The sequence below is a fragment of the Rhizobium sp. 22-785-1 genome (assembly GCF_053521965.1).
Genome location: NZ_JBNWDI010000006.1, coordinates 229,011 through 319,099 on the forward strand (window position 1 = coordinate 229,011; position 90,089 = coordinate 319,099).

79 protein-coding genes, 1 tRNA gene, 7 pseudogenes and 1 riboswitch (1 of these 88 only partly in view) are annotated in these 90,089 nt (G+C 56.3%); of the genes and pseudogenes, 32 read left to right on the plus strand and 55 right to left on the minus strand.

The features are described from left to right. From ACQZ5M_RS14310 to ACQZ5M_RS14320, 3 genes are all read left to right on the plus strand, one after another. Positions 1 to 3, plus strand: the 3' end of a protein-coding gene (locus tag ACQZ5M_RS14310) for a hypothetical protein (protein ID WP_449080085.1). 1,080 nt of this gene lie to the left of the window's left edge; the window shows 3 of its 1,083 coding nt (coding positions 1,081-1,083); its start codon lies beyond the left edge, outside the window; its stop codon occupies positions 1 to 3. A gap of 386 nt (positions 4 to 389) precedes the next feature. Then, positions 390 to 1,355: a magnesium/cobalt transporter CorA gene (corA, locus tag ACQZ5M_RS14315; RefSeq protein ID WP_296038871.1), complete on the plus strand. Its 966-nt coding sequence runs from the start codon at positions 390 to 392 to the stop codon at positions 1,353 to 1,355. Positions 1,356 to 1,660: 305 nt separating this feature from the next. Then, positions 1,661 to 3,541 (plus strand): diguanylate cyclase domain-containing protein, encoded by a 1,881-nt coding sequence (locus ACQZ5M_RS14320; RefSeq protein WP_449080086.1) that lies wholly within the window; start codon positions 1,661 to 1,663, stop codon positions 3,539 to 3,541. A gap of 127 nt (positions 3,542 to 3,668) precedes the next feature. Here ACQZ5M_RS14320 and ACQZ5M_RS14325 read toward each other — a convergent pair whose 3' ends face one another. From ACQZ5M_RS14325 to ACQZ5M_RS14375, 11 genes are all read right to left on the minus strand, one after another. Next, on the minus strand, positions 3,669 to 4,556 hold the full coding sequence (locus ACQZ5M_RS14325; RefSeq protein ID WP_296019060.1) for a ribokinase: 888 nt from the start codon (positions 4,554 to 4,556) through the stop codon (positions 3,669 to 3,671). Next, on the minus strand, positions 4,553 to 5,428 hold the full coding sequence (locus tag ACQZ5M_RS14330; protein WP_153312678.1) for a MurR/RpiR family transcriptional regulator: 876 nt from the start codon (positions 5,426 to 5,428) through the stop codon (positions 4,553 to 4,555). Before ACQZ5M_RS14330 ends, ACQZ5M_RS14325 begins: the two co-directional genes overlap by 4 nt. Beyond that, positions 5,425 to 6,402, minus strand: coding sequence for an ABC transporter permease (locus ACQZ5M_RS14335; RefSeq protein WP_296036937.1), 978 nt, complete (start codon positions 6,400 to 6,402; stop codon positions 5,425 to 5,427). Before ACQZ5M_RS14335 ends, ACQZ5M_RS14330 begins: the two co-directional genes overlap by 4 nt. 16 nt (positions 6,403 to 6,418) lie before the next feature. Then, positions 6,419 to 7,945: a sugar ABC transporter ATP-binding protein gene (locus tag ACQZ5M_RS14340; RefSeq protein ID WP_296105063.1), complete on the minus strand. Its 1,527-nt coding sequence runs from the start codon at positions 7,943 to 7,945 to the stop codon at positions 6,419 to 6,421. A 62-nt stretch (positions 7,946 to 8,007) separates the two neighbouring features. After that, complete coding sequence (locus ACQZ5M_RS14345) at positions 8,008 to 9,072, minus strand: sugar ABC transporter substrate-binding protein (RefSeq protein ID WP_449080087.1); 1,065 nt, start codon at positions 9,070 to 9,072, stop codon at positions 8,008 to 8,010. Positions 9,073 to 9,149: 77 nt separating this feature from the next. Next, positions 9,150 to 10,121 (minus strand): sugar phosphate isomerase/epimerase family protein, encoded by a 972-nt coding sequence (locus ACQZ5M_RS14350; RefSeq protein WP_296019075.1) that lies wholly within the window; start codon positions 10,119 to 10,121, stop codon positions 9,150 to 9,152. Between the two features lie 230 nt (positions 10,122 to 10,351). Continuing rightward, a complete protein-coding gene (gene rbsK / locus ACQZ5M_RS14355; protein ID WP_449080088.1) occupies positions 10,352 to 11,272 on the minus strand; it encodes a ribokinase in 921 nt (306 codons plus the stop codon). Between the two features lie 8 nt (positions 11,273 to 11,280). Continuing rightward, positions 11,281 to 12,141 carry a carbohydrate ABC transporter permease gene (locus tag ACQZ5M_RS14360; protein ID WP_363315109.1) on the minus strand — a complete coding sequence of 287 codons (861 nt, stop codon included), beginning with the start codon at positions 12,139 to 12,141 and terminating at the stop codon, positions 11,281 to 11,283. A gap of 68 nt (positions 12,142 to 12,209) precedes the next feature. Further along, positions 12,210 to 13,325: a carbohydrate ABC transporter permease gene (locus ACQZ5M_RS14365; protein WP_449080089.1), complete on the minus strand. Its 1,116-nt coding sequence runs from the start codon at positions 13,323 to 13,325 to the stop codon at positions 12,210 to 12,212. Between the two features lie 100 nt (positions 13,326 to 13,425). Next, complete coding sequence (locus ACQZ5M_RS14370; RefSeq protein WP_449080090.1) at positions 13,426 to 15,087, minus strand: ABC transporter substrate-binding protein; 1,662 nt, start codon at positions 15,085 to 15,087, stop codon at positions 13,426 to 13,428. 59 nt (positions 15,088 to 15,146) lie between these two features. Further along, on the minus strand, positions 15,147 to 16,208 hold the full coding sequence (locus ACQZ5M_RS14375; RefSeq protein WP_449080147.1) for an ABC transporter ATP-binding protein: 1,062 nt from the start codon (positions 16,206 to 16,208) through the stop codon (positions 15,147 to 15,149). A 357-nt stretch (positions 16,209 to 16,565) separates the two neighbouring features. Here ACQZ5M_RS14375 and ACQZ5M_RS14380 point away from each other — a divergent pair, with 357 nt between their 5' ends. Beyond that, complete coding sequence (locus tag ACQZ5M_RS14380; RefSeq protein WP_296083696.1) at positions 16,566 to 17,006, plus strand: RbsD/FucU family protein; 441 nt, start codon at positions 16,566 to 16,568, stop codon at positions 17,004 to 17,006. A gap of 419 nt (positions 17,007 to 17,425) precedes the next feature. Here the strand turns inward: ACQZ5M_RS14380 and ACQZ5M_RS14385 are convergent, their stop codons facing one another. Continuing rightward, the gene (locus ACQZ5M_RS14385) at positions 17,426 to 17,746 is read right to left on the minus strand and encodes a hypothetical protein (protein WP_449080091.1); all 321 of its coding nucleotides are present in this window, start codon (positions 17,744 to 17,746) and stop codon (positions 17,426 to 17,428) included. Between the two features lie 173 nt (positions 17,747 to 17,919). Here ACQZ5M_RS14385 and ACQZ5M_RS14390 point away from each other — a divergent pair. Further along, positions 17,920 to 18,350, plus strand: a pseudogene (locus ACQZ5M_RS14390) (Lrp/AsnC family transcriptional regulator); the annotation flags it as partial. A gap of 181 nt (positions 18,351 to 18,531) precedes the next feature. Next, positions 18,532 to 18,657, plus strand: a pseudogene (locus tag ACQZ5M_RS14395) (VapC toxin family PIN domain ribonuclease); the annotation flags it as partial. Positions 18,658 to 18,885: 228 nt separating this feature from the next. On the opposite strand, the gene ACQZ5M_RS14400 reads toward ACQZ5M_RS14395, so the two are convergent. From ACQZ5M_RS14400 to ACQZ5M_RS14440, 9 genes are all read right to left on the minus strand, one after another. Then, positions 18,886 to 19,443: a fasciclin domain-containing protein gene (locus ACQZ5M_RS14400; RefSeq protein WP_449080092.1), complete on the minus strand. Its 558-nt coding sequence runs from the start codon at positions 19,441 to 19,443 to the stop codon at positions 18,886 to 18,888. Positions 19,444 to 19,574: 131 nt separating this feature from the next. After that, positions 19,575 to 19,928, minus strand: a complete 354-nt coding sequence (locus ACQZ5M_RS14405; protein WP_449080093.1) for a DoxX family protein — start codon at positions 19,926 to 19,928, stop codon at positions 19,575 to 19,577. A 132-nt stretch (positions 19,929 to 20,060) separates the two neighbouring features. Continuing rightward, positions 20,061 to 20,768, minus strand: coding sequence for an anti-sigma factor (locus ACQZ5M_RS14410; RefSeq protein WP_449080094.1), 708 nt, complete (start codon positions 20,766 to 20,768; stop codon positions 20,061 to 20,063). Further along, positions 20,765 to 21,307 carry a sigma-70 family RNA polymerase sigma factor gene (locus tag ACQZ5M_RS14415; RefSeq protein WP_296099929.1) on the minus strand — a complete coding sequence of 181 codons (543 nt, stop codon included), beginning with the start codon at positions 21,305 to 21,307 and terminating at the stop codon, positions 20,765 to 20,767. Before ACQZ5M_RS14415 ends, ACQZ5M_RS14410 begins: the two co-directional genes overlap by 4 nt. Positions 21,308 to 21,680: 373 nt before the next feature. Next, a complete protein-coding gene (locus tag ACQZ5M_RS14420; protein WP_449080095.1) occupies positions 21,681 to 21,926 on the minus strand; it encodes a hypothetical protein in 246 nt (81 codons plus the stop codon). 266 nt (positions 21,927 to 22,192) lie between these two features. Further along, complete coding sequence (locus tag ACQZ5M_RS14425; protein WP_449080096.1) at positions 22,193 to 22,810, minus strand: hypothetical protein; 618 nt, start codon at positions 22,808 to 22,810, stop codon at positions 22,193 to 22,195. A 91-nt stretch (positions 22,811 to 22,901) separates the two neighbouring features. Beyond that, positions 22,902 to 23,678, minus strand: a complete 777-nt coding sequence (locus tag ACQZ5M_RS14430) for a molybdopterin-binding protein (RefSeq protein WP_449080097.1) — start codon at positions 23,676 to 23,678, stop codon at positions 22,902 to 22,904. Continuing rightward, entirely contained in the window at positions 23,675 to 24,529 is an 855-nt protein-coding gene (locus tag ACQZ5M_RS14435; protein WP_296099931.1) for a cytochrome b/b6 domain-containing protein, read from the minus strand. The genes ACQZ5M_RS14430 and ACQZ5M_RS14435 overlap by 4 nt, the downstream gene beginning before the upstream one ends. A 78-nt stretch (positions 24,530 to 24,607) precedes the next feature. After that, a complete protein-coding gene (locus ACQZ5M_RS14440; RefSeq protein ID WP_449080098.1) occupies positions 24,608 to 24,868 on the minus strand; it encodes a pentapeptide MXKDX repeat protein in 261 nt (86 codons plus the stop codon). Positions 24,869 to 25,062: 194 nt separating this feature from the next. On the opposite strand from ACQZ5M_RS14440, the gene ACQZ5M_RS14445 reads away from it, so the two are divergent. From ACQZ5M_RS14445 to nhaA, 3 genes and pseudogenes are all read left to right on the plus strand, one after another. Next, positions 25,063 to 25,617, plus strand: a complete 555-nt coding sequence (locus ACQZ5M_RS14445; protein WP_449080148.1) for a sigma-70 family RNA polymerase sigma factor — start codon at positions 25,063 to 25,065, stop codon at positions 25,615 to 25,617. Continuing rightward, entirely contained in the window at positions 25,601 to 26,245 is a 645-nt protein-coding gene (locus ACQZ5M_RS14450) for a DUF1109 domain-containing protein (RefSeq protein WP_296083678.1), read from the plus strand. The genes ACQZ5M_RS14445 and ACQZ5M_RS14450 overlap by 17 nt, the downstream gene beginning before the upstream one ends. A 475-nt stretch (positions 26,246 to 26,720) precedes the next feature. After that, positions 26,721 to 27,935 (plus strand): annotated as a pseudogene (gene nhaA, locus ACQZ5M_RS14455) (Na+/H+ antiporter NhaA). A 164-nt stretch (positions 27,936 to 28,099) separates the two neighbouring features. Here nhaA and ACQZ5M_RS14460 read toward each other — a convergent pair. Both ACQZ5M_RS14460 and ACQZ5M_RS14465 read right to left on the minus strand, forming a co-directional pair. Further along, positions 28,100 to 28,520, minus strand: a pseudogene (locus tag ACQZ5M_RS14460) (PIN domain-containing protein). Between the two features lie 11 nt (positions 28,521 to 28,531). Then, the gene (locus tag ACQZ5M_RS14465) at positions 28,532 to 28,771 is read right to left on the minus strand and encodes a type II toxin-antitoxin system Phd/YefM family antitoxin (protein WP_449080099.1); all 240 of its coding nucleotides are present in this window, start codon (positions 28,769 to 28,771) and stop codon (positions 28,532 to 28,534) included. 429 nt (positions 28,772 to 29,200) lie between these two features. Here ACQZ5M_RS14465 and ACQZ5M_RS14470 point away from each other — a divergent pair, with 429 nt between their 5' ends. From ACQZ5M_RS14470 to ACQZ5M_RS14495, 6 genes are all read left to right on the plus strand, one after another. Then, positions 29,201 to 30,316, plus strand: a complete 1,116-nt coding sequence (locus ACQZ5M_RS14470; RefSeq protein ID WP_449080100.1) for an ABC transporter ATP-binding protein — start codon at positions 29,201 to 29,203, stop codon at positions 30,314 to 30,316. Beyond that, complete coding sequence (locus ACQZ5M_RS14475) at positions 30,313 to 30,963, plus strand: ABC transporter permease (RefSeq protein ID WP_062445271.1); 651 nt, start codon at positions 30,313 to 30,315, stop codon at positions 30,961 to 30,963. Before ACQZ5M_RS14470 ends, ACQZ5M_RS14475 begins: the two co-directional genes overlap by 4 nt. Beyond that, positions 30,960 to 31,631 carry an ABC transporter permease gene (locus ACQZ5M_RS14480; RefSeq protein ID WP_449080101.1) on the plus strand — a complete coding sequence of 224 codons (672 nt, stop codon included), beginning with the start codon at positions 30,960 to 30,962 and terminating at the stop codon, positions 31,629 to 31,631. The genes ACQZ5M_RS14475 and ACQZ5M_RS14480 overlap by 4 nt, the downstream gene beginning before the upstream one ends. 63 nt (positions 31,632 to 31,694) lie before the next feature. Further along, on the plus strand, positions 31,695 to 32,609 hold the full coding sequence (locus ACQZ5M_RS14485; protein WP_449080102.1) for an ABC transporter substrate-binding protein: 915 nt from the start codon (positions 31,695 to 31,697) through the stop codon (positions 32,607 to 32,609). 92 nt (positions 32,610 to 32,701) lie between these two features. Continuing rightward, positions 32,702 to 33,442 carry a histidine utilization repressor gene (gene hutC, locus ACQZ5M_RS14490; protein WP_449080103.1) on the plus strand — a complete coding sequence of 247 codons (741 nt, stop codon included), beginning with the start codon at positions 32,702 to 32,704 and terminating at the stop codon, positions 33,440 to 33,442. A 77-nt stretch (positions 33,443 to 33,519) separates the two neighbouring features. Beyond that, entirely contained in the window at positions 33,520 to 35,016 is a 1,497-nt protein-coding gene (locus tag ACQZ5M_RS14495) for an HAL/PAL/TAL family ammonia-lyase (RefSeq protein WP_449080104.1), read from the plus strand. Positions 35,017 to 35,030: 14 nt separating this feature from the next. Here ACQZ5M_RS14495 and ACQZ5M_RS14500 read toward each other — a convergent pair whose 3' ends face one another. Next, on the minus strand, positions 35,031 to 35,798 hold the full coding sequence (locus tag ACQZ5M_RS14500; RefSeq protein ID WP_449080105.1) for a PhnD/SsuA/transferrin family substrate-binding protein: 768 nt from the start codon (positions 35,796 to 35,798) through the stop codon (positions 35,031 to 35,033). Then, positions 35,795 to 36,718, minus strand: coding sequence for a fatty acid desaturase (locus tag ACQZ5M_RS14505; protein ID WP_449080106.1), 924 nt, complete (start codon positions 36,716 to 36,718; stop codon positions 35,795 to 35,797). Before ACQZ5M_RS14505 ends, ACQZ5M_RS14500 begins: the two co-directional genes overlap by 4 nt. 252 nt (positions 36,719 to 36,970) lie before the next feature. Between ACQZ5M_RS14505 and ACQZ5M_RS14510 the strand changes: the two genes are divergently transcribed. Then, a complete protein-coding gene (locus ACQZ5M_RS14510) occupies positions 36,971 to 37,807 on the plus strand; it encodes a helix-turn-helix domain-containing protein (protein ID WP_296075481.1) in 837 nt (278 codons plus the stop codon). 108 nt (positions 37,808 to 37,915) lie between these two features. Here ACQZ5M_RS14510 and nrdF read toward each other — a convergent pair whose 3' ends face one another. From nrdF to ACQZ5M_RS14545, 7 genes and pseudogenes are all read right to left on the minus strand, one after another. Beyond that, entirely contained in the window at positions 37,916 to 38,890 is a 975-nt protein-coding gene (gene nrdF / locus ACQZ5M_RS14515; RefSeq protein ID WP_449080107.1) for a class 1b ribonucleoside-diphosphate reductase subunit beta, read from the minus strand. Positions 38,891 to 38,916: 26 nt separating this feature from the next. Beyond that, positions 38,917 to 41,070, minus strand: a complete 2,154-nt coding sequence (gene nrdE, locus ACQZ5M_RS14520) for a class 1b ribonucleoside-diphosphate reductase subunit alpha (RefSeq protein WP_449080108.1) — start codon at positions 41,068 to 41,070, stop codon at positions 38,917 to 38,919. Beyond that, entirely contained in the window at positions 41,040 to 41,453 is a 414-nt protein-coding gene (gene nrdI / locus ACQZ5M_RS14525; RefSeq protein ID WP_296083651.1) for a class Ib ribonucleoside-diphosphate reductase assembly flavoprotein NrdI, read from the minus strand. The genes nrdE and nrdI overlap by 31 nt, the downstream gene beginning before the upstream one ends. Positions 41,454 to 41,462: 9 nt before the next feature. Continuing rightward, positions 41,463 to 41,687 carry a glutaredoxin-like protein NrdH gene (gene nrdH / locus ACQZ5M_RS14530; RefSeq protein WP_112499798.1) on the minus strand — a complete coding sequence of 75 codons (225 nt, stop codon included), beginning with the start codon at positions 41,685 to 41,687 and terminating at the stop codon, positions 41,463 to 41,465. Positions 41,688 to 41,931: 244 nt separating this feature from the next. Next, a riboswitch (cobalamin riboswitch) is annotated at positions 41,932 to 42,151 on the minus strand. A gap of 1,122 nt (positions 42,152 to 43,273) precedes the next feature. Further along, a complete protein-coding gene (locus ACQZ5M_RS14535; RefSeq protein WP_296107271.1) occupies positions 43,274 to 43,603 on the minus strand; it encodes an Atu4866 domain-containing protein in 330 nt (109 codons plus the stop codon). Between the two features lie 106 nt (positions 43,604 to 43,709). Further along, positions 43,710 to 44,255 (minus strand): annotated as a pseudogene (locus ACQZ5M_RS14540) (nuclear transport factor 2 family protein); the annotation flags it as partial. A 97-nt stretch (positions 44,256 to 44,352) separates the two neighbouring features. Next, a complete protein-coding gene (locus ACQZ5M_RS14545) occupies positions 44,353 to 45,411 on the minus strand; it encodes an aldo/keto reductase (protein ID WP_296099967.1) in 1,059 nt (352 codons plus the stop codon). Between the two features lie 97 nt (positions 45,412 to 45,508). Between ACQZ5M_RS14545 and ACQZ5M_RS14550 the strand changes: the two genes are divergently transcribed. Next, positions 45,509 to 46,399, plus strand: a complete 891-nt coding sequence (locus tag ACQZ5M_RS14550; RefSeq protein ID WP_449080109.1) for a LysR family transcriptional regulator — start codon at positions 45,509 to 45,511, stop codon at positions 46,397 to 46,399. A gap of 102 nt (positions 46,400 to 46,501) precedes the next feature. Beyond that, positions 46,502 to 46,792, plus strand: a complete 291-nt coding sequence (locus tag ACQZ5M_RS14555; RefSeq protein WP_296099969.1) for a MarR family winged helix-turn-helix transcriptional regulator — start codon at positions 46,502 to 46,504, stop codon at positions 46,790 to 46,792. A 52-nt stretch (positions 46,793 to 46,844) separates the two neighbouring features. Here ACQZ5M_RS14555 and ACQZ5M_RS14560 read toward each other — a convergent pair whose 3' ends face one another. The 8 genes from ACQZ5M_RS14560 to ACQZ5M_RS14595 form a co-directional block, all read right to left on the minus strand. Continuing rightward, positions 46,845 to 49,547 carry an EAL domain-containing protein gene (locus tag ACQZ5M_RS14560; RefSeq protein ID WP_449080110.1) on the minus strand — a complete coding sequence of 901 codons (2,703 nt, stop codon included), beginning with the start codon at positions 49,545 to 49,547 and terminating at the stop codon, positions 46,845 to 46,847. Between the two features lie 550 nt (positions 49,548 to 50,097). Further along, the gene (locus ACQZ5M_RS14565) at positions 50,098 to 50,877 is read right to left on the minus strand and encodes an SDR family oxidoreductase (RefSeq protein ID WP_449080111.1); all 780 of its coding nucleotides are present in this window, start codon (positions 50,875 to 50,877) and stop codon (positions 50,098 to 50,100) included. Positions 50,878 to 50,891: 14 nt separating this feature from the next. Next, the gene (gene dgoD, locus ACQZ5M_RS14570; RefSeq protein WP_449080112.1) at positions 50,892 to 52,040 is read right to left on the minus strand and encodes a galactonate dehydratase; all 1,149 of its coding nucleotides are present in this window, start codon (positions 52,038 to 52,040) and stop codon (positions 50,892 to 50,894) included. A 13-nt stretch (positions 52,041 to 52,053) separates the two neighbouring features. Next, a complete protein-coding gene (locus tag ACQZ5M_RS14575; protein ID WP_449080113.1) occupies positions 52,054 to 53,679 on the minus strand; it encodes a GMC family oxidoreductase in 1,626 nt (541 codons plus the stop codon). Positions 53,680 to 53,700: 21 nt separating this feature from the next. Continuing rightward, on the minus strand, positions 53,701 to 54,591 hold the full coding sequence (locus ACQZ5M_RS14580; RefSeq protein ID WP_449080114.1) for an aldose 1-epimerase: 891 nt from the start codon (positions 54,589 to 54,591) through the stop codon (positions 53,701 to 53,703). A gap of 7 nt (positions 54,592 to 54,598) precedes the next feature. Further along, on the minus strand, positions 54,599 to 55,606 hold the full coding sequence (locus ACQZ5M_RS14585; protein ID WP_449080115.1) for an ABC transporter permease: 1,008 nt from the start codon (positions 55,604 to 55,606) through the stop codon (positions 54,599 to 54,601). 13 nt (positions 55,607 to 55,619) lie between these two features. After that, positions 55,620 to 57,146, minus strand: coding sequence for a sugar ABC transporter ATP-binding protein (locus ACQZ5M_RS14590; protein WP_449080116.1), 1,527 nt, complete (start codon positions 57,144 to 57,146; stop codon positions 55,620 to 55,622). Positions 57,147 to 57,234: 88 nt separating this feature from the next. Continuing rightward, positions 57,235 to 58,206 (minus strand): substrate-binding domain-containing protein, encoded by a 972-nt coding sequence (locus ACQZ5M_RS14595; RefSeq protein WP_449080117.1) that lies wholly within the window; start codon positions 58,204 to 58,206, stop codon positions 57,235 to 57,237. A 176-nt stretch (positions 58,207 to 58,382) separates the two neighbouring features. On the opposite strand from ACQZ5M_RS14595, the gene ACQZ5M_RS14600 reads away from it, so the two are divergent. The 4 genes from ACQZ5M_RS14600 (at position 58,383) to araH (ending at position 62,784) form a co-directional block, all read left to right on the plus strand. Further along, positions 58,383 to 59,156, plus strand: a complete 774-nt coding sequence (locus ACQZ5M_RS14600; protein WP_296077510.1) for a FadR/GntR family transcriptional regulator — start codon at positions 58,383 to 58,385, stop codon at positions 59,154 to 59,156. Positions 59,157 to 59,255: 99 nt separating this feature from the next. Next, positions 59,256 to 60,236: an arabinose ABC transporter substrate-binding protein gene (locus tag ACQZ5M_RS14605; RefSeq protein WP_449080118.1), complete on the plus strand. Its 981-nt coding sequence runs from the start codon at positions 59,256 to 59,258 to the stop codon at positions 60,234 to 60,236. 71 nt (positions 60,237 to 60,307) lie between these two features. Continuing rightward, positions 60,308 to 61,813 carry an L-arabinose ABC transporter ATP-binding protein AraG gene (gene araG / locus ACQZ5M_RS14610; RefSeq protein ID WP_449080119.1) on the plus strand — a complete coding sequence of 502 codons (1,506 nt, stop codon included), beginning with the start codon at positions 60,308 to 60,310 and terminating at the stop codon, positions 61,811 to 61,813. Between the two features lie 17 nt (positions 61,814 to 61,830). Continuing rightward, positions 61,831 to 62,784, plus strand: coding sequence for an L-arabinose ABC transporter permease AraH (gene araH / locus ACQZ5M_RS14615; protein WP_296107169.1), 954 nt, complete (start codon positions 61,831 to 61,833; stop codon positions 62,782 to 62,784). A 63-nt stretch (positions 62,785 to 62,847) separates the two neighbouring features. On the opposite strand, the gene ACQZ5M_RS14620 is transcribed toward araH, so the two are convergent. The 6 genes from ACQZ5M_RS14620 to ACQZ5M_RS14645 all read right to left on the minus strand — a co-directional run bounded on the left by ACQZ5M_RS14620 (position 62,848) and on the right by ACQZ5M_RS14645 (position 71,073). Continuing rightward, positions 62,848 to 64,002, minus strand: a complete 1,155-nt coding sequence (locus ACQZ5M_RS14620) for a mandelate racemase/muconate lactonizing enzyme family protein (protein WP_449080120.1) — start codon at positions 64,000 to 64,002, stop codon at positions 62,848 to 62,850. A gap of 14 nt (positions 64,003 to 64,016) precedes the next feature. Beyond that, positions 64,017 to 65,225 carry a D-mannonate dehydratase ManD gene (gene manD, locus ACQZ5M_RS14625; protein ID WP_449080121.1) on the minus strand — a complete coding sequence of 403 codons (1,209 nt, stop codon included), beginning with the start codon at positions 65,223 to 65,225 and terminating at the stop codon, positions 64,017 to 64,019. 12 nt (positions 65,226 to 65,237) lie between these two features. After that, positions 65,238 to 66,929, minus strand: coding sequence for an ABC transporter ATP-binding protein (locus tag ACQZ5M_RS14630; protein WP_449080122.1), 1,692 nt, complete (start codon positions 66,927 to 66,929; stop codon positions 65,238 to 65,240). Continuing rightward, positions 66,929 to 68,077: an ABC transporter permease gene (locus tag ACQZ5M_RS14635; RefSeq protein WP_449080123.1), complete on the minus strand. Its 1,149-nt coding sequence runs from the start codon at positions 68,075 to 68,077 to the stop codon at positions 66,929 to 66,931. Before ACQZ5M_RS14635 ends, ACQZ5M_RS14630 begins: the two co-directional genes overlap by 1 nt. Continuing rightward, positions 68,074 to 69,060, minus strand: a complete 987-nt coding sequence (locus ACQZ5M_RS14640; protein ID WP_062426921.1) for an ABC transporter permease — start codon at positions 69,058 to 69,060, stop codon at positions 68,074 to 68,076. Before ACQZ5M_RS14640 ends, ACQZ5M_RS14635 begins: the two co-directional genes overlap by 4 nt. A gap of 72 nt (positions 69,061 to 69,132) precedes the next feature. Further along, complete coding sequence (locus tag ACQZ5M_RS14645; protein ID WP_449080124.1) at positions 69,133 to 71,073, minus strand: ABC transporter substrate-binding protein; 1,941 nt, start codon at positions 71,071 to 71,073, stop codon at positions 69,133 to 69,135. 168 nt (positions 71,074 to 71,241) lie between these two features. Here ACQZ5M_RS14645 and ACQZ5M_RS14650 point away from each other — a divergent pair, with 168 nt between their 5' ends. After that, positions 71,242 to 71,928, plus strand: coding sequence for a GntR family transcriptional regulator (locus ACQZ5M_RS14650; protein ID WP_449080125.1), 687 nt, complete (start codon positions 71,242 to 71,244; stop codon positions 71,926 to 71,928). A 248-nt stretch (positions 71,929 to 72,176) separates the two neighbouring features. Here the strand turns inward: ACQZ5M_RS14650 and ACQZ5M_RS14655 are convergent, their stop codons facing one another. The 7 genes from ACQZ5M_RS14655 to bioB all read right to left on the minus strand — a co-directional run bounded on the left by ACQZ5M_RS14655 (position 72,177) and on the right by bioB (position 78,242). Continuing rightward, a complete protein-coding gene (locus tag ACQZ5M_RS14655) occupies positions 72,177 to 72,701 on the minus strand; it encodes a GNAT family N-acetyltransferase (protein WP_302079769.1) in 525 nt (174 codons plus the stop codon). A 153-nt stretch (positions 72,702 to 72,854) separates the two neighbouring features. Then, the gene (locus tag ACQZ5M_RS14660) at positions 72,855 to 73,133 is read right to left on the minus strand and encodes a hypothetical protein (protein ID WP_449080126.1); all 279 of its coding nucleotides are present in this window, start codon (positions 73,131 to 73,133) and stop codon (positions 72,855 to 72,857) included. Positions 73,134 to 73,207: 74 nt separating this feature from the next. Then, positions 73,208 to 74,194 (minus strand): beta-ketoacyl-ACP synthase III, encoded by a 987-nt coding sequence (locus ACQZ5M_RS14665; protein ID WP_449080127.1) that lies wholly within the window; start codon positions 74,192 to 74,194, stop codon positions 73,208 to 73,210. Beyond that, complete coding sequence (locus ACQZ5M_RS14670) at positions 74,191 to 75,471, minus strand: adenosylmethionine--8-amino-7-oxononanoate transaminase (protein ID WP_449080128.1); 1,281 nt, start codon at positions 75,469 to 75,471, stop codon at positions 74,191 to 74,193. Before ACQZ5M_RS14670 ends, ACQZ5M_RS14665 begins: the two co-directional genes overlap by 4 nt. Further along, a complete protein-coding gene (gene bioD / locus ACQZ5M_RS14675) occupies positions 75,468 to 76,109 on the minus strand; it encodes a dethiobiotin synthase (protein WP_302079773.1) in 642 nt (213 codons plus the stop codon). The genes ACQZ5M_RS14670 and bioD overlap by 4 nt, the downstream gene beginning before the upstream one ends. Next, positions 76,106 to 77,251 (minus strand): 8-amino-7-oxononanoate synthase, encoded by a 1,146-nt coding sequence (locus ACQZ5M_RS14680; protein WP_449080129.1) that lies wholly within the window; start codon positions 77,249 to 77,251, stop codon positions 76,106 to 76,108. Before ACQZ5M_RS14680 ends, bioD begins: the two co-directional genes overlap by 4 nt. After that, complete coding sequence (gene bioB, locus ACQZ5M_RS14685; RefSeq protein WP_449080130.1) at positions 77,241 to 78,242, minus strand: biotin synthase BioB; 1,002 nt, start codon at positions 78,240 to 78,242, stop codon at positions 77,241 to 77,243. Before bioB ends, ACQZ5M_RS14680 begins: the two co-directional genes overlap by 11 nt. A gap of 144 nt (positions 78,243 to 78,386) precedes the next feature. On the opposite strand from bioB, the gene ACQZ5M_RS14690 reads away from it, so the two are divergent. The 9 genes and pseudogenes from ACQZ5M_RS14690 to ACQZ5M_RS14730 form a co-directional block, all read left to right on the plus strand. Next, complete coding sequence (locus ACQZ5M_RS14690; protein WP_449080131.1) at positions 78,387 to 79,058, plus strand: GntR family transcriptional regulator; 672 nt, start codon at positions 78,387 to 78,389, stop codon at positions 79,056 to 79,058. A 395-nt stretch (positions 79,059 to 79,453) separates the two neighbouring features. Further along, on the plus strand, positions 79,454 to 80,506 hold the full coding sequence (locus tag ACQZ5M_RS14695; protein WP_449080132.1) for a LacI family DNA-binding transcriptional regulator: 1,053 nt from the start codon (positions 79,454 to 79,456) through the stop codon (positions 80,504 to 80,506). Positions 80,507 to 80,516: 10 nt separating this feature from the next. After that, positions 80,517 to 82,118 (plus strand): FAD-dependent oxidoreductase, encoded by a 1,602-nt coding sequence (locus tag ACQZ5M_RS14700; protein WP_449080149.1) that lies wholly within the window; start codon positions 80,517 to 80,519, stop codon positions 82,116 to 82,118. Positions 82,119 to 82,168: 50 nt separating this feature from the next. Continuing rightward, entirely contained in the window at positions 82,169 to 83,431 is a 1,263-nt protein-coding gene (locus tag ACQZ5M_RS14705) for an ABC transporter substrate-binding protein (RefSeq protein WP_449080133.1), read from the plus strand. A 9-nt stretch (positions 83,432 to 83,440) separates the two neighbouring features. Next, positions 83,441 to 84,376: a carbohydrate ABC transporter permease gene (locus ACQZ5M_RS14710; protein WP_449080134.1), complete on the plus strand. Its 936-nt coding sequence runs from the start codon at positions 83,441 to 83,443 to the stop codon at positions 84,374 to 84,376. Beyond that, positions 84,366 to 85,208: a carbohydrate ABC transporter permease gene (locus tag ACQZ5M_RS14715; RefSeq protein WP_449080135.1), complete on the plus strand. Its 843-nt coding sequence runs from the start codon at positions 84,366 to 84,368 to the stop codon at positions 85,206 to 85,208. Before ACQZ5M_RS14710 ends, ACQZ5M_RS14715 begins: the two co-directional genes overlap by 11 nt. Before the next feature lie 17 nt (positions 85,209 to 85,225). Further along, positions 85,226 to 86,278: an ABC transporter ATP-binding protein gene (locus ACQZ5M_RS14720; protein WP_449080136.1), complete on the plus strand. Its 1,053-nt coding sequence runs from the start codon at positions 85,226 to 85,228 to the stop codon at positions 86,276 to 86,278. A 166-nt stretch (positions 86,279 to 86,444) separates the two neighbouring features. Next, complete coding sequence (locus ACQZ5M_RS14725; protein WP_449080137.1) at positions 86,445 to 87,692, plus strand: AGE family epimerase/isomerase; 1,248 nt, start codon at positions 86,445 to 86,447, stop codon at positions 87,690 to 87,692. 347 nt (positions 87,693 to 88,039) lie between these two features. Further along, positions 88,040 to 88,479: pseudogene (locus tag ACQZ5M_RS14730) on the plus strand (helix-turn-helix domain-containing protein); the annotation flags it as partial. A gap of 61 nt (positions 88,480 to 88,540) precedes the next feature. On the opposite strand, the pseudogene ACQZ5M_RS14735 reads toward ACQZ5M_RS14730, so the two are convergent. Together ACQZ5M_RS14735 and ACQZ5M_RS14740 are read right to left on the minus strand one after the other, a co-directional pair. Continuing rightward, positions 88,541 to 89,630, minus strand: a pseudogene (locus ACQZ5M_RS14735) (IS3 family transposase). Positions 89,631 to 89,990: 360 nt separating this feature from the next. After that, a tRNA-Met gene (locus ACQZ5M_RS14740) sits at positions 89,991 to 90,067 on the minus strand. Between the last annotated feature and the right edge of the window lie 22 nt (positions 90,068 to 90,089).

Genomic DNA, 90,089 nt, shown 5'->3' on the forward strand with positions numbered 1-90,089 from the left:
TAACTAAACGCAGTGAGGCTCTTCGAAGAGGGCCTCTTTGCTGCAAACAGCCGGAAGGCCGGTGCGGTTCGCCCCGGCCTTCTTGTTTTTAGAGTGTAGCTATTACCTTTGATGACAGCGCTTGCCATGTATGTAAAACTGTTCCACCACATGCATGTGAGGTCGTAAGGAGAATGCACCTAGACGCTTAGAAACCAGCCGTACACCGTCGAGAAGCGAAAACGTCGAATGCGGGGCTGATGATCTCGACGCTTGCAAACTCGACTAGTGCCGATTGCTTACTCGTCCGACGATCGTTAAGCCCTACTTCCCCGTCGGCTTTGCACTTATCAAGTCCTCGATCACTTTATCTATCCCACCTCTCGATCTAGCAGCTTCAACGGATTCAGATGACAGTCGTCGCATCCTATCTCTACCGCAACGGTAAGCGCGCCGACGCGGTCGCACTCACTTCGCAACCCTTCGAAACCACCGCGGGCGACTTTGTGTGGATCGGACTGACCGATCCGACGGTCGAAGAAATGGCGCACCTCAAGGCAATGTTCGGGCTTCATTCCCTTGCGGTCGAAGACGCGCTCAATGGACGGCAGGTGCCCAAAGTCGACATTTATGGAGATCAGCTATTCGTCGTCGCCAAGACCGCACACTTGGAGAACGACAAGATCATCTATGGTGAGACCTGTATCTTTGTCGGCCAACAGCACGTCATAACAGTCCGGCACGGATCGGCACGATCCCACCAGAAATTACGTGAGCAACTCGAGCAGGCACCGCAGCTTCTCTCCCACGGTCCCGACTATGTTCTCCACGGCATTCTCGATTTCATCGTCGATGGTTATCTGCCACTCGTCGAAACGATCGAAGACCGGGTGCTTGAGATCGAAAAGCACGTCCTCATTTCCTTCCTCGAACCGGAGCAGATTCGCAGGATTTTCCGGATGCGCAGGCAGGTCATCAAGTTTCAGAGGGTGATCGGCCCAATGGCGGAAGTCGCCAGCAAACTCGCCCATCTTGAACTGCCCTGCGTCGACAACAATGCACGGCCGTTCTTCAGGGATGTTCATGATCATGTCCGCCGCGTGGAAAACATGGTGATCGGCCTGCGCGACATCGTCACATCCGTGTTCGAAGCCGCAAATCTTCTCGAGCAACAACGACAAGGCGCGATCACTCGACAGCTTGCTGCGTGGGCGGCGATCCTGGCGGTACCAACCGCTATCGCTGGCATATATGGGATGAACTTCGAAAACATGCCTGAGCTGAAGACCGAGTACGGATATTACGTCGTGATAGCGGTCATTGTGGTTCTATGCGCCATTCTTTATTACCGTTTCAAGAAAGCAGGCTGGGTGTAATCGGCAGACCCAATTCCGACGAGACGCGCACTTACTAAAGACCCTAATTTTGCGCTGAGATCGACGTCAAGTCTGTGCTCGAGCCTTTTGGTTGTGCCAACCTGTCCTGCCGAAATGCGGACAGTTCAAAAAAACTAAGCGGGCACCCTGCCGCGTTAAGGCCTAGTTCACGCCGTTATATTTCCACCAAATCCGGGCATTATGTCTTTCGCACATTCGAATGAAGATTAGAATTTATTTCATTTATTTGGCAGAAGATTAGCGAATCTGAACCTCAACAGCTAGATTGCATGTCTTCCCAAAGTATGAAGAAAAGGTCCCGCCTCCGTCTCGCCGTCGTTCTTGCCGTCGGGGCCGTGTTTGCCTGTCTTGGCATCTGGGCCGAGTACACCAACTGGCAGCGGCTGCTGCAAAGCGCAAACACCCGTCAGATGGAAACGGCGCGCGCCATGGCGCTTCATACCGACGACATACTGGCGCTCGCTCAACAGCCTCTGAACAACCTTTCCGCTCATGCTAGAGATGCGCTGGGCGACAAAGCCAAAATGCAACATCTGCTTGAGGAGATGTTGCGCGTGGTCAAGACATCCCCATTGTTGCGAAGCCTTGCCTATGCCGATGCGCAAGGCCGTCTGATCGGGTCGACGTTTGCTGCGAATTCCGCAGGCATGGATCTGTCCGACCGCGAATATTTTCTGTTCCACAAATCGAATGCGTCGACGCAACCGCGTTTCGGCCTTCCGTCTCAAAGCCAGACAAATGGCCACTGGTTCCTGCCGATAAGCCAGCGGATTGACAATCCCGACGGAAGCTTGGCCGGCATTATGATCGCAACCATCGACATGGATCATTTCTCCCGCTTCATTGAAACCTTCGAGGTGAACGAGGAGAATGCCTTTGCCCTGCTGCGCAAGGACGGCGCCATTCTGCTTCGCCTGCCGATAGATCTAAAGGCGATGGGTGCAAATGTTGCTGACAGCGCGCTTTATCGTGATCAGATCATGAAGAAGCTGCGCGGCAATTACGAATATGTTTCGCGTTTCGATGGCACAAAGCGCATCAGCGGGTTCTATCGTAGCACGGACACGGGCGTGACAGCGATCGCCACGCAAACCAAGGCATCGATCTTTGACGACTGGCTGAAGCAGTCGAAATATCCCTGGCTTAGCATCATTCTCGCCTACTTGATCGGCACCGCCATGGCCATAAGGTGGATCAGGCAGATCGAACTCAGGGAGATCGGGGATCAGAAAGTCGCCGCCCGAGAAGCGGAATTCCGCCTTATTGCCAATGCTTCACCCGACGTCATTGAAAAGATCTCCTTGGCGGGCGTCCGGCAATATGTATCGCCCGCTGCAGCGAGAATATTCGAACAAGATACAGAAAGCGTGATCGGCACCAGCGTACTGGATGACCGGGATGACCAGACGAAGTCCGCCTGGCAAGACGCTCTGGCCAAGGTGCAGTCGGGATCATCAACGGAATGTATTCTTTATCGACACCAGCGCATGGATGGAACCATGATCTGGCTGGAGAGCGTCATCTCCTGCTTTCGAAGCGATGATAACAACGAGCCGGATGGTATTGTCGTTATTACCCGCGATGTCACCCGTCAGCAGATGATGAAGCAGGAACTGAACGCACTGGCAACGACGGACGAACTGACGCGCCTGTTCAACAAGCGTTACTTCAATACCCAGCTGAGCAGCACGCTGGCAGCAGCACGCGCAAATCAGCAGTCGGTTTCGCTTATCCTGCTCGATCTCGACCGCTTCAAGGCCTACAACGATACCTACGGACATCTGGCAGGCGATTGCGCACTACGCGATGTGGCTGCCGTCATCCCTCCTCAGCTCACCGGGACCGGTGGCCTCGCGGCCCGTTATGGCGGCGAGGAGCTGGTTGTTCTTCTGCCAAATACAGATGCCGAAGAAACAATGAGGATTGCCGAGAACATTCGCAAGGCGATCGCGGCGCTAAAAATCGAGCATGCTGGAAATTTGCCCTGGGGCCATGTGACCGCCTCCTCCGGCTATGCGACGGCACTGCCCTCGCAAGCTTTTTCCGAAAACGACTTAATCACTCAGGCAGACCGCGCGCTTTATGCGGCCAAGGCCGCCGGCCGCAACCGGTCGCAAGACGACGAGGAGAACAACAAACCGGAACATCTGCGATCCAGCATGTGAATGGTGAGTTTTGAGCCGCGACTGCTCGATTATCTAGCGTTTCCTTGATAGCAACTCATCTTTATTCTAATCTCAACATGGTCGTCATCGGTATGAAACGCGTTGTCTAAGCCGGCTATGGACTCGCCTAGACTCTTTGGGATTCAGGGGTAGCGACAAGCGTTGCCGCGGCGGCATTTGCACTGTGAAGAGCGTCGTTCATAGTTTCACCTGATGCAATTTTTGCGGCCAGAACACCTATGAATTCATCGCCTGCACCATGTGTGCTTTCGACATCCACCTTCACAGCTTCGATGGCAATTTCGTTCCCATCTTGACTGACATAGGCGACGCCTGAACCACCAGCAGTGACGACTACTTCTGGGTAGATTTTCGCCAGCTTTCGTGCAGCCTCCAAAGCGCCTTCGAGTGTCTCAACTACAGGAACACCCGCCAGCATTTCTGCCTCGATAGCGTTGACGACGAGTATATCGATGAGCGGCTGAATGTCGATGGAGAGAGCTCTGGCGGGGGCAGCATTGATCAGAACACGCCCACCGGCCTGCTTAACGGCCCTTGCACCAACGACATTGGCCGCATCAGGAATTTCGTTCTGAAGGACGAGCAGCGTCGTCCTGGACAGCAGTTCATGTGCCGCAGTTACATCGGCTTCACCGAGGGTTAGATTGCTACCCGAGACAATAACGGCACCGTAATCGCCCTCCTCGTCAAAGATTGCAACACTCATTCCCGTTGATCGGGAGGCGTCGCGCCGAACGAAGCGATGATCGACACCTTTGCGTTTCAGATTGGCAAGCAGGAAATGCCCGAAATCATCATCAGCGACGGCTCCGATCATCGAAGTGGCCACGCCTGTGCGGGCTGCCGAAACTGCCTGATTGCCGCCCTTGCCGCCGCTTTTGGGATGCCATGACGTTCCGGTCACCGTCTCGCCTTTCCGTGGCCGTGATGGCCCCATGACGGCAATATCGTAGTGCAGACTGCCGAAAACGGTGACGAGAGGCAAGGATGTCATGAAGGTTTATCTTTCCGTTTGGATTTGACGGCAGACATGGTCCGGTCAAGATTTCGTTCAGCCGATTGGTAGTCGCGTTGCGCAACCGCCATGAACACGGCATCGAGGATATTCAACTGTGCAATTCGGGCAGCTGCATTTTCGCCCATCAGTGGAGAACCCTGCGCTGTAGAACAGAGGACGACATCTGCGGCTTGCGCCAAGGCAGATGAGTTGTAGTTGGTGACTGCGATGGTTTTCGCGCCATTTCGCTTGGCGACTTGAAGTCCTTCGATAATCGCCGTCGTGTTGCCAGAATGAGAAAAGCCAACGGCGATATCGCCCTCAGACAACAGGGCTGCCGACATCAGCATCATGTGCACGTCGTCAACCACGCTGGCACGCACGCCAATACGCAGAAATTTATGCGCGACGTCCCGTGCGATCTGCGCCGAACCGCCCACACCGTAAAAGTCCCTATGCTTTGCACTGTGTATAAGGTCGGCGGCCTTATCGAAGGCAACCATATCCAGAATGGAAAGTGTTTCCTCCAGTGCATTGATGGAAGTGCGGAAAACCTTCTGCACAATCTCCATGGACGTATCATCTACAGAAAGTTCCTGATGCATTTCCGCGGTCGGCTGGCGGTTATACTGGCTGACTGCCGTGCGAAAATCACGATAACCGGCAAAGCCGAGTTTCTTAGTGATCTTGACCACCATCGCTTCAGAAACACCGGCATCGTCTGCAATCTGTTTCAGCGACGTATCGTCGCTGAAATCACGCATGGCGAACACGGTGTCGACAACCTTCGCTTCGAGTGGCGTCAGCAATGGCATCATCATGCGGATGCGTGGGCCGACGGCCTTAGTGTCGAAGCTTTCGGAATTCATTCTCTTCCCCTTGTCGCACGATCAATCATCATGGCAACGAGGATTATAAGACCAGTGGCGAGCAGTTGGTAGAAGGCCTGAACATTCATCAACGTCAAACCATTGCGCATTGCCCCCAAGATGATCGCGCCCAGAATAGTACCGAGAATGCTGCCCTTGCCGCCCATAAGCGATGCGCCGCCGATAGCCGCTGCCGCGATGGCATCCAGCTCCCACAGATTACCAAGAATGGGTTCAGCTGCGCCAAGGCGACCGATGAGGATGAGCGAGGCAAGTGAAGCCAAGACACCGGAAATCACATAGGCCGTGATTTTGGTGCGCGCGATGGGAACACCGGCGACATAAGCCGCCTCTTCATTGCCGCCAACTGCCATCAGATATTCGCCAATCGGTGTCTTCTTGAGCAGAATCCATGCAGCAATAGCCACGACAGCGACGATCAAAATAGGGGTTGGAATGCCGAAGAGAGTACCATTAAACAGGGAGCGGAACCCTGCGGGAATACCGAGAACGGGATTGCCGCCCGTGTAGATCAGGGCGATAGCGCGGTAGGTGCTGAGCGTGCCGAGTGTGACGATAAAGGGTTGCAGGCCGACATAGGCAACGAGCGCGCCGTTGATAAAGCCGCAAAGCAAGCCCACGCCGAGGCCCGCGAGGATCGCCAACGGTATCGGTGTGCCCGCGACGAGCAGGCTGGCGGTGATAACCGCCGAGATCGCAGCCGTTGGGCCAACCGAGAGGTCGATGCCACCGGAGATGATGACGAGCGTCATTCCAAGCGCCAGGCAGGCATTGATGCTGGACTGCTGGAGAATGTTGACGAGGTTTCTCTCGGAAATGAAGCCCGGAACCAGTGCGGCAAACACCGCCATAATGACGATGAGGCCGATCAGCGTCCCCGCATCGCGCAGAGAAAACGAGAAGCGGCGGAAAGCCGGAGCGGAGGTTGCGGGAGCATTGGAAGTGCTGGTCATGACTTGTCCTGTAGGTTCACACGGGTCGCGCAACGCGCGCCTCATCCGCATCGGCATTCGCCCCTGGAATGGCATGCGCGACAATCGCGCTTTCGCTTAGTTGATCACGTTCAATGGTCGCGGCGATCCGCCCCTCGCGCATCACCAGTACACGATCAGACAGACGGATGACTTCCGGGAGTTCGGAAGAGACGACGATGATGGAACGCCCCTCGCGGGCGAGGTCTTCGATCAGATGATAGATTTCCGACTTGGCGCCGACATCGATCCCGCGGGTCGGTTCATCAAACAGCAGGATTTGCGACTTGGCCGCCAGCCAGCGCGCGATAATCGCCTTTTGCTGATTGCCACCGCTAAACAAGCGGATCGGGCGATCCAACTGGAAGGGGCGAAGATTGACACGCTTCAGCAAATCCTTCGCGGTCGTGCGAAGCTTGGCATTGTTGATCATACCGCCGGACGAAAAACGACTGAGGGAGGCCAGCGCCATATTGCTGGATACGGGACGCAAGGGAATGATGCCCTCACGCTTGCGCTCTTCCGGCACCAGCCCGATACCGGCAGCGATCGCGTCGCGCGGGTTGGCGAAGCTCTGCTCCTTGCCGTCGATGCTGATCGATCCTGCGCTCAGGCGGTCTACACCCGCCAGCAGACGCAAAAGCTCCGTGCGGCCAGAGCCGACTAGCCCGGCAATGCCGAGAACTTCGCCCTTACGCAAGGTGAAGGACACATCGCGAATTCTTGTGGCCGAAGAGAGGTTTCTAGCCTCTAGCTTGACGGTATCCTTGACGAAGGAATTATGCTCTTCCTGCATCAATTCGCGACCGACCATCTTCGCGATCACGTCGGTTTCCGAAACCTTGGCAAGATCGACAATGTCCACCAACTTGCCATCGCGCATAATGCTGGAGCGCTGGCAGATGCGGAATACCTCATCCATCTTGTGCGACACATAAATAATAGAAACGCCGCTTTGCGACAGGCTGGCGATGACCTCGGCCAGACGATCGAACTCGCTGGGGGTCAGGCTCGATGTCGGCTCGTCCATGGCGATGACCTTCGCCTTGTCGAGAAGCGCGCGACCAATTTCAACGATCTGGCGCTGAGCGACCTTCAGCGACGATATTGGTGCCGAGGGGTCGATTGTTTTATCGATCTTCGCAAGAGCTTCGGCTGCGCGGGCTTCCTGTTCGCGGCGGGACACGAACATGCCGCCCATATGCGTCAGCGAATGTCCGAGAAACATATTCTGGGCAACACTCAGGTGCGGCACCTGCTGAAGTTCCTGGTGTATCATGGCGATGCCGGCGGCACGCGCATCCATCGGCTTCTTGAAGGCGACAGCCTCCCCATCAACGAAGACGGTGCCTGATGTCGGGCGAAACACACCCGACAGAATGCGCAAAAGCGTGGATTTGCCGGCGCCGTTTTCACCGAGAAGTCCATGGATTTCGCCGGGAGCGACGTCAAACGAAACGTCCGTCAGCGCGTTGACGCCGGGAAAGCTCTTGGAAATCGTCTCGAATCTCAGTCGTGGCGTCATGTTCCACCTCTCAGGCTGGATGGGGAGATGCCGGGTATGGTCGGCACCTCCTTGAGCATTGATCACTTGGCAGGCTTGGCGTCTTCCATCAGCACGGCGCGCACATCGATGCCCTGGCCCTGATAGCGGCTAAGATTGTCTTTGGTGATGAGAGCCTGCGGCGTGGAGACAACGCGGGGCAGTTTCTGTCCGGCCACCAGACGAAGCGCTGTCTCAAGCGCAACTTCGCCGGTCAGAACTGGGAAGCTGTCAACGGTACCCGTCAGTTCACCCGCCTTGATGGAGGCATAGGCATCGGAAATGCCATCCGTGCCGAAGACTGCGACCTTGCCAGCAAGGCCCGCAGCCTTGACAGCTTCAACGATGCCAAGCGCCATGCCGTCGTTGTTGGCGTAGAAACCAATCAGATCAGGATGCTGGTTGAGGATGTTGGTGGCAGCATCATAAGATGTCTGGCGATCCCAGTTGCCGGGAACGCTGGCAACGACCTGGAACTTGTCGTTTTTCGTAATTGTGGATTTGAAACCGTCCGTGCGCTGCACGGCAGCGTAAACACCGGCCTGACCTTCGACAATGGCAACCTTGCCGCCCTGCGGACGGTTCTCGATAAACCATTTGGCCACGCGCACACCGTTGTCACGCTGGACGTTGCCAACATAATGTTCAGCCTGCGGAATGACGGCATCGTTGACGTTGACGACAGGAATATTGGCGGCCTTGGCCTGCTCTATAACCGGCTGGAGATTGGCATCCGTCTGCGGCGAAACGAGCAAAACATTGTAGCCCTGCGTGATCATGCCTTCGGCAATGGTGAGCTGACCCAGTTGGTCGCCTTCGCTCTGTGCGGCCTGATAGGCGACGGGAACGCCGACCTTCTTGCCGAAAGCTTCATATCCCAGACCCAGCGAGCGCCAATATTCATTGGTCAGCGTCTTGGACACTGCACCTGCCTTGGTGCCCTCAGGTAGTTTCGGGAAAGGCCCGAGCTTGGCTTCCAATTGAGACCAGTCCATGCGATCCTTTTCCGTATCGGAATTCAGCGGCGCAAGTTCCTGCGCAAAGGCTGCGCTGAACAGGAAGCTGGCGGCAAGCCCGGCAGCGAGTGTTGTCTTCAAAAAGGTCTTCATCGGTTTCCTCCCAGATGGAATGTGTCCGCATGCCTTCGGCATGCGTTGTGACGGGGTTTTGGATTTTCGTGTGCAGATCAGCCGAGCATCAGTTCCTGAATGACGGCCTGCGCGGAAACGGCATCCTGACGCTCAACGGCACCGGACAGGCGATTGTCCTGCTCGATACGATCCACCACTTTCAGCATCCGCTTGACGGTCTGAATGTTGACTTCGCATTCGTGAACCGGGTCGAGGCCGGTCATGTCAGGGAAGGTGTCGAAATAGATCGCGCCATCATAACCGTCCTTGCGGATCTGGCGCAGAAGCTCGATCGTCTGCTGGGTATGCACGGCACCCACCATCAGGCCGTCGTCACGCTTGGCGTAACCGTCATTGAGGTGAACGCCGAGAACGCGGCTGTAGCGGGCAATCAGGGCTGCAGCGAAAGCAGGCTGCTCGTCGGCATAAAGCACATGAGCAAAGTCGAGCGTCACACCCAGGTTGGGCATGTCAACATCCTTGATGGCCAGCAGCGTGGTCGCGCAATCTGGCATAAGGCTGTAGGAACGAGGCTCGTTGGGCTTGTATTCGATGCTGATGAGGCAATCCGGATCATGAGCGCAAACTTCACGGATTCCGTCAATCTCGTGTTGCCACAGAGTGTGGTAGTCAGCCTGGAAGGCGTAATCGAAGCCATCCTGCCCCAGCCACAGCGTCATCAGGTTGCTGCCAGCGGCACGCGCAGCGTCGATACCCTTCTTCGTGAGATCGATCGCTTCCCGGCGCACAGCTGCGTCCGGGTTGGTGAAGGCACCGATCTTGAACGCCGGATTGGTATAGTAGCGCATGGCAAAGCCATTAATCGCAAGCCCCAGATCGCCTATCTGGCGCGCAAGAAGCGCTGGATCATCCGCAACATGGTCGGGATAATTCAGATCTAGATCCGTCAAACCATCTACCTTCGCAGCACGCTTTGCCATCTGCAACATGGTCGGCTTGCCGGAAATATCAGGCCACTCGGCAGCAGGCTTCGAGGCGAAGGAATTCAATCGGGTGGCGAATTTCAATTGGGTCACTGGTCTTGCTCACTTCAGTCGTTGTTGACGCAACTTCACAAATTAATTCTATTTTGTAAAGCTATATATGTTGTGCATAGCATCAATTCGTGTCGGAGGTCGCGTTTTTTGACGTTAATCCGTGCGTCAGGACGCGCGAAATCAGCCGCGAAGCTTTTTGCAACTATGGTGGCCCGACATGATAAGAAAGGCCGCGGGGTGCGCGGCCAAATCTGATGGCGTCAGCGCGCCATCACTGCTTCGATTTCGGCAAGCATCGGCATTGCTGGGGCCGTCCCACGCCGGGTCACGGCAATACCGGCGGTCGCGCAACCGAGCCGCACCGCCCAGAGCGGCTCTGCACCACGCGAAAGGGAAGCCGCAAATCCACCCACGAATGCATCCCCCGCGCCGGTCGTATCGATGGCCGGACCGCAGGAGACGGCAGGCACATGAACGGATTGGCCCGGCGCATGAAACAACACGCCCCGCGCGCCAAGCGTGATGATGGCCGCGCCAACGCCGCGAGACAGAAAAATTTCACCAGCGCGCTTGGCATCATCAAGCGTATCGATTGGAAAGCCGACAAGCGCGGCAGCTTCCGTCTCGTTCGGAATAATGAAGTCACAAAGGCGGTAGACGTCCTCCGGGAAGGCCTCCGCTGGTGCGGGGTTGAAAATCGTTGTGACACTGGCGTTGCGCGCAATTTCCAAGGCATGCCGCGCGGCCTCCACAGGCTGTTCTAGCTGGGTGACGAAAACGTTGGATTGCGCAATTGTGTCGCGTGCCGCTTCCACATCGCCAACACCGATCGTTCCTGCTGCTCCCGCATAAACGATAATGGCATTGTCGCCGGTGCTGTCGTTGACGTAGATGAAAGCGGCACCGGTCGGCTGATCGTCCATAACCGTCAGCTTTGCCGTCACGCCGGCCTCTTCATATGTCTTCAGGGCCAGATCGCCAAATGTGTCGCGGCCAATCTTGGAAATGAAAGACACCTGCGCACCGGCACGCGCCGCGGCAACGGCCTGGTTGGAACCTTTGCCGCCCGGACCGACTGCAAAGCCGCTGCCAGTAATGGTTTCGCCCACAGCAGGCATGCGGGGCGCAAGATAGGCGGTATCAGCAACGAAAATACCGAGAATGGAAACGCCTGACTTCATTCCAGACCTCATTTTACGGCGCCTGCGGTGAGGCCCTTCACGATGTAGCGCTCAAGGAAGATGCCGACGAGAACGAGCGGCATTATGGCCGCCGTAGCAATCGCCGCCATCGACCACCAGTTGATGCCCTGTGACCCTGTTTGGCTGGCCACCATCACCGGTAGGGTCTTGGCGTTCGAGCTCGTTAGCAGCGCGGCGAAGAAATACTCGTTCCAGCACAGAATTACGGAAAGGATGAAGGCCGCAACCATGCCGGGCAAGGCGATGGGCAGAACGATGCGCAGAAATGCACCCCAGATCGAACAACCATCCACCAGTGCTGCCTGCTCAAGTTCGACAGGTATCGTGTCGAACTGATCGCGCATGATCCATATGACGATGGGCAGCACCATCAGCGTATAGACGAGGATAAGGCCGACCAGCGTGTCGAGCAGCATCAGATGTTTGTAGAGAACCAGAAATGGCATCGCCAAAACGACAGGCGGCAGTATGAGTTGAGACAAGAAGAAGAAGGAAATATCCTTATTCTTCATCCAGAGAAATTTGTAGGAAAAGCGGCTGAGGCCGTAGGCCGCCAGCGAGCCGATCAATACCGCCAGAAACGATGCGCCGGCCGAGGCTACGATACTGTTAAGAAAGCGGCGAATAAATTCGTCACGAACCGTCGATTGCGCGAAGATCGTATCGGGAGAAAGACCCAGTGAGCGCCAGCCTTTCCAATCCGGCGTAAAGTCAACGAAAGGAATGAGATGCCCTTGCGTCACATTGACTGCCGTCTTGAAGGACGTTGTGATGGTCCAGTATATTGGAAATAGCGACACGAAAGCCCAGAACACCAAAGCAGCATAAATCAGCAGACTGCTGGTCATGAACTGCGGTCGGCGGGACCAAAAGCTTAATCGCGGGGTGGACGTTTCAACATGTGGTGCCATGGGCTTCAGCCTCGATTGTCCCGTTGCATCCAGCGGCTCGCCCCTTTCAGGATAAGCGCGACGAAAATGATGATGATGACGAGATAGAATTCCGCAAGCATGGTGCCGTAGCCGACATTGGAGCGGTCTCGGTATTCACGGAAGATGAAACTGGAAACGGTATCTGTCGCTCCGCCCGGTCCACCTGCAGTTACGTTGATGACGATATCGGCCAGCTTCAGCTGAAAAATGATACGCAGAATAATGACCGTTATGCTCACAGGCAGCATCAGCGGAAAGGTGATTTCCTTGAAGCTCTGCCAACCGGACGCTCCATCCACCTTCGCCGCTTCCTTGATTTCGGAGGGCAAGGCCTGAAGCCCCGCAAGCAGCAGGATCATCATGAAGGGGATGGAGACCCAGGCATCCATGGCCATGATCGAAGTCCGCGCCAACCATGGCGTCGAGAAGAATGCCGGATTGTCCCAACCGAGGTTGCGCGCAAGCGTCGCCGCTGGGCCGAAACGATACTCCATCAACGATTTGCCGATCATCCAGCTCACGGCAACGGGGCTCAACATCAACGGCAGCAGGAACGCGACACGAAAGAATTTACGCGCTTTGATCTCCGCGTTCAGCAACAATGCGAGCCCGAAGGCGATGGCATATTGCACCAGAACCGACAGAACATAATAGACCATGTTCAGCAGCGCGTTCCAGAAGTAGCGATCTGCAAACAGTGTTCTCAGATTATCAAGCCCGTTGAAACGGCGGCCCGCCACAGCGCTCAGATTCCAGTCGGTAAAAGCGATATAGAGGCCGAAGACCGTGGGAAAAACCACCATGGCCACAGTGAAGAGAACGGCTGGCAAAACGAAAGCTGCGCGCTGCCCCGCCTCCCCGCGGATCATGACTTGCGCCGCGCAAAGCGCTGCAGCCCATATGATGTAGGCAAACAGCAATGGTTGCCAGCTGACGAAACCAAACGTCGTGATGCCGGCTGCGTCAGCTATCTGCGCAAGAAGGGCGCCAAAGAGCAGCACCGTCGCGGCCATGAGCAACAGCTTTCCACGCCGCGCGGAGCTTGGTGGAACGACGGTCCGCTGCACAGGGCTGATGGTTTGCGTGATCGTATGCGACATGAGCAGACCTCTGGGCTGGTAAGCCGAACGGAAGACTTGGCGACTCAGGCGGCAAAACCAACCGCCTGAGCAATTGCAAACTAAAGATTTGCACCACGCATCATGCCCCGAGCGAGGCCTTGTAAAGTGCAATCTGCTTGTCGCGCCCGAGCTGATCCGTCAGCTTTTCCCACGCCGCAGCGATGGCGTCCGCTCCGGCCTGAGCGCTGGCCTGTCCGGCAAACACCTTGGCAAGCTCATCTTCCGCGATGCTGTAATATTGGAAGATACCGGGAATACGCGGCTCGATGGCAGCGTTGGGGTGATTGTAGGAGTTGGACTGCGAGGCGAGGTAGTTCGAGATGAACGCCTCGTCATAACCCGCCGTCACCCATTCCTTGATGTCGAACTGGCTCTTGCGATAGCACTGGAAGCCGGATGGATAGGCCGCCGTCCAAAGCGCGATGTCCTTGCCACCCAGATGGGCTGCCGCGCTCCAGGCCGCCTTTTTCTTTTTCTCATCGCTGTCGACCCGCGACATGACGTAAACGCCCCACCCGAGATAGGCCATGTTCGGGGCGTGGTTCGGACCGCTCGCCAACTTCTCCCATTTGCCGGTTTTCGAATTATAGACATCGTCAGAACCCGGCAGGATATCGAAACCAATGGTGTCGCCCACAACAGAACTATCGCTGGTGCGTGCGGCAGCACCGACATCACCCCACCACGAGACCATCGAGCCGGTTCCAGCAAGAAACTGCTGGAAGGCCGTGGTGCCGGGATCGGCATTTAGCTGGTCGCCCGCTTCAGATGGCAGAGCATCGATAACGTCCTGAATGGCACGAACCCAGGCAGGATTGTTGATGCGCGGTTTCATCGTGTCAGCGTCAAACAGCCAAGCCTTGTCATCCGGATGCTTGGCATATGCCGTCGCACGGCTGCTGAGGAAGTAGAAGCCGAAACCACCCCAGGCCTTTGGCGCATCGAGATAGCCAAGAGCATCACCGCCAGCGACGGTCTTGCCCTTGAGGAATTTGGTGACTTCCTGCACCTTCTGCCATGTTTTCGGCACGCCCCACTCGCCCTCGTGGCCCTCGTCCTTCCAGGCTTTGGCAAGATCAGCATCGGTGAAGTAATCGGTGCGATAATTGAAGTTGTGGCAGTCGCCATCGACAGACACGCGGTAGGTCTTGCCATCCCATGTGCCTACGGGCGCTTTCAGATAATCGACATAGTCGTCCATATCGATCTGGGCCTTGACCCAATCCGGCATCTCGGAGGCCAGCCCCTTGCCGCAAACATCACCCTCGAACGGCGCACCCATCTCGAGGATGTCGAAATCGACTGTGCCGGTGGCGATGGCCTGTTGCAGACGCGGATTATAATCCGCCTGCGCCAGATCGATCCAGGTAATCTTGGCACCTGTGTACTCTTCCCAAGGCTTCAGAAAGCCGCGAAACAGAACATTGTGAAGGTTCTGGTTGTTGAGGCCCATGAAGGAAAGCTCGACACCGGCAAATTCGCCCTGTTTGACGTTTTTCTTCGTCGCCTCCAGACACATTTCGCCGACCTTCTGCCAGTCAGCATCAGTTGGAGACCCCTTGCCGACGCCCGGCACCTGCAATATCTGACTGCGCAAGGATGCGTCCTGCGCATAAGCTGCTCCAAACGGACCCATCACACTGCTCGCAGCTGCCACGGCACCCAGGCTCGCACCGGTCTTCAAGATGGCACGGCGGCTCAGGCCGATAGCCATCATTCTCTCGAAATCACTGACTTTCATGCGGTTCTCCTCCCGTTGATTTGCTATCGTCGCTTTTCTCCTGACGGCGACGACCAGATTCACTCCAGCCTCAATCCGCTTTCCCCATCGAAAAGATGGACCAGCGCGACATTCGGCGTCATTGCAATCGTGCCGCCCGCGGGCTCTTCAACGCGCTCGCGAAACACGCCGATGATCTTCTGCTGACCAAGCTTGGCAAAGACTTGCGTTTCCGAGCCAGTCGATTCCACTACCGTCACCTGCGCGCTGACAGTTCCGCCAAGGGTGAAATGCTCTGGCCGGATACCATAAAAGGCAGGCCTTCCATCAGAGCCGGCAGGCGCGCTTGATAGGGGCAAGCGAATGCCATCATCCGTTTCGAAATAGGGTTCAGCGGCATTGCGAATATGGCCTTTGATGAGGTTCATGGATGGAGAACCGATGAAACCGGCAACGAAGGTATTTGCGGGCTTATCATAAAGCGTCAGCGGCGAACCGATCTGTTCCACGCGCCCGTCTCGCAGCACGACAATACGGTCGGCCATGGTCATGGCCTCCACTTGATCATGCGTCACATAGATCATGGTCGTTGCCAAACGTCGCTGCAATTCCTTGATTTCAGCCCGCATCTGCACGCGCAGCTTGGCATCGAGGTTGGATAATGGCTCATCGAAGAGAAAAACTTTGGGATCGCGAACAATCGCTCGCCCCATAGCCACACGCTGGCGCTGGCCACCGGAAAGCTGGCGGGGGTAACGGGCCAGATAAGGTGTAAGATCGAGTATCTCTGCCGCCGTACGGACGCGGGAATCGATACTCGCCTTGGCCTCTCCACGCATTTTTAGCGCGAAGCCCATGTTCTCCGCGACTGTCTTGTGCGGATAGAGCGCATAGCTCTGAAACACCATGGCAATATCGCGATCCTTCGGAGGCAGGTCGTTGACCACTTTTCCGTCGATCTGGATATCCCCAAAAGTGATCGGCTCAAGCCCAGCGACCATCCGCAGCAGGGTCGATTTTCCGCAGCCGGACGGCCCCACCAAAACGACAAATTCGCCGTCAGGTATTTCAACGGTAACGCCATGGATCACTGTCAGGCTTCCATAGGCTTTCCCGACATTGACGATGTTCATCGATGCCAATAGCTGTTCTCCTCCACCGGCGTCGCACTCCCCGCGACTCTGCGCCTCCCAGCCAATGGGCGAGTACAGCCTGTCAGCCGTACCTGCCATCGATATGCTATCCTTGGGAGGACACATCCGTCCCGTGAACTTCACACATATAAATATTTTTGTAAATTAGGCCGCCGTAAATTTTTCCGATTTTCATGGCTACGGCAAAAACTGACTTCAATAAGTCACCCTCTGGCGGAAGAGCGCGTTCTGTGGTTTGTTTCTGTACCGCTACTCGTATCACTTTGGTCACCGGCTAATTGCGGACATTACAAATATGTTGTATTTCGTGAAGAATAACTCTGCAGTTTCTGGGAGGAGAAAGCAGTGCTCAAAGGGATTGACCCTATAATTAACGCTGAGCTGATCCATGCCCTGATGCTCATGGGCCATGGCGATCAGTTGGTCTTATGCGACATCAACCATCCTGCACAAACCATCGCGCACCAAACGACGTATGGGCGTCTGATCGATGTTTCCGGCTGCGGCCTTGAGCATGCGGCGCAAGCCATCCTGAAGCTTTTCCCGCTCGACACATTCGTCGACTCTCCTGTGAAACGGATGCAGGTCGTTGGCGACCCAGACGGGCAAGTTCCAATTTTCGCGGTGATGCAGTCGGTTGTCGACAATGCGGAAGGGCGACCGGTGAGAATTGAAGCGCTGGAGCGTTTCGCTTTCTACGATGAAGCGAAAGCCTCATTCGCCATCGTGCGCACCTCTGATCCGGGTCCATATGGCTGCTTCATTTTCAGTAAGGGTGTCGTGTAATTTCTGGCAAGCGGGCAAAATCGATTGGGGAATTGATTTTGCTTTTCGTCGATCAACCAGCAAGGCTTTGGATCCGATTGCAACGAACACGGAATTCGGTCCCGCGCTAAAGATCATCTATCTCCCCCTTAATATTTTGGTGCACAACAAAAATCATATGCCCGGTAACAAATGTCGTCAGAGATGAACTCGAGCCCCGAATTGAGAACCGTACTTAACGCCTTGAAGGGGATCCGAGCCGTCGGGGGCAGATTAAGCATCTGTTCCGACGGAAATATTTGGACGCCAGCAATAAGGACTGTCCACCGCTGAAGATCGAAGGGCGAGAGCGGACGTCGCCATTCTTCGCGTCTTCACCTTTTTGCGCTGGGCTTTGTTTTTGGCAAATGGTCGACAACGACCGCCTCAAAGTGAGGAGATCAAGACAGCCAGCTCTTGATGTTGGCTCGTATAAAAGCATCTGCAGGTGTCGGCGCTTGTTGCGTCAGGGTCAACACCCCATCGGTAAGGCGGTCTTCGTGCCCCTCCTCGATCCACTTGTCCATAGAAGCAAGCAGTTCCGCATAGTCTCTATTCAAGCCACCAGCGCGATGTCGCTCGGCCAGTTGTTCAACGCTGAGCTTCACATATCGAATGGGGCGATCAAGAATACTACTGAGCTTGGACGCAGTTTCTGTGTAGGAGCGGGTTTCGGGGCCGGTTAGGGTAAAATCACGGCTCCAGGATTTATCTTCAAGCATGGCGCTAGCAGCCGCTCTGCAATGTCGTCTGCGTCAATGTAACCAACGCGGCCAATTGGAGGATGTGACGCAGCTTGGCACGAACATAAAAATAGGGCACCAAGCATGCGGTCGGCCTCGCCAACAAAGTGTCGGCACCTACCGGCATTTGTCCGGTAGCAAGGGGACAGGTAATGAAAGATTTGGATTCGATAGACCGTCAGATACTTACCATCTTGTCGAGAGAAGCCCGCATTGCGGTAAAGGCACTTGCAGGGCGTGTAGGACTGTCGCGTAGTGCCACCAGCGAGAGGATAAGCATCTAGAGAGGTCTGGCGTTATTCGCGGGTACAGGGCGGACATAGGCGAAGTTGACGCGAATGTCATACGAGCGGTTCTCTTATTAAAGCTGAAAAGGACACCTGCCTTAAAATTTCTAGATGCACTGGCTCGGTGCATCGAGGTGCGACGAGTATCTTCGGTCAGCGGCGACTTGGACATGATCGTCGAGATCGAAGCTAGCACCATCGACGGTATGAATCGTGTGCGCGATTTAATAGCGGTCGACGAATACGTCGATGATATCACTACCTACTTTGTTTTGAGACGGGACGTAGATCGCGACAAAAGGTCGGGCTTGATCAGAAGCGTGGACTGCGACTCACACCGATCAAGCGCGCAAGCCGATCGTTCTGTTTAACGTCGACGGGCACAAGGCACTCTGGAAGATCGAACTGACCGTTATGTTGCCTGAAGAATGTTAGCTAGGTCGAGCGACATAGGACCATCATAGGAGGGCGTAAACAAAAGCTGCTTTAGACACGATTGTCGCAGCTATTGCCCTGTCCAATGGCTGTATTGTCGTGACCGACAATGAGCGAGTTTTTCACGGGGTCGAAATTATCAATCCTCTCCGGCACACCGGAATATAAAACGACCAGCAGCTTTATGCTCTTGAACCGAATCGAACCACCGACCATCTTGTTGCCCCCGTCGACAAAAGATAAGCGAAATCGGACAAGTCGATCGTGCCGAGGAAAACTTGACGCATTGCTGGACGGTTTGCTGTTTAGCTAATTAACGCAAGCCTGCTCCAGGCCTGCCTCAATGAAAATAAAGCCGGTTTCTTGTCCGGCTTTATCTCAATTGAAAGACGCAAATTACATCTTTGGCAGAAGCACCTTATCGATGACGTGAATGACGCCGTTCGACTGCTTCACGTCGGCGATCGTGACATGCGCGACATTGCCGTTTTCATCGGTCAGCGTAATCTTGCCCATGCTTTCCTTGGCCTTCAAAACGCAGCCGCCGACGGTCTTGACATCATGCGTGCCCTTGTCGTCCTTGATCATCTTCTCGATCGCCGTTGACATGGTATTGGCTGCGACGACGTGGCAGGTCAGGACCTTGGTCAACTGTGCCTTGTTCTCAGGCTTCAGGAGTGTGTCGACGGTTCCCTTGGGAAGAGCTGCAAACGCTTCATTTGTCGGGGCGAACACGGTAAATGGCCCCTTCCCTTGCAGCGTCTCGACCAGGCCGGCTGCCTTGACGGCGGCGACAAGCGTCGTGTGGTCCTTCGAATTCATCGCGTTTTCCACGATGTTTTTGTCTTCGTACATCGCGGCGCCGCCGACCTTGGGATTGGCTGCGTATGCGCTGCCAGCAGCGATCGCGATTGCGGTGGCACAGGCTGCGAAACGGATTGCGAGCTTGAACATGGTGATTCCTCCTGGCCGATCACCCAGATGCAAGGCTGCATCTCCTAAGGGTCGGCTTCCCTCTTCCGGGACAAGGAGGTTACGGAAAGGCTTGAGAAGAAGTTTCAGGGCCGTCGAATTATTTTACACGATCATCTCTCTTGCTGTGGCCACCTCACCACGCGGCCAGCAAACAAAGGCAACCATATCAGGACGGGCTGGAGGGGTAAGCGCAAAAGGTGGTAGATCCACTCCCACACCGACGGGTCACTAGAAAGCGCATCGATGGCGTGTTTGATATTCGCCGGAAAAACGCAGACCGCATAAAGCGCCAGACCAATGCCTGCGGCCCGCTGAAGTCGTGCGGTTACGATCCCCAACGCACCAGCGATTTCGCAAAGCCCTGTCAGCAAAATCACCAAATGCGGCGACGGAACCCAATCCGGCGTGATTTTCAGAAATGGCTTCGGCCACAGAAGGTGCATCGTGCCGACGAAGCCATACAAGCAGGCGAGCCCTGTCGCGCATTTGCGCCGGCAAGCTTCCGTCCTCAGAGAAGCAGCCACGGAGTATCCCATCTCCCCTCCAAATAAGTGCCTTGGGCCATCGCGCAGCGCATCGCTCCGGAAAGCGAAAGCTTAGAGGCTTCTTGCCGTGCCGCTCGCCACGATCGCTCCGGTCGGCTTGCCTGTGGGCGAGCCGCCGAACGGTTCCAGCGATACTGCAAGCGTTGCGCCCCCACCCAGACGATCACGCAGGTCCGATGGAATGACCAGTTCTCCGCCGGTATCTGCCGGCAATATGCCTAGCGAGAAGGGATCTCCTTGCCCAGGAACAAGCCAGAGCTCCAGCGATTTCTCCTGCGGGCGCCCTGCGGCGACAGGTACGATGCGCATTCGCCCGCTTTCGGCATCGTAGGACGCCAGCATGTTGACGGAATTACTGGGTGCCGAGAGTTCCGCAACCAGCTTACCATCCCGAGAAGGTGGCGACGCGATACCCGATGCATAGATCAGGGCGGCAGCAGCGGCTATGGAGGTGCCGAGCGAAAGCCAACGCCAGAAAGCCATTGAATTCCAAAGGCTGGCGTTACTCGTCAGCGGTGCTGCGAAGAGGCGCTGTTCAAGCTGTTCCAGCACGGCGGCGCGAGGCGTTACTTCGTCGTAGTCCTGATTGAAGGACTCCATGTCGGCCTGCCAGCGCGCAACGATTTGCGAAAACGCCTCATCGCCGGCCATGCGGCGCTCGACCATCCTTCTTTCTTCGATGGACAGAACACCCAAGACATATTCGCCTGCCAGGATTTCGTCTTTTGAGTGCTCGCTTGAGCCAGGATCACGCGTCATCGCTGGATGCACTCCTTAAGCTTCAGGAGACTACGGCGCAGCCACGTGCGCACCGTATTCAGCGGGACCCGCAGATCGTCTGCAAGTTCGATATAGCTCAGGCCCTCGACATAGGCGCGACGAACTGCGTTGGCATGTGCCGGATCGAGCTCTGCCATGCATCTGTCGATCCTGCGGCCATCATCGACGATACCCATGCGCTGCTCTGGGTTCGGGGTTGTGTCATCGGCAAGATCATATGCTGCGTCGAGATCATCGGAAACAGGTTTGCGGGCGCGGATCGTATCGATCGCGTGGTTGCGCGCGATTGTCGCAAGCCATGCAAACGGACCGCTATGTCCAGTCGCGAAGGTTTTCGCGCGTTGCCAGATCTTGACGTATATTTCTTGCAGCGCCTCTTCAGCATCGCTGCGATTTTTGAGGATGCGCAAACATACGCCCATCAATTTTGGGCTAGTCGCCTTGTAAAGTGTAACAAAGGCGGCGCGGTCTCCCATCGCGACACGATTGATCAAAACTTCGATGTCGTTGCTTTGCATTGAAGAAAACCTTGCCACCCCAACCTTATAGCGGTTGGCTTCTGGAAAAAACAAGGAGCGACGGGCGGTAAACCCGACAAAGACGCTGCTTCTGTCAGTCCACGATCGACTATTGGCGCGAATATTGCTCATCGCGACGCATCCAAGGTTCTCAACTGGCGTCGGATGAGCCAGAGACGGGATCCTGCCGTAACTGTCGAGAGAAGAGTTCTCCCGATCAGCCCCCGCGCGTCAGCATCGTCGAAAGGCTCCTGAGTGTTGCGCGATCGATCAAATGGCAAGGAGCGAAAGCGGCTCTCCATGCTGCTTAACCGGAAGAAGCCGATCGCGACGACCACCATGAGCGTGGCAAGATGGTCAATGGGACAGGTCCTCATGTGGTCAACTCCGACATTGCCATGGCCTCCAGCCGATACTGCCCCATGCGATTCCGAAGCAGAGCAATCACGCGACAGTTCAGCAGCGCGTTTTCATCCTGAGCGCCTTGCGCGACCTTTCGCGCCCACGTTAAGGCCTTGCTTTCCGACCAGTTACGAACGCGGCGAACCATTAGTTTCAGCGACCGCTCGCCTTCCTCAATTTTCCCTTTGGTTTCTGTAAATTCTTCCACGGCCCGCACCGGACTCGCCGATAGACGGTCTTTCGCATGGCCGAAGCGAGGCGATATACGGCCGCTTATGGTCGGGTCAGGCGATCGCTTCTGCGCGCGCTTCGCCGACGGCGGCTCGGCGAGGACCAGTCCCGTGAGCCTTCATCGCTCTCCGGACGGCGAAGCTTGCCAAGCTTACGTGAATATCGAGCCAAGTGCTCCGCCCTTTTGGCATGTTTCGACCGCCGGCCTTTATCGCCCGACGGTCTCTGTCTACCTGAGGCGGTTTCCTCCGCTCACATCGGCGGAACGACACCATTCGTGCCGACAACCACACGACCGCTCGACATCGAACCGTCGTCTGCCTTTTCGGAGGATACGAAAACGGTTGCGCCAGGCTTGATGTCGGTTTCCACAGCATTGGCAAAAGTGACAACCGGCGTGCCATCCGGAATGGTGATCTTCTTTTCCTTCCCCTTGTAGCTCACGGTCACCGCATGACCGTCAACCGACTTTACGGCGTCGGCAACAGTCGCATTGGTCATCGAGCTGTTTGGCTTCAGGTCCCAGGCGTAGCTCCCCTCGCCTGTGCCTTTCATCGCTGCAGGAAAGATCAGCACTTCCAAAGCGCCATCGCCGCCGCTCGCCGTTGGCAGTGATGCGATACCGACGAAGTCACCTGGCTTGATATCGTCAACCGATGCCTTGGCGACGCCGGAGACCTTCCAGCCATCCTTCAGCATGATCTTTGCGCTGCTGCCTTCACGCGTTTTAACGGACAAGATGTTGCCCTGAAGGCTTTCGACGGTGCCACGGACACGAACCTGATCGGCGGCCTTGGCGCCTCCGCCGAGCGTCAACGCAACCAGCGCGCCGGCGAAAAGGGTAAAACCTGTTTTTGAGGTTGAGAACATTGTGCTTCCTTTGTGTTTCAAACCCTGTCTGCTGAACAACCGGCGGAGGCGGGCTGAAAAATCCGCTAGCTATGGAAATCTGGATTTCGACCTATATTCCGGCATACCACTCGTAGCCGCGATCCTCCCAGAAGCCGCCATTTCCGCCGTAGAGATTGGAGAAATCTGCGACGGCCTCGATGCGCATCAGATATTTCGCTTGCTTGTAACCAAGCTGCCGCTCGACCCTCAGCCGTAGCGGCGCGCCATGCGCGACTTCGAGATCTCTTCCGTTCATGGAATGGGCGAGAATGGTTTGAGGATGAAAAGCGTCAACAAGATCGATGCTCTCGTAAAACCAGCCGCTGCCATCCAGGGTCTTTTCGTATTCGTCGGCACAGTGAAAGACGATATAACGCGCTTCCGGCTTGAGGCCGACCTTGTCCAGAACGGCAGCGAGCGGCACACCTGTCCACTGACCGATCGCGCTCCAGCCTTCGACGCAGTCGTGGCGTGTGATCTGGCTGCGTGCCGGCATTGCCTTCAGGGTTGCAAGGGGGAATTTGGTTGGGCGCTCGACGAGGCCACCGACCTCCAACTGCCACTGCGAAAATTGCGTCGACAACAATTGCTGATATTGCGCGCCCTCGGGCATGCTTGTGCCGTTGGCGCGAAAACTTGGCGAGATGTCCGCGAGCGTATACTCGCGCGCCAGGGTGTTGTCGCCGATCAGCAAGCGCTGCGCACGCTTCGTCAGGCCCTCGGCGAGTTTCAGGGTTTTCTGGACCTTATCGTTTTGGACAAGCGCATCGCAGCCACTCAGACCGAGTGCGGATGCGGTAAGCGTTGATCCGATCAGGAAACGGCGACGGGTAATGAGGCGGCTCATGGCTTGAACTCCCCTTCCGGCTCTTCGATGATGACATAACGTCCGGTGATCATCGAGCGCATATTGTTCAATACGCCGGAGACCAGAACCATCACGATGTGAATGACGACAAAGGCGATCAGTGCGCTGGCTGTGATGAAATGCAGTGTCCGGGCCGACTGTCGACCGCCGAACAGATCCAGAAGCCAGGGCGCGAAGGCATTGAAGCCCGGTGACATTGTCAAACCAGTCGCAATCATCAAGGGAAGCAGAAAAAAGATGACCAGAAGATAGGTGAGCTTCTGCAGAGCATTGTAGTGACGCGCTTTTTCGCCCTTCGGAAAGCGCAAACGAGCATGATCAACCACCTCTTGGACGAGATGCGGTACCGCGAGTTCACCGCGCCTAGGCAAAAGGTCCCGATGGAAATGACGGGCAATGAAACCATAGGCAATATAAATCAGTCCGTTGATGACGAAGAGCCAGGCAAAGAAAAAGTGCCACCGCCGACCGGTGGCGAGATCCTGATAGCTCGGCAACGTCAGCCAGGCGGGAAAGCCGCGGGCCGTAAGCTCCCCATCGACATTGGACACGCCCAGGAAACCGGTCGTCTCAAAGGAGACGTCGCCGATGTGTGTCATGCCCTTGACCCGGTCGCCGTCCTGCACCGCGTCCATGGCAATGAAGGCCGGGTCGTCATCGGCGCCATATTGACCCCAATAGAGAGCCGGATGCGCGTTGAAGATTTGCAGTCCGCTAAACAGCAGCACAGTCATGAACAGAACGTTCAACCAGTGCGATAGGCGTACGGTCAGACTGTGTCGCCTGATGAGAATTCGTTTTCCAGTGACGGGTTGTGCGGTCGCATCCATAATTTCCCTCGAGCGCCAGCGTTATCGTCGATACGAAACCGCCCCCGCAAAAGTTGCGTTTCGAGGGGGCGGACAGGATCATTTCATCGCGTCGCATTTCTTCATCATGTTGGACTTTTTCATCGAGTCCTTTTCCATGCCGGCCTTGTGCATACAGTCTGTCTTGTTGCCGGCCATCTTCATGCTATCGGTCTTTATGGTGTCCTTCTTCATCGTATCCATCTTCATGGTATCGGTCTTTTTCATTGCGTCGGAGGACTGAGCCTCGGCGATGCCCGCCGCAAATGAAAGACCAAGAATGACGGCGCCGATGGCAACAGTGAAGGAACGAATAGTCATGATGCGTCTCCCGTTTGATGTGCTCGCCGCGTGGTTGCGCCGAAGGTTCACATCAGGCTCATTCGCGGAAGGCGGGAGTTGGTAACAGGCATCACGCGTTTGTGATCGCAAACTCGGTCTGGCTGAACTTTTCTCGATTTTACCATCGATGCTGTGTAACCGTTTCGCCGTAGGGCCGTATGAAGCTGGAAGACATGATGGCGATGAGCGAATTTGAGCTGAAGGCGTTGATGCTTCTGTCCCTTGACGGGGACGAGAATGCCTATCGCTGTCTGCTCGGTATTTTGCGGCATCTGCTGGAGAGCTATTTTAAACGACGGCTGACGTCGAGCGCGCAGGACACGGACGATCTGATCCAGGATACGCTTCTGGCGCTGCATCAGCGCCGGATCACCTACGATCGCGAGCGACCGTTCACGGCCTGGTTCTTTACCATCGCACGCCACAAGCTGGTCGATCACCACCGGCGACGAGGCGGGCGATCGGTTGTCAGCCTGGAACTGGTCGAGGGCGTCGCGGACGGCTATTCCGAAGACGCGATCCTCGCGAGCATGGATGTGGAGCGATTGCTCTCTGGCATTCCGGCGTGGCAAAGCGACTTGATCCGGCGCGTGAGGTTGGAGGGTCGTTCGGTCGCCGAGGCGGCAGTTGCCAGTGGCAAGACGGAAGCAATGGTCAAGGTCAGCGTTCATCGCGGCATCAAGGCGCTGGCTGCGAGATTGAGAGGCGAACGTGGCGAAAACGGATGATCTGATCGATAGCCTGGCAAGAGGGCTGCAGCCTATACGGTCGCATGCTCTTCTCCGCTTACTCTCCAAAGCGCTGCTGCCTGGCGTCTTGCTGTCTGGTGCATTTATCCTGCTCCTGCACGGTTTGCGTCCAGACATAATCTCGGCAATGTCTCTTCCCGCCTTCTGGGTGAAATCATTCTATCCGCTGGCGCTGGCGATCAATGGTATCTGCGCCGTGTTGATTGTCTCGCGCCCCGGTGGGCTGCCGAAATCGGCAGGCTTGGCCTCAATTGGCATCTATATGCTGCTAGCAATGCTGGGGCTCTGGCAGTTGCATGCATCGCCAGCTATGGACTATCCGAATTTGATTTTCGGCGTCTCCTACTGGTTCTGCCCACTGATCATTGTCGCGTCCGCCGCTCCCGTCTTCGCCGCCAATATCTGGTTCTTGCGACGTTGCGCACCGACGCGGTATCGACTCGCCGGATTTACCGCTGGCATGATGGCAGGGGCCGCAGGGGCGTGGACCTATTCCTGGGCATGTATCGAAAACGGCCTTCCATTCGTGGCGCTGTGGTACTCGCTCGGTATTGTTCTGTGCGGCCTGATCGGCATGGCGCTCGGCACGCGCCTCTTGCGCTGGTAGCGTGATCGTTTGGAGACGGCCGAGCTGGTTTTCGCCAAACTCGGACCGTCCGGAGCGTTCGGACCTCGGGCCTGGGTCGATTGAGCCATGTGATGAAGCTCTGCACTCGACGTCAACACGGAAAGACGGGAAGTCTACAAAGTGGATGTTGGACCGGGCCAATCGACCTGACGCGGTCTATGTCTTTACCCGTCCGGTAAGCGAGCATCGGGATCCCGCAACCACCATCGAATGACAGTGCCAGGTCTTGGCGGTCGACGCCGTTCACTGCAAAGCTTGCGGGCATTTGCTGAACACACCGAATGGTAATGATTGAGCGCAAAAGGCGAAACGTACGCGCTATCTTTGAAAAACGGTGACGGATTTTTTGGAAAACCAGTCAAAGGTCTAGTACAAAGCCTTTCTATAGCGCGCTGCGGGTTCCCCCGAAATCCACGGAGACTAGATCAACTTCCAACTCAGGGAGCGTGAACCTGTGTCTTCGACGTCAAATCCAGGTCGCATTAATTCAACACTTCGCAAGTTCCTCGACAACGAGGCCTCGGGTGGTCTTGTGCTTATGGCGGCCGCCCTTCTGGCGATCATTACGGCGAACTCGCCTCTAGCTGAAGACTACTTCTACACCCTGCACGTCTACATTGGACCTCTCAGCCTTCAGCGCTAATCAACGATGCTTTGATCGCGGTGTTTTTCCTGATAGTTGGGCTGGAGATAAACGCGAGATGCTGGATGGCCAACTCTCCACCTGGAGCCGCAGGGTTTTGCCGGGTGCGGTGCTGCGGGTGGTATGCTGTTCCCCGCACTCTTCTATGCTCTGCTGAACCGAGACAATCCCGCTGCATCGCAAGGATGGGCCATACCAACTGCAACCGACATCGCATTCGCGCTTGGCGTCCTCTCACTGTTCGGATCACGCGTTCCGATGTAGCTGAAGATCTTTCTGGCGGCGCTTGCCATCATTGATGACCTGGGAGCTGTCATCGTCATCGCCCTGTTCTACACGGCGGACCTAAACCTCGTTGCCCTCCTCATCGGAGCCATCCTCGTGTGGGGCAACCTCTTCATCTTCAACAAGATGAAGGTGAAGGTACTGTGGCCGTATCTGGTGCTCGGTGCTGTGCTCTGGGTGCTGGTCTTCGCGTCCGGCGTTCACGCAACACTGGCTGGCGTGATGCTGGCGCTGACGATCCCGCTCAAGTTGACGCCCGGCGCACCGGAAGCAACGAAGGATGAGTCTCCGCTTCATCGCCTAGAGCATGCGCTGCACAAGCCTGTTGCATTCATCATTGTGCCGATCTTCAGCTTCGCCAACGCAGGCGTTTCGCTTTCTGACTTAAGCCTTTCGGTCTTCAGCGAACCGTTGACAATGGGCGTTGCAGGCGGCCTCGTCATCGGCAAGCTGGTCGGCGTATTTGGCGTCGTCACATTGCTGGTCAAGCTCGGATGGGCTCAACTTCCAGCACAGGCAAGCTGGAGCCAAGTGACCGGTACAGCACTTCTGTGCGGTATTGGCTTCACAATGTCGCTGTTCATCGGTTTGCTGGCCTTCAGTGATCCTGCAGTTCAAGATCGCGTCAAGATCGGCATACTCATGGGCTCGCTGGTATCAGGCGTTGCAGGGTCTGTCATCTTGACCGTATCGAGCAGACGTAAAACACACAAAACCCGGAATGATCAAGTTACGGCGTAACCACCCTGCGTCGCCACCGTGCCAAACGCGATGTTTGAAAGGGTGGCGACGACTGCTATTGGCAACAACGCTGCCGTAGCCACCACCTTGAAGGGATATGAACCGGCGACACGTCGATTACTGCCGACCTCGCAGGGGCGATCAAGGCCCCTACGGTCCTAGCCTCAGATGCTCCAAGGGTTCCCAAGGACTACCCCTATTCCGTGGAAATCCTGAATATTCCGCGTCACCACCGCAAGCCCGTGGACAAGCGCCGTGGCGGCAATGATAGCATCAGCTTCATTACGGCGATATGGTACATGCAAATGGGCGCAACGAGTAGCAACCGCATCATCAATTACAATTGTGCGCTCAGCAAACTCCGGGCGAACCCAGCCATCCATCCATGCGCGTAAACGAGAGCCCTGCGCAATGTCGCGGCTGCATGCTAAGTATCCCGCGCTCAAGCTCCAGAATTGTTATCGCAGAAATGTACAAATCCCGGGCATCGTGCGCACCTATCCAAGCCGTTACATTCGGATCGGCTTTACCGTCGCCGACCTTTCGAAGTTCGAAGATAACGTTTGTATCGAGTAAATATCTCAAGACAGATCAACTTAGCGGGCTGCTATAATCGATCGAGGAGGATCGAAATCGACGGCCGACAAACCCGGCATTGACAGCGCATCAAGAAGATTACGACCTTTTCCAGTCAGACGCTCAAACTCACTGTATGTCATCAAGACGTGCGATGGCCTGCCCCGATCAGTTATAACGACAGGTCCAGCCTCAGCAGCCTTCTTTGCTCTGCCAACATCGTGGTTCAATTCTCGGCTGGTCAAACTGAAGGTACCCATATGAAGCTCCATGTAGAAACGTACCTACATATACGAGGTTTCTCTCCTCAATAAGGAACGCCCTCGTGGGAAATTGGGTTCTTGGTCAGGTTTTTGCTCTTGAGTGGGGTCGAACTAGGGACCCCGCGGCAGTTCTTGTGAGCGATTAGTCTAGAATGTATTGCGCTAGCAATACTCTAGCCACCAACGCGCGATCAGAAAAACTTTCGGAAGAGTTCATCGTAGCGACGCGCGCGAAAGAGGTCCGCGAAGAGACCGAACCCTAAGCTACTTTGCCACAACCGTCCCGCATAAATTTAAGCAATGTTTATTTGCGTAGATTCTTTGATCACCCAGCTTGCGGGGGCCTTATCTTCGTGCTTGTATAGACAACCAAGGGGCATCGGGATCAGGGGCTAAGTCCGATTGTCGACAAGAGGGAACGCGCCTATGATAACATTCGATCATGTCAGCAAGCACTATCGAGGCCCGACGACGGCTGTCGACAATCTGTCGCTGACTGCCCCCACTGGCAAGCTCACCATCTTCGTCGGGCCCTCGGGCTGCGGCAAGACGACGTCGCTTCGCATGGTCAACCGGCTGATTGCGCCCTCTTCGGGCAGAATTCTTCTCGACGGCGAACCGACGGACGCCATGGATGTGGCGCTGCTGCGCCGCAAGATCGGTTACGTCATTCAAAATGCCGGCCTCTTTCCCCACCGCACCGTCGTGCAGAACATTGCAACGACCGCGCGGCTGAACGGAACGCCCAAGGAGCAGGCGCTTCTGACTGCCCATGATCTTCTGGAGCGCGTCGGCCTCTCTTCCGCTTTCGCCAATCGCTATCCCTGGCAGCTTTCCGGCGGCCAGCAGCAGCGCGTCGGCGTTGCGCGTGCACTCGCGTCAGATCCGAAATTCATGCTGATGGACGAGCCTTTCAGCGCCGTCGATCCGGTGGTCCGTGGTCAATTGCAGGATGAGTTCCTCCGCCTCCAGCGTGAAATCGGCAAGACCATCATTATGGTTACGCATGATATCGACGAGGCTCTGAAGCTTGGCGATCAGGTCGCGGTTCTGCGCACTGGCGGAACGCTGGCGCAGATCGCCACTCCACAGGAATTGCTGGCACGACCCGCAGACGAATTCGTCGCCGATTTCATCGGGCGCGACAGGGGGTACCGCATCCTGGGTTTTGCCGACTTCAACGATGATGGCGTGCAACTTGGCCGGGAACCGACAGGCACACTCGGCGCGACGCCGGAATCCCTTCGCCAGATTGCGACCGACAGATGGGTGCTCGTCGCCGACGCCGAGAACCGCCCGTTGGGTTGGGCCGATGTGGAAAGCATCAAGGCTCCTTTGAGAGAGGGCGATCTCAATCTCAGCGGCACGCTTGCGGTAGAGGGCAGCAGTCTGCGCATCGTTCTTGACGCCGCCCTCAGTTCACCCTCAGGCCGAGGCGTGATCGTCGGTCCGTCAGGCACATTGGCAGGCACCGTCACATTGTCTCATGTTGTCACCGCGATCGAGGCGGCACGCACCGGTCGCGCGAGGGCGCAAGCATGAGGTTCGATTGGCTGTACCGCGAGTCCGGCCGTATCGCCGAACTCTTCCTCTGGCACCTCTGGCTTTCTGTCATCCCCGTCGTCATTGGTCTCCTCCTCGCGCTGCCGCTTGGCTGGCTTGCGCACCGGGCCGGCTTCTTCCGCTCCACGATGCTTGGTGCGGCTGGTTTGCTCTACACGATCCCGTCACTTGCCCTCTTCGTTCTGCTACCGCTCGCTCTCGGCACGCGCATTCTCGATCCGCTCAACGTGGTTGTCGCGCTGACGATCTATGCGCTGGCGCTTCTTATCCGCACTGTCACCGATGGCCTCGATTCCGTACAGCCCGATGTCATTCAGGCTGCAAATGCCATGGGTTATCGCACCTTGCCGCGCCTTCTCTTCGTTGAGCTTCCGCTCGCCGTGCCGGTGATTGCCGCGGGCCTGCGCGTCGCGGTGGTATCCAATGTCAGTATCGTTTCCGTCGCAGCACTCGTCGGCACGCCGCAGCTCGGTCTTCTGTTTACACAAGGGCTTCAACTGCGCTTCCTGACGCCGATCATCGCCGGTATCGTTCTGTGCGTGCTGTTGGCAGCTCTGCTCGACGGGATTGTGCTCTTTGCCACGAAACGCCTGACACCATGGCAGCCCGGAGGTGCAGAACGATGATCGCGTGGTTTTCCGATACGGCCCACTGGACAGGCACCGATGGCGTCTTCGCGCTCGTCATCCAGCACCTGATCTATAGCGGCGTTGCCCTCTTCTTCTCCTGCCTGATCGGCCTGCCGATCGGTCTTTATGTCGGCCACACCGGCCGCGGCGTGGTTGTCATCGCCGGCCTTGCCAACGCACTGCGTGCACTGCCGAGCCTGGGTTTGATCGTGTTGCTCGTCATTCTTTTCGGTCCGGTCTTTGCCTCCGACATGGCGTTCATCGTGCCAAGTATCATCGTTCTCGTGCTGCTGGCCGTGCCACCCATCATGAGCGCGACCTATGCCGGCGTTGCGGCGGTGGATCCGGCAGCGGTGGATGCGGCGCGCGGCATGGGCAAGCGCCCTCTCGATATTCTCTTCGATGTCGAACTTCCTTGCGCCCTGCCGCTGATCTTCTCTGGACTTCGGAGCGCGGCATTGCAGATCATCTCGACGGCAACCATTGCGGCTTACGTATCGCTTGGCGGTCTAGGGCGCCTCATCATCGATGGCCGTGCGCAGAACGACTACTACCAGATGGCGGCCGGTGCGGTTCTCGTCGGTGCGCTCGCCCTTATGGTCGATCTGGTGATCGGCATCATATCGAGGCTCACGGTCTCACCAGGACTAACCCGCCGGGCATAGGGCGGGCATCAACCAAAACTGCATTTTCATTCTGAAGACGTTGACACAAAAGGAGCAACTTGCATGGCATTCAATATCTTAAAAGCCGCCGGCGCATTTGCGCTGATTGCGCTTTCCGCCACCACGACGCTTGCCCAGACCGATCCTCTCGGGAATGCTCCGGCTCAGCGTTCGGACACGTCCACCATCATCGTCGGTTCGGCCGACTTCCCTGAAAGCCAGCTTCTGGCCACCATCTATGCCAAGGCTCTGGCTGCCAAGGGCATCAAGACGGAAACCAAGCTCAGCATCGGCAGCCGCGAAGTCTATATGCCGGCACTTCTCGACGGCTCCATCGATCTCCTGCCGGAATATGCCGGCGCGACCTTGAGCTATCTCGACAAGAACGCCACCGCCCATTCGCCGGCGGACGTCGCTGCAGCACTGACAAAGGCGCTGCCAGAGGGTGTCGTCATGCTGACGCCATCCGCGGCTCAGGATTCCGATGGTGTGGCAGTCACCCGTGCCACTGCCGAGAAATACAAGCTGAAGACCATTGCTGATCTCAAGCCCGTGGCGTCCGAACTGGTGCTTGGTGGCCCGCCGGAGTGGAAGACCCGCAAAGAAGGTATCATTGGTCTGAAGGAACTCTATGGTCTTGAATTCAAATCATTCAAGTCTCTCGATGTCGGTGGTCCTTTGACGCTGTCGGCACTCCTGAACAATCAGGTTCAGGCAGCGAACCTGTTCTCGACGGACCCGGCGATTGCTGCAAACGATCTGATCATTCTCGAAGACGTCAAGAACCTGTTCCCCGCGCAGAACATCGTGCCGGTCGTGGCCAAGGCCAAGGTTAACGACACGGTCACCAAGACGCTGGATGCGGTTTCGGCCGCTCTGACGACCAAAGATCTGATTGTCATGAACGGTCGCCTTGCCAACCATGACAGCTTCGACGTGGTTGCCGACGAGTGGCTGACGACGCAAAAGTTGAACTGACGGATGTTTGCGGGTATGGCACGCACCATACCCGCACTCACGCCCCGGAAGCGTTGGATGCCGGACCGTCATCGTTCGCCTTTTGGAGTCCTATGCAAACGGTAGAGAAACAGATCGAAAAAGGGCAGCACGAGCAGGCTTCCGACAAGCCGCTTTACGTCACGCTCAAGGATTATGTCCGAAGCCGCGTCGAAACCGGCGAGTGGGCTGTCGGCCACCGCGTGCCATCCGAAAACGAACTTGTCGAGCTGCTTGGCGTTAGCCGCATGACGGCGAACCGCGCGTTGCGCGAACTGGCCGATGAAGGCTTTGTCGTTCGAGTCCAGGGCAAGGGGTCTTTCGTTGCCAGCAAGAAGCGCACGTCGCAGTTTCAGAGCGTTCCCAATATTGCCGACGAAATCACCCGCAATGGCGGTGTCCATACAGCCAATGTCATCGTACTGCGGATGGAGAGCTGCGATGCCGAACTGGCAGAGGCACTGTCGATCGAGATCGGCAGCCCGGTGTCGCATTCGATCATGGTGCATGCGGAAGATTCCGTGCCGATGCAGATCGAGGATCGTTTCGTCAACCACGCCATCGTTCCGCACTATATCGATCAGGATTTCGGCGAGGCAACGCCGAACGGCTATCTCACCGCCATCGCGCCGATCGTGAGGGCTGAGCAGCATATCGAAGCGGTGACGGCGCAGCCGTGGGAGTGCAAGCTGCTTGCCATTTCCAAGACGGAGCCCTGCCTTCTGGTGCGCCGCCGTACATGGTCTGACGCCGGCGTCATCTCTTCCGTCCGCTTGCTTTACCCCGGCAGCCGCTATCGCCTCTACAGCACCTGATCCAGCGTCTGGGAAAGCTGAAACCGTACAATCCAGACGAACCCTTTCATTCCATTGAACATTATCAGGAAAACCGAATGACCGTGTTGCTCGATGGCAGGCTGACTTGGCAGGACGTTGCAAATGTCGGCCAGGGGGAAACACTTGCGCTCTCAGACGCTGCAATGCAGCGGATCGAAAATGCTCAACGGATCGTGGAAAGCATCGTCGAGCGGGGCATCCGCGCCTATGGCATCAATACCGGCGTTGGCGCTCTTTCGGACACCGTGGTTGATCGCACAGCACAGGGCAAGCTCTCGCGCAGCATAATCCTGAGCCATGCCTGCGGCGTCGGTCCGCTTCTCGCACCCCGTGAGGTGCGCGCCATCATCGCCGCGCAGATCGCCAACTTCGCCCATGGGTATTCCGGCATCAGCCTGGAGATCGTTCGCCATCTCACCACCTTTCTCGAACGCGACTGCATTCCGGATGTCCCTTCCCGCGGATCGGCGGGCTACCTGACGCATAACGCGCATACGGCGTTGGTGCTTATTGGAGAAGGCTCCGCCCATATCGCCGGACGTGCCTTGAGCGGGCGTGAGGCCTTGGCGGAGCTCGGACTTGAGCCACTCACTCTCGGCGCCAAGGAGGGTTTGAGCCTCGTCAATGGCACCGCTTGCGCCACAGGTCTCTCCAGCATTGCGCTGAAGCGGACCGCGCAATTGCTCGACTGGGCCGATTCCATTGCCGCCATGACGCTTGAAGCGGCTGGCTGCCAGATGCCGGCCTTCAGCGAGGCCGTCCTGTCGTTGCGCGTTTCCGATGGTATTACCAAGGTGGGCGAGGTGCTGCGGACACGTCTTGCCGGCAGCGGACTGATCGAAGCTGCCAAGGGCCGGCGCACACAGGATGCGCTTAGCCTGCGCTCTATCCCCCATGCCCACGGCGCGGCCCGCGATCTGTTCGAAAACTGTGCCGCCATCGTTGACCGTGAACTCGCATCGGTCACCGACAACCCCGCTGTCGCCGGAACGCCGGAGGAGCCGCTTGTCTGGTCTGAAGCCCATGCGGTGGCGCCAGCACTCGGTCAGGCCGCCGACGCTCTTGCCATTGCCATTGCCCAAATTGCGGCCATGAGCGAACGGCGGATCGACCGTCTGGTCAATCCGCTGGTGAGCGGCCTTCCGCCCTTCCTCGCCTCCGACCCAGGCAGCCATTCCGGCTTCATGATCGCCCAATACACGGCAGCGGCGCTTGCGAACGAAAACCGCAGGCTTGCAGCGCCCGCCTCCACCGATGGCGGCCTGACCTCGGCGCTGCAGGAGGATTTCCTCGCCCATCCGACCGCTGCGGCCAACAAGCTTCTCGCCGTGATCGACAATGCCGAATATATCCTCGCGATCGAGTGGCTGGCGGCTACGCAGGCCCATGATTTTCTGGAAACCGTGGCGCGCAGAGCACCGGGTACCGACGCGCTCTACAGCCTGCTCCGGTCGCACGTCAGCCATTACTCAGACGATCGGCCGATCTCATCCGACATGGAGAAGACCAGAGCGCTCCTGGCGAAGACGCTGCCTCCCCATCAAACTATCTGAGGTGCGCGAAGCGCCTACATGAGGAAGTCGAGATGGATGTTTCTGGCACGGATGAAGGGCAGGCCCTTGCGCCGCCCTGTCCAGCCGACTACGTGCAGATTGCTGGCCGCTGGCTCATAGCGCTCAGCCAGCATCCAGGATCGGCAGTCGATTGCCGCGAAGTCGGCTTCTCCCCGGGCGACAGCCGTCACCGACGCCCGATGCGCTCCGGTTTCCACCATTTCGGAAAACAGCTTGAAGCTTTCGCCCATGGCCTCCAGATCGAGCTTCAAAGCCAGATGACCGGACATCGAGCGGTGCTCGTTAAAGGCAAGTTTTCTTCCTCGAAATAACGAGATCGGCAAGACCGGTTCGCCGGTTTCAGGCGCCATCACGCTGGCGCCCTCCCCTCTTCGACCAATAATGGCGCTCGAATAGAATATCCCCGAGCCCCCCGCGACATCTTCATACGGGCTTTGCCCGATGACCTGGACATGATCCTGCAAGCCAAGTTCCATCGGCCCCCAACAGGTAGCGGAGACGAGAAGAGCCGGATGGCGCCACAGAACATCGAGATCGAGGGCATCCGGATCGAGCGTCGCCGGGTCCGGCGCGATGACCGAACCATCCCCGCCACGAATGCCGCCCGGGACCGGTGGCATGTCCGCATTGCGCCGAATGAGGTGCTCAGGCGCATCAATGCCATTTGCGATCAAGCGGGCGCGCATTATTTCCCAACTGCGATCCACATCCGATCGCACTTCCGGCCAGTCATACATCGGCAGAGCGGCAATCCACCTCATGCAGGGAGATCCGGAATTGCGGTACCACCCGCGGCTTGATAGCTGGCTACCTGGCCCTGATGCTTTACAACGATATCGTTCGCGACGACCGATTCCACCTTTCGCCAGGCGGGGTGCACCACCGGCTCCTTCGCCTTGAAAGCGAATGCACGGAAAACCTCGAAATAGTTGGCGAATACATATCCCTCGTTCATCCTTTGCCATTCTGCGCGTCCGGCACGATAGAGCGACGGCAATCTGTACCATGCGACGGTCGGCAGCTTGTGGTGTACGAAGTGCAGGTTGTTATAGAGAAAGAGCGGCGCGAGAAGCGAGTTCTCGACGATGATCGTGCGACCATCCGGCTGCTCAGCCCACTGATGCTCGCAGTAGGAGCGAATGGCGATAATGGAAACCCCGAGATAGGCGGAAACCCCAATGTAAAGCCAGACAGGAATGCCGAACAGATTCGAGACTACCAACAAGGTCGGAATGAGCCCGGCAAGGTGGAGGGTCCATGCCATGATGACCTTGCGATCGCCCTTGAAAATCTTTCGCCATTCGGAAGTGGTGAAACCAACCACCATCAGCGGCGGACCGATCAGCACACGTCCAATCAGCGTGTTGTTCCAGGCAAGCAGACGCTTCAGTAACGCTGGCATCGTCTCCCAGTCGCTCATGGCGCGGTAGTAGCTCTCGGGATCATCGAAGGGATCGGTGAGACGCTCATCCGCATGGTGCTGAAGATGCGTCCGCTTGTAGCTGCGGTAGGGGTAAAACACCCCGAGCGGAGCGAAGACCAGCGCCTCGTTCACCTTGGCACTCCTCGTCGGATGCCCGTGCAGAACCTCATGTTGAAGCGAAGAGTGAAGCGCGACCGCCACGCCCATCAGCACGAGCGCGACGATGGGATAGGCCGGATAAATACTATAGCCGGCCATCCCCCACAGGCCGTAGCATGCAAGAAGTAGAGCGACTGTCGGCCACTCTATTCTAGGCGCCCTTGTTCGGCGTTGATGGATTCCTTGGTGTTGCCTATCGAATGACGTGTCGCTCATCATATCCCCTGATGCTTTGCCCCGGGACAGAGTTTCACCGAGCCACAACGCGCACAATGAGAGTTTGGTGACCGACCGTTGATTTTGATAACAGAAACTATACAATGTTGATAATAGTAAACATTGAGGTTGATTATGGACAAACGCGCTCTGGCGGAGCTCTTTCGTCTACGCTTGCTGGAGCTGGTCACGCGGTCCGGTGACAGCCATTCGGCTTTTGCGGCCGGGATCGGCATCGACCGCTCGGCGCTATCACAGCTTTTGTCGGGTGATTCGGCGCGTCTACCGCGCGTAGAAACTCTTCTCAACATTGCCGAACGCCACGCCGTATCGCTCGATTGGCTGCTCGGCATCTCGCACGATCCAGGCCTGACGGGGGAACTGCGCCCGAGCTTCGAGATCGAGGAAGGCGGTGAGGACTATACCGACACGCTGCTGATGAAATGGCATGCCGAGGCGACTGGGTCGAAGATCCGCTACGTGCCGGCCCGCATCCCGGACCTTCTACGCACCCCGCAAATCATCGCCTTCGAAGCCGAAAGCGCGCACCAAAGTGTGAAAGCGCAAGCGAGCGAATCCGCCTTCCGGCTGGACTACAACCGCCAGCCGGGCACGGATATGGAAGTCTGCATGCCCTGCGAAACACTAGAAGCTTTTGCCCAGGGGCGTGGCATGTGGAGTGGGCTGAAGAAGGAGGTCAGAGCAACACAGTTGCAATACATGTCCAACCTCATCGACGAACTTTACCCTTCATTCCGCCTATTCCTGTTCAACGAAAAGGAAAAATTCTCGGTCCCCTACACGATCTTCGGATCGCAACGCGCGGCTATCTTCGTGGGCGGCATGTATCTCGTTCTCAATAACGCCGACTCCATACGTAAAATGCAACGCCACTTCGATGAGCTAATCCGATACACTCGCGTGCACGCACATCAAAGCGCTGATCATGTAAAATCGCTTGAGGTTCTTTGAACACGGAGAACACGTGAACTTACAGTGTCTCCGCTTTGAACTGAGCCGAACCCACGACCCCTCCTTTGCATTACGTTCGATCACTGAATAGTCAGCTTCTACATAAGCTCAGAAATCCCAGTCTTCATCTTCCGTCGCCACCGCTTTGCCGATCACATAGGACGAGCCGGACCCGGAGAAGAAGTCATGGTTTTCGTCGGCGTTCGGTGAAAGCGCCGCAAGGATCGCCGGATTGACCTTGCAGGCCTCAGCCGGAAACAGGGCTTCATAGCCGAGGTTCATCAGCGCCTTGTTAGCGTTGTAGTGTAGGAATTGTTTGACGTCTTCCGTCAAGCCGACGCCATCATAGAGAGCTTCGGTGTACTTTGCGTCGTTGTCGTAGAGTTCGAGCAGGAGATCGAAGGCGAAGTCCTTGATGTCCTGGCGCTTCTGTTCCGGCAGACGTTCCACCGCACGCTGGAACTTGTAGCCGATGTAATATCCGTGCACAGCCTCGTCGCGGATTATGAGACGGATCATGTCGGCGGTGTTGGTGAGTTTGGCGCGGCTTGACCAGTACATCGGAAGATAGAAGCCGGAGTAGAACAGGAAGCTTTCGAGGAAAACGGAGGCAACCTTCTTCTTCAACGTATCGCCGCTGTCATATTCGCGCATGATGAGCGCCGATTTCCGTTGCAGGAATTCGTTTTCCTCCGACCAGCGATAGGCGTCGTCCACATCCTGCGTCGAGCAAAGAGTGGAAAAGATCGAGGAGTATGAACGTGCGTGCACCGCCTCCATGAAGGAGATATTGGACAGCACCGCTTCCTCATGTGGCGTTGCGGCATCTGCCATCAGCTTGACCGAGCCGACACCGTTCTGGATCGTGTCCAGAAGGGTCAACCCTGTGAAGACGCGGATGGTGAGTTGCTGCTCTTCCGGCTTGAGCGTTCCCCAGGATGGGATGTCGTTGGAGAGCGGCACCTTTTCCGGCAGCCAGAAATTTCCTGTCAAACGGTTCCAGACCTCCAGGTCCTTGTCGTCTTCGATGCGATTCCAGTTGATGGCGCGAACGCGGCTGGCGGGCTTTACGGCGATGTTCATTAGTTGATCTTTCGAAGCGTTCTTGTTCACAGCGCGCATGACACGCAACCCTGCACTTCCGTGCCTTCCAGAGCCATCTGACGCAGGCGAATGTAGTAGATGGTCTTGATACCCTTCTTCCACGCGTAGATTTGCGCCCGGTTGATGTCGCGGGTGGTGGCCGTGTCGCGGAAGAACAGCGTCAGCGACAGACCCTGATCGACATGCTGGGTGGCCGCCGCATAGGTATCGATGATCTTCTCAGGACCGATTTCGTAGGCATCCTGATAGTACTCGAGATTGTCGTCGCTCATGAAGGCGGCGGGGTAATAAACGCGCCCGATCTTTCCCTCCTTGCGGATTTCGATCTTTGACACGATAGGGTGGATCGAAGATGTCGAGTGATTGATGTAGGAGATCGAACCGGTTGGTGGCACGGCCTGCAGGTTCTGGTTATAGAGGCCAGAGGTCATGACGGCCTGCTTCAGCGCAAGCCAGTCCGCCTGTGTGGGGATTGCGATGCCTGCCGTCACGAACAGCTCGCGAACCCGCTCTGTCGCGGGCAGCCATTCCTGCTCAGTGTATTTGTCGAAGTATTCCCCAGAGGCATATTTCGACTTCTCGAAGCCCTTGAAGCTGACGCCTCGCTCGGCGGCAATCCGGTTCGAGGCGCGGATGGCGTGGTAGGTCACCGTGTAGAAATAGATATTGGTGAAATCGATGCCTTCCTCCGAACCATAGAAGATGCGCTCACGGGCGAGATAGCCATGCAGGTTCATCTGGCCAAGGCCAATGGCGTGGCTGTCGTCATTGCCATTTTCGACCGATGGCACGGAAGAGATATGGCTCATGTCCGACACGGCCGTCAGCGCCCGGATCGATGTCTCGATGGTCTTGCCGAAATCGGAGCTGTCCATCGTTGCAGCAATGTTCAGCGAGCCAAGATTGCAGGAAATATCCTTGCCCATGACCTTATAGGAAAGGTCGTCATGGTATTCGCTGGCGTCGCTGACCTGAAGAATTTCCGAGCAGAGATTGCTCATGGAAACGCGTCCTGCAATCGGGTTCGCCCGGTTCACCGTGTCCTCGAACATGATATAGGGATAACCGCTCTCGAACTGTATCTCGGCGATCACCTGGAAGAAATCGCGTGCCTTGATCTTCTTTTTCTTGATCCTGGAATCCGCGACCATCTCCCGATACTTCTCGGTAACGGATATTTCGGTGAAGGGGATGCCATAGACGCGTTCGATGTCATATGGCGAGAACAGGTACATATCCTCGTTGTTCTTGGCCAGTTCGAAAGTGATGTCTGGCACCACGACACCGAGCGACAGGGTCTTGATCCTGATCTTCTCGTCGGCATTCTCCCGCTTGGTATCGAGGAAGCGCATGATATCGGGATGGTGGGCGTTGAGGTAAACCGCACCAGCACCCTGACGCGCACCAAGCTGGTTGGCGTAGGAGAAGCTGTCCTCGAGCAGCTTCATCACGGGAATGATGCCTGACGACTGGTTCTCGATCTGCTTGATCGGCGCACCCGCCTCACGGATGTTGGTCAGGCAAAGTGCGACACCGCCACCGCGCTTGGAAAGCTGAAGCGCGGAGTTAATGCCGCGGGCAATCGACTCCATGTTGTCTTCAACGCGCAGCAGGAAACACGAAACGAGTTCGCCCCGCTGTTTCTTTCCGGCATTGAGAAATGTCGGCGTTGCGGGCTGGAAACGCCCGGAGATGATCTCGTCCATCAGCGACTGGGCGAGCGTTTCGCTTCCCTGGGCCAGCGTCAGGGCAACCAGGCAAACGCGGTCTTCGTAGCGCTCCAGATAGCGTTTGCCGTCGAAGGTCTTCAGCGTGTAGCTGGTGTAATATTTGAACGCGCCGAGAAAGGTCGGAAACCGGAACTTTCGGGCATAGGCAGCGTCGAACAAATCTCGCACGAAATTGAAGGAATATTGGTCCAGAACCTCGCGCTCGTAATAGCCTTCGGTGACGAGGTAATCGAGTTTCTCCCGCAGATTATGGAAGAACACCGTGTTCTGGTTGACGTGCTGCAGGAAATATTGCTTCGCAGCTAGTCTGTCCTTATCGAGCTGGATTTTTCCTTGTTCGTCATAGAGGTTAAGCATCGCGTTGAGGGCATGGAAATCCAGTTCGGATTCCGATGTCTTCAAAGGCTTTTCGAAAGTGGTCGCGTCCAAAATCGTTCCAATCCGTGTTTGACGTTCGCGACGTCTTCCTCAGTGCCTATAAGCTCGAACCTGTAAAGGTAAGGCACGCTGCATTTCTGGGAGATGACATCGCCGGCGATCCCGTAGGTCGCCCCGAAATTGCTGTTGCCCGCGGCGATCACGCCGCGAATGTTTGCCCGGTTCTCCGCATCGTTGAGGAAGCGGATCACCTGTTTTGGAACGGCCCCTTTTCCACCTTCGCCACTGTAGGTTGGAAGGATCAGGACATAGGGGGCTTCGACCCGAAGGCCCTCGGAAGGACTAAGCGGAATCCGCCGCGCAATCATCCCCAATTTCCCGACGAAGCGATGAGTGTTTTCCGACCGGCTGGAGAAATAGACGATCTGTCCCATTGCTCCGGCTCAGGCCGCAAGCGTGCTGATCATATCCGGGCGGAAGCCCGCCCAATGCGTCTCGCCAGCCACCACAACTGGAACCTGACGATACCCCAGCCCCTGAACCAGATCGTAGGCATTGGTGTCTTCGGAAACATCCACGACGGTGTAGTCGATGCCCTGACGATCGAGCGCGCGGGTAGTGGCTGTGCACTGCACGCAGGCTGGCTTGCTGTAAACGGTAACGGTCATGATGATCCTCGTGAGATTTGAGTAGACGTGCGATATCGATCGGGCGTGGTGAATGCCCATTCAGGAACTCGGAAATTAGGGCAGCCGAAATCGGCGGCAGGCGTTACCGCCCGCTATTCACGCGGATACTGACTAGAATGATGCGACATTGACTTCACCCCGAAGTGGTTGATGCGGGGGATCAAGGAAGCGGCACGCGCAGGATCATCCCGCACGCAAGCGCGACCTTCGGACACCCCGCCCGTGGACGTATTCGTTTGAGGCAGGTCTCCTGGCTCACGGGTCATCGCATCCATCTCGCCTTCCCGACACCTTTCGGCTCAGTGGCAGTTTGAGAAGGATGCTCGCCGCTTACAGTTGCGGGGGCAGCTCCGGCATTGCTCCGTCCAGAAAGGACATCACGCACCGTATTCCCGTCTTAGCTTCCGACGCGAATCGGAAGAACCTCGAACACTAGATATGGTATACGGCGTGAAAAAATCGTCAACGGTTATGACTCTGTAACGGAAGGTTGACTGTGGATAAGCGTGGCTCGATCATAAAACATGAGGTCGTCTGCTTCTGAAGCGGCTAGCTTGACAGCGGACAGACCTTTCACGATGTAATTTTTCTCCCACTACATCGCTGTGGCCGTTTATCGTAAGACTGCTTGCCGCATTGCCCCTTAACGAAAACATAGCTACCCGTTTCGTGGGGAGCATCCAGGATGACGAGAGCGATAGGCAGATTCGGTCTTCTGCTGCGCATCATGTGCGCGATTGCCTTCGTATGCGTTGGGTTTGCGCACAAGCCGTTTCTCCAAACACCGCAAATAACTGGTGACCTCGCCCAGTACACGCTACCGGATAGAACCCTACCGGTGTATTGTCTTCCAACGGACGACGGACACAGCAAGACCGATCACGGGCTAGGCTTAGGTTGTGAGCTTGCCGCCTGACGGCCATTTCTCTAGTCCCTACGCCGACCGATATACATGGTTCTCCAATCCTGCGGGAACTCGTGTTCGAGGCGGCGGCTCCCTCCGTGTCCACTTACCGGCAGCTTTTCCCGCCCAATTCGTCTCGACGAGGGCCGCCGTCCAGCGTCTGAGCCGTAGAGCTGCCGCATCGTCCCGCGATGACGGTCTTCTTCGTTTTGTACGCTTGGAACCGTGGCCTGTAGAATCGTTCGGCTTCCGAGCGGTACGCATTCGGACGGAATCTCATGCTTTCCTCATCTTTAAACGACACCCAGTCTGCGGCGTACTCTGACCTACCCTGCGGGAAGCCGGGCGGCTTCAGGACCAGTACTTCCACCCTGACTCCAAGACGCCATCTTTTTCTGCAATCCATGCGGCGCAATGCCTTCATCATCATCGAGGGCTGCGTTGTCATCTATCAAGAGCTTGCTGACGATCGCCGATACCGGGGCCGACACTCCACTACCTGCGCGGCCGCCACGTGCCGTAACCGCTACGGGCCTTCATAGACCTCTCGCGAAAGGCGGAGAGGTTACGATGAAAGGCGCGCCCTAACGGATGGCTTCAGGCAGACCTGGTTCGCCCATCGCTCTGATCCGTACTGCATTAGTAGAGGCTCGTCGGCATGTCACGGCGTCACCGACCTGCGGCGAAAGATCATGCCGCCATGGTGCAGTGTGCCCTCTTCGACGAAATCGCCATCGGCGGTGAAGCCTGTGTCGTCCCAGTACTCGATATGCGTGCCGTTGACTTCATAACGGCCTTCATAGGCTCGCTCACGCTGACCGCGGGCCTCGACATAACGTCCATTTGGCAAAAGTTCATGGCGGACACGATTGTCGTCGGTAATCCACATGCCTGCGTATGGATGGTTCGGCTGCAAATTGATCTCCTGTGCTTCTAGGGGTTGAATTGAAATTGTTGCCGCCGTGACGAATGTTGCAAATGTCTGTCTCATTGTCTGGGTCCGTTCAGCGTTGCTGTTTAAAGTTGCAGGTGAAAGCGTTGGCGCACTGCCCCGGTGCGGCAGACGGGACTTCTGCGGAAGCCGAGGGCGTTGGTTGTTGGGAACGCGGGGCAATGTTGTCGACGACCTGCTGATAGGCAACGAGGTCTAGGAAGGCTTCCGCATTGGCGACAAGGCCGTCCTTCATCTCGAATATCCAGACAAACTGGTTGCGATAAGGCGCTCCAGAGGTCGTGGTCGCCGTTCCATCGAAGCGGATGATGATCGTGTCGCCATCGGCAACGATGTTGTGTACCTCCGGCACGATCGGTGTCGCGAGACGGCTGGTTAGGGGACGCGAGGCCTGTTCAATGAAGTCTTGCTGGTTGCGATAGGTGCCGGAGACCGGTCCGGAGCCATGGATCGTCCAGACGACGTCGGGAGCGAGGAGCTCCGCGAAGAGGTAGGTGCCTCCTCGCCATTTTTCGAAGGCGGCTTCGATGATGGGCTTGTTCCGTTGCTCGATTGCGGCACGTTCCTGAGACTGCACCTGCGTTGTCGCGGTGTTGGCAATTGCGGCGCCCGGCATGGCGAGCAGTGCGAATGCGATTAAAGCTACCCGGCTCGGGCTGGCAGCCCGGCGGTCTGTTGGGTAAATGCTCATGGTATCGGTCCTTTCGTATTGCTGAGGACGTGTTGAGACCCGTCAACAGGCAACGACACTGCCGGCACCATCGACGGGCCTTCCATAGTTGCAAGGGTCAGTCACGGTGTTCGACTGCAGCGCCGCCGAAGATCAGTTGTTGGACGAGGGGACGCTGCGTAAAGCGACCCGGAAAGATTTGGCCCGGCGCGCTGACCCGGTCCAGACGGGCCACCTGTTCCGGCGTGAGCACCAGATCCAGAGCTCCAAGATTGTCTTCCGCCTGGGCGAGCGTGCGGGCGCCGACAATCGGCGAGACGACGGTCGGATTGGCCAGGGTCCACGCAAGCGCCACCCGTGAGGGCGTGGTACCAGCCTCTTCCGCAACGGCCTTCACTTCCTGCGCAATTTCGATCGCCCGTTCGTTCAGATGCCCGGACGACGCAATGACGCCCTTGCGGCTAGCGGACACGGCCGCTTCTCGTGAATCTTCAACGTCAACGAGAGAGTATTTGCCGGTCAGCACGCCACCGCCGAGAGGCGACCACGGCAAAACTCCGAGGCCGAGCGCAGCAGCCATGGGCAGAAGCTCATGTTCCACGGTCCGCTCCACAAGGCTATATTCTATCTGCAGCGCCACAAAAGGAGACCAGCCGCGGATATCGGCGAGAGTCTGCATCTGGGCCACGAGCCATGCAGGCGTGTTGCAGATACCGAGATAGAGAACTTTTCCGGACCGAACGAGGTCGTCGAGCGCCCGCATAACCTCGTCCGGCCGGGTCGTCATGTCCCATGCATGCACATAAAGCAGGTCAATGCGATCTGTGCCGAGTTGCGAAAGGCTCTGCTCGACGGAGCGCACTATGTTGAGGCGATGATTGCCGCCCGAATTAGGGTTGCCCGGCTCTCGCGCCATGGTGAATTTCGTCGCAAGGACGATTCGCTCGCGTTTATCGCCGATATAGGTGCCAAGCAGTCGTTCAGCGCCGCCGTCGGTATAGTTGACCGACGTGTCTATAAAATTGCCACCTCGGTCGACATAGAGATCGAAAATGCGGCGGGCCTCGTCGCCATCCGCACCCCATCCCCACTCGGACCCAAAGGTCATCGTTCCAAGGCTCAACGGCGAAACGCGCAAGCCCGACCGTCCAAGAAGTTTATAATGATCAAGCGCCATGTCAGCTATCTCCTGTTTTGCGAGATCCAAGGTAAACAAGCCAGGGAGAGCGAACAACTTGCCCAATGACGACCACCGTGGTAACTAAATCTAACCAATGGCAATCGATCTGAATGGCATCTCCGTGTTCTTGGCCGTCGCAGAAGCGCAGAGCTTTCGCGCCGCCGCGGAAAATTTGGGCGTCACACGGCCAGCCATCAGCCAGGCGATCCGCCGTCTAGAAGACCGGTTGGGCGTGGCACTCGTCCATAGAACCACGCGCAGTGTCAGTCTCACAGAGGCTGGCGAACAGCTATATCAGCGGGTTGCGCCGGCGATTTCCGAAGTCGGACTGGCGCTTGACGCGACCACGGACCGCGACAGCGCACCAAGCGGGTTGTTGAGGCTGGCGGTGTCATCTATCGCTGAGCAGTTTATCTCAGGGCCGCTCCTTGCCCGTTTTACTGATGCCTTTCCAGACATTCAGCTCGATGTGACGGTCACTGACGAGGAATTCGACATTGTCGCGGAAGGGTATGACGCTGGGGTGCGTCTGGGCGAAGTCATCGATCAGGATATGGTCGCAGTTCCCGCCTCGGGCGACCAGCGTCAGTGCGCTTTCGCAGCCCCGTCCTACATCGAACGGTTCGGCAAGCCCGACCATCCTTCGGAGCTCTCTGCGCATCGGTGCATAGGTTGGCGTCCAACGCCTCGCAGCGCACCCTACCGTTGGGAATTCGGTGAGGATGGGCGTGAGTTTGATGTGGCCGTCGATCCTCAGATTACCACCAATGATATGTGGCTTATGATCCGCACAGCATGTGCTGGCGGCGGCATCACCTTCGGTATGGAAGACACATTCAAGCCCTATGTCGAATCCGGTCAGCTGGTTCCTCTCCTTCAGGACTTTTGCCCTCCATTCGCGGGGTTTTTTCTCTACTATCCGAGCCGACGCAACCTCGCTCCAAAACTGCGTGCTCTCGTCGATCATGTGAAGAGATGGCGATAGCGCCCGCCCATCAAGCGCTGTCAACCGTGCCCGGCCTCGGCATTCGTATGCTACCTTGCGATTATCGTTAAGTAGCATACGAATCCATAAAGTTTTGCCATCATGCCTGATAAAGCTGACGCTGATAACCGTTCCGTAGGGGCATGGACGAAGCGATGTTATTTCGCCGGTCGAGCGCTCGTGGACGAGTGCTTGGGTCCGTTCGATCTCGGATCCACGCAATGGTATGTTCTCTGGCATCTCGTCAATAATGGCCCATCGGTGCAGCGTGACCTTGCCCGCGCACTCGAGCTCGAACGCGCCACCTTAAGCGGAATTATCGCAACGCTCGTCCGGAAGGATCTGGTCGCGCAGACCGCAAACGGAGGCGACCATCTGTCGCATGGGCGCTAATGGCGGACGGCGGACCACACAAGTCGCTAGCAGCTCGCCTTTATCTCCAACATCAGGCGGCACCGGATACTATTTCTTCGTTACCTTCAAATTTTTGATTACCATCATAGACGAATGCGATCCGTTGGCGTGTCGATTTCGCGGTATACATGTAGTCGTCGGCTCGTTTTACAAGAGAATATGCATCGTCCCGGCCGTTAAGGATTGTTACGCCGACCGCCGCTCCAGGCCTCAGAGTCCGACCGTTGAGAGATATCGACTTAAAAATATTGTTTATGCGCGTTTCGACCATCTGTTGCAGGCCGATCGCCCGCGCCCTATCCGTCTCGATCAACAGCGCGAATTCGTCCCCACCAACTCGAGCGATAAAATGCGAAATGAACTCAGACCGCAGCCTTGATGAAATAACCCTCAGCACCTCGTCGCCGACAGGATGCCCTGATGTATCGTTGATTTCCTTGAAGCCGTTAAGGTCCACGTAAGCGATCGCCAGCACGCTTTGTAATCGCCTGGCCCTCTCGATCCGGTGTGGCAATTGCTCGTCAAAATAGGCACGATTTGGCAGCCCGGAGAGCGCGTCGGTTCTAGCTGAAACTTTCAGAGCATTTTCAGCCTCGCGTTGTTGCCGCATGCGCTCTGAAACATCCACGATGATTTCGAGGTCGAATGAGGTTCCGTTGATGGTCGTCCTCTGGGCCGAAATCAGGGTTGGAATCGTCGTCCCATCACCGCGGACAATGTCAACCTCTTCCAGTTCATAGTATCCCTGCTCAAGCAACAGCTGGTGGCGCCGATTGCGGGCTGGGTTGTCGATGGCTGAGCCCGCAGCGAGCAGGGTCTTTCCCCCGATCTCCTCCCAGGAACGTCCAGTCATCTTAAGATAAGCCGAGTTGACCTTGACGTAGCGCGAGGTCTTCGTGTCACTGGTGGTAATCGACATCGCTATCGGCGCACCCTCGAACATCCTCATCAGCATCGATAAATAATGCGATCGCGACAGTCCGTCTGACGGCTGGCTGTAGTGGACTGTTTCGCCTGAAGATTTGATTGACTGAATGTTATTGTCATGTGCGCGGATGGGCGCGACGTCGTGCGAATGCTGCTGCAACAATGTCCCAACATTCTTTAGTCTAAGCACCTGTTCCCTAAGGCTTTGCTGGGCAGCCACCTCTGTGATCACGCCGTACCATTTTGAGATGGTGCCGTCCGGCCCGTGGTGAGGTTTGGCGCGACTGAGCATCCAGTGAAAGCCATCGTCGCCAAGTCTCATTCTGAAAATTGTTTCGAATGGTTTTCCGGAGGGAATCCATCCCAGCCATTCCAACCGGACTCGAAGTCGATCATCTGGGTGCATTCGCTCCATCCAGTCATCGATGCGCGCTTTCACATCAATCTTCGAGCTGTCGGGAGTAGGCCCCATGAAGTTGACCGCTCCGGCTGCATCGCTCGCCCAGGGAATATTTGGGCTGAGATCAATGCTCCAGCGTTGATGATCCTCAGTCTGTGACAGCCGTGTTTCGACGGCCTTGTGACCTGTCACGTCCACTGCGGACACCGATATGCCGATCGGAACACCATCGTCGTCGTCAACACGCTGATTGATCACGAAAAATATCTTGTCTGATCCAACAGGCCGATACTCTTCTATGATGACCGTTTCGCCATTGAGTACCCTCAGGAGATCATTCGAGACTCTTGCAGCCTCTTGCACCGGCATGAATGAGCCGACTGTCTTCCCGAGCATGTCATCGGGTGACAAGCCAAACATAGCTGAAAAGCGGGGGTTCACGCTACGGTGTATAAGGTCAGTGTCTAGTAGACATAGACCGATCGGCGCCGCCGTGTAGAGTGCATCTAGTTGATGAACTCGCTGAAAAAGCTGGGCAGGCGCGGCACGTTTTGTGAACTCTCCAAGTAAGCGATTTCCGATGAGTTTACTGGTTTCCAAGGCGTTCTCAGCCTTTCCGAATAGCCAGCCCTGCCCAAGATCGCAGCCCATCCGGCGCAGAAGAATTGCCTGTTCCTCTGTCTCTACCCCCTCTGCAACAACCGTCATTCCAAGGCTTTGACCCAGCCCGATAACGGATGCGATGATCTTCCTGCTACCGCTATCGACAGTCATCGACCTTACAAAACTCATATCGATCTTGAGTTTATTGAACGGGAACGCATGCAACTGGGTCAAACTCGAAAATCCAGTCCCGAAATCATCCAGGGCAAGTCCCATTCCCGATGCCTTAAGCGACGCAATCGTTGCATGGACACGCGGATCGTCCTCAAGCAGTGCGCTCTCTGTGATTTCAATGTGAAGGCGATTGACTGGAAACCCACTTGAACGAACGGTACGTAAAATCCTGTTCGAGAGTTCTGGGTCATCAAATTGTACGGGAGAAAGATTGACAGCTAAGACAAATGAACCTTCCCACTTTATCGCGCATGCACACGCTTTTCGCAGGACTTCCTCTGTGAGATCTCCGATTAGCCCACACTGTTCGGCTACCGGAATGAACTCCGCCGGTGGAACTGCGCCAAGAACAGGATGTGTCCAGCGAGCAAGGATCTCGAAGCCCACAATGGCGCCTGATTGCAGATCAACGATTGGCTGAAACGCAGGCCACATTTCGCCACTCGATATCGCACGTCGCAAAGATTTGGCAGAGATCCGAGAGGGTTGATAACGTTCTTCAATCGATCCGCTTCTAGGCCTGGTGGCGATGCCCTGTTTGCGGCGATTTTGTTTCCACGGAAAAATCATGAGAGCTACCTGTTACCTCTCACAACCATAAGGGACTGCTTATTAAAGTTTGACACTAAAGGCAAAGTAAAGCTTGGGTTAATTCGATTATGCGTGGGTAGGCGTCATATAATGACTGCGAGATCGCAGTGTATAATAGAGTTACCTGCATAATAGACCCAGATACCACATTACCCCCTCGTTATTTTATAAGCGTTGGTAAAGGCAGTCTATGTGAAGCAAGGCGTTTCGAGATCATCAGCTATCGACTGATAATGCGATACTGTTGCTCATGCGCTAAGAAGGCTTCTCTGGGAAATCGGCCAATGCCTCAATAAGTCACAAATCGCCGCTCGCCTCGACGTCGATTATCGTGAGCCATATTTATCGGGAGCATCAAAAGCGTATATAGAAACACCTCTGAAAAAGCTCTTGAAATGGGGCGAGATTCGTCAAGGCCTGCAAAACGGATGGGCGGCCCACTGACTAAAGGTCACCAACCAGGCTTTGGATTCAACTCATCCGCTAAGCCTTGATCCTTGCCGTTACAGACTATACCGTCACATACACATTAAACGGGATGCTGCTGGACGCTTAAGCCCCCATCGATGGTGAGGCATGTTGCATTCATAAACGGACATTCGTCAGATACCATGAAGACGGCAGCCATCGCGATTTCTTCAGGGGTTGCGATACGCCCGCCGGGATGCAATTTCATTGTTTCGGCCTCGGCAGCGACAGGATCAGGGAAGCTGTTCCAGTAATCGATGACCTTTTGCGTCGCGACGTAGCCGGGCGCTAACGCGTTCACGCGAATATGCTTCGCTGCATATTCCAGCCCTAGAGACTTCGTCATTCCTAACAACGCATGTTTTGCCAGCGGATACGGGAAGGTATGCGGAATGATCGTGAAGGCATGGGTGGAGGCGATGTTCAGCACCACGCCACTTCCCATCTCGATCATTCCCGGGAGCACGGCCTTACAGCAGTTCCACGCGCCCTTGAGATTGATGTCGAAGCAGCGCTGCCACTCCTCATCACTTGTCTCCAAAGGCTCGGCAAAGACGTTGACCCCGGCATTGTTGACGAGCGCGTTGATTGGGCCGACTTCCTCCGCTGCTTGTGCCACGGCAGAAGCGATCGCCTTCGTATCCGTTATGTCGGCAGCCATCCAGCCGAACTGGCCGCCGCTTTCCTTGAGTACTTCAGCCTCTCTATCCAAGAGAGAGGCATCGCGGTCGATAAGAAACAAAGCAGCATCTTCGTGCAGAAATGCCTTGGCAAGCGCAAGGCCAATGCCCTGCGCAGCACCCGTAATGAAAATGCGTTTTCCTGAAAGTCTTGCCGTCATGGCGTTTTCCTCCCTCACCACTCAGCAAAGCTGCCATCTTCATGACGCCAGATCGGGTTGCGCCACCGGTGGCCTTCCTTGGCACGCTCGATGACGTATGCCTCGTCGATCTCGATCCCGAGACCCAATCCCTGCGGTATGGACACGAAGCCGTCTGCGTACTGGAACACGTCCTTGTTGGAAAGGTAGTCCAGAACGTCATTGCTCTTGTTGTAGTGAATACCGAGGCTCTGTTCCTGAATGAAGGCGTTGTAGGCGACCGCGTCCAACTGTAGGCAGGCCGCGAGTGCAATCGGTCCAAGAGGGCAATGCGGTGCCAGCGCCACATCATAGGCCTCTGCCATGGCCGCGATTTTGCGGCATTCGGTGATGCCACCGGCATGTGATAGGTCGGGCTGGATGATATCGACGAAGCCGTCCGCCAGAACCGATTTGAAATCCCAGCGCGAGTAGAGACGCTCACCCAGCGCAATCGGCGTCGAGGTGTGGTTTGCGATTTCCTTCAGAGCTTCGCGGTTTTCGGAGAGAACCGGCTCTTCGATGAACATCAGCTTGTAAGGTTCAAGCTCCTTTGCGAGAACCTTGGCCATGGGACGATGGACGCGGCCATGGAAATCAACACCGATGCCGATATGCGGGCCAACGGCTTCACGAATGATGGCGATGGTTTCAACGGCCATTTCGACTTTCTCATTGGTGTCAACGATCTGCATTTCCTCGCAGCCGTTAAGCTTAATGGCCTTGAAACCGCGTGCCACCACGTCCTTAGCATTCTGTGCCACATCCGACGGACGGTCGCCGCCGATCCAGGAATAGACCTTGATCCGGTCACGGAGCTGTCCACCAAGAAGCGAGTGAACCGGCTGGCCAAGTGCTTTGCCTTTTATGTCCCAAAGCGCCTGATCGATGCCCGCCAGCGCCGACATGTGCACTGCGCCACCACGATAAAAGCCGCCGCGATAAAGCACAGTCCAGTGATCTTCGATCAGGAACGGGTCCTTGCCGATCAGATAATCGGCCATTTCCTGCACGGCAGCCTCAACGGTCAGCGCACGGCCTTCAACAACCGGCTCTCCCCAGCCGACGATGCCTTCATCAGTTTCGACCTTGAGGAAAAGCCAGCGCGGCGGAACGATGTAGGTGGTTAGCTTAGTAATCTTCATGAGATTAATCCAATCAGGAAAGAATAAGATCCGCTGCCTTCCCTGCCGCGGCATAAACGGCTGCGTTGGTATTACCGCTAACAATGGTTGGCATGAGCGATGCATCGATGACCCGCAGGCCACGCGTTCCGCGTACATTCAGCTTGGTGTCCAGCACCGCGTCCGGGTCGCCCTCATGGCCCATTTTGCATGTGCCAACAGGGTGGTATCCGGTCTTGACCGTGCGCTTGCAATGGGCTGCAATCGCCTCATCGCTGGTCACTTCTGCACCCGGGAAGATTTCCTTGTCGATAAGGTCACGCATCGGGGATGCCGCCAGCACCTGACGCGCGAAACGGAAGCCAGCCATGGTCAGCTTCAAGTCATCGGGGTGGCCGAATATCTGCGTGTCGACAATCGGATTGGCGAAGGGATCGCTGGAGGAAAGCGTGACGGAGCCGCGTGCTTTTGGGCGCAGCAGCAGCGAGTTGATCGTTACGCCATCGCCCGGATCGGTGCCCATCACATCGCGGTCGAGATAGACGGTCGGGACGCAGAACATCTGGATCGTTGGACGGTCATTGTTTCCATCCGGGTCGTAGAAAGCGCAGGTTTCCACGCCGGTGGTCGAAGCTGGACCGGACTTGAACATCAGATATTGCAATCCGGCCTTGATCATCGGCCAGCCACGGTCCTGCTTGTAATACCCAAACGCGCCCTTCGTCGTGGCGACGACCGGGCATTCATAGTGATCCTGAAGATTCTTGCCCACGCCCGGAAGCGCGAGTTTCGTGGCGATGCGATGCTGCTTGAGATGTTCTTCCGGTCCGATACCGGAAATCATCAACAGCTTCGGCGTCTGGTAAGCGCCCGCTGCCAGAATTACTTCAACGCCTGCTTCCGCAGTCTTGCGCGCCCCACCCTGAACATAGTCCACGGCGACCACCCGGTCGCCGTCCATACGGATGCGGGTCACGGTCGCGCCGGTCTCGATGGTCAGCTTCGGATTGTTCATAACCGGTGCCAAGAAAGCATCGACCGCGCTGGAGCGCTTGCGCGTCTTCCAGTCTATCGTGTGCTGCATGAAGCCGACGCCAAACTGATCCGCACCGTTGAAATCAGGATTATAGGGAATGCCCATGCCCTGGAGGGTTTTGACGTAAGTGCGCGTCATCGGGCTGGTGTGGCCGAGATGCGAAATCTTCAGCGGCCCGCCGACACCGTGAAATTCACCTCCCAGATGGTCGTTGTTTTCCTGCGCCTTGAAGTAGGGCAGAAGGTCTTTGTATGACCATGAGCCATCATTGTTAGAGCCGGGCGCTGTGACGAGCTCGTTCCACAGATCGAAATCCGCTGCCTGTCCGCGCATATAGACCATGGCATTGACAGTGCTTCCACCGCCCAAAACCTTACCCTGCGGCACGATGGGGCCCCGACCGCCCAGTTGTGGCTGCGGCTTTGTCTGATGCATGGCAAGGTATGTATCCTTCGCCAGAAACTTCATGTAGCCGGCAGGGATATGCATGATCGGATTGGCCTTATCCGGTCCACGTTCCAGCAACAACACGCGCGCACCAGACGTCACGAGACGCGCAGCCACGACGCATGCTGAACTGCCGCCGCCGACGATGATGTAGTCGAACCCATGGCTATCGGCCATTTCCAAACTCCGCATGCATGCTCATAAACTCCGCGGCTCAAGCGTAATACTGCCCGCTAGTTTCTCACCGAATGCCAGCACTTTAAGGTCCCCCAAATCCGGCAGATTATGCCCGTTTGCAAGGTGCGACATGGGTTCGAAACAGAAATAATCGCGATCGAAAGAAGAATCGAAAGCAGTGTCGGACACGAAGACGAAGGCGTGTCTGAATATCGGATCGGCGGTCAATCTCAACTGGGTAAAACGCTCCGGCCAGACGATGGTCGCTTCGCCGGACCATCCCTCATAGCCGTTGTTGACCCAGCGTTCCGGTAGTGGAGCAGGCTCGCTGAAATCGAGGTCGGCAGGGATCTCGGTTCTTTCACCCGGCAACCAGCCCTCGATTTCGGTCCAGAAATGATCGGCGCGCGCTTGCAGCGTCGTCATTGGCGTCAGCGGAAAATAGGGATGCCAGCCAAGTCCGAAGGGCAGTGGGCGCTCTCCCATATTTTCCACGGAAAGGCTCAACGACAAACGATCATCCTCAAGCGTAAATGTCTGCACTGCCCAATAACGATAGGGCGTGGAATGTCCGTCACAGATGAAACTCATTTCAACGGATGCCGGTGTGATTTTGCCCACCGACCATTCGGCCTGCCAGCCTTCACCGTGCAGGTAATGCGGGTCCCACCCCGTGTTGGGCGTCAGCGTGTACGTTCTGCCATCGAACCCGAAGCTGTTGCCCTTGACGCGGTTGCCAAATGGCACCAGCGGATAGCAGGAGGAACCGAGCGCATCCGCATCACTCGATTTCGCGGGCCGAAACAGCGGCACACGACCAGCATCGGTGTCTTTCCAGAAGCCGAGTATGATGCCGCCTTTTGTTGAGAGACTCAGCGAGAGCTGGCCGGATTTCAGATCAATAACAGCCATGCAGCACTCATCCCTTATTGCGCGACAGGCTGCGCTTGATCGCCTGAATATTGGCAAGCACCGCGATGACGATGATAAGACCGCGAACAACCTGTTGGAAAAACGGGTTGATGCCGAGCAGAACCAGACCGTTACCGATGAGCGTAATCACCAGCACGCCGAGCAGCGTTCCCAGCATCGAGCCACGGCCACCGGAAAGCGCCGTACCGCCGACAACGACCGCAGCGATCACATCGAACTCGAGACCGTTCGCCGCCGTGGCATTGCCCGAGCCAAGGCGGGACACCAGCAGAATACCGGAAATGGCTGCCATCGCGCCGCCGATGGCAAAAAGAGCCACGCGAATGCGCGCGACATTGATACCGCTGAGGAAAGCCGCATGGGCATTGCCACCCACGGCGAAAACCGAGCGACCGAAGGCGGTCTTGCGGCTGACGAAAGCGAAGGCTGCAAACAGCACCAGCATGATGATCGCGGCTGGAGGAATGCCGAGGACTGAGCGGTCCAGCGCATCCAGCATATCATTGCGACCAATGGACACCGGCAGGGCATCGGTAACGAACAGCGCCGTGCCGCGCAGGGCGCTCCACATGCCAAGCGTCGCGACGAACGAAGGCACATCGAAATAAGCGCGCAGAATGCCGGAAATGGAACCGAGCAGCGCGCCAAGTGCGATGGCCAGCACGAAGGCTGCTGGCGTGGGCACGCCCCATTGCAAAAGGAATGCTAGTTCCACGGAAATGAAGGCGACCATCGGACCGACGCTCACATCGATCTCACCTGCGATGATTATGAGCGTGACAGCCCATGCAGCAATTCCGATTGTCGCCGCGTCACGCAGGATATTCACCTGGTTGTTGAAGGACATGAAGCCCGGCGCGGTGGATGAGAAGATGACGTAGAGGACGACGATGGCAAAGAACAGGCTAAGCTCGTTCATATGCTTCGACAGGGTGAATCCCCGCTTTGGTGCCCGCTTTGAAACGGCCGTTTTGGTAGTTTGATCGAGCGACATGGTCTTGTCTCCCTCAATGTCCGGTAATGCAGGCAGCCATCAAGGTGTCCTGATCGATGTTTGGTGATTCGAACTCTTCGCGCAGCGCGCCATCGCGCAGAACCAGCGCGCGGTCGCAGACGAGTGGCAGTTCCTCTATTTCGCTGGAAACGAAAATGATGCTTCGGCCTTCTGCCGCAAGCTGGCGGATGATGGCGTAGATTTGCGCTTTCGCCTCGATATCCACGCCGCGCGTCGGCTCGTCGAGAAGAAGAACGCGACTTCCGGCATAGACCCAGCGACCGATGACAACCTTTTGCTGGTTTCCGCCCGAAAGCGTGCCAATCGGCGTATCGGTACTTGCCGTCTTGATGTGCAGGCGCTCGATGATATCCCGCGTCGCCTGCGCCATGCGGCTGCCCGAAAGGACGCCGTTACGGCTGACGCCGGAGAAATTCGTAGCAAGCGTGTTTTCATCCACGCCGAGAAGCGGCACGATGCCCTCCTCCTTGCGGCTTTCCGGCGTATAGCCGAAACCTGCATCAACCATCTGCTTGTAACCGGCGGACTTGACAGAGCGGCCGTCCACCAGCACATCGCCGCTATCGAAATCGCGCACGCCCATGATGGCTTGCAGCAGTTCCGTGCGGCCAGCGCCGAGCAGACCCGCGATGCCCAGCACCTCCCCCTTACGAAGCAAGAAAGAGATGGCGGAAAGCTTTGGCGCAAGCGCCAGATCGCGCACCTGCAGAACCACCTCCGAAGAGGCGTGACTTTCCAACTCTGCCGCCTGTGAAGCCTCGGAGCCGAGCATCAACCGGACAATCTCGCGCGTATCGGCACCTCTCACGTCGACGGTGGCGATGATCCGTCCATCGCGCATGATGGTGGCGGAATGCGCAATCTGGCGAATTTCATTCATGCGGTGGCTGACATAGATAACCGCGATTCCTTGTGCGGCAACCCTCGTCACCGCGGCCATCACCTTTTCCGCTTCGGCGGCGGCCAGCGAGCTTGTCGGTTCGTCGAGAATGACTATCTTTGGTCGCCCAATCATGGCGCGAGCGATCTCAAGCAACTGCCGCTCCGCAGGACTCAAGCCCGTCACGAGACGATCCGGCGGCAGATTTAGGCCAAGGCTTGCCATGGCTTCCGCCGCTTCTGCCTCCATGGCTGCATATTGAATGACACCGCCCTTGCGCGGCCAGCGTCCGAGAAACAGGTTTTCGGCAAGCGTCATGCCCGGAACAAGGCTGAGTTCCTGATAAACGACGCGTACGCCTTTCTGAAAGGATTCCTGCGCACGGGCGGAGCCGTGAGAGGTAAGTTCGGCGCCGCCGATCATGACGGTCCCGATGTCGGGTGTTTCAGCACCGGTCAGCATTCGGATCAGCGTGGATTTCCCCGCGCCGTTTTTGCCGAGCAGGGCTCTCACCTCGCCCGGCGCCACTTCGAATGTGGCATCGTCAAGAGCAAGCACGCCGGGATATTGCCGTGTGCAACCTCTTATCGAAGCGACGGTGGAGCCATCCGGCAAGCTGTTCTGGGAAGCAGATGTCATTGGGTCTTTCCATTGCTTTGGAGGCCGCCGGATACCCGGCGGCGCTACATGGCGCGCTCAAGCGGAGCCGCAGCGATGAGAAGGTCGATCAGGGAATGCCGTCGGCGTGGGCCTTCAGCCAGGCCTTGCCATCTTCGGACGACTTATAGAGATCGATATTGTAAGCGACCTTGATGCCTTCAGGCGGCTGGCCGTCGATGGACTTGATGGCCTGCGCGAGCGCAAGCTTACCGAGACCTTGCCCGGAAATATCGACAACGGCCTTGATGACCGAGAAGTCGGAAAGTTCCTGCGCGATTTCCGTGGTCATGTCACCGCCAAAGACGACGACTTTGCCGACCTTGCCCTGGCTTTTCACAGCGCGGGCAGCACCCAGCGTCGCACCACCGGCTTCACCGAAGAAAGCATCGATATCCGGGTTTGAAGACAACATGGTGCTGGCAACCGAAACGGCTTTATCGAGGACAGCGCCTTCCTGATTGGCAACGATCTGCGCACCCGGCACCTTGGCCTTCAACGCTTCTTCGAAGCCCTTGCGGCGCGTAACGCAGACTTCCACGAATTCGCAGTTCAGAACTGCGATTTTGGGCGCTTCCTTTTTCTGCGCGATGAAGTAGTCGGCAGCCGCGTCACCGAGCTTATGACCGAAATCGAAGGGATCGCCGACCGCATAGGCAGAGATATAATCCTTCATGTCCTTGTCGTTGAGGCAGGTGTTGTAGCAGACGACCGGAATACCGGCATCATGCGCACGACGGATCGCGCGGTAGGAACCATCGGCAGACACCGGCGATACAATGATGGCTTGAACGCCAGCAGAAATCAGGGAGTCGATAAAGGAAGATTCCTTGCTGACGTCTCCCTGCGCATTGGTTTCGACAATATCGAGCTTGCGACCAGCTTCCGACGCACCGGTCTGGATGCCCTTGCGCACGCCGGCATAAAAGCCCTGTGCGTCCATATAGATCGCGCCAACCTTTAGATTTTCCTGCGCCGACAAGGTTGCGACACTGCCCAAAAGAACAGCTGCAATGATACCTATGTGCTTGGTGATTTTCATCGGTTCCTCCCCCATGACGAGTTTTATGGCGACCTATTGTCTCGAGGTCGCTATGCCGGGACATTATCATTAGTCCCACACATGTCAATTTCTGTACGATTTATTTTCGATTTGATGCGGAGTATTTGTTCATTCATACTACCCATTCGGAGATCGAACGGCAGGGGACGAGAATTATGGAGCAGTTTCTAACGCACCAGGGGGAGCCGATTGCCCAGCAGGGTAAGCGGGGTGTTCGGGAGGCCCTCTTGCGCCGACTGGTGGAATTGATTGTATCCGGCACTTTCGCAGAGAACGCGACATTGCCCAATGAAATCGATATGACCGAGCAATTCGGCGTCAGCCGCACAAGTCTGCGAGAAGCAATGCAGTATCTCTCGGCGCTTGGTATGGTCCGATCACGCACACGGGCTGGCACCATCGTTTTGCCGCGAGAAAACTGGAACTATCTCGACCCCATCGTGCTCGACGTGATGTTGACGGTTGGCGGCGACGAGAGCTTTTACTCGTCACTGATAGATGCGCGCCAACTGCTGGAACCGGCAGCTGCGGCGCAGGCTGCAGCCAACGCCAATGCTCGGCAGCTCTATCTTATTTCCCAAGCATTCGAAGACATGGTGGAGGCGAATTCGCGCGACAATGAAGCCTGGAGCCGCGCCGATCTGGAGTTCCACACTGCCATCATTAATGCCAGCGGAAACTGGGTCTTCCGACAATTTGCAAGCGCCATCCGTGCCGCATTGCTCGCCAGCTTCCGGCTGACAAATCGCGAAAGCCAGTCTCATGAGCAAGCGATCCTGACCCATCAGAACGTACTGGAAGCCATTCGAATGAAGCGACCGGAGGCCGCCCGCCATTCCATGGAACAGCTGATCGGCGTTGCAAGATCCGAAATGACCGATGCCCTTAGAAAGACCCGCAAACCGGGCGAGCTGATCAAAGGTGCATAGAAAAATAAAATCATACATATAATATTGACTGGTATGATGTTTGAAGAATAATGAAGAAAGACCGCGGGAGGCACGCGGGGTCAAAGGGAGAGATAAGACATGCGTTCATTGAAGGCTATCATCATGGCTAGCGCCATTGCGCTGACCGCCAACGCTGCATTTGCGGCCGATGTTAAAATCGGCTTCGTCGTGAAGCAGGCGGAAGAGCCGTGGTTCCAGGACGAGTGGAAATTCGCCGAACAGGCCGCCAAGGAAAAGGGCTTTGCGCTGGTCAAGATCGGCGCTGAAGACGGCGAAAAGGTTCAGTCGGCCATCGACAATCTCGGCGCACAGGGCGCACAGGGTTTCATTATCTGCGTACCGGACGTGAAGCTCGGTCCCGGCATCGTTGCCAAGGCAACTGCCAACGACCTGAAGCTGATGACGGTTGATGACCGCCTGGTCGGCGCGGATGGCAAGCCGCTGGAAGACGTGCCCCATATGGGAATTTCCGCAATCAAGATCGGTGAAACGGTCGGTCAGTCGATTGCCGCAGAAATCAAGAAGCGCGGCTGGGACATGAAGGACGTGGGCGCAATTCGCGTTTCCTACGACCAGCTTCCAACAGCGGTAGACCGTGTGGAAGGCGCGATTACTGCGCTGAAAGCAGCGGGCTTCCCTGCCGAAAACATCTATGACGCACCGCAGGCAAAGACCGATACGGAAGCTGCCCTCAACGCAGCGACCACTGTTCTCAACAAGCATTCCAACATCAAGCACTGGATCGCTTTCGGCCTGAACGACGAAGCTGTACTTGGTGCGGTACGTGCGTCCGAATCCGTCGGCATTTCCGCTGACAATATGATCGGCGTCGGCATCGGTGGCGCGGAATCTGCGATCAACGAGTTCAAGAAGCCTTCCGCTACCGGCTTCTACGGCACAGTCATTATCTCGCCGAAGCGTCATGGCTATGAAACCGCGCTCAACATGTATGCGTGGATTGCCAATAACAAGGAGCCGGAAAAGCTGATCCTGACATCCGGTTCGCTTGCTGTTCGCGGCGACTACGAAAAAGTTCGCGCCGACCTCGGCATCGAATAAGCCAGAACCTCTGCATTGACCCACCGGCGGCCACTGCCGCCGGCTATTCTTTGTAAAGTCAGGGGGCGATGATGGCTTTTCTTGAGTTCAACGACATATCCAAAGCCTATCCCGGCGTGCAGGCATTATCAGGTGTCTCATTCGCCGTTGAAAAGGGTGCCGTCCACGGCCTGATGGGTGAAAATGGCGCGGGCAAATCCACCCTTATACGCATTCTCTCCGGCGATCAGTCCTCCGATACTGGCGGCATCGTGATCAACGGCGAAAAGCAGTCCTACCGTTCGGTTCGCGATGCTTTCGACGCTGGCGTGGTCGTCATCCATCAAGAATTACAGCTGGTTCCCGAACTGACCGTGGCGGAAAATCTCTGGCTTGGACGTTTCCCCGGCAAGGCAGGCGTTATCGATAGCCGCACGCTTGTCGAAACGGTAGGGACAAAACTTCAGGACATCGGCATCGCTGTCGATCCGAATGCTAAGGTCGCCACCCTTTCTATCGGCGAGCGGCAAATGGTAGAAATCGCCAAAGCCGTCATGCTGGATGCGCGCGTCATTGCGCTGGACGAGCCGACATCCTCCCTCTCTTCACGAGAAAGCGAAATCCTGTTTTCGCTGATTGAGAAACTGAAAGCGAATGGCACCATCATCCTTTACGTGTCGCATCGGCTGGATGAGATCTTCCGGCTTTGCGACAGCCTGACGGTCCTGCGCGATGGGAAGCTGGCTGCGCATCACCTCGACATCAAGAACACGACACGCGACCAGATTATTTCGGAAATGGTTGGCCGCGAGATCAGCAATATCTGGGGCTGGCGAGAGCGCCCCCTCGGAGATGTGCGGCTGGAGGTCAAAAATCTTTCCGGTCCAAAGCTGCGCACGCCCGTCAATTTCACCGTTCGAAAGGGCGAAATTCTCGGCTTCTTCGGCCTGATCGGAGCCGGCCGCAGCGAAATGACAAGGCTGCTCTATGGTGCAGACCATCGCCAGCAAGGCTCCGTCACGATCGACGGCGTAGCCGTGGCTCCCGACAGCCCCAAGGCGGCAATTACCGCTGGAATGGTGCTTTGCCCGGAAGATCGAAAATTCGATGGCATCATTCAGGGTCGCTCGATCGAGGAAAATATTGCCATTTCCTCGCGGCGGCACTTCTCACCTTTCGGCATAGTGAACCCGAAGAAAGAAGCGTCCGTCGCGGAACAGTTCATCGCCAAGCTGCGGGTGCGGACGCCCTCGCGCAAGCAGGACATCATCAACCTTTCCGGCGGTAACCAGCAGAAGGTCATTCTTGGCCGTTGGCTCTCCGAACAGGGCGTGAAGGTGCTGGTCATCGATGAGCCGACACGCGGCATCGATGTTGGTGCGAAGTCGGAAATCTACGAAATCCTTTATGAGCTTGCCGCAGGCGGCATGGCGATCATTGTCATTTCCAGCGAACTGCCGGAAGTCATGGGCATTTCAGACCGCATGATGGTCATGTGCCAGGGCCGAGTTGCAGCCAATATTCCGCGCTCGGATTTCGATGAACGTACCATTCTGACCGCAGCCCTGCCCGACAAGAACCTCGCTTGCACCGTCTAATTTCAGGAACCTGATCAATGACCTCTCTGAAGAAAATTCTGCTCGGCGAACAGGGTCTCGTCTTCATCTTCGCCATAGCTTTCGTCATCGTCTCTCTGTCCGTGCCGAACTTTCTGACAGAGCGCAACATGCTGGGCCTACTGCAATCGGTCGTCACCATTGGCATCGTTTCATGCACCATGATGTTCTGCCTTGCATCGCGGGACTTCGACCTTTCGGTCGGCTCAACAGTGGCATTTTCAGGCATGATCGCCGTCATGGTCTCGAACGCCTCCGGATCTATTATTCTCGGATTGCTGGGTGCCTTGATCTGCGGCAGCATTGTCGGCTTCGTGAACGGCGTCGTCATTGCGAAATTCCGCATCAATGCGCTGATCACGACACTTGCCACCATGCAGATCGTGCGCGGTCTGGCACTGATTTCCTCGGATGGCCGTGCAGTCGGCATCAATGATCCTGATTTCTACCAGCTTGCACTGTCACGCGTCTTCACCATCCCGACGCCGATTTGGATCATGGTCGCGTTGTTCATCGTCTTCGGTTTCGTGCTGAACCGCACGGTCTTCGGCAAGAACACGCTGGCTATCGGCGGCAACCCGGAAGCATCCCGTCTGGCAGGCGTCAATGTCGTCAGAATGCGCATCTGGATATTTGCGCTTCAGGGCCTGGTCTGCGGCATTGCTGGTATTCTTCTCGCTTCGCGCATCACCTCCGGCCAGCCCAACGCGGCAACGGGGCTTGAGCTTTCGGTGATTTCTGCCTGCGTTCTCGGCGGCGTTTCGCTTGCTGGTGGCCGCGCCACCATGACCGGCGTCATCGTCGGCGTCCTCATCATGGGCATTGCCGAAAACGTCATGAACCTGCTCAATATTCAGGCCTTTTACCAATATGTCGTGCGCGGCATCATTCTGCTCATCGCTGTTCTCCTCGACAATATGCGATCGTCAGCGGCGGGACGAGGTCGATTTTAGTCGTGGCCGCCTTACATTGATATGAACCACAGTGCCTCTAATTCACGTTGGCAAAGACCCAGCTCACCAATTCGTAACAGATCCATCACGTCGCTTTAGATGCGGTGCCTCCCAGAACTCGAAACTCTGTTTTGCCAACAGGTCCTCGTTGACCTCGACCCCGAGGCCCGGCGCATCTGAAACAGGGTAAACCGCGCCTTCCAATCGTGGTTGGGTCGAGAAGAAGTCTGAATTATCGAAACCCAGATGGGTTTCTGCTGGGCTGGCACGGGTTTCCAGCCAGGAGAAGTTGGCGACTGCCGCACAAAAATGGATGGTCGCAGCCGTGCAGATCGGCCCTAGCGGATTGTGCGGCATCATATCGACGTAATGAGTTTCACTCCATGCTGCGACCTTCATGGACTCAGTCAATCCACCGACATTACAGACATCAAGCCGATTGAACTGGTGGATATCCCGCTCGATGTAGGGCTGGAACTGCCATTTCGATGAAAACTCCTCGCCGATGGCGAAGGGAACATCGGTCAATCGCCGCAAGGCTTCATAAGCGCCCGGAGACTCGTCGCGAATGGGTTCTTCAAGGAAGTCGAGCGTGCCCGATGGCATTTTCTGACAGAAACTGGCGGCTTCCGCCACCGTCAGCCGATGATGGTAATCAATGCCGAGCACGACATCGTCTCCGAGTTCTTCACGCGCCTTCACCAGCCATTTTGCGGTTGTGGCAATGTGTTCGCGTGGCTCATAAATCTGCTTTTCTTCATGGCCTGCGGGAGAAAGGCGCAGCGCCGTCCAACCGTGTTCAACTAGCATCTTGGCCTGATCGATCATTTCAGGGCCGGGTGCGGCAAAGGTTGTGGCGAAGGTTGGGATATGATCGCGCTGTTTGCCGCCGAGTAGATCATAGACTGGCACGCCGAGCGCCTTGCCCTTGATATCGTGAAGCGCGATATCGATGGCGGAAACGGCGGCCTGAAGGACGCGCCCGCCTTCGAAATACTGGCTGCGATACATTTCCTGCCACAGTGAGCCGATCTTGAAAGGATCGCGTCCGCGCAGGAATTCAGCATAGTGCTCAAGCGCGCCAACGACCGCTTTCTCGCGGCCTGAAAGACCGCTTTCGCCCCAGCCGAAAATACCTTCGTCGGTCTCAATTTTTACCAGTAGTTGGTTACGGATGCCCACCTTGACCGCATAGGTTTTTATCGTAGTAATTTTCATGTCTTTCTCCTGTCCTACCAGTGCCACAGAGTGCCGTCTTCAAGACGGTTCACCGGGAGGTAGGCGCGCTGGTAGGGGTACTTTGCCGCAAGTTCCTCATCGATATCGACACCGTGACCGATTGCCTCGCCGGGATGCAGGTAGCCATCCTTGAGGCTCCATGCGCCGGGAAAAACTTCCAAAATTTCCGGCAGATAACCCGAGTATTCCTGAATGCCAAAATTCGGCACCCAGAGATCGAGGTGCAGATTGGCACCGAGGCAAACCGGCGACATGTCCATAGCGCCGTGGCAGGCGGTCCGCACATTGTACACGCTGGCAAAATCCATAATCCGTCGCAGCGCAGTCACACCGCCTGCATGCACACAGGTTGTGCGAATATAGTCGATCAACTGCTCTTCCATCAAAAGGCGAGCATCCCAGATCGTGTTGAACACTTCGCCGACGGCAAGCGGTGTCGTGGTATGCTTGCGGATCAGACGGAACCCTTCTTGGTGTTCGGCCGCAACCGTGTCTTCCAGCCAGAAAAGCCGGGCGAATTCCAGATCCTTGCCGACTCGCGCGGCTTCGATAGGTGTCAGCCTGTGGTGGGCATCGTGCAGAAGCTCAATGTCCCAGCCATGGGCTTCACGAACGGCTTCAAAAAGCCTGGGGATGTGGCGCATATATTTAGACGTGGACCACATTTCCTCATGCGGCACTGCGTCATCTTCAGCATTGTTGGTAACCGATTTCGCGCCGGTGCCGTAGACATCCGGCAGGCCGGGTATTCCACATTGTACGCGAATGGCTTTGTAGCCTTCGTCCTTGCGGCGACCGACAGCCTCAACGGCTTCTGCTATATCGCGACCTTGTGCGTGGGTGTAGCACAGAACCTTTTCACGACTGGCACCACCGAGCAGCTGGTACAGCGGCATATTGGCAGCTTTTGCCTTGATGTCCCAAAGTGCGGTGTCGATACCGGCAATCGCGGCCATCGTCACAGGACCGCGACGCCAGTAAGCGCCCTTATAAAAATACTGCCAGATATCCTCAATGCGGGATGGATCGCGCCCGATCAGCAGCGGTGCAATATGGTCTTCGAGATAGGAAGCAACAGCCTTTTCCCGACCATTCAGCGTTGCATCGCCAACACCTGTCAAACCCTCATCCGTGAAGATTTTGACGGTAACGAAATTGCGCCCTGGAGAGCAGACGATGACTTTGACCTGAGTAATTTTCATGACGAATTCCGTTTATTGAGCAGTTTGGCCATCGGCGTAGCGAAAGCGCTTTTGGATGCGGCGATCACGCGGATCGGGATGGGGAATGGCGGAAAGAAGTGCGCGTGTGTAATCATGGGCAGGATGATTGACGACCTGATCGGTCTCACCTTCTTCCACGATCCGGCCGCGATACATAACGGCTACGCGGTCGCACATGTAACGAATGACGGACATATCGTGAGAGATGAAGACATACGACAAGCCGAGTTCGTCCTGAAGCTTCATCATCAGGTCCAGAACCTGTGAACGCAGCGATACGTCCAGCGCCGATGTCGCTTCATCGGCAACGATCAGGCGAGGCTTGACGGCAATGGCGCGGGCAATGCCAATGCGCTGGCGCTGGCCACCGGAAAAGGCATGCGGGTAACGCTCCCGCCATGCCGGTTCCAGCCCCACTTGCTGCATCAGTTCAGCGACGCGGTCATCCAGCTCTTTCCCTTTCATGCCCGCCAGTTTCAATGGCTCCGCAATGATCTGACCGACTGTTTTGCGCGGGCTGAGGGAGCCGACCGGATCCTGAAAGATCATGCGGACTTCACGGCGGATATTCTTCAATTCGCTTTTGTTGGAAGAACACAGGTCAATAATATTGCCGTCCGGTCGGCGATAGTTGATTTCGCCTTCCTGCGGGTCATAAATGCGCAGCAGGCAGCGGCCCATCGTAGTTTTGCCGGAACCGGATTCACCGACGATGCCGAGGGTTTCGCCGGGGCGTACCGTCAGGGATACGCCGTTCACGGCTTTAAGGCCGGATGGAAATTGCAGCGACAGATTTTTGACTTCCACCAGTGCAGGCGTATCAGGCTTGATCGGCGGACGGGAAAGCCGGACTTCGGCTTTCTTTTCCAGCTTTACAACAGAACCGATCAGGGCGCGGGTGTAATCGTTCTGCGGGGCATGGAATATCTTGTCGACCAGACCATGTTCCATGACCTTGCCGCGATACATCACTAGCACCTCGTCGGCGATTTCGGCAACGACGCCCATATCGTGAGTGATGAACAGCACCGCCATACCGTGGCTCTGTTGCAGCTTCTTGATGAGGTCGAGAATTTCCGCCTGTGTCGTGACGTCGAGTGCCGTTGTCGGTTCGTCAGCGATGAGGACGGACGGATTACACGCGAGTGCCATGGCAATCATCACGCGCTGGCGCATGCCACCGGAAAATTCGAAGGTGTAGCGGTCGATCGCGGTTTCCGGCCGCGGTATTTCCACCTGCCGCAGAAGTTCGAGAACGCGTTCGCGTCTTTCCTTTTTAGGCGTGCCAAAGTGAATTCGCAGCGCTTCACCAATCTGCTCACCAATCCGGTGGACGGGCGAGAGCGAACTCATCGGTTCCTGGAAGATCATGGCAATTTCCTTGCCACGAACATCACGGATTTCCTTGCCACGCGGGTCAAGCTTGGCGAGATCAACCGCATTGCCTTCCCGTTTTGCAAGGATGATAGAGCCGCTTTCGATACGGCCCGGTCTATCTACGATTTGCAGGATCGAACGCGCTGTCACTGACTTTCCCGAGCCGGATTCCCCGACAACGCATAGCGTCTGACCGCGCTTCAACTCGAACGAAACGCCATCGACTGCCTTGAATACGCCCGTGCGGGTGGGGAAGTAGGTTTTCAGGTCTTCGACCTTGAGGATTGTGTCACTTGTCATGGTCATCACACCGACTCGTATGGGTCTGCGGCATCACGCAGGCCGTCGCCAAGGAAATTGAGGGAAAGAACGGCGATGACAATTGCCGCCGCAGGCGTGAATAGCAGCCACGGCGCCTGCGCAACCGCACGAATATTCTGTGCTTCCTGAAGCAGCACGCCCCAGGAGATGATTGGCGGCTGAAGCCCGATGCCGAGGAAGGACAGAGCCGTTTCGGCAAGGATCATCGTTGGGATCGCCAGTGTGACGGTCGCAATAATGTGGCTCATGAAAGACGGCACAAGGTGATTGAAAATGATGCCGATTTCGCTCATGCCGTCAAGACGTGCGGCGGTAACGAAATCCTCATGGCGAAGCGACAGGAATTTGCCGCGCACCTCTCGTGCAAGGCTCGTCCAGCCAATGAGCGACACGATGAGGGTGATGACGAAGTAAGTACGAAGCGGTGGCCAACCAACGGGAATGGCTGCCGCCAACCCCATCCACAACGGAATGGTTGGAATAGAGCGTAGAAGCTCAATCGCGCGCTGTATGAATAGATCAACCCATCCGCCAAAGAAGCCGGAAATGCCGCCAATCGTCACGCCCAGAATAAGGCTCATGAACACGCCGACGAGACCGATGGAGAGCGAGATGCGTGCGCCGTGTACGACACGCGAAAAGATATCGCGGCCCAGTCGGTCAGCACCCAAAATGTAGAGGCTGTCGCCCGGCTTGGCGTCGACCAGACCGAACAGCTTCGTCTGCATGGGAATAAAGCCAAAAAGGTCATAGCGTTGCGAAGGGACGAAGAAGCCGACGTGTAATGGCTTGGCGGGGTCCGAGGTAAACTCCCGCCGCATGGATTCCGTGTTCAGCGTCATCTTTAGCTGATCCACATGCGGCATGAACGAGCCATCGTGAAACAGCGAGATGCCTTGGGGTGGCGCATAGGTGAAGCGCGCATTAGTCGCGTTCGGATCGACCGGGGCGATGAAGTCCGCAAAGGCTGCGACGAGATACATGGCGCAGATCACAACAAGACTGGCGAGCGCTATTTTGTGCTTCTTGAACTTCAGCCAGAACAGCTTCCATTGACCTGCAACGGCGATGTCCTTGCCATGAAGATGTATCGATGGCCCGGTATCAGCGGGGAGATGTGTGATATCTGTCATTGGAGGCGTATCCGTGGATCGGTAAGCGCGAGCAGGATGTCGGAAATCAATGTCCCGAGGATCGTCAGAACCGAGATCAGAAGGATCAGCGACCCTGCGAGATACATGTCCTGAGCAAGGAGGGCGCGAAGCAGCAACGGCCCGGTGGTCGGCAGGCTCATCACCACTGACACGATGATTTCACCGGAGATGACCGCGGGCAAAATCCAGCCGAGTGTCGAGATCAGCGGATTGAGGGCCAGCCGCACGGGATAGCGGATCAGCAGTTCAAATTCCGACATGCCTTTGGCGCGCGCTGTCGTGACGTAGGGTTTGGATAGTTCATCCAGAAGATTGGCGCGCATGATGCGGACCAATGCTGCAAGAGAGCCAAGGCCGATGACGATGACCGGAAGCCAGACATGTTGGGCAAAATCCAGAAGCTTGGCAAAGCTCCAGGGCGCATCGATATAGGCGGGAGAAAACAGACCGCCGACGCTCTGGCCGAACCAGACCGACATCAGATACATGGCAGAAAGCGCCACGAGGAAGTCAGGTACGGCGAGAAAGAAAAATGCGAAGAAAGTGGCTGTGTAGTCGGAGATCGAATATTGGCGCACGGCGGACAGAATGCCGATGGGAATAGCGATGGCCCAGACAAAGCAAAGCGTCAGCAGCGAAAGCAACATCGAGAAACCGAGGCGGCTCCAAATCAGCTCCGTGACCGGTTTGCCAAGCTCGAACGACATTCCGAAATCACCACGGGTGACGATGCCGAACATCCACTTGTAATACTGGAAATACATCGGCTGATCGAGGCCGTAGCGTTCACGCATGGCAGCCACGGTTCCAGCCTCCACGGCACCGCCCTGGCTTGCCCAGTCAGCCATCAGGGTCGTGAGATAATCTCCCGGCGGCAGCTGGATAATGATGAACGCGATGATGGAGACGGCAAATAGTGTCGGGATCGCGAACACCAGCCGCTTGGCAATATATCGAAGCATGGAATTGGACCGTTCGATTGGATCGAAGGGGAGCCGGCAGTGGCATTCGCGCCACCGCCAGCGGGAGGAGCCTTATTGGGCCGACTTTTCGAAGTACCACTGTGTCAACGTAGGCGCCGGGTGCCACAGGTTTCCGGTGATCGGAATGCCATTGACGACATTCTTCAGGTTCTTGGAAACCATCATATATTTCGGCATCGGGCGCGAAATTCCGACATTCAGGAAGTTGTCGGCGGAAAGATTGAGGAACTCTTCCATCTTCGTCTTCCGGTCGGCATCATTGGCGGCAGCATTGACCTTGTCATAGGCCGCCATCAGCGCTTTCACCTCTTCGGGCGGTTCTTCGCCTGTTTCGTGATTGGCGTACCATTCAGCCCAGCGCACGGCAAAGAAGATGTCGGCCTTCTGGAACGGCATATAGCAACGTGGATCGGTATAGACTTCCGAAAGTCCGCCGACGCAGTTCCAGATGTAGGCGTCCTGCTCGTTTGCCGCCCACATTGTGTTCAGGCGTGCGCGGTCGGTCGTGCGAAGCTGGATGTCGATGCCGACATCCTTTGCATATTGCTGCACCATCTGCATGACATCAGGGTAGGAGAGACCGAAGACATCCGCCACCATGAAGTTGATGGTCAGGCGCTTGCCGCTCTCATCCAGACGATAACCTTCGCCGTCTTTTTTGGGCATGATCTTGTCGAGCATACCGTTGGCCGCTGCCGGATCGTACTCTGTGTACTGCATGGCTTCGCGCTCATTATACAACTCATGTTCAGGCTGAACGGCGACCTGCGCGGGCGTGCCCTGTCCCACATAAACCAGATCGATGATTTCTTGACGATTGATCGCATGGCTAAGAGCGATACGGAAATCCTTGTTTTGGAACAGCTTCTTCTTCGCCGGATCGGTGGAGTTGAGGTTGAGCAGAATGGTGGCGTCGTTTGCGGGCAGGTCCTTCACATCTACGAATTTGTAATTACCGCTTTCCTGCCCGTCGAAGAGGACAGACTTGAAGGTGGAATTGTTGATGTGACGGAAAGCAAAATCGAATTCACCCGATGTCATTTTAAGAGCCATCAACTGCGGGTCATCAAGCTTTGCCCATGTGATGCCGTCGATGTACGGCAACTGGTTGCCGTCGGTGTCGACCTTCCAGTAATAAGGGTTACGCTTGGCGACAACACGTTCGCTATCCGCATAAGGCACGGTCAGAACCCATGGGTTCATTGTCGGCAGTTCAAGGTTCTGCCAGTAAACAGGCTGGAAAGTCAGCGAGACTTTCGAGTTGAACAATGCCACCCAGTCACCGGCGGCAGGGTTGGACTTCAGAAGCGCAGGGATGCCATCCTTGTTGTACTTCTCATGAAACTGGCTGAGATAATGCTTCGGATAGATAACCGGCGCATGGCCCTGGCCATAGGCCAGTTGCTGAATGAACAGACCATAAGGCGTTTCGAATTTGAATTCGACGGTCTGCTCATCGATCTTGCGAACCTTGACCGGCTTACCAGCTACCGTGAATGTCGGGCTTTTCGCTGGCGTCAGCGCGCTGTTCATGAATACGTCTTCGTACCAGAACATGATGTCATCGACTGTGAACGGCTGACCGTCGCTCCACTTCAAGCCCTTGCGCAGCTTGAATGTATAGGTGGTCGCATCGTCGGATGCGGTGAACTCTTCGGCCAGCGATGGCACGACCTTCTTCCACTGTGGATCCCAGCGAACGAGCAACTCGTTGGCGATGGTGCGAGTCAGGTTATACTGGTCACCGTTGGCAAGGATCGTCGTGCGCAAAGTGCCGCCGTATTTGCCGACGCCATCAATCATCGTTTCGACGAAAGGTTTCTCAGGTAGCCGTTCGTTGACGGCTGGAAGCTTGCCTGTCTTGACCTCCTCTTCAAGAGCAGGCGCCTGCTTGAAGTCCTGTGCGAAGGCCGGTGCGATCATTGCGCACACGAAAATTCCCAATAGCCCCGTCGAAACGACGAGGTCACGCAGCTTGCGCTGATAGCTCATGTAAAAACTCCTCCAGCTTTTGAGTGCCCGCTCCTCAGACACGTCCAGCAGTCTTCGCCGCTAAGATGGCGTGAAGTTTTCAGATCGTACATTATTTGTCAATAACGATGTGCGAAATCGAATTTTTCGCACTTGGCAGTCATGGGCTTTTTCGGTTAGTAGAACTCTATGAGCAAGATTGCCGAATTTAAGCGGGTGACGGAGGACACAGATCTTGGCGAGGCCTCGATCTATGAACGGCTCCGCGACGACATCATTCAGGGCCGGTTTGTTGCCAATGAACGTCTTAAGGTTTCTGAACTCGCCGAACGGATGGGCACGTCAACCAACCCCGTGAGAGAAGCGTTGCAGCAATTACGTGGCGAAGGTTTCGTCGTCATGATGCCAAACCGCGGCGCACGCGTGCGAACGATAGACGAAACTTTCGTGCGTGATATTTTTGAGATTGAGGTCCTGATCGAACCTGCTTTGACGCGATGGTTTGTTGGCCTTGCCACCAAGGCGGATCTTGACACCTTGGAAGACTTGCAGGCGCAGATAGAGCTTTTGAATTTCGCCGATCAGCATGCTCATTCAAAACTCGACATGTCTTTCCATCAAGTCATGTACGACCGGCATTACAACCGCCATGCCGTCGATTTGTGGTGGCGACACCGCGAAATCCTCTCCGCGATCAGCCGCCAGTTCCCGACCTCGCTTAGCCGCCAGACAAGCGTTGTGAACGAACACCGCGGATTAATTCAGTGCATCAAGAAGCAGGACGCTGATGGCGCAGCAGCGATCATTGCACAACACGTGGAGGGCTCTGGCCGTCATATCATCGAGCATATGCGTCTAATTAAACAACGAATGTGAGTTCATATTCTACAAAAACATTTGGCGCGAAGCTCCAAGTACTTCCTCGCCTTGAAGGGAATCGAACGCTCGACCCCTTTATTTGAATAGACCTAACGCGCTAAAATCGTTGAGCCTCGCGCTGTGGCTTACCTCCGCAGAAGCGGTTCATATGGGACCGTGTCCAGACAGTGCAATGTTGGGATGTAGAAAAGCGAGAAGGGATATCAGAGGGACGGGTAACGTTGTCCGGGTTTGGCCCGAAGCGGTCATTTGAGCAGTCTCGTTTCCCATTCCAAACGAAGCATGCTCATGATCGCGGTGTCCCATCTCTCGTCACCAACTTTGGTAGACGACCGCCTCACTCCCTCGTGGACAAAACCGAGCTTTTTGTAGGTTCGGATAGCGGCAATGTTCCAGCTATAGACATTTAGCTCAGTCCTCTCGATTCTCGGATGAGAGAACGCCCGCTCCAATCCCGCTTCCAGCAACGGTTTAGCCAGTCCTTGTCCCCGCATTGTTGGCGCGACTATGACGCGGCCAATCCTTGCGACGCCATTTTTCCAGTCCACAGCTAATTGAATATGCCCTGCTATAACCTGAGACGCGTTAACAGCCATCCAGGACAGCCGCTTGGGCGGTGACGTTTGCCTGTCGATAATCATCTGTTCAAGCTGATCGTCGGTGATTGGATAAGTCAGATCAGGTCCGCCCCACTGCACCACATCGCGCTCGCTGCCCAGCCAACTGCGAAGGACCGGGAAGTGGATTGCCTCGAAATCGATTAAAGTCATTATCCGCTCATTACACACTGAACCGAAATTAAGCCTATAGCCGGAGCATCCACAGCGCAACTTCCTCTTCTGGCGCATTCTTGCCGTCATTGTTGTAGCGGAATCATTCGGTGCGCTTAATCAAGCCTGGTCAATGTGCAAGGAAAACATCGCTTACCCCATTGAGAAGCCAATGAAACATTCTGCGGCCTTCAGAGTAAAGGGATTACCAGTTACTACGCTGCTCGCTGCCATCGCCATTAGCGCGGTCATCGAGAACAAAACAACAACCGGGCGATATGTGGTCTGCTTTGGATCGATCACCTTCTTGCCAAGAAAGCGCCTCGTGTCGTCATAGCCGCCCACGCGGTTGTCACCCACAAACACCTGTGGAGTGGTAGCATCACTGTGCTCTCTCTTGACCGCATCTGTATCGACACGTGTCTTCGGCAACCTCCTGCCGCGCGCTGTCGCCAGTTGCCGTCTATTCGATCAAAGAAAGGCCCGTTAAGGATGCCGTCAGTTTGTCAAGCGAAGCGGAAAGCAACCGCCCCCCCGGCCATCCCAGCACCAGCCGCTGCCAACAATACACACTCGCCCGAAGCGAAGCACCGTTCTTTGTTAGCCAGCGAGAGCGACAGAGGGATAGTCGCCGCGGAAGAATTGCCAAACTCGCCGATAGTCCGAAGAGTAGCATCGGGCGCGATCAAAAGCTGATTGCAGACCGCATCTATAATTCTGGAATTGGCCTGATGCGGTGCGAAACGGGCTATGTCATTTGAGGAAAGCTGTGCCCGCTCCATCGCGCGTGCTCCCGATTGCGTCATCATCCGCACTGCGTGGGCAAAAACCGCCCTACCATCAGGCATCGTAATTCGCATTTCGTCGATATCGAAGCCAGACTCCAATGGCCGCTTGCTGCCACCGGCGGGGATTTGGATCGTATCGTAATTCTGCCCCTCTTGGATGAGCTCAACACCGATCACACCGCTGTCCCGCACGGCTGACGGCATCAATAGAACCGCGCCCGCGGCGTCGGCGAAGACTGCGGCCGTGCCGCGATCCTTCATGTTGATGCGACGGCTCAAAATATTGGCGGCAACAACCAGCGCCGGCTTGCCGTGCGCTCTTACGAATCCGTCGGCCAACACAAGTGCGTAGACAAAACCGGAGCATGCACCGGCAAGGTCGATCGCCCCAGATGCGGATAGACCGAGGCGGAATGCCAGCAGAGGCGCTGATGGTGGCAGGAGATGGTCGGGTGTTGATGTTGCAAGCAGCGTCAGCGCAACCTTATTGCGATCAACGCCCGCCTCGTCCAGCGCCATATCGCCTGCCTTCGCTGCGATATCCGTAAGCGTCTCGGTTGCAGCCGCCCAACGCCGCGAGCGGATGCCTGTGCGCAACTCTATCCAGCCGGGACTGAGCCCCAACTTCAGCTCCAGCTCCAGATTATCGACACGCCGCTCGGGTGCGTAGTGCCCGAAGCCCGCTATTCGGCTGGCAATAATCATCGCGCTGCACTCAAAATGAAATCGGGAGCCTCGTCGATAGCGTTGTAGGCCTTGTCCATATCCGCCTCAGTCACGCAATAGGGCGGCATCAAATAGATAACGTTGCCAAGCGGACGGATGAGGACGTCGCGATGGCGAAAAAAGGTTCGGAGGCGAGGTCCGGCTTCCGAAAGATAGCCTGTACCATCGGCAGCGAGATCAAGCGCTGCGATTGTGCCCTGCTGGCGAATATTCGTGAAACGCGGATCCGACTGAAATCGCGCCAGCCTGTCGCGATGCATGGTCGTGACTGTCTCAATACGCTGACTTACAGGTTCAGTGCGCCATATCCGTAAATTCGCCACGGCTGCAGCACAAGCGATGGGATTGGCCGAGTAAGAGCTTGAATGAAAGAAAGTCCGGCGCCGGTCTTTAGAAAGATGTGCGTCGAAAATTTCAGCGGTGCACAAAGTCACGGCCAGTGGCAGCGCCCCACCGGTGATGCCCTTGGACAGGCAGAGAATATCTGGCATGAGATCAGTCGCGGTGCAAGCAAACAGCGATCCGGTCCGTCCCCATCCTGTCATCACCTCGTCGGCAATGAGCAGCGTCCCGTATCGCTGAGTGATGCGCCGGAACTCCGCCAAGAGATGAGCCGGATACATTTTCATGCCACCGGCTCCGAGGACCAGCGGCTCGATCAACAAAGCCGCGACATCACCACTGCGGCAGAGCCGCTCAAGAGCATCTAACGTCTGCTGTTCGCAGCCGGGCTTCGGAAAGGGGATCGTATCTACATTAAAGAGAAGCGGCGTATAGGCGGCATTGAAAACGCCTCGTTCGCCCGCCGACATCGTGCCGATCGTATCGCCGTGGTATCCATGCTCCATTACGATGACGCGCGAGCGTTTTGCGCCGCTATTGTGGAAGAAGCCGAGCGCCATCTTCAGGGCGACTTCGACCGCGGTCGACCCGCTGTCGGTATAGAAGACATGCGCCATTTCACGTGGCGCGAGTTTGATCAGTCCCCTCGCAAACTCCTCGGCTGGCTCGTGGGTGTACTCGGCAAATATGATCTGGTCGTAGCGCTCCGCCGCAAGGCGTATCGCTTCGGTGATCTTGGGATGGCGGTGCCTATGTGTGATTACCCACCAGGAGGAAATCGCATCGAGAACCGAGCGGCCATTGTCGTCGATCAGATAGGCGCCTTCGGTTGTGACAATCTTCTTGAATGCTGGTTCTAGCTTGTGCTGGCTGAACGGGTGCCAGACCGGCGATGTCTTCTCAGTGCAAGTCATTCCGCAATCCTTTCTTGGAGGAGAGAGAGATCGAAATGATCCCTGAACGCCCGGCGCAGGCTCTCCGGCGTCAGCAACTCGAGCATCGGCAGACGCCCAAGAACCGGCAAACCGCTCATCTCAGCAATGATCGACTGCGTGTCGGAGAGTTCGTCGCCGATGAAAGCAATCCCCACAATCTGGATGTGCCGCTGGCGCAATACCTCGACGGAAAGAAGCGTGTGATTGATCGTGCCAAGCCCGGTGCGCGCGCAGAGAATCAAGGGCCGCCCCCAGCGTGTAAAGACGTCGATATACGTGCTTTGCCTTGTCAGCGGCACGAGCAGCCCGCCTGCGCCTTCCACAACAAGAGGACGATCGGTCTCGGGAAGATCAATCGCGTCGGGATCAATCGCAACGCCGTCGATCTCGGCCGAGAGATGCGGAGAGACCGGTGTACGCAGGCGCCAGGCTTCCGGGAAGATACGCGACGGCGCCAGACCGGACAGCCGCTTTACGGTCTCGCTATCGGTCTCTTCGTCAAGGCCCGATTGAACCGGCTTCCAGTAGTAGCCATCAAGCGCGGCGGCGAGAGCCGCCGAAAAGACCGTCTTGCCGATGCCGGTATCTGTTCCGGTAATCACGAGGCACTTGCTCATACTCTCTCCTCCTGCAAAGCCTCTGCCAACGCATTCATCATTTGCGCTATGGCAGCCTTATCGACATGGAGCGTTATCGTAATGCGCAGCCTGGCCGTTCCCGCGGGCACGGTCGGCGGGCGGATCGCCCGAATGTCAAAGCCACTCGCTTGCATCCGCTCCGCTATGCGCACGGTGCGGCGGCTGTCACCGACGATCACCGGTATGATTTGCGTGCCGCTTCCGGACATACCGAAGCGGTCGGAGAATTCCGCGTTGGCATAATCGATCAGTTCATTCAAACGGGTGCGTCGCTCAGGCTGACCGGCAAGGACCCGCAGCGCGTGGCGAACACAGGCCGCCTGCAACGGTGAGGGTGCTGTCGAATAGATGAAGGGTCGAGCCCGGTTGACGAGGAAATCGTAGATCACACGATTGGCACCAACAAGCGCACCAGCCGAACCCAATGCTTTGCCACAAGTATGGAGAACGATGACACTGTCGCGGCCTTTGAACTCTGCCGAAAAGCCGCGACCACCGTCACCGTGCACGCCCGTTGCATGCGCCTCGTCGATGACCAGAAAGCCGTTGTGGCGATCGGCGATACTGAGAAGCGCCGGGAGCGCGCTGCGATCACCATCCATGGAGTAGAGACTCTCAACGACGATCCAGGGAAAGCCCCTGCCACCAGTGGCACGCCAAGCGCGGATCGCATCTTCGACCGCATTGGGATCATTATGTGGCACAGCCACAACATCGGCCTTGCCGACCTTCATTCCTTCATGCGCGCTGGCATGGACGAGGCAATCGTGAACGATGAGATCGCCGCGCTGCGGTAGGGTTGAGAGGATTGCCAAATTAGCAGCGTAGCCGCTGCCGAGGTAAAGCACACGCTCACAGCCGAAGAAGACGGCCGCTTCGTCTTCCAGCGCCTCAAGCTCAGTGTGGTTGCCACGCAACAGACGCGATCCACCCGCGCCCGCGGGAACGGCGCGCTCGATCGCGGCAAGCAAGGCATCGCGCATTTCAGCCGATGCTGCCAGCGCCAGATAGTCGTTAGAGGTGAAATCGGCGGCGGTATCAAGCCTCAGGGTGCGCAACTGGCCCTTTTTGCGAAGCTGGTTCAGCGTCGCGCTGTAGCGGGCAAGGCGGTCAGCGTTCACCCGGGATCTCCAAGTTGGTCGCGGTCATGCCTAGTCTGGCGAGGAGGTTCGAATCCCGGTCATTACCAGGATTGGCCGCCGTCAGAAGCGTATCGCCGACGAAAATAGAGTTGGCGCCGGCAAAGAAGCACAGCGCCTGCATTTCGTCACTCATGTTAGTGCGCCCAGCTGTCAGGCGCACCGAGGAAGCCGGCATCATCAGCCGCGCCAGTGCGATTATACGGATGAACTCGATTGGATCGACGGGTTCGACGTTGGCCATCCTGGTTCCTGGCATCGGAATAAGCAGATTGATCGGCACGCTCTCGGGCGGCTCTGGAAGATTGGCGAGCGTCACCAACATGTCGATGCGGTCGTCGGGCGTCTCGCCCATGCCGATAATGCCCCCGCTGCAGACCTTGATGCCCGCTTCGCGTACGTTCGCGAGGGTCTTCAGACGATCTGCGAAGCTGCGAGTTGTGATGACTTCGGGATAAAAGCGTTCGGATGTGTCTATGTTGTGATTGTAATAGTCGAGGCCTGCATCTGCAAAGGTTTCCGCTTGCGCAGACGACAGGATCCCAAGGGTCATGCAGGTCTCAAGCCCGAGTGACTTCACCCCTTTGACCATGGCAACGATTGCAGGCTCATCACGAGGCTTCGGGCTTCGCCAAGCAGCGCCCATGCAATATCGGGTTGCGCCGGATTCTCTGGCCTTTCTGGCCTCCAGCAGGACGTCGTCGAGCTTCATGAGCTTTGAAGCAGCGACGCCGGAGGCGTGGACTGATTGGCTGCAATAACCGCAATCTTCCGGACATCCGCCGGTCTTGATGTTGAGTAGTTTGCTTAACTGGACTTCGTTGGCGTTGAACTTTGTCCGATGAAGGGTGTGCGATCGAAACAACAGGTCATTGAGAGGTAAGTTGTAAAGCTCCCGCGCGGCTTCCAGCGTCCACTGGGCGTCACATGGTTTTTCCTCAACCACGTCCCCGACCGTACTGAGTGCTTGCATATTAATTTCTCCTCAAACAGGCCTTGCCAGTCGCGCGCCATCTAATATTTATAGATATTTCCTGCATTGCTGACTGCAGGACGACGCTAAAATGCTCGCCGAACACGAGCAACACGTTTTTTAATAGATTATCTATGAGGTCATATGTCTGAAACGGTTGCGCAACGGATCGCCAATGTGATCGGGGAGAGGATCGTTCGCGGCGAGATTCAGGCTGGGACCCCGCTGCGCCAAGATACGATTGCCAGGGAATTCGACGCCAGTCATGTACCCGCGCGTGAGGCGCTCCAGCATCTCCGCTCTCAAGGACTGGCCATAAGTCTTCCTCGGCGCGGAATGAGAGTTGCTCCCCTTGATCAAACATCAATTCTGGAGACAATCGAGATCCGCGCGGCTTTGGAAACGTTGGCTCTTCGGCTGGCCGCCCCTAAAATCAACTCTGCGACGATGGAGAAAATCGAGCTTGCGATGGTAGCGGGTGACGAAGCCGAGAGCATAGTCGAGTGGGAGCGAGCAAATCGGTCATTTCATCGCGAGTTGGTAGGCGCGTGCCGTATGCCGAAACTACTCTCCATGCTTGATGATCTCCAACTCGCTAACTCAAGAATCCTATTTTCAGCCACCCGCTCCGCCGGTTGGCGCCCCGGCTCCAGCGCCGCCCACCATCAGATTTTCGAGGCGCTGAAAAGGAAGGAAATTTCCGTCGCAACATCACTGCTTGACGCTCATATCCGAGGCCTAGAGCGAGCTAATTTGGACGGAAGGGTTTCTCTCAAGTCGATCAGGTCGACGACCCGAACGAAGGCGGTTAGATAAGCCACGCTATCACGATACGCTGGTGCACAGAAGTCGCCGGACGAACTAATGATTGACGCCAAGTGGTCGCCAAATAACCAACTGGCCGCGCTGCTTGGCGAGCAGCATTGACCGGCAGAACAGCCTGCCCGTCCTTGATCTGAAACGGCGCTCCGCCAGGCTTGCGTCGCCACACCCGGCGCATCAACTGACTGCGCGGACTCCAAAATCATGCGTCTATTGTTAGGATCCTTGTTCGCGTCGCTCGAATTTGAGTGTGCTGCAGCGACGCGATCCAGGTTTCTGAAAAAAATCATTGGTCCGTCATTTTTGTCTTGACGCGGGATGTCGCAACATTGTTAATACGTATTAATAGCTAATACGTATTAACAGACTTTCAACATGGAGTGCCAGACGTGGCGGGTCGCAAGAGGCTGACACAAATCGAGATAGCGAAATTAGCTGGGGTCAGCCAAGCTACTGTTTCCCTTGTGTTAAATGGCGCTCGGACAGCATTGGAAAGAATTCCTGCTGAGACCCGGGAGCGGGTTCAGAAAGTCATTGACGAGACCGGTTACGTTGCTGATCCAATTGCGAGACGTATGGTAAAAGGCCTGAATCGAATTCTGGGCGTCTTCACATACGAGCCCGCCTTCCCAAGCGCTCAAGCTGACTTCTTCACACCGTTTCTGCTCGGGATCGAAGAAGCGGCACAGCAACTTAATTACGACCTGTTGCTTCTAACGAGTGCTGGGGTCGGCAATAATCGGAAGATTTTCTCCGAGGGAAACAGACTTCGTATCGCCGACGGCTGCCTTATCCTCGGGCGTGAATTTGATCGCAATGAACTGACTCGGCTGGTGAGCGACGACTATCCTTTTGTTGCAATCGGACGGCGTGATGACGCCGGCGGGCCAGTACCCTTCGTCGGCGGCGATTACATCGCTAGTACTTGTGCGCTTGTTGAAAGGGCGGCATCCCTCGGTCACTCAAAGCTTGCTTATATCGGCCCACAAGGTCCGTCTGAATCCATTGCCGACAGATGGCGAGGGTTCGAGGTCGCGCTATCGGCGACCGGTGCAATGCTTGTACACCATATGGCAAAGGTTAATCGTCCCGCAGACGAAATTCTCGACTCCATCTTGGCTTCCGGTGCCACAGCAGCCTTCTTTATCGAGCTTGCAGATGCAGTCAGAGTGGAAGCACTGGCCCGTCAGCGGAAAATCTCGGTGCCCGGCGATTTATCGATGGTCGTGCTTGGCAGCCACATACGCGCGAGCCGAAGTTCGGTGCGCTTTACCTCCTACGACATACCGCGCGAAGAAATGGGCCGACAGGCGACTGCAATGCTGGTGCGACGCATCGAAACGGGCGACGAGGGCGATCAACTACTTCTTAAATGCGAACTGGTTGAGGGTGAGACCCTCGGCTCGGTTTCTTCAATCCCTGCAACAGGACGGATGAATTAACGTGAAAGAGATGCAAGCAGATATTCTTGTTGTCGGCGGTGGGCTGGGGGGCGTAGCGGCAGCGTTAGCGGCAGCACGTGCCGGTCGTACAGTCATCATGACTGAGGAGTACGACTGGATTGGTGGACAACTTACCAGTCAAGCAGTGCCGTCCGACGAACATACATGGGTTGAACAATTCGGTATCACCCGGTCCTATCGGAAGCTGCGCGAGGGTGTGCGCCAGTATTATCGGGACAATTATCCTTTGACCGAGGGCGCGCGCGCGTGGGGGGACCTTAATCCTGGCGCAGGCTGGGTCAGCCGGATCTGTGCTGAGCCGCGCGTCAGTCTCGCCGTGATGGAAAGTATGCTCGCGCCTTTTTGTGGTGCGGGCCGACTGACAATTCTGAAGCCGTACAGACCGATCGCTGCCGACGTTGATGCGGATATAGTTAGATCGTTAACCATGCGTCACCGCGACACCGAGAACGAAATCGTCATCTCCGCTGATTACATTGTGGATGCCACGGAACTAGGTGATCTGCTTCCCATGACGGGCACAGAGTATGCGACGGGCTTCGAAGCGCAGTCCGATACCGGGGAACCGAGCGCGCCAGAACATGCGCAGCCCGATAACGTTCAAGCCGTCTCGATATGCTTTGCCATTGACCACGTTGATGGCGATCAAACGATCGATAAGCCGCAGAACTACGATTATTGGCGGCAATATCAGCCGCAGTTCTGGGGTGGCCCCATGCTGGGCTTCGTTGCCCCGAACCCGCGCACTCTTGAATATGCAACTCGCTCATTTACCCCCAATCCAGATGACGATCCGCTGCTGGTCGATGCGGACCAACGCAAGGGCGGCGGCGACGAGAACCTCTGGATCTTTCGTCGCATTGCGGCACGCAAGAACTTTGTTCCTGGCTTCTATAAGTCCGACATCTGCCTCGTGAACTGGCCGATGATCGACTACATGGATGGCACGATCATTGATGTATCCGAGGACGAAAAGGCACGGCACCTGAAGGCCGCTGCTGAGCTGTCGTATTCCGTCTTCTACTGGTTGCAGACTGAAGCACCGCGTCCCGATGGTGGCCAAGGCTTCCGTGGTTTGCGACTTCGTGGTGACATTACCGGGACTGACCACGGTCTCGCTATGGCGCCATACATTCGTGAGAGCCGCCGCATCAAGCCGATCACCCGTATCGTTGAGCAGGATCTCTCTCACACGGTGCGCGGAGACAAAGGTGCCGTGAAATATCGCGACAGTATTGGTATCGGAATGTATCGCATCGACCTGCATCCATCCACAGGCGGCGACAACTACATAGATGTGCCCTCCTGCCCGTTCGAAATACCCCTTGGTGCGCTTTTGCCGCAGAGGATCAAGAACCTCATCCCCGCGGGAAAGAATATCGGCACAACCCACATCACCAACGGTTGCTACCGTCTGCATCCAGTCGAATGGAACATTGGCGAGGTCGCGGGAATGCTGGCCGCCTTTAGTCTGGACCAAGGACTGACCCCGCATCAGGTGCAGGCTGACGATCGGCATCTCCATGACTTCCAAGCGAAACTTTGCAGCGAGGGCATCGAAATACGGTGGCCGCAGATCGGCGCGTATTAAGCACGAACCATGATTTGAAAGATCAAACCATCTTTGGAGGAGGACTGGCAATGAAACTGAAACAGGCTTTGAAATCGACTGCCTGCGCGCTGGCTTTGTTGGGTCTTGGTGGAATAGCCAAGGCCGAAGACACAGTGAACCTGCGCATGACGATCTGGAGCGCGAACGAAGCGCATCTTAAACTGTTTAACGAGATAGCTGCTGATTTCAAAAAGGCTCATCCAAACGTCAATGTGGCCTACGAGTCCCTGCCGTTCGACACTTATACAACAGCACTGACAACTCAGATCGCTGGCGGCAACGCGCCGGATATGGCATGGATTTTCGAGACGTCTGCCTACGATTTTGTCAAGTCGGGCGCCCTGTATCCGCTCTCCGACACTCTCAAAGCAACTCCGGGCTATAATCTCGAGGAGGTCAGTGCGGGTGCGACCGAACGCTGGTCCCAGGCCGGTCAAATTTATGCATACCCCTTCTCAACCTCGCCATTTGCGATGTTCGTAAACAACGACCTTGTCAAAGCCGCTGGTGCAAAAACTCCTGCGGAGATGATAGCAGATGGTCAATGGACGTGGGATAATGCCATTTCTACTGCCTCCGCCGTGGCTAAATCTGGAAAAGGCGGCTTGGTCGTCCGCGATTTTAACTATCAGAATTGGCAGTATCTTACGTCAGTCTGGAATGGGTGGGGGGCGTCGCCCTGGAGTGAGGACGGAAAGACTTGCTTGATGGCTGAAAAGCCGATGGCTGATGCATTGTCAATTATTCACGATGCCATCTTCACCAAAAAGGCTATGCCTGGGCCCGGCGAAACCGTAGACTTCTTTGCCGGCAATGCTGCAATGACCATCACCCAGATCAGCCGCGCCTCGCTGTTACCCAAGGACAAGCCGTTCTCCTGGGATCTCGCTCCTCTACCGAAAGGTCCCGCCGGTGATTATGCCCTTATCGGCCAGGCCGGTCTCGGCGTCATGCAGGCGGGCAAGAACGCCAAGGTGGCAGCTGAGTTCGTAGCCTATATGACAAATCCCGAAAACTCGGCGAAGCTTAGTCAGTTCTTCCCCTCAGCTCGAAAGTCTTTGCTAAACGCCGACGTGCTCAAGAAAACAAATCCACTGTTGACTGAGGAGCAGATCGAGAATGTCGTCATAAGGGGCATTTCGACCGGGCGGGTCATGCCAGGGCATACAGGCTTTGCGCAGATCCAACAAACGGTTCGATCGGGCCTCGATTCGGTCTGGCGACCTGACGCCGATGTGCCCGGCACATTGCAAAAGATCTGCGGGCAGATTGCTCCGCTTTTGAAGCGGTAGGTGATCGAAATGGCCACCTGGCACCAAAACAAAGACAAAGCGAGAAGCGTTGTATCGCCACCGTTCTGGACCACTGCGCGACGCGACAGCTTTGCCGGATTTCTATTTATCGCGCCGCAACTGATTGGCATCATCACTTTCGTTCTGGTGCCCCTCGGTCTCGTCTTCTGGTACTCGCTTCACGAATGGAACGTGTTGGCGAACACGTTCACGTTCATCGGCACACAGAACTACCGGCTTTTGTTTGAGGATACAAATCTTCTCGAGGTGCTTTGTGCAACGGCAATCTTTTCCGCAGGACTTGTCGTGCTCAACATGTCCCTGGCGCTACTACTTGCAGTCCTCCTCAACCAAAACCTCAGGGGCATTGCAATTTTCCGCACACTGTTTTTCTCGCCGGTCGTCGTCTCGCTCGTCGCCTGGACCATCGTTTGGGGATTTCTTCTCCAAAAGAATGGCGGCATCAACGGTATGTTGCTCCTGATCGGCGTAGAAGGGCCAAACTGGCTGCGTGAAGAAACGACCGCGATGATTTCGGTCATCGTGGTCCAGGTATTCAAGAATGTCGGGCTCAACATGATACTGTTCTTAGCCGCGTTGCAGGGGGTGCCAAAGGAACTTTACGAAGCGGCACGCATCGACGGCGCGCCTGCTGTGAAACAGTTTTACCGCATTACCTTACCGCTGATCAGCCCAACTATCCTCCTGACTTCCATCATTACCATCGTCGGTTCGTTGCAGGTTTTTGCGCAGATCGCGGTACTAACACAGGGCGGGCCGGGTCTCTCGACAACGGTTCTTGTCTACTACCTTTATCAGCAGGCCTTTCAGTTTCACTTGTTTGGCTACGGTTCCACGCTTTCCATCGTGCTTTTTATAATCGTTGCAGCGCTTACCTTTTCTCAGTGGCAGATGCGAAAAAGGATCGTCTTTTATGAGAGCTGACCATTCTACTCGCGTAAAAACAGCGCTTTATGGGCTTCTGTGCGTCTTGCTAATTCCCTTCGTCTTTCCGACGTGGTGGATGGTCACCTCGTCGATAAAGCCAATCAGCGACATTTTCGCCTTTCCACCGCAGCTCGTTCCACAGGGATACGACTGGACTACCTATACCAAGGTCTTCGAGTTGCAGCCCTTCGCACGTCAATACTGGAACTCCGCCTACATCGCGGTCGTGGTTACAGTTGGCACAATGGCTATCTCATCCATGGCAGGATATGCATTCGCCAGGATCAAATTTCCCTTTGCCAACTCAATCTTCATGATCGTGTTGCTCGGACTTTTGATCCCATCCGAGGTTACCATCGTGCCCTTGTTCCAGATGTTCCTCAAGTCAGGCATGGTTAATACGCACTGGCCCTTGGTCTTGGTGCCAATCTTCGGCGCTCCAAGCGTGTTCGCGACCTTCGTGATGCGGCAATTCTTCGTCACCTTGCCGGCAGAGTTGGAGGAAGCAGCTAGGGTAGACGGTCTCGGACGGTTCAAGATTTTTAGGAAGATCGCCCTACCTCTTGCCAAACCCGCACTCGCCTCTGTTGCTATTTTCACATTCCTGCATTCGTGGAACCTCTTCCTCGAACCCATCGTGTTCCTCTCAAGCGCTGAGATGTTCACCCTACCGCAGGCGCTAACACAATACACCGACGCTTATGGCGGACCGATGTGGAACATCCAACTAGCCGCAGCCACTTTGACGGCTTTGCCTGTCCTCATTGTCTTCATTATAGCCCAGAAACAGTTCGTTGAAGGACTGGCTCATACTGGCCTTAAAGGCTGAATTACGGGAACTCTATCATGGCAGAAGTCAGCCTTTCAAATATCAGCAAAAATTACGGCGCCGTGAAAACGATTCACGGCATTGATTTCGACATTCGAGACGGCGAATTTGTTGTTCTCGTTGGACCCTCCGGATGCGGAAAGTCCACCTTGCTCAGAATGATTGCCGGCCTTGAGACAATCACTGGCGGTGTGCTTAAGATCGGCGATAAAGAGGTCAACGATCTCGATTCAAAGGATCGAGACATCGCTATGGTCTTTCAATCCTACGCTCTATATCCGCACATGACCGTGGCAGCGAACATGGGATTTTCGCTTGAGCACCGAGGTGCGAGCAAGTCAGAAATTTCCGAACGCGTGAAGTGGGCTGCCGGGATTTTAAGTCTGGATCGTCTACTCGATCGCTATCCTCGACAACTCTCGGGCGGGCAGCGCCAACGCGTCGCGATGGGTCGAGCGATTGTCCGAAACCCACAGGTATTCCTCTTCGACGAACCATTGTCGAACCTCGACGCAAAGCTTCGTGTGGTGATGCGTGGTGAGATCAAAGCCCTGCACCAAAAGCTAAAGACAACAACGATCTACGTCACGCATGACCAGGTTGAAGCCATGACAATGGCTGACAGGATTGTTGTCCTAAACGGTGGGCGAATAGAACAGATCGGTGCTCCCCTCGATCTTTATGATCGTCCGGCGAACCGCTTTGTTGCAGGTTTTATTGGCTCGCCGGCTATGAACTTTTTGGAAGGTAAAATCACCCCGGATGGCTTTGCCATGTCGCATGTCCTGTTGCCACTTCCCCCTTCGGCACAGAACCACGTAGGCCGGACAGCATTTTACGGCATTCGGCCAGAACATCTCCGATTCCATCCCACCGGAGTTCCAGCCAATGTTCTTCTAGTCGAACCTATGGGCGCCGAGACACAGGTGACAATGCAGATCGAAGGAAGTCAGATCGTCGGCATATTCCGTCAGCGAGTGACGTTTTCCCCGGGTTCCGTGATTACCATATTGCCAGACGTCAGTGAGGCACACCTCTTCGCTAGCGATACTGGGGATCGACTAGGCTAACCTGGTTCGCATTATTTGGCCATTAAAGCGATCTTCTCCTTCCGATCGTTTCAATGGTTTTGCGAGTAACCTTGAGCTCACGTGGTTATCGCGATGACGTATGTGATCTACCATTTCAATGTGATGTCACCGCGAAGAAGAATACCCAGATAGGCAAGGGGCCTACATGACCGAAACGGAAAACACGAAAGCCTATTGGAGCACGCTGCCTTGGCATCGCCAATGGCTGGTAAAGCAGGCGGAAGGCCTGTTCGACTTCTTCCAGTGTCGCGCGGTGAACCCCAAGGGCGGCTTCTTCGATCTCGACCGAAAAGGCGCTCCTCTCTCCTCCGACAATCCTGTGCGCGGCATCCACGCCTCAGCCCGCATGGTGCATTGCTTCTCCATCGGCCACCTTCTCGGTCGCCCCGGCTGCGGCGATATCGTCGATCATGGCATGACCTATCTCTGGGACAGTCACCGCGATCAGGAGCATGGCGGCTATTTCTGGCAGGTGGACGACAACGGCCCTGCCGACGCTACCAAGCAGGGTTACGGCCACGCCTTCGTGCTTCTCGCCGCCTCCTCCGCCAAGGTCGTCGGGCATCCGCTGGCAGATGCCATGTTGGCCGACATCACCGAGGTTCTCGAAACCCGCTTCTGGGAAGAGAAGCATGGTGCGATCAACGAAGAGTTCCATCGCGACTGGTCGCCGATCGAGAACTATCGCGGCCAGAATTCCAACATGCACCTGACCGAAGCCCTGATGGCGGCGTTCGAAGCCACGGGCGACAAGAGCTATCTTACAAAGGCCGAACGGATCGCCGATCTCATCATCCGCCGGGCAGCGGGCGCGCTGGACTTCCGCGTGCCGGAGCATTTCGACGAGAACTGGGTGCTGGACAAGAATTACCGCGGCAACGAGATGTTTCGTCCCTCCGGCTCCACGCCCGGCCACTGGCTGGAATGGTCACGCCTTCTCTTACAACTCTGGGTGCTGGGCAATCGCAAGCACGAGTGGATGCCGACCGCCGCCAAGTCACTCTTCGTCCAGTCCATGGCGCTCGGCTGGGACCGGGAAAAAGGCGGCTTCTTTTATACGCTCGATTGGGACAACACGCCCGCCAAGACGGAAAAGCTCTGGTGGCCCATGTGCGAGGCAGCCGGTGCCGCCCACTTCCTCAACGAGCACCTGCCTGCGGACGAGTTCTACGAAGACAGCTACCGCCGCATCTGGAGCACGATTGCGAACAACTTCCTCGACCATCAATTTGGCGGCTGGCATGAGGAACTGACCGAAGAGCTCGTTCCGGCCAACACACTCTTCCCCGGCAAGGGTGATATCTATCACGCCCTGCAAGCCTGCCTCATCCCGCTTTTCCCGGCAGATGGAAGCCTGACAAAGGTCATTGCTTCAAAGGGTGGACGACTTTGAATTGGAGTTTAGTTGATAGCTCCACGGGTGAACTCTGCCTCAAAATTTACCGTGAAGGTCGACCTTGAAAAAATGACGAGCTTTAGCGATCTAAAAGACGTGTTTTCCAAGCAGCGTACACTATTTTAGGCCGAGTGCTCGCTTCAACGTGTGAGGGCAGTTCAGCGCGATTCTAAAGCCCGCCATAGCACCTTCACCGCGATGGAAGATATTAGAAATCCTACGAATGAGCCACCGTTGATCTGACCTGAAGACTAGAGCACGTTGAACGCGGAATCGTTTTGAGGATTCCTTTGGTGACGAAATTCTGATTCCTTGCTCCGAGTGGTGATTTGGTTGGAGGGAACATGACTCGAGCTTTCAGCGACGATCTTCGTAGCCGCGTCTTGGCTGCTTCGCGTGATGGTATGTGGGCGCGCTCTGCGGCCGCTCGATTTGGGATCGGAATTTCGACAGCCATCGCCTGGATTGCCAGTGCACGGCAGGGGCAGATGACGCCAGCGAAACAGGGACGACGCGGCGGCTCGCGGCTTGATGCCCACGAGGATTACATCGTGGGTATGATAGAGGAGGCAAAGGACGTCACGCTCAATGAGATGGTCCTGCGGCTGGCCGAAGAGCGGGCGGTTTCCATTGGCCGCAGCGGGCTTGATGTCTGGCTGCGAAAGCGTGGCTGGACATTCAAAAAAAGACCGCACATGCACTGGAGCAGGAACGCCCCGATCTTCTGAAGCGTCGTCAGGACTGGTTCGACGGTCAGCTCGACCTCTATCCGGCACGTCTTGTCAGAGCTGGCTCGGTTTGTCTGAACAGTTTTGTGCCGATTGTTAAGTGGTTTCCGGCGCTGTTTATGCCGCGAGGGGAATTGTCTGCGGCTGTTTGAAGTAGATCTGATCCGGAGTTTTCCGGTCAAGAGATGAATGTGGGCGTCGGCCATTATAGAAGGCCAGATATCGGCCGATCCCAAGGCGGGCGTCGGACCCGGTTTTGTAGGCATGAAGGTAAACCTCCTCGTATTTGATCGATCTCCATAGCCTTTCCACGAAGACGTTGTCGCGCCAGGCTCCCTTGCCGTCCATCGAGATGCCGATTTCGGCATCCTTCAAGAGCTTGACGAAGTCGAGGGATGTGAACTGGCTGCCTTGGTCCGTGTGGAATATCTCCGGCTTGCCGTAGCGCGACAGTGCTTCCTCGACGACAAAACCCGGCGACTAAACCAGTCGACGACCGCGCAGAGATATACGAGGGCCCGCGCCATCGGGATATAGCTGATGTCCATCGCCCAGACTTGGTTGGGCCTGACGATGGCGAGATTCTTGAGAAGGTAGGGATAGACCTTGTGGCCGGGTGCGGGTTTGGAGGTGTTCTTGCGACGTTAGATCGCCTCGATGCCCATCTTCCGCATCAGAGTTCGAACATGCAGGCGACCAACGTCATGGTCCTCGGCATTCAAAAGCCCCTGCAGCATCCGACTGCCGGCGAAGGGATAGTCCAGATGCAGTTCGTCAATCCGGCGCATGAGAGCCAGATCGGCAACTGAGGCCGGTTGCGGCAGGTAATAGACGCTGCCGCGGCTGATGCCGAGTATCCAGGCCTGGCGGGAGACGGACAGTTTGTGGCTCCGGTCGATCATCGTTTTCCGCTCAGCAGTCCGGCCTTGCCGAGCGCGCCGGCTAAAAAACCGTTCTCCAGCGTCAGCTCACCGATTTTGGCATGAAGGCTTTTGACATCGACGGTAGGGACCGCGTCCTCCTCCCGGTCGTCGCCGAAGACGCCAACCGCGCCGTCGAGCAACTGATCTTTCCATTGCTTGATCTGGTTCGGATGCACGTCGAACTGCTGCGCGAGCTCGATCATTGTCTTCTCGCCCTTGATCGCGGCGAGCGCGACTTTCGCCTTAAAGGCCGGGCTGTGGTTGCGGCGAGGTCGTTTTGTCATCATGGCTCCTGTTCCCGGCATACTGCCGTGTTCAAAAGCCGAAAGCCACTTATCTCAACTGTTCAGATTTGCCGAGCCAGCTCTGTCGACGGTATTGGCTGCCGTGGCATGTAGCATCACTCTCACGTTCTTGGGGACATTGCGCTTCTACCGCCAACGACAGCATCGACTGAATGCAAGACGACAACGTTGACCTCTCTTCGATCATCGTCACCCCTTGTCATGAAAGTTCAGCGAATCAATATCCTGCCCGGGGGACGACGGTCTGCGGCATGCTAGAAAGGCTCTAGCCTGCGGGTTTGAAACGCCCGGTCCAACACAGAAAGCTTCGCGAGGGAGGCTGAGATATAGGCGTTTCAGTGGTTGCGGGGGCAGGATTTGAACCTGCGGCCTTCAGGTTATGAGCCTGACGAGCTACCGGGCTGCTCCACCCCGCGTTGATTTTGAGCGATGTCCGAG

Coding starts and splice junctions, on each gene's coding strand:
- ACQZ5M_RS14440 (WP_449080098.1), bottom strand. CDS start 24,868: ATGACTATTCGTTCCTTCACTGTTGCCATCGGCGCCGTCATTCTTGGT.
- ACQZ5M_RS14665 (WP_449080127.1), bottom strand. CDS start 74,194: ATGATTATTGCCAGCCGAATAGCGGGCTTCGGGCACTACGCACCCGAG.
- ACQZ5M_RS14635 (WP_449080123.1), bottom strand. CDS start 68,077: ATGACAGATATCACACATCTCCCCGCTGATACCGGGCCATCGATACAT.
- manD (WP_449080121.1), bottom strand. CDS start 65,225: ATGAAAATTACTCAGGTCAAAGTCATCGTCTGCTCTCCAGGGCGCAAT.
- ACQZ5M_RS14585 (WP_449080115.1), bottom strand. CDS start 55,606: ATGTCGCTCGATCAAACTACCAAAACGGCCGTTTCAAAGCGGGCACCA.
- rbsK (WP_449080088.1), bottom strand. CDS start 11,272: ATGAAGTCAGGCGTTTCCATTCTCGGTATTTTCGTTGCTGATACCGCC.
- ACQZ5M_RS14535 (WP_296107271.1), bottom strand. CDS start 43,603: ATGAGACAGACATTTGCAACATTCGTCACGGCGGCAACAATTTCAATT.
- ACQZ5M_RS14565 (WP_449080111.1), bottom strand. CDS start 50,877: ATGACGGCAAGACTTTCAGGAAAACGCATTTTCATTACGGGTGCTGCG.
- ACQZ5M_RS14415 (WP_296099929.1), bottom strand. CDS start 21,307: ATGCAAAGCAACGACATCGAAGTTTTGATCAATCGTGTCGCGATGGGA.
- ACQZ5M_RS14630 (WP_449080122.1), bottom strand. CDS start 66,929: ATGACCATGACAAGTGACACAATCCTCAAGGTCGAAGACCTGAAAACC.
- ACQZ5M_RS14575 (WP_449080113.1), bottom strand. CDS start 53,679: ATGGCCGATAGCCATGGGTTCGACTACATCATCGTCGGCGGCGGCAGT.
- ACQZ5M_RS14670 (WP_449080128.1), bottom strand. CDS start 75,471: ATGACTTGCACTGAGAAGACATCGCCGGTCTGGCACCCGTTCAGCCAG.
- ACQZ5M_RS14480 (WP_449080101.1), top strand. CDS start 30,960: ATGATCGCGTGGTTTTCCGATACGGCCCACTGGACAGGCACCGATGGC.
- ACQZ5M_RS14410 (WP_449080094.1), bottom strand. CDS start 20,768: ATGACGCGTGATCCTGGCTCAAGCGAGCACTCAAAAGACGAAATCCTG.
- ACQZ5M_RS14445 (WP_449080148.1), top strand. CDS start 25,063: ATGATGGCGATGAGCGAATTTGAGCTGAAGGCGTTGATGCTTCTGTCC.
- ACQZ5M_RS14485 (WP_449080102.1), top strand. CDS start 31,695: ATGGCATTCAATATCTTAAAAGCCGCCGGCGCATTTGCGCTGATTGCG.
- ACQZ5M_RS14345 (WP_449080087.1), bottom strand. CDS start 9,072: ATGAAGACCTTTTTGAAGACAACACTCGCTGCCGGGCTTGCCGCCAGC.
- ACQZ5M_RS14470 (WP_449080100.1), top strand. CDS start 29,201: ATGATAACATTCGATCATGTCAGCAAGCACTATCGAGGCCCGACGACG.
- ACQZ5M_RS14335 (WP_296036937.1), bottom strand. CDS start 6,402: ATGACCAGCACTTCCAATGCTCCCGCAACCTCCGCTCCGGCTTTCCGC.
- ACQZ5M_RS14325 (WP_296019060.1), bottom strand. CDS start 4,556: ATGACATCCTTGCCTCTCGTCACCGTTTTCGGCAGTCTGCACTACGAT.
- nrdI (WP_296083651.1), bottom strand. CDS start 41,453: ATGGGACAGATCGTCTATTTCTCCAGCCGGTCGGAAAACACTCATCGC.
- ACQZ5M_RS14560 (WP_449080110.1), bottom strand. CDS start 49,547: ATGATTTTTCCGTGGAAACAAAATCGCCGCAAACAGGGCATCGCCACC.
- ACQZ5M_RS14545 (WP_296099967.1), bottom strand. CDS start 45,411: ATGGCGCTTGATCATTATAAACTTCTTGGACGGTCGGGCTTGCGCGTT.
- ACQZ5M_RS14595 (WP_449080117.1), bottom strand. CDS start 58,206: ATGAAAATCACCAAGCACATAGGTATCATTGCAGCTGTTCTTTTGGGC.
- ACQZ5M_RS14385 (WP_449080091.1), bottom strand. CDS start 17,746: ATGCTTGAAGATAAATCCTGGAGCCGTGATTTTACCCTAACCGGCCCC.
- ACQZ5M_RS14590 (WP_449080116.1), bottom strand. CDS start 57,146: ATGACATCTGCTTCCCAGAACAGCTTGCCGGATGGCTCCACCGTCGCT.
- bioD (WP_302079773.1), bottom strand. CDS start 76,109: ATGAGCAAGTGCCTCGTGATTACCGGAACAGATACCGGCATCGGCAAG.
- ACQZ5M_RS14655 (WP_302079769.1), bottom strand. CDS start 72,701: ATGACTTTAATCGATTTCGAGGCAATCCACTTCCCGGTCCTTCGCAGT.
- ACQZ5M_RS14330 (WP_153312678.1), bottom strand. CDS start 5,428: ATGAATTCCGAAAGCTTCGACACTAAGGCCGTCGGCCCACGCATCCGC.
- nrdH (WP_112499798.1), bottom strand. CDS start 41,687: ATGACCGTTACCGTTTACAGCAAGCCAGCCTGCGTGCAGTGCACAGCC.
- ACQZ5M_RS14365 (WP_449080089.1), bottom strand. CDS start 13,325: ATGTCGCATACGATCACGCAAACCATCAGCCCTGTGCAGCGGACCGTC.
- ACQZ5M_RS14605 (WP_449080118.1), top strand. CDS start 59,256: ATGCGTTCATTGAAGGCTATCATCATGGCTAGCGCCATTGCGCTGACC.
- ACQZ5M_RS14580 (WP_449080114.1), bottom strand. CDS start 54,591: ATGGCTGTTATTGATCTGAAATCCGGCCAGCTCTCGCTGAGTCTCTCA.
- araH (WP_296107169.1), top strand. CDS start 61,831: ATGACCTCTCTGAAGAAAATTCTGCTCGGCGAACAGGGTCTCGTCTTC.
- ACQZ5M_RS14550 (WP_449080109.1), top strand. CDS start 45,509: ATGGCAATCGATCTGAATGGCATCTCCGTGTTCTTGGCCGTCGCAGAA.
- nrdF (WP_449080107.1), bottom strand. CDS start 38,890: ATGAACATCGCCGTAAAGCCCGCCAGCCGCGTTCGCGCCATCAACTGG.
- ACQZ5M_RS14705 (WP_449080133.1), top strand. CDS start 82,169: ATGAAACTGAAACAGGCTTTGAAATCGACTGCCTGCGCGCTGGCTTTG.
- ACQZ5M_RS14340 (WP_296105063.1), bottom strand. CDS start 7,945: ATGACGCCACGACTGAGATTCGAGACGATTTCCAAGAGCTTTCCCGGC.
- hutC (WP_449080103.1), top strand. CDS start 32,702: ATGCAAACGGTAGAGAAACAGATCGAAAAAGGGCAGCACGAGCAGGCT.
- ACQZ5M_RS14500 (WP_449080105.1), bottom strand. CDS start 35,798: ATGAGGTGGATTGCCGCTCTGCCGATGTATGACTGGCCGGAAGTGCGA.
- ACQZ5M_RS14640 (WP_062426921.1), bottom strand. CDS start 69,060: ATGCTTCGATATATTGCCAAGCGGCTGGTGTTCGCGATCCCGACACTA.
- ACQZ5M_RS14320 (WP_449080086.1), top strand. CDS start 1,661: ATGAAGAAAAGGTCCCGCCTCCGTCTCGCCGTCGTTCTTGCCGTCGGG.
- ACQZ5M_RS14620 (WP_449080120.1), bottom strand. CDS start 64,002: ATGAAAATTACTACGATAAAAACCTATGCGGTCAAGGTGGGCATCCGT.
- ACQZ5M_RS14400 (WP_449080092.1), bottom strand. CDS start 19,443: ATGTTCAAGCTCGCAATCCGTTTCGCAGCCTGTGCCACCGCAATCGCG.
- ACQZ5M_RS14510 (WP_296075481.1), top strand. CDS start 36,971: ATGGACAAACGCGCTCTGGCGGAGCTCTTTCGTCTACGCTTGCTGGAG.
- ACQZ5M_RS14360 (WP_363315109.1), bottom strand. CDS start 12,141: ATGACCAGCAGTCTGCTGATTTATGCTGCTTTGGTGTTCTGGGCTTTC.
- ACQZ5M_RS14465 (WP_449080099.1), bottom strand. CDS start 28,771: ATGGGTACCTTCAGTTTGACCAGCCGAGAATTGAACCACGATGTTGGC.
- ACQZ5M_RS14430 (WP_449080097.1), bottom strand. CDS start 23,678: ATGAGCCGCCTCATTACCCGTCGCCGTTTCCTGATCGGATCAACGCTT.
- ACQZ5M_RS14435 (WP_296099931.1), bottom strand. CDS start 24,529: ATGGATGCGACCGCACAACCCGTCACTGGAAAACGAATTCTCATCAGG.
- ACQZ5M_RS14690 (WP_449080131.1), top strand. CDS start 78,387: ATGTCTGAAACGGTTGCGCAACGGATCGCCAATGTGATCGGGGAGAGG.
- ACQZ5M_RS14725 (WP_449080137.1), top strand. CDS start 86,445: ATGACCGAAACGGAAAACACGAAAGCCTATTGGAGCACGCTGCCTTGG.
- ACQZ5M_RS14650 (WP_449080125.1), top strand. CDS start 71,242: ATGAGCAAGATTGCCGAATTTAAGCGGGTGACGGAGGACACAGATCTT.
- ACQZ5M_RS14495 (WP_449080104.1), top strand. CDS start 33,520: ATGACCGTGTTGCTCGATGGCAGGCTGACTTGGCAGGACGTTGCAAAT.
- ACQZ5M_RS14370 (WP_449080090.1), bottom strand. CDS start 15,087: ATGAAAGTCAGTGATTTCGAGAGAATGATGGCTATCGGCCTGAGCCGC.
- araG (WP_449080119.1), top strand. CDS start 60,308: ATGGCTTTTCTTGAGTTCAACGACATATCCAAAGCCTATCCCGGCGTG.
- ACQZ5M_RS14700 (WP_449080149.1), top strand. CDS start 80,517: ATGCAAGCAGATATTCTTGTTGTCGGCGGTGGGCTGGGGGGCGTAGCG.
- ACQZ5M_RS14720 (WP_449080136.1), top strand. CDS start 85,226: ATGGCAGAAGTCAGCCTTTCAAATATCAGCAAAAATTACGGCGCCGTG.
- ACQZ5M_RS14475 (WP_062445271.1), top strand. CDS start 30,313: ATGAGGTTCGATTGGCTGTACCGCGAGTCCGGCCGTATCGCCGAACTC.
- ACQZ5M_RS14645 (WP_449080124.1), bottom strand. CDS start 71,073: ATGAGCTATCAGCGCAAGCTGCGTGACCTCGTCGTTTCGACGGGGCTA.
- ACQZ5M_RS14600 (WP_296077510.1), top strand. CDS start 58,383: ATGGAGCAGTTTCTAACGCACCAGGGGGAGCCGATTGCCCAGCAGGGT.
- ACQZ5M_RS14505 (WP_449080106.1), bottom strand. CDS start 36,718: ATGGCCGGCTATAGTATTTATCCGGCCTATCCCATCGTCGCGCTCGTG.
- ACQZ5M_RS14710 (WP_449080134.1), top strand. CDS start 83,441: ATGGCCACCTGGCACCAAAACAAAGACAAAGCGAGAAGCGTTGTATCG.
- dgoD (WP_449080112.1), bottom strand. CDS start 52,040: ATGAAGATTACTAAGCTAACCACCTACATCGTTCCGCCGCGCTGGCTT.
- ACQZ5M_RS14555 (WP_296099969.1), top strand. CDS start 46,502: ATGCCTGATAAAGCTGACGCTGATAACCGTTCCGTAGGGGCATGGACG.
- ACQZ5M_RS14715 (WP_449080135.1), top strand. CDS start 84,366: ATGAGAGCTGACCATTCTACTCGCGTAAAAACAGCGCTTTATGGGCTT.
- ACQZ5M_RS14425 (WP_449080096.1), bottom strand. CDS start 22,810: ATGTTCTCAACCTCAAAAACAGGTTTTACCCTTTTCGCCGGCGCGCTG.
- bioB (WP_449080130.1), bottom strand. CDS start 78,242: ATGCAAGCACTCAGTACGGTCGGGGACGTGGTTGAGGAAAAACCATGT.
- corA (WP_296038871.1), top strand. CDS start 390: ATGACAGTCGTCGCATCCTATCTCTACCGCAACGGTAAGCGCGCCGAC.